This is a genomic window from Novosphingobium fluoreni, from assembly GCF_014196615.1.
GTDB lineage: Bacteria > Pseudomonadota > Alphaproteobacteria > Sphingomonadales > Sphingomonadaceae > Novosphingobium > Novosphingobium fluoreni.
On record NZ_JACIDY010000003.1, the window covers coordinates 114,722 to 226,366 of the forward strand.

Genomic DNA, 111,645 nt, shown 5'->3' on the forward strand with positions numbered 1-111,645 from the left:
TGATCTAGCTGAGGCAAACGCATGGCAAGACGCTCCGGGATGACAGATCTATCGAGAGTCGATGGTTATCGGCTAAACGCCCGAAGGACGAAAAGGATACCCGTGAAAACGGCCGTCGGAAATGCGCCCGGCGCAACGCATTACCGCCCGCCCAGATCGCCCTTGCCGATGGTGCCGCTGGCCATTTCCAGCATCTTGTCGAGGCTCTTCTTCGCCGCAAGCCGCAGCGGCTCGGCGATCTCGATGCGCGGCTCCAGATCGCGCAGAGCGAGGTAGAGCTTCTCCATGGTGTTGAGCGCCATGTAGGGGCAGATGTTGCAGTTGCAGTTGCCGTCCGCACCGGGGGCGCCGATGAAGGTCTTCTCCGGCAGGGCCAACTGCATCTGATGGATGATGTGCGGCTCGGTCGCCACGATCAGCGTATCGCCCGGCATCGTCTTGGCAAACTGCAGAATGCCGCTGGTAGAGCCGACATAGTCCGCATGATCGACGATGTTCGGCGGGCACTCAGGGTGGGCGGCGATCGGCGCTCCGGGATGCTGAGCGCGCAGTTTCAGCAGCTCGGTTTCGCTGAAAGCTTCGTGGACGATGCAAACGCCCGGCCACAGAAGCATGTCACGGCCGAACTTGCGGTTGAGATAGCCGCCCAGATGCCGGTCCGGGCCGAAGATGATCTTCTGGTCCTTGGGTATCTGCTGCAGGATCGTCTCCGCGCTGGAGCTGGTGACGATCACGTCTGACAGCGCCTTCACTTCGGTCGAGCAATTGATGTAGGTCAGCGCGATGTGATCGGGGTGCGCCTCGCGAAACGCCTTGAACTTTTCAGGCGGGCACGAATCTTCCAGGCTGCATCCGGCGTCCATGTCCGGCAGCACAACGATCTTGTTGGGGCTGAGAATCTTGGCCGTATCGGCCATAAACTTGACGCCGCAAAAGGCGATCACTTCCGCGTCGGTATCAGCCGCCTTGCGGCTCAATTCCAGGGAATCGCCCACGAAGTCGGCGAGGTCCTGCAGCTCGGGCTTCTGGTAGTAATGCGCCAGGATCACGGCCTTGCGCTCATGGCGCAAACGCTCAATCTCCGCGCGCAAGTCGAGGCCGGTCAGGTTCAATGTCTGTGCGGTCATGGTGTCCCCTGGGATCGTTGGCGCCCATGTAGTGAGCGGCAGCCCATAGCCCAAGCAATTTTGAATCTGGGCGCTCTACTTCGCGGGTGCAGGCTCGCCTTCGAAGCGCGCGTTCACGGTGACATCACCAAAACCGGCGATCTCCAGCGGGATTGCCAGGTTCTGGCGGATCGCGTCCTTGGCGGCGGAGCGCGCCAGGCCGACCAGCACCGGATTGCCCGCTTGCTGCGTCGCCTGCTGCTCGGCCAAGCGGGTGTTGGCTCGGCTGAGGGCATCCTGCGCATCGCGGGTGATCCACACGCCCTCGCGCAGATATTGCGCACGGGCTTCATCCAGATTGGGCGTGCCCACGGTCAGCGGCGGTAGCAACACGTCCAGCGTGTGCGTACTGGTGTTCCAGGCCAGCCGATTGCGATCCATCTTCGACAGGTCGAGCGAATAGTCGACTCGAGCCGGGATCACCGCGACCTGGCGGGACTTGACCAGGCCCAGCAGGCGGCTGTCCTCGGCTGAGACCACCGGCGCCAATTGCGCGCTGAACACCGTCAATCGGTTCTGCTTTTCGAACGCGACGATGGTCGTGCCGATAGGATCACCGCCGCCCTTGGGCCAGAACGCCCGGTAGCCCAGCCACGCCGCGATCGCGAGCATGACGATGAACAGCACCCACGGCAAACCTTGCGTGCGCGCCAGGGCGCGTTTGCGTTCGGTCACGGGCGGGGTGTCGACGTTGATGCTCATGGCGGGGCAACGCGGGGAACGATGCGGGGTTCCTGAAGCCGCCCGCTCAGACCTTACAGAAGGTGCCCGGTGCGATCGCGCTTGGTATCGAGATAGCGGGCGTTGTGCGGATTGGGCGGCAACTGGTGCGGCACCCGCTCCGCCACCTTCACGCCAACTTCCTCCAAGGCCGCGACCTTGGCGGGGTTGTTCGTCATCAGCCGGATTGTGCGCACACCCAGCAGTTCCAGCATGCGCGCCGCCACCGGAAAATCCCGCGCTTCGGTGGGAAGGCCCAGCCGGTTGTTGGCGTCCACGGTATCGAAGCCCTCATCCTGCAGGCGATAGGCGCGCAGCTTGTTGATGAGGCCGATGCCCCGCCCTTCCTGCCGCAGATAGAGCAGCACGCCCCAGCCGCCGCCACTTTCGCCCTCGCCGTGACCGGAAGCCTTGGCCTCATGCGCCATGGCGTGCAGCGCGGCGTGCAACTGCGGTCCGCAATCGCATTTGAGCGAGCCCAGGATATCGCCGGTCAGGCATTCGGAGTGCAAGCGCACCAGCGGCGCGCGGTCCCCGTTCGGCTGGCCGATGATCAGCGCCACATGCTCGCGCATGTCATCGCGAGAGCGGAAGGCCACGATCTCGGCATCCTGCGCGGCTTCCACCGGCAGATGCGCGCGCGACGCGATGATAAGGCGCGCAGTGTCCTTCCACTGCGCCAGATCGCCGGACTGTACCGCCTGCGCATCATCCACCGGAGCCGGGTCGACCAGAAAGGCAGGCAATATCCCTGCCAGCCGCGCCAGTTCCAGCGCCGTCACCGCCGCTTCGCCGTAAACCAGATGCTCGGCCGCGAACGGGCCCTTCATCGGATAGACCAGATCAAGCGCCGGATCGGCCACTGCCCGGGCGGCATCCAGATCGAACGGCTCCGCCGCCCGGATCAGTACCGGAGCTTCGGGTACCGCCGCCTCGCGCTGGTTGGCCAGCTTCAATGTCACGGCGCGCGCCGCCGAGATCAGCATGCGCGCGGCACCTGCCTGCGGGGCAAAGCCTGTCTCCGCCGGCAGCAGCGTGAACGCATCGTCCACCCGGATCGGCCAGCCGTGGCGCAAGGCGTCGATCGCCAGGGCGACGCGGCGAGAGGCGGACGATGCGCTCAGAGATCGAACTCGGTGATCAACGGCACGTGGTCGCTCGGTTGCTCCCACCGGCGGGTTTCGTCCACGAAGCGATGCCCGCGCGCTTGTGGGGCCAGTTCGGGCGAGGCCCACATATGGTCCAGCCGCCGCCCCTGGTCCTTCTGCCGCCAATAGCTGCGGTAGGACCACCAGGAATAGTTACGCTCCGGCGCGGGGATGAACTGGCGGCCCATGTCCACCCAGCCGTGCGCATCCCGGAACCGGTTCAGCGTATCAACCTCAATCGGTGTGTGGCTGACGACCTTGAGCAGCGCCTTGTGATCATAGACGTCGCTTTCCAGCGGCGCGATGTTGAAGTCTCCCACGATCAGGCTGGGCCGCTCGATCTGCTCCGCCCAGCGCGTCATGCGCTCCAGAAAGTCCAGTTTCTGGCCGAACTTGGGATTGAGCGCGCGATCGGCGATATCACCGCCGGCCGGGATATAGACGTTTTCCAGGATCAAGCCCTGCCCCGCCCCCAGCAGTTCCACGCCGACGTGCCGCGCTTCGCCGTTGTCCTGCCAGTCATGCCGGCTGAAATCGCGGAAGGGCAGGCGGCTGACGGTAGCGACACCGTGGTAGCCCTTCTGCCCATGGATCGCGCGATGGGTGTAGCCCAGCCGCTCGAACATATCGTGCGGAAACAGATGCTCCGCCACCTTGATCTCCTGCAGGCACAGCACGTCGGGAGTCTGCTCCGTCAGGAACCGCTCCACCTGATCGATGCGAAGGCGGACGGAATTGATGTTCCAGGTGGCGATACTGACCATGGCGGGAGCTTTAGGCATGCGATCCACGAAATGCCAGTACCCTCCCCGCCGACTTTGCGCGTCGCAACGGCGGGACGGAGTGCTGATGCGGAAGGTGGTCTAGAAATGGAAAACCCTCGAGCCGGGGGCAGAGGCTCGAGGGTTCCAGTTGAGCGTTCGTCACGCTTATCAGCGGCCAGTAGTGAGGCTGGGCAACAGGGGGGAAACCCGCCTCAGGCCTTGCTGACAACCCCTATGTAGGGTGCATCGCCTTGCTGCCAAGTGAACGAAGCGAAAGGAAATGTCGCAGTTTGTCGCTGTCCTTGCGCATCTGGCGACAGGCCGTTCCCCTTCATCGACGAGTGGTCGGTCGAGGATCGCGCCAACGAAATTCCGAGTCAGGAACAGCGATGCCATACTGCTGATTGCTGAGGCGCACGGTGGTGCGTTTGTTTTGCGAATCCAGCGCCACCCAGTAACTGAGTTCAAGTCCGCCCGGCGCAGACGCCTTGCGCATGAAGATCAGCGTGATCACGCCATATTCGGGATGCTTGCGATCGCGCACTTCCACGCTGACGACGTTGGGATTGCCGGTGGGCTTCAGCGTGCCGAAAGTCGCCACATCGCGGCGCGGGTCCAGTAGCGCGCCCAACGGGCTGTTGCCGATCGGCCAGCGCTGCACCTGCTTCACTTCGTAATCGACCAGGGTCAGTGCCTTGCCGTCACCCACGATCAGCAAGGGCACGCCCTTTTCGTACTGAAAGCGGATACGGCCCGGGCGCTTGATCGTGACCACGCCGCTGACGGTCTGGCCGGAGCGGTCAGTCTGCGTGAAATTGGCGCGCAGCGTGGAGATGCCGCGCAAGGCCTCCACAACCTCGCCCAACTGGCCACTGGCCGGGGCGCGAGACTGTGCCGCGGCTGGCGCAGACGCGGTGAAGGCTGGAACACAAAGCGCGGCCAGAATGGCCGCGCTCGCGCAGTTACGAAGGGTCTTGATGGTACGGTTCATAGGCTCCCCAATGGGTTCGACGCCTTGAACCGGCCCTGAATCGCCGGAACGCGAACCCTTGCTTACTTGATCTTGGCTTCCTTGAACTCGACGTGCTTGCGCACGACGGGATCATACTTCTTGAAGCTCATTTTCTCGGTCGTGTTCCGAGGATTCTTCTTGGTGACGTAGAAGAATCCAGTGTCGGCGGTGGAAACCAGCCGGATCTTGACAGTTGCGGGCTTCGCCATGGCGCTTGTCCTGTTCCTTTAGAGCCGCGCCGGGGCGGCCACATCCTGTGATTTGCAAACGATGAGGGCGGCATCAACGCGCCGCCCTGCAAGGCTGCGGCCCATGGCGGATGTGGCGGATCGAGTCAAGGGCAGCGGTGCCGCATATGCCGAGCAGAACGCCTGTAGAAGCCCCGCCCTAGTCCACTTCGAAATGCGGGATCGGCCTCAACACGTCGAACTGCTCCTTCGCCGGCTTGCGATCGAGCGGCTTGAAGTTCAGCAGCTGTGGCTCGCAATCGGTATCCGGCAGGCGATCCAGCAGATTGCGGATCAAGGTCAGCCGCCCGCGCCGCTGATCGTTGAAGTCCACCAAAGTCCACGGCGCGTGAGGCGTGTGCGTCGCCGCCAGCATCGCCTCACGCGCCTTGGTATAAGCATCGTACTTATCGCGCGCGGCAAGATCGATGGGTGATAGTTTCCAGCGCTTCAGCGGATCCTCCAGCCGCTCGGCCAAGCGCTCCTCCTGCTTGTCCTGATCGCAAGTCAGCCAGTATTTGAAGAGGAGCACGCCGTCGTCCACCAGCAGCTTCTCGAATGTCGGAGCCTGATCCAGAAAGGCGCTGACTTGTTCCGGCGTGGCATATCCCATCACGCTCTCCACGCCGGCGCGGTTGTACCAGCTGCGGTCGAACAGCACGATCTCTCCGCGCGCGGGCAAATGCGGGACGTAGCGCTGGAAATACCATTCGCCCTGCTCGCGCTCGCTGGGCGCGGACAGGGCCACGACACGGCACTGACGGGGATTGAGGACGTGGCGCACTGCACCGATCGCACCGCCCTTCCCCGCCGTATCGCGCCCTTCAAACAGCACACAGATGCGCGCACCGGTGGCCGCCGCCCACCGCGCCATGCCGACGAGGTCAAGCTCCAGCGCCTCCAGCGCGGCGTCGTAAGGCTTGCGCTTGAGCTTGCCCATCAGCGTGACAGCAGGAAAATGGCCGCCACGCCCGCGACGATGCGATACCATGCGAACGGACTGAAGCCGGACTTGCTGACGAAGGCCATGAACGCCTTGATCACCACCAGCGCGACGATGAAAGATACCACGAAACCGATCGCGATCTCGTTCCACCCTACCGGGCCGACACCAGCGGCAAGTTCATGGCGCGATTCCAGCAATTCCAGTGTGGTCGCGCCCAGCATTGTGGGAATCGCCAGGAAGAAGCTGAATTCGGCAGCCGTGCGGCGCTCGATCCCCATCGCCAGTGCGCCCATGATGGTGGCGCCAGAGCGGCTGACGCCCGGCACCATGGCCAGGCATTGCGCCACGCCGATGCCCAGGCACTTGGACACGGGCAGCTCGGCCACGCCGGTCAGCGGACCGGGCTTGGCGATCTTCTCTATGGCGAGGATGGCGATGCCGCCCAGCACCAGCGCATAGCCGACGACAATCGGCGCACCGAGCAGGACGTTGATGTATTTCTTCAGCACCAGCCCCAGGATCGCGGACGGCAGGAATGCCAGCAGGACGTTGCGCACGAAGCGGATGCTGACGGGGTTGAGCTTCAGCAGCCCCGCGCCCACGGCCCAGAACGTGCGCCAAAACTGCACCACTACGGCCAGGATCGCGCCCAGCTGGATGACGATGTTGAAGACCTTCCACGTGTTGGCATCGTAACCGAACAGCTCGGTCGCCAGGATTAGGTGCCCGGTGGAGGATACCGGAAGGAATTCGGTCAGCCCCTCGACAATGCCGAGGAGGATAGCGGTGAGCGTCAGGTCCATGGCCGCAGAGACATGACGCGGGCGCGGTACAAGTCAATCACGCTTCTGCTGCGGCGCGGAAGAAAAGGCGTGGACGATTGCGGTGCGTCCACGCCCGGGGGGAATAGCTCAGGCGGCGGCGTAACGGCTTTCGACCGGCGGGCTGTCCGCAACCGCATTCAGGACCTTGCGATAATAACGCGCCAATTCAAGGTGAAGCGTCCGCTTGTCGGCGCGGCGCGCCCCTGCCGCAACGAGGTAGCAACGGTCGATACGACGCAGCAGAAACTCCCGGGTCATCAAGGTTCGCATGGTTCGACTCCTTTGAACTCGTCCTTCAACTCATCTGGTAGAGATTTAGTTCGTGGGTGAGAAGGCCCTTTGAGACGGACTGCAAAATCCTTGCGGTGAGATGAATGACGTTGCGGATGGCTCCGATGTGCTTCGTTAGGGACGGCGCGGAAGCGGCCATCCCCAAGGAAAAGACGTGTCCAGAACGCCAAGCGGCATGATGGTTTGCCTAAACGCCTTGCCCGAATGGGCACACTTTCTTTCAGCTCGCGGGCGCATCCAAATAGCGTCCCGCCACTTACTCAGTCGCATCCTTCTTCAGGATGCCTGAAGAAGGATAGCCTATCATGAAATCATATTCCCGCACGCTGTCCGCCGTAATGGCGGCAACCCTCGTCTTTGGCGCACCTTCGCTGGCGCTGGCCAAGAACCCGATGGTCGGTGGCGCCGCGATGTATCCGACCAAGGACATCGTCGACAACGCGGTCAATTCCAAGGATCACACCACGCTGGTCGCGGCGGTGAAGGCTGCCGGGCTGGTGGAGACGCTGAAAGGCCCCGGTCCGTTCACCGTGTTCGCTCCCACGAACGCCGCCTTCAAGAAGCTGCCCGCCGGTACGGTGGACACCCTTCTTAAGCCTGAGAACAAGGCCCAGCTGACGCAGGTCCTGACCTATCACGTCGTGCCCGGTCGCCTGACCGCGATGGACATTGCGGCCAAGGCAAAGGCCAATGGCGGCAAGGCCATGCTGACCACCGTCCAGGGAGAGCAGCTGACCGCTTGGAAGGACAAGGCTGGCGGCTGGTGGCTGACCGATGCCAAGGGTGGCAAGGCCAAGATCACGATCCCCAACGTCATGCAATCGAACGGCGTGATCCACGTGGTCGATACCGTATTGATGCCGTAAGTCTCTGATCCCGGGGCCGCATTCGTGGCCCCGGGGTATTTTTCCGGCAACAGAACTCCTAGCTCAGACGTGCCGCCGCAAGCCCTCGGTCCATAACGCGAGCCGGGCTTGTCTTACGCCGTCATCCATGGCCGCGTTAAACGTCTGGCGCTCTCCGCCCATGCAGACCGCGTCTTCCAGCGAGGCATGAAGCCCCACCCCGACGCTCGCCAACATCGCCGCGCCCAGTGCGGTCGTTTCCGTGTCCGCCGGGCGTTCGACCGGAAGCGCCAGGATATCGGCCAGGTCCTGCGCGATCCAGTCATTGGCGCTCATGCCGCCGTCTATCCGCAAGGTCTTCCACGCCGCGCCGTCAGCCGCAAAGGCGTCCTGCAGGTCATGGCACTGGTGGGCGAGTGACTCCATCGCCGCGCGCACGATATGGGCGCGGCTGGTCCCTTGTGTGATACCTGCGACAACGCCGGTGGCGTCCGGCTTCCAGTGCGGAGCGCCCAGCCCGGCCAAAGCAGGCACGAACAGCACGCCGCCATTGTCCGGCACGGCGCGAGCGAGCTGCTCGCTCTCGCAGGCGGTGCGGATCACGCCCAGTTCGTCCCGCAACCACTTGATCAGGCTGCCCGCGACGAAGATCGAGCCTTCCAGCGCATAGGTCCGTTGGCCACCCTGCTGGCATAGCACCGTGCCGAGCAACCGGTGCGAGGAGCGCGGCAGTTTGGCACCCATGTTGGTCAGCACGAAAGCGCCGGTGCCGAATGTCGCCTTGGTATCACCCACGGCAAGGCAATGCTGGCCGATGGTGGCGGCCTGCTGATCGCCGGCGAGGCCGCAGATCGGGATGGCAGCGCCCAGCAGCGCCGGATCGCAGCGCCCGATCTCGCCATGAGTGTCGACCACCTGGGGCAAGGCCGCGCGCGGCACGCCGAACAAGTCCAGCAGTCCCTCGTCCCAGCCCGGCGCGTCCAGCGCCAGCAATTGCGTGCGGCTGGCATTGCTGGCGTCTGACACATGCAGGCCGCCTGTCAGCTTCCAGACCAGCCAGCTTTCCACGGTGCCGAACGCCAGCCTGTCTCCCAGGTCGCGCGCGGCGGGCACATTGTCGAGGATCCAGCGCATCTTGCTACCGGAGAAGTAGGGGTCGATGACCAGGCCGGTCAGCGCCTGCACCGCCTCTTCATGCCCGCCTTCGCGCAAGGCGGCGCAAAACGGCGCGGTGCGGCGATCCTGCCATACGATGGCCCGCGTGATCGGCTCGCCGGTCTGGCGGTCCCAGGCGACAACCGTCTCGCGCTGGTTGGTGATGCCCAGCGCGGCGATGCGATCGGCCCCACCCACTTGCTCGATGACGGCGCGCGCACAATCGAGCGTCCGTCCCCAGATTTCATTCGCGTCATGCTCCACCCATCCGGGCTGCGGATAGCGTTGCGTCAGTTCCTTTTGCGCGGTGTGCAGCACGCGCCCGTCATGCGCATAGACGATCGCACGGGTGGAGGTGGTTCCCTCGTCCAGAACAAGAATGCAGCCGTCCATCATCGTCTCCCCTTCCGCCGCTTATTCGCCCAGGTAGGCCTTGAGGCCCGCCACTTGCGCCGCATCCAGCCGCAGCCCCAGCTTGGTGCGCCGCCACAGGATGTCCTCAGCCGTACACGCCCATTCACGGGTGACGAGATAATCGACCTCGGCCTTGGTCAGCCCATGGCCGAAGTCCTGCCCCAGCATCGTCGGGGACTGCGCATCCGACAGCCAGAGCCGGGCCTGGGTACCGTATGCGCGGGCCACACGATCGACCGTGGCGGGGGACAGGAAGCGATAGCTACCCGCGATTTCAGCCTTCAGCGCCTCGATCCCATCGATCGGAAAGTCACCGCCCGGCAGGGGCGCATCGGCGGTCCAATCTTTACCCGAGAGGCCGGGTACATGGCCCTTCAGCTTCTCCACCGCGTCCTTGGCGAGATGGCGATAAGTCGTGATCTTGCCGCCGAAGACGGAGAGGATCGGCGCGCGCCCTTGTGCATCCTCGTCGAGATCGAAGCTGTAGCCCCGCGTCGCGGCTTCGGGCTTACCGGTGCCTTCGTCGATCAGCGGGCGCACGCCCGAGTACGTCCACACCACGTCGCCAGGGCCGATTTGCCGCTCGAAATAGGCGTTGGCCGCATCGCAGAGATACGCGATCTCCTCCTCGCTCGCCTTCACGTCCTTCAGCGGGCCGTGATGATCGCGATCGGTAGTGCCGATCAGCGTAAAGTCCTGCTGATACGGGATAGCGAAGAAAATTCGACCATCGGGAATTTGGAAGAAGTACGCGTATGGATGGTCGAACAAGCGCGGCACGACGATGTGCGAGCCGCGCACCAGCCGCATTTTCTTCGCGGTGTTCTCGCCCGAAAGGTTCAGCAGATCGAGCACCGCCGGGCCGGCGGCGTTCACCACGGCGCGGGCCTGGAAGGATTGGTGCGGCGTATGGATCAGCCAGCCCTCGCCTTCGCGCTCCATGGCAGTCACCGGCGTGCGCGGCAGGATAGTCGCACCGCGATCGGCGGCGTCACGCGCATTCAGGACCACCAGGCGGGCATCGTCCACCCAACCGTCGGAATAGACGAAGGCCGGGCCGTAACCGGGCTTCAACGCCTTGCCGGCGGGATGCTTGTGCAGATCCACACTCTGCGTGGCGGGCAGCGCGCGGCGACCGCCGATATGGTCATAGAGAAACAGGCCCAGGCGCAGCAGCCAGCGCGGGCGCAAGCCCTTCACATGCGGCAGCACGAACCGCATCGGCCAGATGATGTGCGGGGCGATCGCCCACAGCCGCTCCCGCTCGCTCAGCGCCTCACGCACAAGGCCGAATTCGTAGTGCTCCAGATAGCGCAAGCCGCCGTGAATGAGCTTGGTGGAGGCGGATGATGTGCCGCTGGCAAGATCGCCCTGCTCCAGCAACAGCACTTTCGCGCCGCGCCCGGCGGCATCGCGTGCAATCCCGCAGCCGTTCACACCGCCGCCGATTACGGCGATATCGTAGATCGTTTCCATCATGGGCCTTTCACAAGATCATCATGCTGAACGCGATGGCGACCAGCAGCGATGCCACTGTCGCCGCGACCACCGGCATGGCCGCTCGCCAGCCCATTTGCATCACCAGATCAAGGCGCGACCGCATCGCCGTCGCCGTCACCGCCAGCAGCAGTAACGCCTTTGACAACGTTAGACAGAACTTGGCGACGACCGGCGGCACCGCGATCATCGAATTGAGGACCACCACCACCAGAAACAATGCGATGAACCAGGGCAGCGCCAGCTTCCTGATCCAATGCCGCCCCCGCCCATCGTCATCCGCCGCCCAGATCGACACCACGGTGACCACCGGCGCGAGCAGCGCCACGCGGCTCAGCTTGACGATCGTGGCATAGCTGCCCGCCGTATCGGAAAAGGCGTAACCGCCGCCAATCGCCTGCGCCACGTCGTGGATCGACGCGCCGATCAGGAACCCGGCCTGCCGATCATCGAAATGCAGCGCGGCAGCCAGCGGCGGATAGAACGACATCGCCAGCGCGCTGGCCATCGAGACGACCACCAGCGTCAGCGCAAACTGCGCCTGGCTGACGCGCTTGGGGCCCAGCACGCCGAACAGCGCCAGCGCTGCGGAAGCCCCGCAAATCGCGGTCGCACCGCCCGCCAGCAGGCCGATCGCCGTCGTCGCCCCGGTCAGGCGCGCCACCAGCAGCGCCGCGCCCATCGCCGCCGCCATCACCATCAGCAAGGCCAGGAACGGCACCGGGCCCAGCCCTCCAATCTGCGCGATCGTGACCTGCGTGCCCAGCACGACGATGCCCCAGCGCAGGCAGCCTTTGGAGACGAAGTCCAGCCCCGGATTGACGCGCGGCTCGCTGGTGATGAAGTTCAGCGCCAGGCCGATCAGCAGGCCCATTAGGATGATCGGCGCGCCGTAATGCTCGGAAAGCCAAGCGGCGGCGATGCTGGCGATCGCGCAGACCGCGAATCCTGGCCACAATAGCTTCCACTCGTCGATCCGGGACCTGCGCGGCGCAGGCGCGTCCTGCTGGGCAAGAAAAATCTCGCCATACAGGTCTCCGGCATGATCTGGTGTCACCCTTGGCGGCCCTCTCTCAAGTATCATCGGCACGAAGACACTTGCTGTATGTCCTGCGTTGTCATATCCCTTCTATGACCAAGCGCCCGGACGGGCAAGTGCTTTGCGTAACCGGGACGGGCAAGCCGCCAAAGATGCGGTCGATCTGTGGGAGAGTGCGAATGACGATACCTGAGCGACAACTAGGCTCGCCCCCTTCACAGCCGGACAAGGCCGCCGCCCGCGCCCAGAACGTTCTTATCGGCCTGATCTTCTTCGCCACCGCGCTCAACTATGTGGACCGGCAAGTGCTGGCGCTGCTCAAGCCGATGCTGGAGGCGGAGTTCCAGTGGAACGACCAGCAATTCGCGCATCTGGGTTCGATCTTCCAGCTTTCGGCCGCCGTGTCGCTGCTCGGCGTTGGCTGGTTCGTCGATCGGTTCGGCGTGCGGCTGGCTTATGGTGTGGCTGTCGCGGTGTGGAGCCTGGCGGGGATGGCCCACGCGCTGGCCGCCAGCGTCCAGCAATTCGTGGTCGCACGGGCCGTGCTGGCCACCGCCGAATCGGTGAACACTCCGGCGGCAATGAAGACGGCGGCCACCTATCTGCCGATCGAGCGCCGCTCGGTGGGCATCGGCATCATCAACACTGCGCCCAATATCGGCGCGATCCTGACACCGCTGCTGATCCCGCCGTTCGCGCTGGCATTCGGCTGGAAGGCCGCATTCGTCGTCACCGGTGGCCTCGGCATCGTCTGGCTGATCGCCTGGCGGCTCAGCACTTCGCGGCTGCGCCCTGTCGGTGGTCAGGCCAAAGCCGGTCCCGCGAAGGTCGCCTGGGGGGAAATCCTGTCGGATCGGCGCAGTTGGACCGTGATCGGCGCCAAGGCGATCACTGACCTGGTCTGGTGGTTCGTGCTGTTCTGGGCGCCTGACTTCTTCTCACGCCAGTTCGGCCTGACGCAGGGTACGCTGGGCGGGCCGATCGCGCTGGTCTTCACGCTGGCGGCGCTGGGCGCGGTGAGCAGCGGGGCCCTCTATCCGGTGCTGCTGCACCGTGGCCTCTCACTCAACGCCGCACGCAAGAGCGCCATGCTGTTCTTCGCCCTCGTCGTGCTGCTGATGCCGCTGGCGATGATCGCGCCCAATCCGTGGATCGCGGCGCTGTGCATCGGTTTCGGCCTGTTCGCGCACCAGGGCTTTTCCACCAACCTGTTCGGCATGGCGACCGAGATCATCCCGACCCGCCGCATCGCCACCGTCATCGCGCTGGGCGCGATCGGCGGGAACCTGACCGGGACCGGGATCATCGAGTTCGCCGGCTGGTCGCTGGACCATGGCCTGGGCTACGCCCCGCTCTTCGTGATCTGTGGCGGCGCTTATCTGGTGGCGCTGGCGTTCATCCACCTGATGCAGCCCAAGCTGGTGGCGGTGGAAGACTAAGGGAGCATTACTAAACCCCGGGCGGCGATCGACGCCAAAGCCGCCCACCACCGTCGCCCCCGCCTTTGCGGGGATGACGGTGGCTTTTGCCCCTAGCGCAGCTTGCCGATCGTCATCCCGTGCTGCTTGGCCGCATCCTTGGTCGATTCCTCGGTACGGTTGAGCGCCTTGGCGATTTCCTTCAGCCCTTTGCCCTTGTCCGCCAGAGTGCGCAGTTTCTGCAGCTCATCCGGCTTCCAAGGCTGTTTGTGCTTGGCAAGCTTCTCGCTCATTCGGCCGCCTCCGCCTTGGCCTTTGTTGCTTTCTTGGCCGGGGCCTTCTTCGCCGCCGTCTTCTTGGCCGGAGCCTTCTTGGCAGCGGCCTTTTTCGGCGCGGCCTTCTTCTTGCCCTTGGCCGGCCCCTTCGCCGCCTTCTCGTCGATCAGCACGATCGCCGCTTCGGCCGTGAGGTCCTCGGGCTTGGCATCGCGGGGCAACGTGGCGTTGGTGGTGCCATCCGTGACGTACGGACCGTAGCGGCCCGCCAGCACCTTCATCTCGCCACCGGAAATCGGATGCGTGCCCAGCACCTTGATCGGCTCGGCCGGCGTGCGATTGCCGCGTCCGCCCTTGTTCGCCGCCGCTTCGGCCAGCAGCGTAACCGCCGCGTTCATGCCGGTTTCGAACACCTCGGCCGTAGAGCGCAAGCGTGCGTACTTGTTATCATGCACGAGGTACGGCCCGTAACGCCCGATACTGGCGGTTATCTCCTTGCCGGATTCGGGATGCGTGCCGACCGTGCGTGGCAAGCTGAGCAGCTTGATTGCCCATTCCAGGTTCAGCTCGTCGATATCCTTGGGGATCGAGGCACGTTTGGCTTCCTTGCCCTCACCCAGCTGGATGTAGGGCCCGAAGCGGCCCGAGCGGCGCATGATCTCCAGCCCGGTCTCCGGGTCCTGGCCCAGACCTTCGTCCTCGCCACCGTCGGCTTGCCCGCCCGGCTGCGCGAACTTGCGGGTGTACTTGCACTCCGGATAGTTCGAGCAGGCGACAAAGGCACCATAGCGCCCGCCACGAAGCGACAAGCGCCCAGCCTCACACTTGGGGCAAAGGCGCGGGTCGGAGCCATCCTCCTTGGGCGGGAACAAGTATTCGCCCAAGAACTCGTCCAGACCCTCCATCACTTCGGAAGGCTTGCGCTCCATCACTTCGTCGGACTTGGGCTTGAAGTCGCGCCAGAACTCGGCGAGCACGTCCTTCCATTCGGCCCGTCCGCCCGAAACGTCGTCCAGTTCCTCCTCCATCCCGGCGGTGAACTCGTACGCGACGTAGCGCTCGAAGAACCGCTCAAGGAACGAGGTGAGAAGCCGACCGCTTTCCTCCGCGAAGAAACGGTTCTTCTCGGTGCGGACGTAGTTACGGTCCTTCAGGACCTGCAGCGTCGCGGCGTAAGTGGAAGGCCGGCCGATCCCCAGTTCCTCCAGCCGCTTGACCAGGCTGGCCTCCGAATAGCGCGGCGGCGGCTGGGTGAAGTGCTGCTCTGCACTGACGCCCTTCTTGGCCGGCATGTCGCCCGCTTGCATCGCGGGAAGCAGGCCGCTCTCCTCGTCATCCTCCCCCTTCTGGTCGCGCCCTTCCTCGTACACGGCCAGGAAGCCGGGGAATTTCACCACTTGCCCGGTGGCGCGCAATTCGTTTCGCCCGGTGCCGTCGCGCAGCGTGATCGTGGTACGCTCCAACTGGGCGGACGCCATCTGGCTGGCCATCGCGCGCTTGAATACCAGATCGTAGAGCCGCGCCTCGTCACCCGAACCGAAGCGCTCCTTGGTGAAGTCCGTCGGTCGGATCGCCTCGTGCGCCTCCTGGGCGTTCTTGGCCTTGGTTTCGTAGTGGCGGGGCTTTTCCGGCAGGAAATGGCCCGAGAACTTGTCGGAGATCGCCGCGCGCGCCTCGGAAATTGCCGAAGGGTCCATCTGCACGCCGTCGGTCCGCATGTAGGTGATCGCGCCCGCCTCATACAGCGTCTGCGCCACCCGCATCGTGTGGCTGGCCGAGAAGCCCAGCTTGCGCGCGGCCTCCTGCTGCAAGGTCGAGGTGGTGAACGGCGGCTGCGGATTGCGGCGGTGCGGCTTGGTTTCGACGCCTTCCACCTTGAAGGCGCCCGCTTCCACGGCGGCCTTGGCGCGCATCGCGGTGCCTTCGTCGCCCAGGCTCAGCCGATCGAGCTTTTCGCCTTCGAACGCCACAAGCTTAGCCGTGAAGTCCGTGCCGTCATGCGCCATCTGCGCAGCGACGGACCAATATTCCTGCGGGCGGAACAGCTCGATCTCCCGCTCACGCGAGACGATCAGACGCAGCGCGACGGACTGCACGCGGCCTGCCGATTTCGCGCCTGGCAGCTTGCGCCACAGCACCGGCGAAAGAGTGAAGCCGAACAGATAGTCCAGCGCGCGGCGGGCAAGATAGGCGTCGATCAGGTCCTGATCCAGCTCACGCGGCTGGGTCATCGCCTTGGTCACCGTGTCCTTGGTGATGGCGTTGAAGGTGACGCGCTGCACGTCCTTGGGCAGCGCCTTGCGCTTGGCCAGCAGTTCGCGCACGTGCCAGGAAATCGCCTCGCCCTCACGATCAGGGTCGGTCGCCAGGATCAGACGGTCGGCCTGCTTGGCAAGGTCGGTGATGGCCTTCACCTGCTTGGCCTTGTCGCCGTAAAGCTCCCAATCCATCGCGAACGCCTCATCCGGGCGGACCGATCCGTCCTTGGGCGGCAAGTCACGGACGTGGCCGTAGGAGGCGAGGACGCGGTAGTCCTTGCCCAGGTACTTCTCGATGGTCTTGGCCTTGGCCGGCGATTCTACGATGACGAGTTGCATTCAAATTCCCATGACGTCCCTACGCGTGCGTACGCGCATACATACACGTGTAGGGTGACGAGCATTTTCCGGAGCCGCAAGGGGGTCAGGCGAAGACGTCTTCCAGTTCGGAGGCGGCGGTGAAGATCTGCCTGAACACCACGACGCTGATGTAGGCTGCGGCGATCAGGCCCAGGTTGACGAGCACGCTCACCAGGAAGGTCACGGGCGTGCCCAGCGTTCCCTCTTCCGCGACGACACCCTGCGTCACTAGATAGCCCGCCGGCGCGGCCATCAGTAGAACCAACACGATGAAAGCCAGGTAATACAGGAACCACACAAGCACGAGCTTCCACGCGAACGGCTGCGTCACCCGCCAGCTTTCGCGCAAGGCGTCGGTCGCCCGATACCCCTGCGACAAGACCATGGTGGGTGCCAGCGACCATCGCGCCATCAGGTAAAGCCCCGGCACGATCAGGAAAACAAGCCCGACTATCGCGCCGATGCCCGCCAGCAGTGACGCGCCGAAATAGCTGCCAAAGCCGCCCTCACGGTCAACCAGTCCTTCTTCGCGCAGCAATGTTCGCATCACGAGATAGACGACGGCGATGGAGACGACGCTGGAGATCAGATTGTTATTCGAGTCCGGCGTGACGATCTCGAACGCGGTGTCGACCACGGCCATCACGGCCGCGCCCGCAAGCAACGCCATGGGGCGGCGTCTGATCAGATCCCACGTCCCGCCTGAGACACGGCCTATTCCCAGGCGTGCTGCCGAGTTTTCCATCAAAGCCCCCTACTCGCAATCTTCGCGTAATCACGCCGAGAGACTGACCCTCCCGCCGGCGTGCCGCATCAGCCTGCCCGCGATCTCCAGTTCGAGCAAGGACAGTTGCACCGCGGACGCACTGCCGCCTGACTGGCGGATCAATTCGTCCACGCCGATCGGCGCGAGTGTGAGCAGCTTGGCCACATCGCACGGACCATCGTCATGCGGAACGAGAACCGGGGCGGTGATCCAGCCTGGCTGAGTCTCTCGAAAGGAAGAGCGCGGTGTGCCGTCAAAGCCGGAGAGCAATTCCACCACATCTTCGGGCCGCTGCACCAGCACCGCACCGTCCCGGATCAGCTGATTGCAGCCGTGCGACCGGGTATCGAGCGGGGAGCCTGGGATCGCCATCACTTCCCGCCCGAATTCCCCCGCTAGCCGCGCCGTGATGAGCGAGCCGGAGCGCGGCGCGGCTTCCACCACCACCGTCCCGGCGGCCAGCCCGGCGATGATGCGGTTACGCGTGGGGAAGTGGCGAGCAAGCGGTTCGGTGCGCGGCGGCTGTTCGGCGATCAGCAGGCCTTCCCGCGCCACCTGCTCCTGTAGGTCCGCATGTTCGGGCGGGTAAGCGATATCGATGCCGCTGGCGATCACGCCGATCGTGGCGCCGTTCCCCGCAGCCAGAGCGCCGCCATGGGCCGCGCCGTCGATGCCACGCGCCAGGCCAGAAACGATCGTGAAGCCCGCCTCTGCCAGAGCGAGCGAGAAATCGCGGGCCAGCTTCACCGCCGCACCGGAGGCGTTGCGCGCCCCCACGATCGCGACGCAAGGCCCCGCCGCACGCGCCGGATCACCTCGAACTGTCAGGATCGGCGGCGCGCCTTCGCTCTGTGCCAGCAATTCGGGATAATCCGGCGAATCATGAAATAGATAGCGCGCACCGGCTTTGCGCACGGCGCTGATTTCCGCGGTGATGCGCTCTTCCGGGGCAGCATGATACGTCTTGCCGCCGCGTCCCGCTATGTCCGGCAAAGCCTCCAGCGCGGCGATGGCGGTGCCGAACCGGCCAAGAAGCTGCCCGTAGCTGACCGGGCCGATATTGGGCGATCGCAACAGACGGATGCGGGCGAACGCCTCATCGCGTGAAAGCGGCTCGCTCACGCTTTGGAACTACCGATGCGTGGCTCCGTTCCGGAGCGCAGGCGTGCGATGTTCGCCCGGTGCATCCAGACCACCAGCACGGCAAGGATCGCCAGCGCAGGCGCATAGGCCGGATAGCCCAGCACCAGGGCTGCAATCGGTGCGCCCACGGCGGCGCTCATCCCGCCGACCGAGGAGACGCGCGTGATCGCCAGCATCCCTAGCCACAGGCCCGCGTAGACAAGCCCGATCGGCCAGGCGAGCCCGAAGCTGACGCCCGCCAGCGTCGCCACGCCCTTCCCGCCGCGAAAGCCCAGCCAGGCCGGAAAGCAATGGCCCACGACCGCCGCGACCGCCGCGAACGGCTCCGCTCCGGGCCAGATGCTGCGCGCCAGCAGGACCGCGACAAGCCCTTTGGCCAGATCAAGCAGCAACGTGGTTGCCGCCAGGCCCTTACGCCCGGTGCGCAGCACATTGGTGGCGCCGATGTTGCCCGAACCGATGCTGCGCAAGTCGCCCGCGCCGGTCAGCCGCGTCAGCAGCAGGCCGAAGGGAATCGAGCCGAGCAGGTAACCAAGGGCGATAGCTAGAATCTGCGTCATGCGCGTCTCTTAGCTTCTCCCCCCGCGCTTGGCGAAGCCTTGTTGGCCAAGCCGCCGCCGCGCGGCTAACAGTCGCGTCGACTCCTGCGCGAAAGGCCCCTCCAAAGTGGATGAACCCCTCGACCCGTCGGCACCGATCCTGCTGTTCGATTCGGGCGTCGGCGGGCTCACCGTGCTGGACGAAGTGCGCAAGCTGCTGCCGCAAGCGCCGATCGTCTACCTCGCTGACACCGCCGGCCTGCCTTATGGCACAAAGACCGAGGCGCAGATCGCAGCGCGCGTCGCCGGGTTGCTGGGCCGCGTGACCGAGCGGTTGAAGCCGCGCCTCGTCTGCATCGCCTGCAATACCGCCTCCACCATCGCGCTGGGCATGGTGAGGGAGGTGCTGGAAGTGCCGATCGTGGGGACCGTGCCGGCGATCAAGCCCGCCGCCGCCATGACCAGCACCGGCGTGATCGGCCTGTTGGGCACCGAGGCCACGATCCGCCAGGCCTATGTCAATCGCCTGGAGGCCGAGTTCGCCAAGGGCAAGCAGCTCCTCCGTCACGGCGCCCCCGGACTGGTGGAAGCGGCGGAGGCCAAGCTGCATGGCCGCGCGCCCGACCCGGCCGCGATCACCCATGCAGTGGACCACCTGCGCGCCATGCCGGGCGGCGATGCGATCGACACCGTCGTCCTGGCCTGCACGCATTTCCCTCTGCTGGAGCAGGAATTGTCGCAAGCCTTCGGGCCCGGCGTCGCCTTTGTCCACGGCGCGCAAGGGATCGCCCGCCAAGTCGCCAGGCTGCTGAAAGGTCAGGAATTTAGTCGCATACGCCCGGATTACGCGCTAACCACAGGTGACGAAACGATGACACGAGCGCACGAGGAGGCGCTGGCTCGCTTCGGACTGGAGGGGGGCCGCAAGGTTTGACGCGCAAGCTGAATGTGGTGCTGATGGCGCTACTGCTGCTGGCAGGTGCGCCGTTCGCCTGGTTCCTGCTGGACGCCAGCGCCGCACATGGAGAGGCCAAGCCCCTCACCATCAAGCAGCTCCGCCGACTTTCCGCCAGCGACCCTCACGCAGGAACGGCCACGCCCGTAGCGATCCGGTACGAGGTGGTGGCCCGCAAACATATCGTCAGCGATCTGCTGGCCGCAGGCTCCGGGTTGAAGCCCCATGTTTTCGCATTGCTGGCCTATCAAGTGCTGTTCGATGATGGCAGCACCGTCACTCTCGATCGTGGCCTGACTCGCGGACAGGCGAAGGAATACGGTTTCAGCCATTTCGATATCGCCGCGCAGACCCGCGTGGAGCGAGCCCTTGCCGCATCTGCGCTGGACTTGAGGCTGACCGGGCAGGCTCCCCCTCACGCCGCGCTGGAATCGGCAGCGCCCTACGCCGCCAGTGCGGGCATCGTCGTGATCCCCACGCCCGGCGTCAACTTGGGCGCGCGCATGATCTACGTTCATCTTGCCGATGGGCGCGAAGTGCTGTTCGCAGGCGATATCGCGCCGATTCCCGATTCCTGGACGCAGCAGCGGCCCCCGGCTCGACTCGCCACGGCGCATCTCTACAAGGCCAATCGTGATGAGATCGCCGGCTGGCTGGGAACGATCGCGGCATTGCGCGCCGCCGCCCCCGCGCTCCACATCGTCGCGGGCCATGACATGGCCGTGCCCCGGCTGATCGAACCTGGCTTTATCGACACATCCGGGCACAGCCATCGGCCAGGGCGATCAATGGCCCGGTCGTGGGAAATGCCGCCTATAAGCAACTGGCAATGCAGGTTAGGATGCGGTAAGGCGCGGGCCATTGAGGCTGCCGGTGGCGCCCCGTGGAGCGGATCGACTTCGTGAACTACGACCAGATTTTCGACCAGGCTATCGAGCGTCTTCATTCAGAAGGCCGCTACCGGGTGTTCATCGACATCCTGCGCAACAAGGGTGCGTTTCCCAACGCACGCTGCTTCGCCGGACACAACGGCCCCAAGCCGATCACGGTATGGTGCTCCAACGATTATCTGACGATGGGCCAGCACCCCAAGGTGGTGGCCGCCATGGAAGAGGCACTGCACGATGTGGGCGCAGGCTCTGGCGGCACGCGCAACATCGGTGGCAACACGCATTACCATATCCAGCTGGAACAGGAGCTGGCCGATCTTCACGGCAAGGAAGCTGCGCTGCTGTTCACCAGCGGATACGTTTCCAACGACGCGACGCTCTCAACGCTGGCCAAGCTGCTGCCCGGCTGCGTGATCTTCTCCGACGCGCTGAACCACGCCAGCATGATCGCGGGCATCCGCAATTCCGGCTGCGAGAAGAAGGTGTGGCGGCACAACGATGTCGAGCATCTGGAAGAACTGCTCGCCGCCGCCGATCCCGCCGCGCCCAAGCTGATCGCGTTCGAGAGCGTCTATTCGATGGACGGTGATGTCGCCCCGATCCACGCGATCTGCGACCTGGCGGACAAGTATAACGCCATCACCTATATCGACGAAGTCCACGCTGTCGGCATGTACGGCAAGCGCGGCGGCGGCATCTCCGAGCGTGATGAGGCCGCGGATCGCATCCACATCATTGAGGGAACGCTGGGCAAGGCGTTCGGCGTGATGGGCGGCTATATCGCGGCGGACAAGCGTATCGTCGATTGCATCCGCTCCTATGCGCCGGGCTTCATCTTTACGACTTCGCTGTCCCCCGTGCTGGCGGCAGGCGTGCTGGCTTCCGTGCGTCACCTCAAGTCTTCTAACGAAGAGCGTGAGGGCCAGCAGCGCGCCGCAGCGATGCTGAAGTCGCTGTTCCGGGAAGCTGGCCTGCCGGTGATGGACTCGGTCACGCATATCGTGCCGCTGATGGTGGGCGATCCGGTGAAGGCCAAGAAGATCAGCGATATCCTGCTGGCGGAATACGGCGCCTATGTGCAGCCGATCAACTTCCCCACCGTGCCGCGCGGTACGGAGCGGTTGCGCTTCACGCCCGGCCCTGGCCACACCGACGCCATGATGCGTGAACTGACCGATGCACTGGCGGAAATCTGGGACCGCCTGGAGATGCGCCAAGCAGCCTGAGGGTGCGGGGAATGCTTCGGCTTCCCTCCACCTCGTCCGTCTTGCGAACGCGGGAAGCCGTATTCGCTAACCGGCCACCGGAAGTCCGCCCCATCCGCAAGAACCTGGAGTATCCGAGCGTCGGATGAGCCGCCCCTCGGATGTCGGGTCACGCCTTCGCGAGATTTTCGGAAGTGGGGTTCTGTACGTTTGCGTGTGAAACGCGGGCAACCGTGAGCGCAATTACCTGCGACTTCAGCCGATCCCGAACTGACCAACCGACCCCACCCGCTCGTGTCGAGCAAAGCCCAAACCCGGTCACCAGCAACACCGGCGCTAAATCTTTGTGGTACTCGCCGATGTCGGCGATAGCCGCCTACTCCCATGAGTAAGCGGCCCTGCCCTCAGATGAATTCGATCTTCTCAACCACGAAGAACTTGTCGCCCGCAGGCACGGTCACTTCGATCTCATCATCGACCTTGCGGCCGATCAGGGCCTTGCCCAGCGGCGAGTTGTAGCTGATGCGGCCAGCCTTGGCGTCGGCTTCATACGTGCCCACGATCTGATACTTCACCGGCTTGTCATCATCATCCAGCAGCGTCACCGTGGCGCCAAAGATGATCTTGTCACCCGAAAGGGTCGCGGGATCGATGATCTGCGCGCGGCTGATCCTGTCTTCCAGATCGGAAATCGACGCTTCGACCTGGCCCTGGCGTTCCTTGGCCGCATGATATTCTGCGTTCTCGGACAAATCGCCGTGCGCGCGTGCCTCCTCGATCGCGTCAACGATCCGTGGGCGTTCGTCACGCAGGGCCTTGAGATCGGCGGTCATCCGCTCGTAGCCTTCCGCGAGCATCGGCAACTTCTCGACACTGGCCATGTGCTTCGCTTTCGTCCTTATGATGCGCCCGGCGAGGCGCTTATGAGCTAACCGCGCCGGAACCTAGCCCCGTTATATAAGCAATTGGCCCGCTCCTCAAAGGCGCGGGCCGATCGTCTATAATGTAGGGAGGCGCGAAAAGTTTCAGCTATAATAGTCTTGCAACGAACGCACTTCAAGCGGCGCGCCGCGCATCGCCGCGATCGCCTGCGCCGCCGCGCGGCTTGCCGCGGCCGTCGTGAAGTACGGGACCTTGCCGGCCAGCGCGGATTTGCGGATCGACTGTGAGTCCTGCAGGCTTTGCCAGCCCTCGGTCGTATTAAAGATCAGCGCGATTTCGCCGTCGACGATCTTGTCGACGATGTGCGGACGGCCTTCCGCCACCTTGTTCACCAGTTCCACCGGCAGCCCGGCATCGGCGAGGTAACGCTGCGTGCCCGATGTGGCGATGATGCGGAAGCCCATCGCCACCAGTTCCTGCACCGCCGGCAGGATTACCGGCTTGTCACTGCCCTTGACCGACACGAATACCGTGCCGCTCTCAGGCAGCTTCATTCCCGCACCCAGCTGGGCCTTGAGGAAGGCGGTGGCGAAATCGGCATCGATGCCCATCACTTCGCCGGTGGACTTCATCTCGGGGCTCAGCACCGGATCGACGCCTGGAAAGCGATTGAACGGAAACACCGCCTCCTTCACCGCCATGTACGGCAGATCGCGCTTGAACGGCGGGAACGTGCTGAGCTTTTCGCCCGCCATCACCCGCGCGGCGATCTTGGCCACCGGCTGGCCGATCGCCTTGGCGACGAACGGCACCGTGCGGCTGGCGCGCGGGTTCACCTCGATCAGGAAAACCTCGCCGTCCTTGACCGCGAACTGGATGTTCATCAGGCCACGCACACCCAGACGCATCGCCAGCAGCTCCGCCTGGCGCTCCATCTCGGCGATGATTTCGGGCGATAGGCTGTAGGGCGGCAGGGTACAGGCGCTGTCGCCCGAGTGGATGCCCGCTTCCTCGATGTGCTGCATCACGCCCGCGACGACGACCTGCTCGCCATCACACAGCGCATCCACGTCGCACTCGATCGCATCGCGCAAGTACTGGTCGATCAGCACGGGGCTGTCTCCGGAAACCTGCACGGCGGTGGTGATGTAGTTGTCCAGCTGCTGCTCGCTGTCGACGATCTCCATCGCGCGGCCACCCAGCACGTAGCTGGGGCGCATCAGCACGGGGTAGCCGATGCGATTGGCCACGGCGACTGCCTCGTCCCGGCTGCGGGCGATGCCGTTCGCAGGCTGCTTGAGGCCCAGCTTGGTGACCATGGCGGCGAAGCGCTCGCGATCCTCGGCGAGGTCGATGGCATCGGGCGAGGTGCCCAGGATCGGAATACCCGCATCTTCCAGCGCTTGCGCCAGCTTGAGCGGGGTCTGCCCGCCGAACTGCACGATCACGCCGACCAGTTCGCCCGACTGCTGTTCCACCCGCAGGATTTCCAGCACGTCCTCCGCGGTAAGCGGCTCGAAATAGAGGCGGTCGGACGTGTCGTAGTCGGTGGAGACGGTCTCGGGGTTGCAGTTGACCATGATGGTCTCGAACCCGGCCTCGGCCAGCGCGAAGCAGGCGTGGACGCAGCAATAGTCGAACTCGATGCCCTGGCCGATGCGGTTGGGGCCGCCACCCAGGATCACGATCTTGCGCCGGTCGGACGGCATTGCCTCGTCCTCAGGCTCTCCGAAGATCGGGGCCTCATAGGTCGAGTACATGTAAGGCGTGATCGCCTCGAACTCGGCGGCGCAGCTGTCGATGCGCTTGAAGACGGGCAGCACGCCCAGCTTGTGGCGCAGCTTGCGCACTTCCTCTTCGCTGGTGGCACCGGCCATCGCGCGCAACGCATCGTGCAGCAGGCCCGAACGGCGCGCCTGGGTTTCAGCCAGGCCGCCCGCCACGCCAACCGAGCGCACGGCCAGGTTCGCCAGGCGCTTGTCGGAAAAGCCCATCGCCTTCACCCGCCGCAGCCCTTCGGCATCGATCGGCAGGCCATCGGCGGTGATCTTCGCCTCTTCGGCCACGATCTCTTCGATGTGGCGCAGGAACCAGCGGTCGTAATGCGTGATCGCGTGGATCTCTTCGACGCTCAGTCCTTCGCGCATCGCCTGTGCGACGACGAGCAGACGGTCCGGCGTCGCCTTGGCGAGCGCGGCGGTGATCACGTCCCTGGCCGCGCCTTCCAGCGCCGGCACCCGGTTGAAACCGTCAAGGCCCGTCTCCAGCCCGCGCAGGGCCTTCTGCATCGATTCCTTGATGTTGCGCCCGATCGCCATGACCTCGCCCACCGATTTCATCGCGGTGGTGAGAAGCGGATCGGCGCCCTTGAACTTCTCGAACGCGAAACGCGGGATCTTGGTGACAACGTAGTCAATCGTCGGTTCGAAACTCGCCGGGGTCGCGCCGGTGATCTCGTTCATGATCTCGTCGAGCGTGTAACCGATCGCCAGCTTGGCGGCGACGCGTGCGATCGGGAAGCCGGTCGCCTTCGAAGCCAGCGCCGACGAGCGCGAGACGCGCGGGTTCATCTCGATGACGATCAGGCGGCCGTCCTTGGGGTTCACCGCAAACTGCACGTTCGAGCCGCCGGTTTCCACGCCGATCTCGCGCAGCACCGCGATGCTGGCGTTGCGCATGATCTGGTATTCCTTGTCCGTCAGCGTCAGCGCCGGCGCGACGGTGATGGAATCGCCCGTGTGGACGCCCATCGGATCGACGTTCTCGATCGAGCAGATGATGATGCAGTTGTCGTGCCGATCCCGCACGACCTCCATCTCGTACTCCTTCCAGCCGAGCAGCGATTCCTCGATCAGCACCTCGGTGGTTGGAGAGGCATCGAGGCCGCTCTTCACGATCGTCTCGAACTCGGCCTTGTTATAGGCGATGCCGCCGCCGGTGCCGCCCAGCGTGAAGCTGGGGCGGATGATCGCGGGCAAGCCAGTGTGCTCCAGCCCGGCAAGCGCCTCTTCCAGCGTATGCGCGACGACCGAGCGGGCGGATTCCAACCCGATCTTGTCCATCGCCTCGCGGAAGCGCTGGCGATCCTCCGCCTTGTCGATCGCGTCGGCGTTGGCGCCGATCATCTGCACGCCCAGGCGATCGAGCGTACCGTCGTTGAACAGCGCCAGCGCGCAGTTCAGCGCGGTCTGCCCGCCCATCGTCGGCAATAGCGCGTCAGGACGCTCCTTCTCGATGATGCGCGTGACGATCTCGGGCGTGATCGGCTCGACATAAGTGGCGTCGGCCATGTCCGGATCGGTCATGATCGTTGCCGGGTTCGAATTCACCAGAACGACGCGATAGCCCTCCTCGCGCAGCGCCTTGATCGCCTGCGTGCCCGAATAGTCGAACTCGCACGCCTGGCCGATGATGATCGGGCCTGCGCCGATGACGAGGATGGTGGAGATGTCGGTGCGTTTGGGCATGATGGTCAGCCGGCCTTGATGAAGTGGGTCACGATCGAGAGGGTGGGGAAAGGCGGCTCAGGCCGCCTCGGTTCGCTCCATCATCTCGACGAACTGCTTGAACAGATAGAAGCTGTCCTGCGGGCCGGGGCTCGCTTCGGGGTGGTACTGCACGCTGAAGGCGCGCTTGCCGCTGAGGGAGATGCCGCAGTTGGAGCCGTCGAACAGCGAAACGTGCGTCGCCACCACGTCTTCGGGCAGGCTTTCGGTGTCGACCGCGAAGCCGTGGTTCATCGAGGTGATCTCCACCACGGCGTCGGTCAAGCGCTTTACCGGATGGTTCGCGCCGCGATGGCCCTGGTGCATCTTCAGCGTCCTGGCACCTGCCGCCAAAGCGAGAAGCTGGTGGCCCAGGCAAATTCCGAAAACCGGAATGTCGCGCGCCAGCAGTTCCCGGATCACCGGCACCGCATAGATGCCGGTCGCCGCCGGATCGCCGGGGCCGTTGGAAAGGAACACGCCATCGGGCTTCAGCGCCAGGATCGTCTCCAGCGTCGCCTCGGCGGGAACCACCGTCACGCGCGCGCCGGCTTTCACCAGGTTGCGGAAGATGTTGTCCTTCGAACCGAAGTCGATGGCGACGGCGTGCGGACGGGTATCGCGTGAGGAGCGGCCGTAGCCCTGCCCCAGCGTCCAGGTGGAGCCTTCCCACTGCTCTTCGATCTCGCGGCTGACGATCTTGGCCAGGTCCATGCCTTCGAGGCCCGGCCAGTCCTGCGCGCGCTTGATCAGCGCCGGGATATCGAAGCGGCCTTCGGGATCATGGGCGATCACCGCGTTAGGCGCGCCGGACAAACGGATACGCCGCGTGATCGCGCGCGTGTCCACTCCGGCCAGGCCGACCTTGCCCTTGTGCGCCAGCCAATCACCCAGCTCACCGCGCGAGCGGAAGTTGGAGGCCTGCGTCACATCCTCGCGCACGACCATGCCGACCGCACCATCGACCTTGGATTCGTGATCCTCGTCGTTGATGCCGACATTGCCGATGTGCGGAAAGGTGAAGGTGACGATCTGCGCTGCGTAGGAGGGATCGGTCATCACCTCCTGATATCCGGTCATCGAGGTGTTGAAGCACAGCTCCCCCACAGCCTCTCCGACAGCGCCGAAACCTCGGCCCCAGACGACGTGCCCGTCAGCAAGGACGAGAACGCCTGTCGCTCCGTCTGGTTTTGGCGCGTGCGAAGATGCGGCGTCGGCCATGAAGGGTCGCTCCGGTGACAAGTTCTACCAATGGGTGCTAAGGCGCTGCGGCTAGTGGCGGTTCCGCCTGTCGTCAAGGCGCGCGGTGGAAATTGCGCACGAAACGCACTAGTTTCCCGCCATCGATTTCATTCCAGACCTTCAGGAACACGACAGAACATGATCCGCGACACGATCAAGGCCGCCCAGATTTCAAGCATGAAGAGCGGCGACAAGCAACGCCTCGCCGCGGTGCGCCTCATCCTCGCCAAGATAAAGGACCGGGACATCGAACTGCGCACCGGCGCCGCCCCGACCGACGATGACGCGATGGTGATCGAGGTGCTGCAAAAGATGGTCAAGCAGCGGCGCGAATCGATCCAGCTGTTCGAACAAGGCGGTCGGCCGGAAAAAGCCGAGGAAGAAAAGGCGGAACTGGCGGTGATCGAGGATTTCCTGCCCCAGCAGATGTCCGAAGCCGATACCAAGGCCGCGATCGAGGCGATCAAGGCGGAAACCGGCGCGGGCGGCCTGAAGGACATGGGCAAGGTGATGGCCGAACTGAAGGCCCGGCACGGCTCGGTGCTGGATATGGGCAAGGCTAGCGGGTGGGTGAAGGAAGCGTTGGCTTAAAAGAATTTGCGCTGCCCCCGGGGGCCGGTGCACCACAATCTCCCCTCCCGCTTGCGGGAGGGGTCGGGGGAGGGCCTGTTTGCCCAGCGAAAGAGCAGCGGTTGGACTACCAAGACAAAGGCTACTCTCGCCCCACGGCGCGCTCCCGCGAACTTCGCCGTGACGCTACCGAAGCCGAACGCAGGCTCTGGTGCGCGATCAGCGCTCGCAAGCTAGCCGGTGTTCGGTTCAACCGCCAGTTTCCCATCGGTCCTTTCATTTGTGACTTCGTTTCCCGAGAGTACCGGCTGGTGATAGAGGTCGACGGTGGGCACCACGCCCATGCTGTCGATGATGACCAGAAGCGCACCCGCTTTCTTGAACAACAGGGCTATACTGTGATCCGCTTCTGGAATGCCGAGGTCATGGATAGTCTGGACGGAGTACTGAACCGGATTGCGCACGTCTTGTCAGACATGCCCTCCCCCAACCCCTCCCGCTCGCGGGAGGGGAGTTTGTGGGGTCCTAAGGCATCGCGCGGACAGGCCCCTCCATGCTGACCCCCCAATGGCTCGACCAGCTCCGCTCTCGCGTCACGCTCTCCGCCCTTATCGGCCGCACGGTTCGCCTGACCAAGGCGGGCAATGAGTTCAAGGCCTGCTGCCCGTTCCATAACGAGAAGACCCCCAGCTTCCACGTCAACGACGCGAAGGGTTTCTACCACTGCTTCGGCTGCTCGGCGCATGGCGATGCGATTCGCTGGATGACCGATCATCAGGGTCTGGCTTTCATGGATGCGGTGAAGGAACTGGCCGCCGAAGCCGGCATGGACGTGCCCGCGCCTGACCCGCATCAGGCTCGCGCGGCAGAGAAGCGCGATTCTCTGCACGACGTGATGGCCGCCGCGCAGGAGTGGTTCGTCAGCCAGCTGGCCGCGCCCGAAGGTGAGGCGGCGCGCGCCTATCTCGCCACGCGCGGGTTCGATGCGCACACGGTGCAGCGTTTTGGCTTCGGCTTCGCGCCCGAAGGACGCCAAGCGCTGAAAGGTGCGCTCTCGCGCTTTCCCGAGGCGATGCTGATCGAGGCGGGCCTGCGGATCGTCGTGGACGACAAGGACCCGTACGATCGCTTTCGCGGTCGGCTTATGCTGCCGATCGAGGATACGCGCGGCCGCGTGATCGCCTTCGGCGGCCGCATCCTCGCCAAAGGCAAGACGGACGCTCCCAAGTATCTGAACTCGCCCGATACACCGCTGTTCGACAAAGGTCGCACGCTCTACAACCTGCATCGCGCCGCGCCCGCTGCCCGCCAGTCCGGGCGGATGATCGTGGTCGAGGGCTATATGGACGTGATCGCGCTGGCTGCCGCCGGGATCGCCGAATGCGTCGCCCCGCTGGGCACCGCGCTGACCGAGCCCCATATCGAAATGCTGTGGCGCCATGTCGAAACGCCGATCCTGTGCTTTGACGGCGATGCCGCCGGCCAGCGTGCCGCAATGCGGGCGGTCACGCGCGCCCTGCCCCTGCTCCGCCCGGCGCACAGCTTGCGCATCGTCCGTCTGCCCGAGGGGCTCGATCCGGACGATCTGCTGAAGGCCAAGGGCAGGCCCGCGATGGAAGCGATGCTGGAAGACGCGCGCCCGCTGGTCGATGTCCTATGGGAAGCGGAACGCGAATCCACCCCGCTCGATACCCCCGAAGCCAAGGCCGGGCTGAAGGCGCGCCTGCTCGCGCATGTCGAGGCGATCGGCCATCAGGACGTCGCCAGCCTCTACAAGCGCGAACTGATGGACCGCTATTCCGCTTTCGCCTTTCCCCGGCGAGAGGAACGGCCCTTCACTCCGCGTCGCGCCGCACCGAACGGGCGGGGCAATTTCAAACGCGGCGTGTTTGAGGAGCGGCAACCATCAGATCCGCAATCGATTGCCCGGCTCAACCGCGCGATGGACGGTGGCCGCGATGCCCTGTCCGCCGCGATCCTGGCCGGTCTCGTGCGGTGGCCCTCGCAAATCCACCGCCATGCCGAGACGCTGATGTCCACGCATGGCCTCGATCGACGTTTCGCGTTGCTCGTCGATTGCTGTGACTCAACCGATCCGCTTGAAACCGCTGATCTGACTTCCATATTGGTTCGACACGGCCTGGAATTGCCTGGTCCGTCCGCCTGGTCGGGCTTGCGTTTCGGGTTTCTCCAACCTGAAGCGACGGAGGCTCAAGGCGCTTCGGAGCTGGCGCAAGCGATAGAACTCCTGGTCGAACGTCCGGCGTTGGAAGCGGCGCTGGCGAGGGCTACGGCACGGTTTGAAGGTGACTTGTCCGAAGAGGCGTTTGAAGAGCAACAACGATTGCTCAAGAGAAAGCTGGAATTTGACAACCGCCTCAGGCAAATGGCGACCAGACATGCGGCCGGTTCGTAAAATAACGCGGCGGCACGATCACACGGCGGTAGAATGAGCAAGAACGACACCAACGGCGGCGATAACAATTCCGACGGCACCGATGCGCCGTTGATCGACCTCAACGAGGCTTCGGTCAAGAAGCTGATCGCGCGCGCCAAGCGTCGCGGTGTGATCACCTATGACGAGCTGAACGAAGCTCTGCCCCAAGACCAGATGTCCACCGATCAGATCGAGGACATCATGGCCGCGATCTCGGAAATGGGCGTCAACATCGTCGAGAACGACGAAGGCGCCGATAGCGAGGAAGAACGCGAAGCGGACGACGCAGAGAACGAGGCGGAGGAGGACGATGGTTCCGCTCCGCGCCAGAACGTCGATCCTGCCAAGAAAAAGGAAACGATAGAGCGCACCGATGATCCGGTGCGCATGTACCTGCGCGAGATGGGCGCGGTGGAGCTGCTCAGCCGCGAAGGCGAGATCGCGATCGCCAAGCGCATCGAAGCTGGCCGCGACATGATGATCCTGGGCCTGTGCGAAAGCCCGATCACGTTCCACGCCATCATCCAGTGGTCCGAAGCGCTGAACAACGGCGAGATGCAGCTGCGCGAGATCCTCGATCTCGACGCCATGCTCTCCAAGGAACCCGCCCCCGAAACGCTGACCGACGACGCCGAGGAAGGCGATGGCGAGATCAGCGAGGCGACCGCCGGCCCTTCCTACAAGGAAGAGGACGAAGTCGAGGAAGAGCCCGAATCGTCCGATGACGACGAGGACGGCGTCGAGCGCCGGGCCAAGCGCCCCGTGGAGGAAGAGGAAGAGGACAACACCCTCAGCCTCGCGCAGATGGAAGCCGCGCTCAAGCCTGAGGCGCTGGAGAAGTTCGCGCAGATCACCGAGATGTTCCAGACCTTCGAGAAGCTCCAGTCCGAGCGGCTCGATGCGCTGGCGCTGGGCGTCAATTTCTCCGCCGTGAAGGAACAGCAGTACCACCAGCTGCGTGAAGACCTGACCGCGCAAGTGGAATCGGTGAAGTTCCACGCCACCAAGATCGAATACCTGGTCGACAATCTCTACGCCTTCAACCGCCGCCTGACCGCGCTGGGCGGCCAGATGCTGCGTCTGGCAGAGCGTCACAAGGTTAAGCGTACCGATTTCCTGACCGCCTATGTCGGTCGCGAACTGGATGATACCTGGCTTGCCGAGATGGGCAAGAAGGACAAGAAGTGGCTGGCTTTCGCAGAGAGCGAGGCCGATCCGGTCGAGCGCATTCGCTCTGAAGTGTCGGACATCGCCGCTGCCACCGGCATGGCGCTCCCCGAGTTCCGACGCATCGTCAACATGGTCCAGAAGGGTGAGCGCGAGGCGCGCATCGCCAAGAAGGAAATGGTCGAGGCGAACCTGCGGCTCGTGATCTCGATCGCCAAGAAGTACACCAATCGCGGCCTGCAGTTCCTGGACTTGATCCAGGAGGGCAACATCGGCCTGATGAAGGCGGTCGACAAGTTCGAGTATCGGCGCGGCTACAAGTTCAGCACGTACGCGACGTGGTGGATACGCCAGGCCATCACCCGCTCGATCGCCGACCAGGCGCGGACCATCCGCATCCCGGTCCATATGATCGAGACGATCAACAAGCTGGTGCGCACCAGCCGCCAGTTCCTCCACGAGCAGGGCCGCGAGCCCACGCCGGAGGAAATGGCCGAGCGTCTGTCGATGCCGCTCGAAAAGGTCCGCAAGGTTATGAAGATCGCCAAAGAGCCGATCTCTCTCGAAACGCCGATCGGCGACGAGGAAGACAGCCATCTGGGCGATTTCATCGAGGACAAGAACGCGATCATCCCGGTGGATGCCGCGATCCAGGCCAACCTCAAGGAAACCGTCACCCGCGTGCTCGCCTCGCTAACCCCGCGTGAGGAACGCGTGCTGCGCATGCGCTTCGGCATCGGCATGAACACCGATCATACGCTGGAAGAAGTTGGCCAGCAGTTCTCGGTCACGCGTGAGCGTATCCGCCAGATCGAAGCCAAGGCGCTGCGCAAGCTCAAGCACCCCAGCCGCAGCCGCAAGATGCGCTCTTTCCTGGACCAGTAAGCACCCGGCTCCAAGCAGTATATCAAACACCCGCGACCACGTGTCGCGGGTGTTTTCGTTCAGGACCCGCAGAGTAGCCTACCAGGACCCGGACCAACTCTTCGGCTACCCACCGCTAGATCGGTCTGCGTTTGAACCGCGCCATGTTTACATTTCGTTCCGCCCTCCCCATCGTGAGATAGATGGACTCGCTCGCCCTTCCCGCGCTTCATGCCAGCCATGCCGGAACGTGGCTGCGTGAGCGGACCGGCGTGACCCGCACGGTGGGCAAGGGTGAGGCGGTGATGGCGGTGGCAGACACGCCGCACCTCATGCTCAACGCCCCGCTGGTCGCGACACGGCTGGGCTATCCCGATCTGTCCGGCCTCGATCTGTTGGAACTGTTCGCTTTCATCCACCCTGCGCGGTTCGTGGTGCCGACGCCCAAGGGCCTGGCCCATGCGCTGGGACTGCTCGAGCCGAGTGACGACGCCCAGGTTCCGCAACTGTTGCAGCAGGCGGCCGCAGCCCTGCTCGCCGTCTGTCAGGACCCTAAGTGGGTGGAGCGCGAGGGCGCGTGGAGCGCTCTACAGTCCCTTACCCGCCTGCGTTGGCCATGGAGCGGGCCTCTCACCGGTTGCATCCCCCGCCCGGAACGCGCGGAGCGCTGGCTATTCAGCAAGCTGCCTGAGTGGGAGGAAGCGGGCGAATCAGCTCAGCCCCGGCAAGTCGAGCTGGGCGAAGCCGATACCCTGTCTCGCCTGGCGGAGCTGACCGGCCACGCCGCCGAACAGCGAACCGGCCAGCGCGATTATGCCGCGCGGGCCACCGGCGCGTTTTCGCCGCGCCGCAAATCCGGTCAGCCGCATCTGCTGCTGGCGCAAGCCGGGACGGGCATCGGCAAGACGCTGGGGTATCTCGCCCCGGCCTCGCTGTGGAGCCAGCTTTCCGGCGGGACGGTGTGGGTGTCGACGTTCACCAAAGCGCTGCAACGGCAATTGCGCCAGGAAAGCCGCCGCGCCTGGCCGGAGCGGCGCGCCGATGGCACGCAGCCGGTGGTGGTGCGCAAGGGGCGTGAGAACTACTTGTGCCTGCTCAATCTGGAGGATGCGCTGCAGGGCGGCTTTGCCGGGCGCGCGGCGATCCTGGCGCATCTTGTGGCGCGGTGGGCGGCTTACACGCAGGATGGCGACATGATCGGCGGCGATCTGCCAGGGTGGCTCGGCACCCTGTTTCGCCAGCGTGGGATCGCGGCGCTGACCGACCGGCGCGGCGAATGCGTCTATGCCGGCTGCCCGCACTATCGCAAATGCTTCATCGAACGGGCCGCCCGCGCCAGCGCCAGCGCCGACCTCGTAATCGCAAACCATGCCCTCGTCATGGTCAATGCCGCGCGCGGACGCGATCATGCCGCGCGCCCCACGCGGATCGTTTTCGACGAGGGGCATCATGTGTTCGACGCCGCCGATTCGACCTTTGCGGCCGCCCTTACCGGTGCCGAGGCGATCGAGCTGCGCCGCTGGGTGATCGGCCCGGAAAAAGCCTCACGCGGGCGGCGGCGTGGCCTTGCCGCTCGCCTTGCCGATGTCGCCAGCTATGACGAAGCGGGCGGTCGCGCGATCAGCGCCGCACGGGAGGCGGCTGAGGCACTGCCTGCCGACGGTTGGCTGCAACGCTTGGTCGAAGGCACACCCTCCGGCCCGGTGGAGGAACTGCTCGGGGCCGTGCGCGCGACTGTCTATGCGCGAGACGAAAGCGGCGGCACCGAAGCCGGCTATGGCCTCGAAACCGAGGCAGCCGGTCTGGAGGGGCCGTTCGTCGAACAAGCGCAGGCCGCCCGCGCCGCGTTGGCAGAGTTGCGGCAGCCGTTGATCCGTATCGGCTCGCGGCTGGAAGCGCTGCTGGAAGAGCCGCCCGACTGGCTGGACAGTCAGGGCCGCCAGCGAATCGACGGCGCACGTCATTCGCTCAGCTGGCGGGTCGATCTGCTCGCCGCTTGGGAAGCGCTGCTGGAACGACTGGGCGGCCCCGCCGATCCGGAATTCGTGGACTGGCTGGCTGTCGATCGCGGGGAAGCGCGTGAGTTCGATGTCGGCATTCATCGCCGCTGGGTGGACCCGATGAAGCCGTTCGCCCGCACCGTGCTGGAACCGGCCCACGGCGTCGTCATGACATCCGCCACTCTCACCGATCGCACCGGGCGGGAGGAGGAGGATTGGGCTGTCGCCGTGGCGCGCAGCGGGGCGCCGCATATCGGCATCACGCCGCAGATGTCGGCGCACCAGAGTCCGTTCGACTATCAGGCGCAGTCCGAAGTGCTCATCGTCACCGATGTGCCGCGCGGCGACATCCCCGCGCTGGCGGGGGCCTATGGCCGGTTGATCGAAGCATCGGGCGGCGGCGTCCTGGGCCTGTTCACTGCCATTCGCCGCCTTCGCGCCGTCCATGGCCGCATCGCCGATCGCCTCGCACGCGGCGGACTGCCGCTCTATGCCCAGCATGTCGACCCGATCGACACCGGCACTTTGGTGGACATCTTTCGCGACGATCCGGCCGCCTCGTTGCTGGGGACCGACGCTTTGCGCGATGGCGTGGACGTGCCGGGCCGCTCCTTGCGACTGGTGGTGATGGAGCAGGTGCCCTGGCCCCGTCCGACCATCCTGCATCGCGCCCGCCGGCTCGCTGCCAGCGCGGAGAAGAACGGCGCGCAAAGCTATGACGATGCGATCATCCGGGCTCGGCTGGCACAGGCGTTCGGCCGGCTGATTCGCAGCAAGGACGATCGCGGCCACTTCGTCGTCCTGTCATCCGCGTTTCCGTCCCGCTTGTTGACCGCGTTTCCAGCCGGGACGCCAATCCACCGCGTTACGCTGGACGAGGCCTTGCAACGCGTCGCCGCTCATGGTGAGGAGCCGGGCATGAGCAGCACCGAAGCCGCGCGCGCATCATGATCGCGCGCCTTTCCCACGCCGACGCCTCCGCGCGGATCGACCGCCCATGAAGAGGCTGGCCCTGTTTCGCCACGCCAAGTCCGATTGGAACGACGCGCGGCTGCGTGATTTCGATCGGCCGCTCAACCAGCGCGGGCGAACCGGTGCGGCGCTGATGGGGCTGCATATCCGCGATTATGGAATGGACTGGCAGCGGATCATCGCCTCCCCCGCCGTCCGCGTGACGCAGACGATCGAGCTGGGAAGCGAGGCTGCGGGCCATACGCCGCCGGTCATCTGGGATCGGCGGATCTATCTCGCCAGTTCGCCGACCTTGATGGAGCTGCTGCGTGAGCAAGACGAACAGGCGGATGCGATCATCATGGTCGGCCACAATCCCGGGTTGGAGGACCTGATCTTCGATCTGGTGCCCGATGATGGCAAAAGCCCGCTGCGCGATGAGGTGGAAGACAAGTTCCCAACAGCCGCCTTCGCCGTTCTGGAACTGGCGATCGATGCCTGGAGCGAGATCGATGACGGCTGCGCGCGCCTGGTCCACCTGATGCGTCCGCGCGATCTGGACGCCCGGCTGGGTCCTTCGCTGGAAGACTAAGTCGTCGCTGCCTTTGCCGGCACTGAGCCGTCAGTCGCGGTCGAGCGCGCCGGCCAGTTCTGCGCGAATTTCGTGAAGGCGTGCCATCAGCTGCGATGGCTCCACCGTCGTTTCCAATTTCGCGGTCAACGGCTCGGTGGCAGCTTCTGGCACCCTGACCGTTTCAGCGCTGGTGGCGCCCTGTCCCGTTTCCAGAAACTGCCGCGCACCGCGCAAGGTGAAACCTTCGCGATGCACCAAGCGGTCGATCTCGGCGATCAGGGCTATGTCTTCGGGCCGGTAATAACGCCGCCCGCCGCTGCGCTTGACCGGGCTGAGCATCGGAAACTGCTCTTCCCAATAGCGCAGCACATGCTGCCGGATGCCCAGCACCCGGGTGACTTCCCCAATGGTCCGCAAGGCATCAGGCGCCTTGCCGTCTTTGAAGTCTGGAATCATGGCGCTACCATAGCGCCTTGATGCCGCCCCCGTCACGCAACGATCGTCACGCGGCGGTGATGCGATCCTTCAGCATCTGGCTGGCGCGGAAGGTCATCACGCGGCGTGGAGTGATCGGCACTTCGACGCCGGTCTTGGGATTGCGCCCGACCCGTTCACCCTTGTCCCGCAGCAGGAAAGTGCCGAAGCCGGAAATCTTGACGTTTTCTCCGCGAGATAGGGCCTCGCACATGTGCCGCAAGACGGACTCCACCATCCCCAGCGACTCGGCACGGGACAGGCCGAGCTTGGTATGAATGGCTTCGGCAATGGCTGCGCGTGTGAGCGTCTCTGTCGAGCGCATCGTTCCCTACCCTTTTCGCAAATAACCCCGGGGCGGGATCATAGATTTTTGTTTGAATAAATCAACAAATGTGCAGAAAAACGCGCATCAAACTGTACTGATGCGTCTGATTACATGCGAACCAGGCTTGCACCCCAAGTGAAGCCGCCGCCCATGGCTTCCAGCATGACCAGTTGACCCGGCTTTATGCGCCCGTCCCGCACGGCCGTATCCAATGCCAACGGCACGGATGCGGCGGAGGTATTGGCGTGGCGATCCACCGTGATCACCACCTTTTCGGGCGGCAGGTTCAACTTGCGCGCCGTCGCGTCCAGGATGCGGGCATTGGCCTGATGCGGCACCAGCCAGTCGATATCGCTCGTCTGCAGGCCCGTTTCGGCCAGCACTTCGTGCAGCACGTCGGCCAAGTTGACCACGGCATGGCGGAAAACCTCACGGCCTTTCATACGCAGCTTGCCGACGGTGCCGGTGGTGGACGCACCACCATCGACGTAAAGCAACTGGTTGTGGTTGCCGTCCGCATGGAGCTTGGTCGCCAGGATGCCGCGCGGCGAATCGCCCGCCTGGTCCTGCGCTTCCAACAGGATCGCGCCGGCGCCATCGCCAAACAGCACGCAGGTGGTGCGATCTTCCCAGTCGAGAATGCGACTGAACGTTTCCGCGCCGATCACCAATGCGCGTTGCGCCATGCCGGTGCGCAGCATCGAGTCCGCCACGCCCACGGCATAGAGGAAACCGGAGCAGACAGCGGCGACATCGAAGGCGATGCCGCCGTGACAGCCGAGGTTGTGCTGCACGATCGTGGCGGTGGCCGGAAAGGTCTGGTCCGGTGTGGCGGTGGCGAGGACGATAAGGTCCACATCTTTCGCCTGCACCCCGGCGGCGGCGATCGCGGCGCGCGCGGCCTCGGTGGCAAGCGATCCGGTGGTCTCGTCGGCTTCGGCAATGTGGCGCTGGCGGATGCCGGTGCGCTCTACGATCCACTCATCCGTGGTATCGACGCGAGCGGCCAGTTCGGCGTTGCTCACCACGGTGCGGGGCAGTGCCGAACCGGTGCCGATCACGACCGAGCGACGCATCAGGCGCGCTCTTCCTGCGCCGATGCGCCATTACGGCGCATGCGCAGCGATTCCTCTCCCACTCGGGCAAGGTCGGCGGTTATGCGATCGGTCACGTCTTCCTCCAACAGCCGCGCGGTGACCGCGACGGCATTGGCGACACCCGCCGCATTGGCGCTGCCGTGGCTTTTCACGACGATGCCGTTGAGGCCCAGGAACACCGCGCCATTGTGGTTGTTCGGGTCGAGATGATGCTTCAGCAGCTCGGTCGCCGGGCGGGAGACCAGAAAGCCGATTTTCGAGCGCAGTGAACTGGCAAAGCTGCGGCGCAGGAGGTCACCCACGAAGCGGGCGGTACCCTCGATCGCCTTGAGCGCGATGTTGCCGGAAAAGCCGTCCGTCACCACGACATCGACATCGCCGCGGCAGACCTTGTCTGCTTCGGTAAAGCCATCGAACGAAATCGAGAGATCGGCGGCGGCGGCTTTCAGCACGTTTGCGGCATCGCGCAGTTCGTCGGTGCCCTTAGTTTCCTCGGTACCGATATTCAGCAAGCGCACGCGCGGCGATTCACGCCCGGTGACCACGCGCGAATAGGCCGCGCCCATGATCGCGAATTGCACCAGGTTACGCGTGTCACATTCGGTGTTGGCGCCAAGGTCCAGCATGACGACATCGTTGTCGCCCAGCGTCGGCAGCAGCGCGGCCAGCGCGGGACGGTCGATCCCCGGCATGGTGCGCAGCGCAAGCTTGGACATCGCCATCAAAGCGCCGGTATTGCCGCCGCTGACGGCTGCGCCGGCATCGCCGGTTTTCACCGCGTTAATAGCCAGGCCCATGGATGTGCTTTTGGCACGACGGATCGCCTGGCTAGGCTTATCCTCGCCAGTGATCACACCATCAGTGTGGAGAATTTCGGACGACGCCCGCAGATTGGGATGCGCATCGAGCGCAGCCTTGATCCGCGGTTCGTCACCCACGAGCAGGAACTTGAAGCGATCGTGGCGGCGGCGCGCGAGTGCCGCGCCTTCCACCATCACGCGCACGCCCTCGTCACCGCCCATCGCGTCAACGGCGATACGCGGCAAGCTCATCGATAGTCTCCTGCCTTAAGGAACGTCAGGTCTTACGCTTCGACCGCAACGATCTCACGACCATTGTAATGGCCGCAGGCAGTGCAAAGATGGTGAGGACGCTTCAGTTCACCACAGTTGGTGCACTCAGCGAATGCTTCCGGCTTCAGCGCATCATGGCTGCGGCGCATGCCCCGGCGGGACGGGGTGGTTTTTCTTTTAGGGACAGCCATTTCGGCACCTGTTCCAAAACGTTTGAATGGTTAAGTCAAAAAGGCCGCCGAGACCTGAAGGCCGGCGGCTTTCGCGAAGGCGCGCCTATAACCGATTTTGCGCTGGTTGCAAGCCGTAGTCGGTCAGACCATGCTGGCAACATAACAGGGGAATGCCTTCAATCATGATTCTACAAACCACCTTGAGCTTGTCCGCCGCGGCCGCGATCATCAACATCTGGCTGGGGATCCGCACGGGCCAGGTTCGGATCGGCAAGAAGATCATGCATGGCGACGGGGGCGACGCGCTCTTGCTGCAGCGGATGCGGGCGCAGGCCAACTTCGTGGAAAACACGCCCTTCGCGCTGATCCTGATCGCGGCGATCGAGCTGACCGGCAAGGGTAACCAGTGGCTGGCGATCGTTGGCTCCATCTTCATGCTGGCGCGCGTGGCCCATGCATTCGGCATGGACCGCGCCGGACCCAACCCGCTGCGTGCCGGCGGCTTCATCATCACCTTACTGGTGCTGCTGGGCCTGGCGGCTATGGCGGTGCTGATCGCCTTGGGACGCTTCTAGCTTCCCTTAGCGGGCGAGAGCGGCGTCTCCCACGAAGGGGTTGGAGCGCCGCTCATCGCCGAACGTGCTGATCGGCCCGTGGCCCGGCACGAACGTGGTTTCGTCCCCCAGCGGCCAGAGCCGTCCGGTGATCGAATCGAGCAAGGTCTGCAGATCGCCGCGCGGAAAGTCAGTCCGGCCGATCGAGCCTTGGAACAGCACGTCACCCACGATCGCGAATTGCGAGGGGGCGTGGTGGAACACGATGTGGCCCGGGGTGTGCCCGGGGCAATGATAGACGTCCAGCTCCAGCTCACCCACCGTCACCCGGTCGCCGTTTTCCAGCCACCGGTCAGGCTCGAAGCTGTGCGCTTCCATGTTCCAGCGTGCACCGTCCTCGTCCAGTTGCGCGATCCAGAAGCGATCCTCTTCCTGCGGGCCTTCGATCGGCACGCCCTGCTCCTTGGCCAACTCGCCCGCCAGGCCGCAGTGATCGAGGTGACCATGCGTCACCAGAATCTTCTCAAGAGTGACGCCGGTCTTCACCAAGGCCTCCTTCAGCCGATCGAGGTCACCGCCCGGATCGACCAGCGCGCCCTTCATCGTCTTGGTACACCAGATCAGGCTGCAATTCTGCTGCAGCGGCGTGACGGGCACGATAGCGACCCGCATCGGAGGCTGTGGCGTTGGCGGTTGGGAAGTTTGTGTCATGCCGTGGGAAATGGCCACAGCCGCCCGCGAATGCAACCGGCGCGATGCCGGGCCAATCCCCACCGACGCCGCGAAAGCTCGCGTGTCAAAGTCGGCCGCTCTTCCATACGACCCGGCCGATCACTTCCACCTCGCCGAGCTCGCACTCGATGGGGGCGTAGACCTTGTTGTCGCTCAGCAGAGTCAAACGGCCCGGAAGGCTGGTATCGATCCGCTTGACCAGCAAGGCCCCTTCCCGACGAACCACATGGATTCCATCACGCAGAGTTTCGGTGCCGCGCTCTACCAGAATCTCGTCCCCATCGCGCAAGGCCGGTTCCATCGAGTCGCCACGCACCGCGATCGCCGAAAGCCGATCGGGTTGCAGCCCCTGAGCGCGCAGCCAGCGGCTGGAAAAGCGGAAGCTGCCAACCGCGCTCTCCCCGGAAACTTCCGCGCCCGGCCCTGCCGACGCGTAAAGCGGCAGGCGCGGGATGTCGATCCACTGCGCCCGCCCCAGATCTAAGTATTTTTCCTGTGGTGCACCAAGGTCTGTCGGGTCGATCCCGAAGAACTCGCTCAGCGTGGCGCGATCGGTCTCCTCCAGCTTGCGAGGACTGCCCTTGCGGACGAATTGCTGCAGATAACTGGCGTTTTTCCCGATCAGCCGGGACAGCTGCGAAAGGCTGACCTGCCGCTCTTCCGCAAGAGCCAGCAGGCGACGGCGCGTAGGGTCCAATTCCATGTTGTCAGCATAGTGAAGGAAAAATCCTAGACAAGTAGGATTTCGCTTGGAACAAATGGAGACCACAGATCGAGTCACGCACGAGTGAGAGCCACCGGATGATCCTGCACCGCGTAGAACAGTTCCTGCGCCTCCACGACATGCCGTGGACCAAATTCGGCCGCCTCGCCGCCGGAGATCCGCGCCTGGTGGAAGACATGCGCAACGGCCGCGAACCCCGCCCCGCGATGATCCGCAAACTAGAACATTTCATGAACAATCATACGGAGAATACCAATGCTTCTTGAAGCGGCCCGCCCTTCCGCCATGATCACAGGTCTGCGCGAACAGGGGCTGCGCGGCCCCTGGCTTCGCTTGTTGCGGGTGCTGATCGACCTCGCCGGCCCCGGCCTGCAACTGCTGCATCATTCCGAGCAGGCGTGGTCCAGCGCCACCTTTCATGGCGCACGGCATACGTTCACCCTGTTGTGCGAGGGCATCGATGGGGTTGCGGCGGGCGAACGTCTGATCGCAGCTCTGCCCGATCACGAATTTACCTTACCCGGTCGCCTCGTGGCCGATGCCCAGATCGTGTCGGTCGACCACGGCTTGCTGCCCTCGCCCAGCCTGACGATGACGGTGGCGCTGTTGGTGCTGGACGATGACTGACGGCGCGGTGGCCTGCCGCTCAACCGCCTTGCGCAAACCGCTCGCGCATGGGCGGGGTGTGCAGGCAGGCGGCGAAATCAAACGGCCGGGTGCGCAGTGGCGGCACCCCCGCCGCATCCGGATGGCGCGGGTTCAACAGTACCACATCCGCTTCGGGCAGCACGCGCGAGGATATCGCAGCGAGGAGCGAACGGCGCTCCTCCAGCCAAAGCCCCACACTGTCGCGCAAGCGGCGATCATCGCCATCGTCCGCCATGCGTTCCGGCACGGCGTCCACTTCGGTCCAACCGAGCACGTAGTCTTCGGCAACGCCCGCAAGATCTGGTGGCAGGTATCGCAGCGTGATCAACACGGCGAGGGCGGCCTCGTTCGCCAGTGCGACCACGGGCAGGCCCGGCGCGCTGTAACGGCCGCCATGGATTCGCGCGCCCTCTCCGTCCAACGCCGCAAAGGGCGCGCGGGTAACGCGCCACAGTCGCATGCCTAAAGCTTCCACTCCCAGCCCAGCGGATCGCCGTCCATCACCTCGACTCCATAGGCCGCAAGTTCGTCACGCAAAGTATCGGAGGTGGCGAAGTCCTTCTCGGCCCGTGCCGCCTTGCGCCGGTCCAGCAGGGCATCGATAGCCGCCTCGTCGATCGTTGCCGCGATCGGGCGCAGGCGCAGATCGGCGCGCGTGAGGCCAAACAAGTCCAGGCCCAGAACCGAATCCATCTGCTCGACCACGGCGCGCTTGGCCCCGGCGTCTATCTTCTTGGCCGCCAGCACATCCTCCAGCGCGGTGAGGGCAATCGGCGTATTGAGATCGTCGGACACGGCCGCGTCGAACGTCGCCAGCATCGGCGCCAGCTTGGGATGCACACCCTCGCCCGCCGACACATCGCGCAGCCGCTCGGCCGCGATCAGCATCCGCTTCAACCGCGTCAGCGCCGCGCCCAGGTTCTCCCATGAGAATTCCAGCTCGCTGCGATAGTGGGCCTGCAGGCACATCAGTCGGTAGGCAAGCGGGTGATAGCCGCTGTCGACCAGCAGCTGCACCCGCAGGAACTCGCCGCTGGACTTGCTCATCTTGCCCGAGCGTTCGACCAGGAAGTTGTTGTGCATCCACATCCGCGCGCCGGAATTGGCCGGCACGTCCAGACCGTTGGTGCAGCAGAAGGCCTGATTCTGCGCGATCTCGTTGGGATGATGGATCTCGCGGTGATCGATGCCGCCGGTGTGGATATCGAAGGGAAAGCCCAGCAGGTCACCCGACATGACCGAGCATTCCAGATGCCAGCCCGGCGCGCCGCGACCCCACGGCGAATCCCACTCCATCTGCCGTGTCTCACCCGCCGGGGTCTTGCGCCAGATCGCAAAGTCGGCGGCGTTGCGCTTGCCCTCCACCGCCTCGATCCGGCCTTCGCCCTCGTCGGTGTGGGCGCGGGCCAGCCGCCCGTAATCGCTAACGGTGGAGACGTCGAAATAGAGCCCGCCGTCCAGCTCGTAGCAATGCTTGTCGGCGATGCTCTGGGCGAATTCGATCATCTGCGGCACATAGTCCGTAGCGATCGACCATTTGGCCGGCTCGCGCACGTTCAGCGCGCGGATGTCGGCCCAATAGGCTTCGGTATAATGGCGCGCGATGTCCCAGATGGACTGCGCTTTCTGGCGCGCCATCTTCTCCATCTTGTCCTCACCGGCATCGGCATCGTCGGTCAGGTGGCCGACATCGGTGATGTTGATGACGTGGGTGAGCGCGTAGCCCTTCCAGCTCAGCGTCCGCCCCAGCACATCGGCAAAGACGTAGGCGCGCATGTTGCCGATGTGCGGATAATTATAAACCGTCGGCCCGCAACTATAGACCCTCGCCTCGCCAGGATGGACCGGCGCGAACGCCTCCAGGCTGCGGGTCAGGCTGTTGTAGAGCTTCAGCGTGGTCATGGCCGGGGGACTTACGCAAGGCCCCCGGCCAGTCAAGCTTCATGGGTAACGGCGATCCACACTGAGATCACCAAACCGCGACTTACCGGCGTGCTATTTCTTAGGGCCCGCAACCGCATCGATCATTCGCGCCAACTCGTCAGGCGTCGAATAGAACGGCGAGTGGTCGGTATCCAGCGTGGATATGGGGCACGGTTGGGCGGCGATCATTGCGCGTTGGAGGCCGGGGTGGATGGTCTCGTCCTGCTCGCATAGGATGTAGTGGCGAGGGATGCGGCCGTAGCGTTCGGGGGTCAGAACCAGCGGCGCGGCGTTCAGGCCGGTCGGCTCGGGGCTGAGGCGGGCAAAGGCCTGGTCCGCCAGATCCGGGGGTGTGCGCGTGTAGAACGTGGCGCGCGCGGCGTCGCGATCGGTGCAACGGGATGTCCGGCCATCTTCCGACAGGGTGAGCGTGTGACGAAACTGCGCCATGCTGCCATTAGGGTCGTTCTTGAACAACGCGCCCATCGTTTCGCCCGGCAGCGGCATCACGCCTGCTACATAGACCAGCTTGGAGACGGCGTGTGGAGCAAGCTCAGCCGCGCGGCTGATGACGATGCCGCCTCTGCTGTGGCCGACCAGAGTAGCCGGTTCCCCGCCTGCGCCGGCCATTCCCGCAATGAACATCGCCCATTCGTCCAGCGTGGCGACATGCCCCGAGGCGGCATCCGCGCCTATTCCGGGCAAGTCAGGCGCCAGAACTTCGTGGCCTTGCCCTTCCAGCAGGGGCTTGATCAGTTCCCACGACCAGCCGCCGTGCCACGCGCCATGGACCAGGATGATGCGGCTCATTCGCCGGCAGCCAGTGCCGTCATTCCCAGCCGTCGAACCGCACGTGCTCGTCCAGGGGCACGCGCGGACGCTCGAAGTTGTTTACCGGTGCAGCGGGATCGCGATAGCCGATGGCGATGCCGCAAAACAGGATCTGCTCGTCATCCGGAACGCCGATCTCGGCCTTGATCAGCCGGGCATAGAGGCTCATCCATTCCTGTGGGCAGCTGTCCAGCCCTTCGCCGCGCAGCAGCAGCATGATCGTCTGCAGCCACATGCCCACGTCGGACCATTGCGGCGGCCCCATGAACCGCTCGAAATGGCAGAGCAGCAAAACGGGCGCGCCAAACGAGACGATGTTGTCACGCGCGAAATCATGGCGGCCCTGCTTGTCGTCGCGCTTCACATCAAGTGCACCGTACATGCGCGCGCCTACGTCTTGCAGGCGCGCGAGATGCAACGGCGACGCATTGGGTTCCGAGAAGCTGTACTCAATCGGGTCCTGCGGCTGGGCAGCCAGCATCTTGCCCTGAAGCGCCTTCAGCGGCGCGCCGGTCAGCACCGTGGCGCGCCAGGGCTGGAAGTTGCAGCCCGACGGAGCCATGCGCGCCTGATCCAGGACGCGGCGGATCGTTTCCAGATCGACGGGCTTGTCCCGAAAGGCGCGGATCGAGCGACGGCTGGCGACGGCTTCGGCGACGTCCATCATTCTTCCTCGAACAATCCAGCAAGCTGCTCGATCATGGTGCCGCCCAGTTGCTCCACGTCCATGATCGTCACCGCGCGGCGATAGTAGCGGGTCACGTCATGGCCGATGCCGATGGCGACCAGCTGCACGGGGGACTGCCGCTCGATCCAATCGATCACCCGCCGCAGATGCGCCTCCAGATAGCCGGCGCTATTGACGCTCAGCGTGGAATCATCGACCGGCGCGCCATCGGAAATGACCATCAGGATGCGGCGGTCCTCCTGCCGGCCGAGCAGCCGCTGGTGCGCCCAGAGCAGCGCCTCGCCGTCGATGTTCTCCTTCAGCAGACCCTCGCGCATCATCAGGCCCAGGTTCTTGCGGGCACGCCGCCACGGCTCATCCGCCTTCTTGTAGACGATGTGGCGCAGATCGTTGAGGCGTCCGGGATGAGGCGGCTTGCCATGGGACAGCCAGGCTTCACGGCTCTGCCCGCCCTTCCACGCACGCGTGGTGAAGCCCAGGATCTCCACCTTCACGCCGCAGCGTTCCAGCGTGCGGGCCAGCACATCGGCGCTGATCGCGGCGATGCTGATCGGCCGCCCGCGCATCGAGCCGGAATTGTCGATCAATAAGGTGACGACGGTGTCCTTGAACTCGACATCGCGCTCAACCTTGTAGCTCAGCGATTGGCCGGGCGAGACGACCACACGCGCAAGGCGGGCGGCATCCAGCATGCCTTCCTCCTGGTCGAAATCCCACGAACGGTTCTGCTGCGCCATCAGGCGGCGTTGCAGGCGATTGGCCAATCGGGTGACGATGCCCTGCAGGCCTTTCAATTGCGCATCGAGGTAGGCACGCAGCCGCGTCAGCTCTTCCTCGTCACACAAGTCATGCGCGCCGACCACCTCGTCGAAGGTTTCGGTGAAGACCTTGTAGTCGAACGTGTCAGGGATGTCGGTCCACGGGCGATTGGGGCGGACAGGCAGCATGCCCTCCTCACCCTCTTCGCCTTCCTGGCCCTCCTCCATATCGTCGGAGTTTTCGCCTTCGGACTCGCTCTCGCCGTCGTCTTCGCCTTGCGTGGGTTCGGCCGCGACTTCGTTGGGCTGCTGCTCCTCGCCCTTGTCGTCGCCGGTTTCCTGTTCCTCGGTCTCCTCGTCGCCGTCCATATCCTCGGCGTCGTCCGGCTCCTGGGGCAACTGCTCGGACCGCGTGAGTTCCAGGTGCTGCAGCATGTTGAGCGAGAGCGACTGGAACGCCTTCTGGTCCTCCAGCGAGCCCGCCAGTGCCTCGAAATCGTCGCCTGCGCGCTCCTCGATCCAGCGGCGCACCATATCGACGCCGCCTTGCGCCAGCTTGGGCACGGGCTGGCCGGTCAGGCGCTCGCGCAAGAGCAGCGCTAGCGCGGACTGGACGGGCACTTCATCGGCGCTGGTGGCGCGCGTGATCGGATCGCCGCCCATCCGCACGCCGAGCGACGCATCGAGGTTATCGCGCATCCCCGCGAACTTGTTGGCGCCCAGCGCTTCGTATCGGATCAGCTCGACCGCGTCGTAACAGGCCCGCGCGGCGGGCTCTATCGGAGCATTGCGCTGGTGGAGCCGCTCGTCATGATGGCGCAGCTTGAGCGCGAAACTGTCAGCAAAGCCCCGCGCCTGCATCGCCGCCGCACGCGGCAAGGTGCGGCCCGGCATCGGCACGCGAAAGGTGCCGCCGGTGGCGCTGGGTGCGTCGGACGTCCAGTTGACCTCCACCTCCGCATCATGCGCGATGGCGCGGCTGGCTCCGGTGAGGACGGACTTGAAGCGATCTGTGGGAGATTCGTCGGACATATCGCGCAGAACGCTAGACGGGTCAGGTTGGTGGCAGCAAGCCTGACGACGCCCGATTGCCCATAGTTCGTCATTCGCGCGCCGATGCCGCGCACTTCGGCGCCCCCCAGCCCCGACCCTCGCCATTATCGCCTATGCGGGAATGACGAGGGTCAGGAGGAGGCGTGACGTCAGATCGTCTGGCCGGTCTTCGCCCAGTCCGCCATGAAGCCTTCGATGCCCTTGTCGGTCAGCACGTGCTTGAACAGGTTGTGGATCACCGCCGGCGGGGCGGTCATCACGTCCGCGCCGATGCGCGCGCATTCCAGGACATGGATCGGGTGGCGGATCGAGGCGGCCAGGATCTCGGTTTCGAACGCGTAGTTGTCATAGATCAGGCGAATGTCGCGGATCAGGTCGAGCCCGTCGAAGCCGTTGTCGTCATGCCGGCCGACGAAGGGCGAGATGAAACTTGCGCCCGCCTTGGCCGCCAGCAGTGCCTGATTGGCCGAGAAGCACAGCGTGACGTTCACCATCGTGCCATCACCGGTCAGCTTTTTGCAGGTCTTCAGCCCGTCCACGGTGAGCGGCACCTTGATGCACACATTGTCCGCGATCTTGCGCAGGATTTCCGCCTCACGCATCATCCCGGCATGGTCGAGCGCAACCACTTCGGCGCTGACCGGGCCATCCACCAGGCCGCAGATTTCCTTGGTCACTTCCATGAAGTTGCGACCGGACTTGGCGATCAGCGACGGGTTGGTGGTGACGCCATCAAGCAGGCCGGTTTCGGCCAGTTCAGCGATTTCCTTGGTGTCGGCAGTGTCGACGAAGAACTTCATGATGCGCTTCCCTATAGGCCAGTTTGCGCGACGCTATAGGGAAAGGGTGTCAGGGCCGCTAGAGCCTGACGCACTGCTAAAAGTCCACGCCGTCACCCGCCTTGCGGCAGGTGACGGGCGTGAATCTTGCCTCAGCGCGGTTGCGCGAACACGCGTGCCAGAGCCGGATCGCTGGAGGGGTTCTTGCGCAGTTCCGCCTCCTCCGCGCCGATCTCGTACCAGATCGCATTGTCGGCGTTGAGCGCAAGAGCGTGGGCGGCGTCCGAAAGGTCCACGCCCGCCAGCGCGGAGAGCGCCTGGCCGACCAAGGGATCGTCCGCCACCTGCATAAGGCGGTTCAATTCCGGGATCATCGCATTGACCAGCGCCGGGCCCATCTCCGCGCGCAGGAAGCTGGTGGCGGCGGTGGGATCGCCTGTGATTAGCGCGGCGACGTTCTGGATGCCGATCGTGCGAACGGTATCCGCCACCAGCGGCGCGGCAGCGCGAGCGCCATCCTCGGCGATGATGTTCAGACGGTGCTGCAAGCGCTCCCGGAAGGCGGGTGATTTCAGGATACCCTCCATCACGCTGCCCCGCTTGCCGAACAACACCGGCAGGTTGATCCGCGCGACCGAGCTATCCCAGAAGCCGTCGGGCGCGGTCAGGCGTGCGAACGCCCGCTGTGTCGAAAGCTCTAACAAACGGCGCACCGCATCATCATAAGAAAACGCGGCGCGGCCGCCCACGGTGGTGCATCCGCCCACCAGAAGAAGGCCAGCCAGTACGCCGCCGCCGGCCAACAGCCCCCGCCGGTTTACCGCAGTCCCCATCCACAGCCCCGACTTCACTTCGCGCATACGCAACTCCTTCCCGTAACCGGACCCCGGTGCCTATATGCACGTCCCTGATGGAACGCATACGACTTCTTGTATTCAACGCCGCCCTTGGCGTGCTGGACTATCGCAAGCCCGAGGGCATGGCGGTGGAGCCGGGTTCGATTGTCATCGCGCCGCTGGGCCCCCGCCAGATCATCGGGATCGTCTGGGAACCAGAACGCCTCAGCGCAAAAGAAGTGCCTGAGGCAAAACTGCGCGCGGTGCTTGAAGCTCTGCCGGTACCCCCGCTGCCCGCGCCCTTGCGCCGCCTGATCGAGTGGACAGCTGACTATTATTGCGCACCGATGTCCAGCGTGGCGCGCATGGCCCTGGGCAGCAGCGCGGCGCTCAGGGGCGGCGGCACCACCACCGAATATCGCCTGACGGGGCAAGAACCTGCCCGACTGACGCCGCAGCGCGCCGCCGCATTGGATGCGCTGCAAGGCGAACAAGGTTCGATCCGCGAACTGGCCGAACTGGCCAGCGTCTCCGAGGGCGTGCTGCGCGGCATGGTCGGCGCTGGGCTGCTCGAGCCGATCGTCGTCGATTGCGATCGCCCCTATCCGCCCGCCCTGCCCGATTTTGCCGAGCCCGTCCTCAACCCCGGCCAGCGGGAGGCTGCGGATACGTTCGTGGCGGCGGTGGCGGCAGGCAAGTTCGCCCCCTTCCTGCTCGATGGCGTAACCGGGTCGGGCAAGACCGAAACCTATTTCGAAGCGGTGGCCGAGGCGCTGCGCCAGGGGCGGCAAGTTCTGGTGCTGCTGCCCGAAATCGCGCTGACGGAAAACTTCCTGCGCCGCTTCGAAAGCCGCTTCGGCACGCCGCCGCTCCTGTGGCACTCCTCGCTTAAGGCCAGCGAGCGTCGCCGTGCGTGGCGCGCGATCGTGCGGGGTGAGGCGCAAGTGGTGGTCGGCGCACGCTCCGCGCTGTTCATGCCTTATGCCAGGCTAGGCCTGATCGTGGTGGACGAAGCGCACGAGGTTTCGTTCAAGCAGGACGACGGCGTGCGCTACAATGCGCGCGATGTCGCGGTGATCCGCGCAAGGTTCGAAAGCGTGCCGGTGATCCTGGCCAGCGCCACGCCTGCGCTGGAATCGCTGCAACTGGCCGAAGCGGGCATCTACACCCGCATCGAACTGCCGGACCGGTTCGGCGGCGCCCAACTGCCCGAGATCAAGATCGTTGACCTGCGCAGCGAAGCGCCCGAACGCGGCCGCTGGCTCGCCCCCCGGCTGGTCGAGGAAATGAAGCTGCGGCTGGCGCGCGGCGAGCAATCGCTGCTTTTCTTAAACCGCCGAGGCTATGCACCACTGACGTTGTGCCGCCATTGCGGCCACCGCTTCCAGTGCCCCAACTGCACGGCGTGGCTGGTGGAGCATCGCTTCTCCAGCCGCCTGGCCTGCCACCACTGTGGGCACGAGACGCCGTTTCCGGAGGCCTGCCCCGAATGCGGCACTGGCGACTGCCTCGTCGCTTGCGGCCCCGGCGTGGAGCGCATCGCCGACGAAGTAGGCGAACTGCTGCCGGACGCGCGCGTGGCGGTCGTCACCTCCGACACGCTGAACTCGCGCGAGGCGGTGGGGCGGTTCGTGGCGCAGGCAGAGGAAGGCGCGATCGACGTGATCGTCGGCACGCAGCTCGTCACCAAGGGCTACCACTTCCCCCAACTCACGCTGGTGGGCGTGGTCGATGCCGACCTTGGCCTCGAAGGCGGCGACTTGCGCGCGGGCGAGCGAACCTATCAACAGATCGCCCAGGTTTCCGGACGAGCAGGCCGCGCCGAAAAGCCGGGCGAAGTCCTCATCCAGACCCGGCATCCCGACGCTTCGGTGATCTCAGCCCTCGCCTCCGGCGACCGCGACGCGTTCTACGCCGCCGAGACTGAGGCCCGCCGCGACGCCGGGGCGCCACCGTTCGGCCGCTGGGCCGCGATCATCGTTTCCAGCGAGGACCAGTCCGAAGCCCAAAGCGCCGCTCGCGCCATCGGCGGCACCGCGCCCAATCATCCCGATATGCTCGTGCTGGGCCCCGCGCCCGCACCCATGGCGCTGCTGCGCGGCCGCTACCGCTATCGGCTGCTGATCAACGCGAGGCGCTCGGCAGAACTACAGCGCTACCTTCAGGAGTGGCTGGGACCACTGGAATTCCCGCAAGGCGTGCGCGTGGCGATCGATATCGATCCGTATAGCTTTGTTTGACCTCGATACCTGACCAGCAAGCGCGATGAGGGGCGGCGGCAGATCAAACCTTCAACAGGGATCGATCTATCGACAATTCTGAGAGACAAATCGGTCGGCACAGTTCTGGCCTGCGACCATTTGTGACAAATCTTTGCTGACGATCGACAACGCCCGCCCGTCCCAAAGGGCATGCCGCCGACGCCATTGTCGCGCGTTACCGATATCCACATGACGACCCTCGTTCCCATCCTCGGCGACCAGCTCACGCGCACGATCGCCAGCCTTGACGGCTGCGACAAGGCGTTCACCGTGGTGCTGATGATGGAGGTCTGGGACGAGACCACTTACGTGCGCCATCACAAGCAGAAGATCGTCCTGATCCTCTCCGCGATGCGCCATTTCGCCGCCGAACTTGAAGCGCAAGGCTGGACGGTCGACTACGTTCGGCTGGACGACAAGGCCAACACCGGCAGCTTCACCGGCGAGGTCGAGCGGGCGGTGAAACGACACAAGGCAAAAGCCGTGCGCGTCGTCGAATCCGGTGAATGGCGCGTCGCCGAGATGATGGAGGGATGGAGCGAGGCGCTCGGCATTCCCGTCGATATCCTTCCGGATGATCGCTTCCTATGCTCGAAGGAAGAGTTCTACGTCTGGGCGCAGGGGCGCGAGCGGCTGCTGATGGAAAATTTCTATCGCGACATGCGCGTGCGCACCGACTTGCTGATGGATGGCAAGAAGCCCGAAGGCGGCCAGTGGAACTTCGACAAGGAGAACCGCGCCGGGCCCGACATGCTGATGGACCCACCACCGACCCCGGGCTTTCCGCCGGACAAGGTGACACGAGAGGTCATCGCCCTGGTCGAATCGCGCTTCGGCAATCACTTCGGCAGTCTGGAGCGCTTTCGCTGGCCGGTTACCGCGAAGCAGGCGAACAAGGCGCTCGACAAGTTCATCGCGGAACGCCTGCCAGAGTTCGGCACCTATCAAGACGCCATGGTGCATGGTCAGGATGACCTGTTCCACTCGTTGCTGTCGACCTCGATCAATCTAGGCCTCCTCGATCCGCTGGAAGTGTGCCGCCGCGCCGAAAAGGCCTATCGCGAGCGCAAGGTGCCGCTGAACGCGGCCGAGGGCTTCATCCGCCAAATCATCGGCTGGCGCGAATATATCCGCGGCATGTACTGGTTCGAGATGCCGGGCCTGCGAGAAGCGAACGCGCTGAAGGCGCAGCGCCCGCTGCCGGATTTCTATTGGACCGGCGAAACCGACATGCGCTGCCTGGCCGATTGCGTTCGGTCCACGCGGGACAATGCCCATGCGCATCATATTCAACGCCTGATGGTGCTGGGCAACTTCGCACTGCTGGCGGGCATCCTGCCGCAAGAGGTCGAGGACTGGTTCCTCGTCGTCTATGCCGACGCCTACGAGTGGGTGGAACTGCCCAATGTGGCCGCCATGGCGCTGTGGGCGGACAAGGGCCGGCTCGCCTCCAAGCCCTATGCTGCCAGCGGGAACTACATCAACAAGATGTCCGACTATTGCGGCCCGTGCCGGTATGACGTTCGCAAGAAAACCGGCGAAGACGCTTGTCCGTTCAACCCGCTGTACTGGCACTTCCTGGTGCGGAACCGAAAGCTGCTGGAGAAGAACATGCGGATCAACCGGGTCTATGGCACCTGGGATCGCATGGACGCGGACAAACGCAAGGACTACCTCGCCAGCGCGGAGGCGGTGCTGGACAATCTGGTCCCGGCGAGAAAGGGCTGGGCGCGGGATTAGATTGCGGCGCCGCGCTTCATCCCGCCCCGATCACCCTCTAATCTCGCTCTCGCCGCAGCAACTCGCGCTTGATATCCAGCCCATAGGCATAGCCGCCCAGCGTGCCATTCGTGCGCACCACACGGTGGCACGGGATCAGCACCGCCACGTTGTTCGCGCCGTTGGCCGAACCTGTCGCCCGTACTGCGGCCGGCTTACCCACGGCGGCGGCGATCTGGGCATAACTGCGCGTCTCGCCCTTGGGGATACGTTGCAGTTCACGCCAGACCGCTTCCTGGAACGCGGTGCCCTGTACATCAAGCGGGATGGCGTGCGCTTCACCCGGATCCTCGACCGCGGCGATCACTTCAGCCAGAAATGCCGCGAATGCCGTATCGCCTTCTATCAGGTCCGCGCGGGGGAAACGCCGCGCCAGTGCTTCCGGCCCCTCCTCGAAAGACAGCCGGCAGACGCCCTTGTCCGTTGCCGCGACCAGCATCTGGCCCAGCGTGGTCGCCACCACCGCCCAGCGGATGGTTACGCCCATCCCGCCATCGCGCCAAACCGAAGGCGACATGCCCCATCTCCTCTCACTTGCTTCGTAGAACCGCGATGGCGCCCCGTAACCAGCCGCATAGATCGCATCGGTGATGTTGGTTCCATCTCGCAAGGCCTGCCCGGCTCGCTCCAGCTTGCGCGCCCTGAGATACGCTGCAGGACTTAGCCCGACCGAACGCTTGAATACCCGCTGGAAATACGTGGGCGAATACCCGGTCGCTTGCGCCAAAGCGGCCAGCGACACCCCCTTTTCGCCGCCGTTGAGCAGCGCGATCGCCTGCGCCACCGCAGCCTCGTCAGGCGCAACGTCATCCGGCTGGCATCGCCTGCACGGTCGCAAGCCTGCCGCCTGCGCCTCTCGCCCATCCCTGTAGAAGCGCACGTTGTGCCGCGAAGGATGCCGGGCTGCGCAAGAGGGCCGGCAATATATGCCGGTCGAGTGCACGCCCGTGACGAAACGGCCGTCGAACCCCTTGTCGCGCGCCAGGACCGCCCGCCAGGCCGCCTCATCGTCGATGGCGTCCTTCGCCGTCGCGATATCTTCGGGAGAATCGGCTGCATTCATATGTGATGGTGTAGCCGCGAATCCCTCGTCATGCCTCCCGCAGCTTGCGTTCAAAGTGGCCATACCCTTGAAATAGCGCCACTGCCCGGGTTTCGGAGCTTCTTTCCCCAGCCCGACCCCGGTCCCTTGCAGTGTCGGGAAATCGTCGCTATGCGCCCCCCGTCTGGGGGACGTTCGATCGCGGTTTCGCGCTAGTCGCTGACGCGCCCCTTGCGAACTAGTACGCCACTTGATGCAAGGATACGACACGCGTGGAGAATTCCGGCGGAATCAAGGCCAGTCTGCAAGGGCGCTACGCGTCAGCCCTGTTCGATCTTGCGAGCGAGAATGGCACTGTCACCGCGGTAGAGGCCGATCTTGACCGGATCGAGGCCGCAATCCGTGAAAGCGACGATTTCGGATCGCTGATCCGCAATCCCCAGGTCAGCCGCGCTGACGCAGCACGCATCATGAATGCGATTGCGCCGGTGCTGGGCCTGTCGGACCTGACCAAGAACTTCCTGGGCGTGCTGGCCGGCAATCGCCGCTTGTCCGCCCTGCCCGAGATCATCCGCGCCTTTCACACGATCGCTGCTGCGCAACGCGGTGAAGCGACGGCACAGGTCACCTCGGCGCATCCGCTCGAAGAAGGCCAGATCGAACAGCTTCGCCAGAAGCTGGAAGCGCGCGAAGGCCGCAACGTCAAAATCCGCACCAGCGTGGATCCTGAGCTGCTGGGAGGACTGGTCGTCACGATCGGCTCCAAGCGCATCGACAGCTCGATCCGCACTCGTCTCAATTCGCTCGCCCAGGCCATGAAGGGCTAAGAAGGAAAACCCTATGGACATCCGCGCCGCAGAAATTTCGAAGGTCATCAAGGACCAGATCGCCAGCTTCGGCACCGAAGCGCAGGTCTCCGAAGTCGGCACCGTGCTCTCGGTGGGTGACGGCATCGCCCGCATCCACGGCCTCGACAACGTCCAGGCCGGCGAAATGGTCGAATTCAACGGCGGCATCCAGGGCATGGCGCTGAACCTCGAAGCCGACAACGTCGGTGTCGTGATCTTCGGTTCTGACTCCACCATCAAGGAAGGCGACAGCGTTCGCCGCACCGGCACCATCGTCGACGTTCCCGTCGGCAAGGGCCTGCTCGGCCGCGTGGTCGACGCGCTGGGCAACCCCATCGACGGCAAGGGTCCGATCGTCTCCGAGAAGCGCGCCCGCGTTGAAAGCAAGGCGCCCGGCATCATCCCGCGCAAGTCGGTGCACGAGCCTGTGCAGACCGGCCTGAAGGCGATCGACGCCCTCGTTCCTGTGGGCCGTGGCCAGCGCGAGCTGATCATCGGTGACCGCCAGACCGGCAAGACCGCCGTCGCCATCGACACCTTCATCAACCAGAAGGGCGATCATCAGGGCACGGACGAGGGCAAGAAGCTCTACTGCATCTACGTCGCCGTCGGCCAGAAGCGCTCGACCGTGGCGCAGATCGTCCGCCAGCTCGAAGAGAACGGCGCGATGGAATACTCCATCGTCATCGCCGCCACCGCTTCGGAGCCCGCGCCGCTGCAGTACCTCGCACCTTACACCGGTGCCGCGATGGGCGAATTCTTCCGCGACAACGGCATGCACGCCGTGATCGTGTTCGACGACCTTTCCAAGCAGGCTGTGGCCTATCGCCAGATGTCGCTGCTGCTGCGTCGTCCTCCGGGCCGCGAAGCTTATCCGGGCGACGTGTTCTACCTGCACAGCCGCCTGCTTGAGCGCGCCGCAAAGATGAACGACGATTTTGGTGCTGGCTCGCTCACCGCGCTGCCGATCATCGAAACCCAGGCAGGCGACGTTTCGGCGTACATTCCGACGAACGTGATCTCGATCACCGACGGTCAGATCTTCCTCGAAACCGGCCTGTTCTATCAGGGCGTGCGTCCGGCCATCAACGTCGGCCTCTCGGTCAGCCGCGTCGGCGGTTCGGCCCAGACCAAGGCGATGAAGAAGGTCGCCGGCTCGATCAAGCTGGAGCTGGCGCAGTATCGCGAAATGGCCGCGTTCGCGCAGTTCGGCTCGGACCTCGATGCCTCGACCCAGAAGCTGCTCAACCGCGGCGCGCGCCTGACCGAACTGCTCAAGCAGAAGCAGTTCTCGCCGCTGACCATGGAAGAGCAGGTCGCCTCGATCTACGCCGGCACCAACGGCTATCTCGACAAGCTGCCCGTCGAAAAGGTGACGCAGTACGAGGCTGAGATGCTCAGCTACCTGCATTCCGAGCACCCCGCCGTGCTGGCTGAAATCCGTGACACGGGCAAGTTCGAGGGCGAGACGCCCAAGAAGCTGGCGTCAGCGCTAGAAGCGTTCGGCAAGCAGTTCGCCTAATCGCCTAAGCCATCACCCCGGCCTTGAGCCGGGGTCCCGCTCGCCGCAGCGGTCGGAACAGCGGGCCCCCGGATCACTTCCGGGGCGACGAATTGGAGAGTACCAAGAGTGGCTTCGCTGAAGGAACTCAAAGGCCGGATCAACTCGGTCAAGTCGACCCAGAAGATCACCAAGGCCAAGCAGATGGTCGCGGCGGCGAAGCTGCGCAAAGCGCAGGCTGCGGCAGAGGCCGGGCGCCCCTACGCCCAGCGTCTCGCCGAAGTCATGGCCTCGCTGTCCAGCAAGATCACGGTGACTGACAACAGCCCGCGCCTGCTGGCCGGGACTGGTGCGAACAGCGTGCACCTGCTGGTCGTCGCCAACTCGGACAAGGGCCTGGCCGGCGCGTTCAACTCGAACATCGTCAAGGCCGCGCTGACTGCGGCCCGCCGCCTGGAAGCCGAAGGCAAGTCCGTCCTGTTCTATCTGATCGGCCGCAAGGGTCGCGCGGTGATCAGCCGGAACTATCCCAAGGCGATCCTGCAGTCGTTCGACACCACCGACGTGCGCACTCCCGGCTTCGACGAGGCCGAGAAGATCGCCGACGAGTTGGTAAAGCTGTATGAAGATGGCCGCTTCGATGTGGCGCACCTGTTCTTTTCGAAGTTCAAAAACGCGCTGACGCAGGAACCGACCGAGCAGCAGATCATCCCGGTTCCGGCTCCCAAGGCAGCTTCGGCAAAGACCGATGCTGGCGCAGTCGTAGAATACGAGCCGGACGAAGAGGAAATCCTTGCCGCCCTGCTGCCGCGCTACCTCAAGACCCAGATCTTCGGCGCGCTGCTGGAGAACATGGCGTCTGAGCAAGGCGCGTCGATGACCGCGATGGACAACGCCACGCGTAACGCCGGCGACTTGATCAAGGCCCTGACCATCCAATACAACCGCAGCCGCCAGGCCGCGATCACCACCGAACTCGTCGAAATTATCGCTGGCGCCGAAGCGCTCTAAGCACCCGAAGGCAAGGAAACGAACATGGCAACCGCCCCAGTGCTAAACCAGACCACACCTAACATGACGTCTGGCGGCAAGATCAGCCAGGTCATCGGCGCCGTCGTCGACGTGAGCTTCGAAGGCGAACTGCCTCCGATCCTCACCGCGCTCGTCACCGAGAACAACGGCAACAAGCTCGTCCTCGAAGTCGCGCAGCACCTTGGTGAGAACACCGTGCGCTGCATTGCGATGGATGGCACAGACGGCCTGACGCGTGGCCAGAACGTGTCGAGCACCGGCGCGCAGATCACCGTGCCGGTTGGCCCCAAGACGCTGGGCCGCATCATGAACGTCATCGGCGACCCGATCGACGAGCGTGGCCCTGTCGGTTCGGACATGCACGCACCGATCCACGCCGAGGCTCCCCCGTTCATCGATCAGTCGACCGAAGCGTCGATCCTGGTCACCGGCATCAAGGTCATCGACCTGCTGGCGCCTTACGCAAAGGGCGGCAAGATCGGCCTGTTCGGCGGCGCCGGCGTCGGCAAGACCGTGCTGATCCAGGAACTGATCAACAACATCGCCAAGGGCCACGGCGGCGTGTCCGTCTTCGCTGGCGTGGGTGAGCGTACCCGCGAGGGTAACGACCTTTATCACGAATTCCTCGACGCCGGCGTCATCGCCAAGGATGCCGAGGGCAACGCCACTTCGGAAGGCTCCAAGGTCGCCCTGGTATTCGGCCAGATGAACGAGCCCCCGGGCGCCCGCGCACGCGTTGCTCTGTCGGGTCTGACCATGGCAGAGTACTTCCGCGACCAGGAGGGCCAGGACGTGCTCTTCTTCGTGGACAACATCTTCCGCTTCACCCAGGCCGGTGCCGAGGTGTCGGCTCTGCTGGGCCGTATTCCTTCGGCCGTGGGCTACCAGCCGACCCTGTCGACCGACATGGGACAGTTGCAGGAGCGCATCACTTCCACCAACAAGGGCTCGATCACGTCGGTCCAGGCGATCTACGTCCCCGCCGACGACTTGACCGACCCTGCGCCAGCCGCATCGTTCGCCCACTTGGACGCGACGACCACGCTGAACCGCGCGATCTCGGAGCTGGGCATCTATCCGGCGGTCGATCCGCTCGACTCCACCAGCCGCGTGCTGGCGCCCGCCGTCGTTGGCCAGGAGCACTACAACACCGCGCGCCGGGTCCAGGAGACGCTGCAGAAGTACAAGTCCCTGCAGGACATCATCGCGATCCTGGGCATGGACGAGCTTTCCGAAGAGGATAAGCTGGTCGTCGCCCGTGCTCGCAAGATCCAGAAGTTCCTCAGCCAGCCATTCCACGTGGCCGAAGTCTTCACCGGCATCTCGGGTAAGTTCGTCCAGCTGGAAGACACGGTGAAGTCGTTCAAGGCCGTCGTCGATGGCGAGTACGACCACCTGCCGGAGAACGCCTTCTACATGGTCGGCGGTATCGACGAAGCGGTCGAGAAGGCTAAGAAGCTGGCTGACGAAGCGTAAGCTCCGGCAAAGCCGAGAGCTTCCACAATCTCCCCTCCCGCCTGCGGGAGGGGTCGGGGGGAGGGCATGTGGGCACCCTCCCTTACGGATAAACAGGCCCTCCCCCAGCCCCTCCCGCAAACGGGAGGGGAGCATGAGGACCCTCAACTGAAGCGAGGGATATTCGACTATGGCACTGCACTTCGAACTCGTGACCCCGGCCCGCCTCGTCCGCTCGGAAGAGGTGCACATGGTCGTCATCCCTGGCACAGAGGGCGAGATGGGCGTTTTGCAGGGCCACGCGCCGTTCATGACCACGATCAAGGACGGTCCTCTGAAGATCTATCGCACCGAGAACGGCGCGCCGGAAGAAGTTCGCATCCAGGGCGGCTTCGCCGAAGTGGGCGCGAATGGTCTTACGGTGCTGGCCGAACACGCCGAGGGCTGAGGTCCTGACAAGCGGCTGATAATGAGCGGCGGCGCCGCCATCCGGCCTGCTGTGTCTGTCGTCACGGCTTTTTCGGTCCGCTTCTCAACGCCGTCGTTTGGCCGTGGAGGCGTGAAAATCCGGCGGTTTGCCCGCGATCCAGCGAAGATAAGTCGCTATCGCAGAGTTCTGGCGCAGCGCTTCCACATGTTGCCCAAGCCGCGCCAGTTCAACATTCGCGAAAGTAGCGTGCAGCGTTCGATGGCAGATCGGATGCACCGCAACAGTATCGCGCCCACCGCGGCTTTTAGGAACCGGATGGTGTCGTTCGACACGTCGGCCAAGTGGGCGTTCGCAAAGCCAGCAGGTCTCCGGGTTGGGATCAGGCATCACGATGCAAGATAGGATGCGTGCTGCCCCGACGAAAGCGGGTGAGCATTCCGCTGCACTGCCTTCCAAGGCAAGTTCGCCGCAGAGCTGGGCGGGCGCAGCGTTGTTGGTGCTGTTCACTACGCTGCCGGTGCTTATCCTTCGCACCCCACCGATGATCGACGTGCTGGGGCATACCGGGCGCTATGCTCTGCAGACCGGGTTGCAAGACGACCCGTGGCTGCAGCAGTTCTTCCATTTTCGTTGGCAGGTTATCGGTAATCTGGGCGCTGACTTGATCGTCGAAGCCCTGCATCCGCTGCTCGGATTGACCGCCACGGTGAAATCGGCCTTGGCGCTGGTACCGATCCTGGCGGGCAGCGCGATCCTGCTGCTGTCTCGCATGATCCACGGGCGGGTTACGGCCTTTGCCGTGCTGGCCCTGCCACTGATCTACGCGCTTCCGTTCACCTGGGGCTTCCTCAACTTCTCGCTGGCGATGGCCCTGGCACTGCTGGCATTTGCATTGTGGCTGCGGCTGGGGCCGGGAACGGTCCGCTCCCTGCTATTCGTTCCGATCGGCTTGGCGGTCTGGCTGTGTCACACGTTCGGTTGGGCCTTCCTGGGCATCTTGTGCACCGGAGAGACGCTGGCGCGGCAGTGGAGCGCGCGACGTTCCCTGCAGAGCGTCGCGGTGAATACGATACGCGACGAATGGCCGCTGCTGGCACCTCTATTGCCAATGCTGCTTTGGCGAAGCAGCGCCACCGGCTCGGGGATCGATGGCTGGTTCGATATTGCGCAGAAGGTCTCCTGGCTGCTTTCCATGCAGCGCTTAAACTTCCACCAGTTCGATCTCCTCTGCGCCCTATCTCTGGTCCTGGCGGCGGTAGCAGGTTTCGTGCTGCCTCAGGTTTCGGTCGACCGTAGGCTGGGATGGGGCGCGGCAATCGCACTGGCAGCCTTCCTGCTTCTGCCGGGGCAAGTGTTTGGCTCCGTCTTCGCCGACATGCGGCTGGCCCCTTATGTCCTGATCGTGGCGCTACTCAGCCTGCGCGAAAATGTCAGTGGCACTGCCTGGCGCGTGCTGATGGGCATGGCGCTGGCTTACCTCGTCTTGCGCTTGGTGATCACCGGCACTGTCTATCGTGAGCGCGAGGCGGAACTGGAACGGCACCTGGCTGCCCTCTCCGCTATCCCCGAACATGCCCGGCTCGCTACCTTGGTAGAGCTACCTTGCCACAAAGAGTGGGCCCTGCCCTGGTTCTCGCATATCGGCAGCATGGCGCTGGTACGCCGCCATGCCTTCGTCAACGACCAGTGGGCCAATTCCGCGATGAACCCGTTGACGGTTTCCTACGCAGTGGCCGGGCCATTCGCCACCGACGACCGACAACTGTTCTATCCGCAGCGCTGTGGGATGACGCCGACACTGCCGCAGGCGATAGCCGCGTTGCCGCTGAAGGCATTCAGCCACGTCTGGGTAATCGGCCCTGATCCGGCGGCGATCCCGCACCGCGATGGTCTGCGCATGACCTGGCAACAACGCGATGCGGCGGTCTTCACCACCCAACGCTGATGACCAACCCGTGCCGCACGCGATTTTTGCGGCATTAGGAAGTTATCAAAGCTTCATCCTTAATACCGCCTTTCATTCAGACGCACGGCGAGCGCGTAGCGGCGATCGCGCAAGGGGTTGGTGGATCAATGACGGCATTCGGGCGACGCAACGGCATCGGCGGAATGAATCCGGGCGCACGGCCCGCCTTCGGTGTGGCCAAGCCCCTGAAGGGCCCTGCACCCGATCGCGCTCCGCAAGCGCCGCTTCCCGGTGGCGAGCAGTTTCCGCCTGTGCCTGGTGGAGACCTCTTGGCCACGCCGCCGCTGAACCGGGCCGACGATGCGATGTCGCGGCTGGCCGATCGCGCCAATGCGGTTCACGAACAGGCCGAGCAGGACGGCTTCGAAGCCTCGATCCACAAGATCAAGGAGCAGGTGCTGCCGCGCCTGCTGGAACGCGTCGACCCCGAGGCGGCGGCGACGCTGACCAAGGACGAGCTGTCCGAGGAATTCCGCCCGATCATCATCGAGGTGCTGGCCGAGCTGAAGATCACCTTCAACCGCCGCGAGCAGTTCGCGCTGGAAAAGGTGCTGATTGATGAGCTGCTCGGTTTCGGCCCGCTGGAAGAGCTGCTGAATGATCCGGACATCTCGGACATCATGGTCAACGGCCCGAACCAGACTTACATCGAAAAGAACGGCCGCCTGCAATTGGCCGGCATCCGCTTTCGCGATGAGCAGCATCTGTTCCAGATCGCCCAGCGCATCGTCAACCAGGTGGGCCGCCGCGTCGACCAGACGACGCCTTTGGCCGACGCCCGCCTGAAGGACGGCAGCCGCGTCAACGTGATCGTGCCGCCGCTTTCGTTGCGCGGAACGGCGATCTCGATTCGTAAGTTTTCCGAGAAGCCGATCACCATCGACATGCTGCAGGGCTTTGGCTCGATGAGCGAGAAGATGGCGACCGTGCTGAAGATCGCGGGGGCATGCCGAATGAACGTCGTCATCTCGGGCGGTACCGGCTCGGGCAAGACGACGATGCTCAACGCCCTGTCGAAGATGATCGATCCGGGTGAGCGCGTGCTGACGATCGAAGACGCGGCCGAGCTTCGCCTGCAGCAGCCACACTGGCTTCCCCTGGAAACCCGCCCGCCGAACCTGGAAGGCCAAGGCGCGATCTCCATCGGTGACTTGGTGAAGAACGCGCTGCGTATGCGTCCTGACCGCATTATCCTGGGCGAAATTCGCGGCGCGGAGTGCTTCGACCTGCTCGCCGCGATGAACACCGGTCACGATGGTTCGATGTGCACGCTCCACGCCAACAGCCCGCGCGAATGCCTGGGCCGTATGGAGAACATGATCCTGATGGGCGACATCAAGATCCCGAAGGAAGCAATCAGTCGCCAGATCGCAGAGTCGGTGGATCTTATCGTACAGGTAAAGCGCCTGCGGGATGGTTCGCGCCGCACCACCAACATCACCGAGGTGATCGGGATGGAGGGTGACGTGATCATCACGCAGGAACTGTTCAAGTTCGAATATCTCGACGAGACGGACGAGGGCAAGATCATCGGCGAGTTCCGGCCCTCGGGCCTGCGTCCCTATACGCTGGAAAAAGCGCGCCAGTTCGGCTTCGATCAGGCCTACCTGGAGGCCTGCCTCTGATCGTCAGCCGTCCTGCCATAGCTTGATCGCGCCGGCGATCAGCAGGATGGCCAGCACCGTCGACCAGAAGGACACGGCGCGCCAGGGCACGAAGCCCACGCGATCCAGTTCATCGCGGCGCATCCGGGCGCGATCGCCCAGCCATGCCATGATGGAGATCATAGCCGCGATGATACCCGCCGCGGCGCACCATATGCCCGGATTGTCCATCGGCGCGCCTTGCCCGGATTTCATGAGCAATTAAAGCGCGATTGGGTGACTGCTCGCACCGAACGCCCGATCCTGGGTCTCCTTTTTCGCGCCGCCGCGATGCTCCTGATGTCGACGCTGGTGATGCTGCTAAAGCTCGCGGGCGAGCGCGGGATCGCGACGCCTGAGGTGATGTTCTGGCGGCAGGCGACGACCATCCCAATAATGTTCGTCGCGCTGGCGCTGATGGGTCGGCTGGGCAATTTGCGGACCCGTCGCTGGAAAAGCCACGCCGCTCGCGCCGCCGTGGGGACTGCAGGGCTGTTCTGCAATGTGACCGCCGCCGTGATGCTGCCGTTGGCGGAGGCGACGACGATCGGTTTCACGGCCCCGATGTTCGCGGTCCTGGTTTCCGTCCTGGTGATGCATGAGCGCGTCGGCTGGTGGCGGCTGAGCGCCGTGGCGCTGGGCTTTGCCGGCGTCGTGATCATCGCCCAGCCCGGACATGCTCCAGTCCCCCTGCTGGGGATTGTCGCCGGGCTCGGCTCCGCGCTGGTGGTGGCCGTTGCCGCCTTCCAGATCCGAGACCTGACGCGAACGGAAGACCCGATCGCCTGCGTCTTCTACTTCGCGGTGTTCGGCGCGCTGATCGCCTCGCTGATGCTGCCCTTCTATGCCACCCGGCATGATCTGGGGGACATCCTGGTGCTGCTTGGCATCGGCCTTTCCGGTACCGCGGGCCAGCTGCTCATAACCCTGTCGCTGCGGCAGGCAGCCGTCTCCACCGTGATCGTGATGGATTATACCGCGCTGATTTGGTCGACCCTGTTCGGCTGGCTGGTCTGGGACCGGTTGCCACCCAGCGTCACGTGGCTCGGCGCCCCTCTGATCATCGGGGCTGGCCTTATCATCATCTGGCGGGAACACCGCTTGTCGCGCGCGATACCGCCGGCAAATGCGATGGAAGAAGATTGAACCGTCGCAAACGGGAACATGGCGCTGCATCGACTGTTTCGCAGCGCAGGCGCTGAGCTTCGCTCTAGATGCCTGCGCATGCGAAAGGATCAAAAATGCTCAAGAAAGTTGTGTTCGCGCTCGTTGCCGGAAGCATCGCCCTCAGCGCTTCGGCCTGCAACACCGTCAAGGGTGCCGGCAAGGACGTACAGTCGGTCGGTGAAGCGGCAGACCGCGCACTGTAAGTGATTTTGGACGGTTGGCGGGGTCCGCCCCGGCAACCGTCCGAAACTTGCGGCGATGGACTATCGATCGCCGATTTCGCTGGGTGACGGCAACCCGGCAGGCCCCGGCTCCCCCTTCCAGACCAGAATCGGCTTTCGAGCCGCCAGTGTCTCGTCCAATCGGCGACGAGGCGCAAAATGCGGCGCAGAGTGCAAGCTGCGATCCCCTGCCTTGGCCCGTTCCGCCAAGCTACGCAGCGAAGCGATGAAGCGGTCCAGCCCGGACTTGCTTTCGGTTTCGGTAGGCTCCACCAGCATCGCGCCGTGCACCACCAAAGGGAAATAGACGGTCATCGGGTGGAAGCCCTCGTCGATCAGGCCCTTGGCGACATCCTGTGTCGAGAACCCGTCCGCAAATCCCCGATCGCTGAACAGCGCTTCGTGCATGCAAGGACCGCTCTCAGCGAAGGGTGCCTGCAGCACGTCCTCCAGGCTGCGCAGAACATAGTTCGCGTTCAGGACCGCATCCTCCGCCACCTGCTGCAAGCCGTCCGCGCCGTGGCTGAGGATATACGTGAGCGCGCGCGTAAACATGCCCATTTGCCCGTGGAATGCCGACATGCGGCCGAAGCCTTGCGAGTGGTCAAACGCCTGCGCGTTCTCCTCCTCCACCAGATGGATCACGCCATCCGCTGTCTTGGCGGTGAACGGCAAGGGACCGTACGGCGAGAGCGCCTCTGACAGGACCACCGGGCCGGAACCTGGCCCGCCGCCGCCGTGCGGCGTGGAGAATGTCTTGTGCAGGTTGATGTGCATGGCATCGATACCAAGATCGCCGGGGCGGACCTTGCCGACGATCGCGTTGAAATTGGCACCGTCGCAATAGACGTAACCGCCGATGGCATGCACCGCGTCCGAAATCGCCTTCATGTCTGGCTCGAACAAGCCGCAAGTGTTGGGATTGGTGATCATGATCCCGGCGATATCGGGGCCGAGGCGGGCCTTCAGCGCCTCCAGATCGACCCGCCCCGCGGCATTCGCTGGAATGCTTTCGACCTTGAAGCCGGCGAACGCGGCCGTCGCCGGGTTGGTGCCGTGGGCGCTTTCCGGAACCAGGATCACGCCGCGCTGCTCCCCACGCGCCTCGATCGCCGCCTTGATGCACAGCAGGCCACACAACTCGCCATGCGCGCCGGCCTTGGGCGTCATCGCCACGCCGTGCATCCCGGTCAGCGCGATCAGCCAGTGCGCCAGTTCATTGATAACACCCAGCGCGCCCTGCACGCTGGATTGAGGCTGCAACGGATGGACGTCGGCGAAGCCCGGCAGGCGGGAGACCTTTTCATTGAGACGCGGATTGTGCTTCATCGTGCACGAACCCAGCGGGAACGGCCCGAGATCGATCGCATAGTTCTGACGGGAGAGACGCGTGTAGTGCCGTACCGTCTCCGGCTCGGTCAGGCCAGGCAGGTCCGGTGCAGCCTTGCGCAGTGGCAAGCCCGCGACTGGAGCACCTTGCGGGTCATCCAGATCGACGCCGCACTTTTCCCTGCCGCCAATCTCGAAGCTTAGAGGCTCTTCCAGCATCAAGCCGTAATCGCCGCTTTTAGTTGTGAAATTCTCGCCCTGCGGCGTCGTGTCTCCCATCGTCGGTCGCCATCCGGCGGCGTTTGCGGCGCTCATGCCAGCACTCCTGCAAGTTCGGTGGCGAAAGTCTCGATGTCCTCGTCCGTGACGGTCTCGGTAGCGGTGACGAGCAGCCCGTTCGCCAAACCCTCGACGCCCGGATAAAGGCGACCGAGCGAAACGCCGCCCAGCACGCCGCGATCCGCCAGCACCCGCACAACTTCACGCGCATCCTGAGGAAGCAGCAGCGTTACTTCGTTGAAGTAGGTCGTATTCAGGCAGGAAACGCCAGGCACCTTTGCCAGGCGCGCGACCATGGCCTGCGCGCGGGCGTGGTTGACCTTGGCCAGACGGGCCAATCCCTCGCCGCCCAACAATGTCATGTGAATGCTGAAAGCCAGCGCACAGAGTCCTGAATTCGTGCAGATATTGCTCGTCGCTTTCTCACGCCGGATGTGTTGCTCTCGGGTCGAAAGGGTGAGGACGAAGCCACGCTTTCCTTCCGCGTCCACGGTCTGACCGCAAAGCCGCCCCGGCATCTGCCGCACGAATTTTTCGCGACAGCCGAACAGCCCGAGATACGGCCCGCCGAACTGCAGGCCTACGCCAAGCGACTGCCCTTCTCCCACCACGATATCCGCCCCCAAATTGCCCGGAGCTTCGATCAAGCCGAGTGCGACAGGTTCCGTCACCACCGCAATCAGCAGCGCGCCCTTCGCCTGTGCCGCCGCCGCGATCGCCGCGAGATCGGGGATGCGGCCCAGGATGTCCGGGTATTGGACCACGACGCACGACGTATCAGCATCGATAGCGGCAATCACCGCGGCATCGTCCGCCTCAGCCGAAAGCTCGGGCAGGCGCGCGTCGATCGTATCGCCCGTGAAGCGCGCCATCGTCTTCACAACTTGCGCGTAATGCGGATGCAGCCCGCCGGACAGCACCGCGCGTGATTTGCGGGTGATCCGGCCTGCCATCAGGATCGCTTCCCAGCACGCCGTCGAACCATCGTACATCGAGGCATTGGCGATATCGGTACCCAGCAACCGCGCCACTTGCGTCTGGAATTCGAACAGGACCTGCAGCGTGCCCTGCGCGATCTCCGGCTGGTACGGGGTATAAGCCGTCAGAAACTCACCGCGCTGGATCAGGTGATCGACCGAGGCGGGGATGTGATGGCGATAGGCCCCGGCACCCAGAAAAAAAGGCGCGCTCCCGGCCGATAGGTTCTGCGAGGCCAGCCGCGTCATGTGGCGTTCGACGGCCAGTTCATTCGCATGGAGCGGCAGCCCTACGATCGGTCCGGACAAGCGCGCTTCGGCGGGAACGTCGACGAACAGATCATCCACGCTGGTTGCGCCGATGATGCCCAGCATCGCGGCCCGATCATCCGCGGTAAGTGGCAGGTAACGCATGGTTAGCTCCGAAAAAAGGCCAGCCTACTCCCGCTAGGGGAGCGCAAGTTCAACAGCATGTCGCGGAGGGCGCGAAGGCCCGTCAAAGCGCCTCGACGAAAGCCTTGTACGCGGCTTCGTCCATCAAGCCGTCCAGCTCGGCTGGATCGGTCAGGGTCAAGCGGAACAGCCAACCGCCCTTTTCGGCGTCGCTGTTGACCAGTTCGGGCTCATCGGCGAGCGCGGCATTGGCCTGGTCCACGGTGCCGGAAACCGGGCTGTACACATCCGATGCCGCCTTCACGGAATCCACCACCGAGACGGCATCGCCCTTGCCGACGCTCGCGCCCTCGGCCGGCAACTCGACAAAGGTGATATCACCCAACTGGCCCTGCGCGTAATCGGTGATGCCGACCGTGCCGGTATCGCCGTCGACTTCGATCCACTCGTGATCCTTGGTGAAATAGCGGGTCATGAAACAATCCTCAGCGATGATAGCGGTGGGGGACGAAAGGCATGGGCACGACGCTGGCGACAAGACGCTTGCCGCGTACCTCTACCTCAAGAGACGTGTTTTCGGCGGCGCAGGGTCGCTCGACATAGGCCATGGCGATGGGGCGCTGAAGCGTGGGAGAGAAACCGCCCGAGGTGACAGTGCCGACCTGCTGTTCGCCCGACCAGACGCTGGCACCCTCTCGCGCGGCCATCCGGCCCTCCAGGACAAGGCCGACCCGGGTGGTGGCCGTACCGTCGTTCAGCAGCGGGAGTATCCGCTCCGCCCCCAAAAAGCCGCCGTCCTCGCGCCGGCGCTTGGAAAGGGCGAAAGTCAGGCCTGCGGTGACCGGGTCGGTATCGGGCGAAAGGTCGTGGCCATAAAGTGGCAAGCCGGCTTCCAGACGCAGGGAGTCTCGCGCACCCAGGCCGATGGGTTTAACCTGCGGCTGCTCGCAAAGTGCTGTGGCCAGCGCCTCGATATGCTCACCCCGCACGGAAATCTCGAAGCCATCCTCACCGGTATAGCCCGACCGGCTGATACCGAGCGGACGATCGCCCCACAGATAGGGAGCGGCCTGCATGAACTTGAGATCGACCAGTTGCGGCCCGTCCGCCATCGCGGGTTCCAGACCCAACCGGGCCAGCGCCTCCACGGCCTTGGGGCCCTGCAGCGCCAGCAGTCCGTGCTCGTCGAGGTGGTTGAGAGTTATCGTATCGGGCAGATGTTCGCGCAGATGCGCGAGATCGTCCCATTTGGTGGCCCCGTTCACGACAAGGTAGAACGTGCTGCCCCGGTTGGTGACCATCAGGTCGTCGAGAATGCCGCCATTCTCATCCAGCAACAGCGAGTAGCGCAGGCGCCCCGGCTTCAACGCGGATATTTCCCCCGGAAGCAGTGCCTCCAGCGCCTTTGCAGCGGCGGCGTGGTCGCCGTCTTCGCTGGAGATTTCCAGCTGCCCCATGTGGCTGACATCGAACAGGCCAGCACTCTCACGCGTCCAGAGATGCTCGGCGATTATGCCTTCGTATTGCACTGGCATCCAGTAGCCGGCGAACTCGACCATGCGGCCGCCCCGTTCGCGATGCCACAAGTCCAGCGGCAGGCGCTGCGTTTCGAGGACGGCTTCCTCGTCATCAAAGGAATCGATTTCGCTCAAGGCACAGCTCCGCACAGACTTGGCACACCCAACAGGTGCCCCCTCTGTCACGGAAGCCTGAGAGCTTTCCCCCGGTTCCCGCAAAAAGCGGATCGGGGTTACACCTTCGGCGGCCGCCCCCGGACGGGGATCGGCACTTTCCAGAGTATCGCTATCGACGAAGCGCGGTCCTTTTGCCTGAGAGTTTCCGGGGCGGTTGCTCCTTCGGCGTCACCAAGACCCGTTTTCGCGAATCGTCGGCGATCTCTCCCGCGCTGTCAGCGAGTGGCCGGACGGATGCGTGATAGCCTGCGCCAAGTCAACGTGGGCGATGGGACATGTACGCGCATTCCCCGCCACCGGGACTTTTCGGATAATCCGCTTGCCGAACCTACCACATGGTATAGAAAGCCGTTGACAGGCGCGGTTCAGGTTTCTATACCGATAGGTACAGAAGAACGCCGCCGCTCTGTCCCTTCGGCATCAACGTCCTTCTTCATCGGCTCCGGCGCCCGCCGTGCCGGAGCGTGTCCTGATGTGCGTCCCGCCATCCCCCCGCCGGGGCGCACATCAGGGCCTTTTTGGGAGGATTGAGATATGGCATTCGTAAACTTCGCCGATGCCGCTCCTGCGGCTCTACCTATCGCTCACTCGGCGATCTTCGCGATGCGCCGTCCCGAAGCGGTCGAGCCCTACGTCGCGCCGCCGCAGGTCGCGCCGCTCGACGCGCTGGAGCGCCGCGTGATCGAATTGGCGCGGGGCGATGGCATGGAAACACTTAACCCCCGCCGCAAACGCTCGTGGCTCGCCCGGCTGATCCTGGGACCGCAAGCTCCGTCGCCGGTGTTGGCGAACGAGCGGCTGGAGGCGTTGCGCCGCCTGGCCGTACAAGCCTGGCATCACGGCTACACGCTGCCCGCCTCTGCCCTGCACGAAGCCCGCAAGGCCGGCTGGGACGAGCGGCAGATCGGTGCCGTGATCGACATGATCGGCCGCTTGCAGCCTCCCGTCCGGCGCCTCGCCGCCTGACGGCGGACCTGCGCAAACGACGCGGCCCTGATGGGGCGGGCTTCACCACCGAAGCCCGCCCTTTTTCTTAAGCCTTGTCGAACAAGTCGCGATACTGGCGCGGCTGAGACCGCAGGTACTGCGGCGGCGCGGTGACATGCGCACCCAGATGCGCAGCGGCGTGCCAAGGCCAGCGCGGATCGTAGAGAATACCGCGCGCCAGAGCGATCATGTCCGCATCGCCGGTGGCGACGATGGCTTCCGCCTGCTCGAATTCCGTGATGAGACCCACGGCCACTACCGGCATGGTTGTGGCCTGCTTCACCGCGCGGGAGAGCGGCACCTGATAGTTGGGGCCGACGGGGATTTTCTGCGCCGGATCCAGGCCGCCGCTGGAGATGTGCGCGGCGGCGCAGCCACGCTTTTCCAACTCTCGGACCAAGGCGACAGTCTGCTCGGCATCCCAGCCACCCTCGACCCAGTCGGTGCCGGAAAGGCGCACGGTGACCGGTCGATCCACCGGAAAGGCAGCCCGCACCGCATCGAACACCTCCAGCGGGAAGCGCATCCGGTTTTCCAAGCTGCCGCCGTACTCGTCCTCCCGATGGTTGGAGAGAGGCGAGAGGAACTGATGCATCAAATAGCCGTGCGCCATGTGCAATTGCACCGCTGCGATATCCAGGCGCGCGGCGCGCCGGGCGGCATCGGCAAAGGCCTGCACCAGCGCCGCGATCTCCGCCTTGTCCAGCGCCAGCGGCGCGGCCTCTCCCTCGGCATAGGGAGCGGGCGACGGCGCACGGGTCTGCCAACCGTTCACGTGATCGGCCGGAATTTGCTTCTCACCCAGCCATGGCACATCCGTAGAAGCCTTGCGTCCGGCGTGCGCCAACTGGATCGCGATCGGCATGTCGGAATAGGAACGCACTGCCTTCAGCGTGCGAGCCATTGCCGCTTCGGTGGCATCGTCCCAAAGACCGACATCGGCGTAGCTGATGCGCCCTTCGGGCACCACCGCCGTCGCCTCGATCGTCAGCAACGCGGCGCCCGACAGCGCGAGATGGCCGAGGTGGATCGTGTGCCAATCAGTCATGCAGCCATCCACGGCGGAATACTGGCACATCGGGGCGATGACGATGCGGTTGGCAAGCGAGAGACCGCCGACCTCAATCGGCTCGAACAACTTGGGTGAAGGCACGGCGATGCTCCCGGAGAATTTTGCAAAACGGGGACTTGGTATCGCAGGCGCCCTCTCACAAGGCGCTGACAGCCGCGCTTATTGGCAAGACGGTTGCATGAAGCGGCAGCGAGGATGAGACGGACCGCCTCAACGCACGAAAAAGGGCGACGCTCCGCTCGAAGCGCCGCCCCCAGATCGGTACTCGAAAATTCGCTCAGGCTGCGGCTGCAGCCTCGACCTTCTGCGTCGAACCCTTGTAGATTTCGTCGATCGCCTCGCCCAGCGCCTTGTCGAACTCGTCGTCGGTCATCTGCGAGCGCAGATCCTGCAGCAGCGCGCGGCTGAAGCTGGCGATGATGCCCTTGTTCCTGGACAGTTCGACGCACGCTTCGGGGCGCTCGTAACCGCCGGAAAGCGCGACGACGCGCAGCACCTTGGGATGCTCCACCAGCGGATCGAACGTGCCGGGCTTCACCGGCAGCGACAGCTTGAGCATCACTTGAACGCCCTCGTCCAAGCCGTCGAGGCCCTTGAGGATTTCCTGAAGCAGGATCGCGTCACACTCGGCGCGGGTCTCGCTCTTGATGTTGATCTCGGGCTCCAGCATCGGCATCATGCCGTGGCTGAGAACCTGCAGGCCGATCTCGAACTGCTGCTTCACGATGGCGGCAATGCCTTCCTGGTTGGCCGAGTTGATCACCGACCGCTCCTTGGTGCCATAAACGCCCAGCGTCTTGGAGCGCTCCAGCAGCGCGTCCAGCTCCGGCATCGGCTTCATCAGCTGCACGCCGTTGGCCTCGTCTTCCAGACCCTTGTCGATCTTGATGAAGGGAACCACGCCCTTCGCAATCAGCGCCTGCGGGGTGGGCACGCCATCGACCTTGCCATCCATGGTGCGCTCGAACAGGATCGCGCCGATCACCTTTTCACCGGTGAAGGCGGGCGATGAAATGATGCGGCTGCGCATGTCATGAATCAGGCCGTACATCTCGGCCTCAGTGCTCCACGCGCCCTCCTCGATGCCGTAGCCCTTGAGAGCCTTGGGTGTCGAACCACCGCTCTGGTCGAGTGCCGCAATAAAGCCTTTGCCTGCGGCCATCTTCGCCGTCATGTCGGAGGTCTGCATGATCTTCCCCTGTATTGGATCGCTGAACTTTGGCGACGTCTATCCGCCACCCGCTTTTTTCGCAACTGCGGCAATGGCGGACTGTACCATTTCAGGCGCCCACCGTTTGCCGGCGATTATCCGTCTGGCGCAGCAGCGCTGACAGCTTGCGGCGTAGCGGCAAGTCATACCACCGCACCGCCGCCCAGGACGCGATCAGCATCAGCGCCATGAACAGCGTCGCTGCCGGAATCGGTGCCAGGCCGACATACCGCACGGCCGCACGCATCGGTTCGATGAAGGACCAATGCACCGCGTAAAGCGCATATGACGTCTCGCCAATGAACGCCGCGGCGGGCGCGATGAAGCGTACCGGTTCGATCCGGCTGCCCAGGAATACAAGTACTGGCGAGAAGAACAGGATGATCGACAAGTCGTAGATGGCGAACCATTCGCGCGGCATCGGCATGGCCAGTAACACCACGATTGCGAGGATACACGCCACGCCCAGCCAGTGGGCGGGCCGCCCGTGGACAGCACCGCGATCCGGCAGCATGGCAATGATGATCCCTAGCGTGAAGGAGAATGCCGTACGCATCAGCGCGATGCCATGTTCCCCCCACAAGGCGCCAATATTGCCCGAGCCGTTGTCCAGGATGATCGGCACCATGCCGATCGCCGCGACAATACAGATCGCCGGCAGGGCAAACCTGGGCAGGCGGAAAATCAGCACGATCAGCGCCAGATTGGCCACCACCTCGAAGAACAAGGACCAGGACGGCACGTTGAACGGATAAAGCGGCAGCGTTGCCGGTGATGGCAGCATTGCCGCGTTGAACAGCGTGGCATTCAGCAACTTGCTCGCCGCCACCGGACGGTGCGGGTCACCCACCATGAGTTGCTGCACCGCCAGCGCTATACCCAGCAGCAGCCCCAGAAGAAACAGAGGATAGAGCCTGGCGAAGCGCTGCGCCATGAACCGACCAACACTCAAGCCCGCCCGAAACCGGGGTAAATAGCTGCGATAAAGAACGAAGCCGGACAGCACGAAGAAGAAGTCCACCGCAACGTAGCCATGAGGCATCAGGTAGATATCGAAATGAAACAGCGCGACCGCGATCGCTGCCAGCCCGCGCATCCCGTCCAGCGTGACGTAACGCGCCGGTGACTGCGCGGTCACGCCGGGGCTGGTATCCGGAAGACCCGTCATGGAAGCGCCAACTCAGCGCTGGCTAGGGCCTGATGATATGAAGGCCTTGGCCGCTGCCCCAGACGTATCGCGCGAAATCGAGGCACGCTGGCGCGAAGCCCGCACCTCTCGACTTCGCCCGCCACAATAAGGGGAAGAGGTTGCATAAGGGAAGAAGGATCAGGCCTCGAGCGCCACGACGCCGGGCAATTCCTTGCCTTCCATCCATTCGAGGAAAGCGCCGCCCGCGGTTGAAATATAGGAAAAGTCCTGCGCCACGCCGGCGTGGTTCAACGCCGCAACGGTATCGCCGCCGCCAGCGACGGAGACCAGCGATCCCTCATGCGTCAGCGCCGCTGCCGTTTTGGCGAGAGCCACCGTCGCTGCATCGAACGGCTGCATCTCGAACGCACCCAGCGGCCCGTTCCAGACCAGCGTCTTGCAGGTCTTTAGTACGTCGCCCAGCGCCTCGGCAGCCGATGGCCCGGCGTCCAGGATCATCTCGTCCTCGGCCACCTCATGCACGTTGCAGGTGCGCAAGCTGGCCGGGTTTGCCGCGAATTCTTTGGACACGACGACTTCGTACGGAAGATGCACAGTGCAGCCCGACTTGTCGGCCGTTTCCAGGATCTTGTTCGCAGTGTCCGCCAGGTCATGCTCGCACAGCGACTTGCCGACGTTCACGCCTTTGGCGGCGAGGAAGGTGTTCGCCATGCCTCCGCCGATGATCAGGTGATCGACTTGCGTGACGAGGTGCGTCAGCACGTCCAGCTTGGATGAGACCTTGGCCCCGCCGACCACGGCAGCGACCGGCTTCACCGGCTTGCCGAGCGCGGCATCGAGCGCTTTCAGTTCCGCCTCCATCGAGCGTCCGGCATAGGCCGGCAGCACTTTCGCCAAACCCTCGGTCGTCGCATGCGCGCGGTGCGCGGCGGAGAACGCGTCGTTCACGTAGAAGTCGGCGTTTTCGGCCATCGCCTTCGCCAGGTCGGGATCGTTCTTTTCCTCGCCCTTCCAGAACCGCGTGTTCTCCAGGATCGCAATATCGCCAGGACGCAGGATGCCTACGGACTGCTTGACGATGTCACCCGCGATCTCGGGAACGAACATCACTTCCTTGCCCAGCACCTTTTCGACGGCGCCGACGACCATCGAGAGCGATTGTGTCGAGACACGCTCCCCCTTCGGACGGCCAAAATGCGCCAGCAGCAGGACCTTGGCGCCCTTCTGCGACAGTTCCAGTACGGTCGGTGCGGCAGCGCGGATGCGCGTATCGTCGGTGACGCTGCCATCCTGCATCGGCAGGTTGAGGTCGACACGGACCAGCGCGACTTTACCGTTTACGTCACCAAGATCGTCCAGGGTCTTGAAACTGCTCATCTTTCGATCCTTATTTCATCGCCCACGGCGATCTCGCCGTCCGTCAATACTTTACCCAGAAAACCGCCCCGCCAGTCTGGCAGCAATGCGGCTTTCAGGCCGGGCAGCAATTCTTCCATGCGGCTGCATGGGTCGCATTCCTGCGTGATCTCTATGCGCAAGGTCGCGCCGATCGCCACGATCGTGCCGGCCTCGCGCGGCAGCCGCAGATGTTCGATCAGGAGATTGGCGCGGCGGGCATGCCATGGCAGCCTGTCTCCGGGGCGGACTTGGAGTTCGGCCATCGCCGCGTCCCAGCAATCAGCCTCTATGAGCGAGACTTGCCGGCGCCCCTTGCCGCCCGGTTTCACCGCGCCGCGAAAGTCACCTTGCAAGCCGCCCACGACGGAGACGCTGACGTGATCGATCGGCTCGATAGGTCCGCGCGGCCGTGCATGCCGCGCGATCCCGCCCAATCGTCCCGTCTGCATCATCCGTTGATCGCGTCGCTTAGATAAGCTTGGCGATCACGCCGGCCGTGTCGACCATGCGGTTAGAGAAGCCCCACTCGTTATCGTACCACGACAGCACGCGAACCAGCTTGCCTTCGAGCACGGCCGTTTCCAGGCTGTCGATGGTGGACGATGCCGGATCGTGGTTGAAGTCGATCGAGACCAATGGCTCTTCGGTGAACGCCAGCACACCCTTGAGTTCGCCTTCAGCGGCTTCCTTGAGCAGCTTGTTGACTTCCTCAACCGAAGTGTCGCGGCTGGGCTGGAAGGTCAGGTCGACGACCGAGACGTTCGGGGTCGGCACGCGGATCGACGAACCATCGAGCTTGCCCTTCAGGTCGGGTAGGACGAGGCCGACAGCCACGGCGGCGCCAGTGCTGGTGGGGATCATGTTCATCGCCGCAGCGCGGGCGCGGCGCGGGTCGGAATGGATCTGATCCAGGATCTTCTGGTCGTTGGTGTACGAGTGGATCGTGGTCATCAAGCCGCGCTCGATGCCGATCTTCTCGTGCAGGACTTTCGCCATCGGGGCGAGGCAGTTGGTGGTGCACGACGCGTTCGACACGACAAGATGCTCGCCGGTGAGCTGGTCATGGTTCACGCCATAAACCACGGTCAGGTCGACGTTCTTGGCCGGGGCCGAGATCAGCACGCGCTTCGCGCCGGCCGAAAGATGCTTGGAGGCGCTGTCCTTGTCGGTGAAGAAGCCGGTGCATTCCAGTGCGATGTCCACGCCATTGGCGGCGTGCGGCAGATTGGCGGGGTCGCGCTCCGCCGTCACCTTGATGCGCTTGCCGTTGATGACGAGATCGTCACCATCGACTTCCACCGTGCCTTCGAAAGCACCGTGAACCGAGTCACGCTTGAAGAGGAGAGCGTTCGCCTTGGCGCTCGCGAGGTCATTGATCGAAACGAGTTCGAGATCGTGGTCGGTCCGCTCCAGGATGGCGCGAGCGACATTGCGCCCGATACGTCCGAAACCGTTGATCGCAACCTTGGTCGCCATGAGAACTTCTCCTTCTTAAGTGCTGATTCTATCCAGAATTTGGGGAACGATCGCATCCGCCGTGAAGCCGAAGCGCGCAAACAGGTCCTTGGCGGGAGCCGACGCGCCAAAGCGATCAAGGCCGATGTTGAGGCCATTGACCATCGTGTAACGCTCCCAACCCCAGGTCACGCCCGCCTCGATCGAAACGCGCAGGATCTGCGACGGGTCGGCATCGGGAAGGAGATCACGTTTGTAGGCTTCGTCCTGCTGCTCGAACAATTCCAGGCAAGGCGCGGAGATCACGTCTGCACCGATACCCTGGCCTTCCAGTTTCTCGGCCACCTGCAGCGCGATCTGCACTTCCGAGCCGGTCGCCATCAGGATTACCTTGCGGGCGCCCTGCGCGCTCTTGAGGCGATAGGCCCCGCGCGCGGACAGCATGCCGCCTTCGTGGCGCAGCTGCGGCAGGTTCTGGCGAGTCAAGGCCAGCACCGACGGTGTCTTGGGCGATTGCAGCGCCAGCATCCAGCACTCCGCCGTCTCGATCACATCGGCTGGGCGGAACACGTTGAGATTGGGGATCAGCCGCATCGACATGATGTGCTCGATCGGCTGGTGCGTCGGCCCATCCTCACCAAGGCCGATGGAGTCGTGCGTCAGCACGTAAACGACGCGCGTTTCCTGCAGCGCCGACATGCGGATGGCGTTGCGGCAATAGTCGGAGAAGATCAGGAACGTGCCGCCGTAGGGGATCACGCCCCCGTGCAGCGCCATACCGTTCATCGCCGCAGCCATGCCGAATTCGCGGATGCCGTAATAGACATAGCGACCGGCATAATCGTCTGCGGTGAACGGAGCCTGGTTCTTGGCCTTGGTATTGTTCGAGCCGGTAAGATCGGCCGAGCCGCCGATCATCTCGGGGATCGCCGGCACCAGCACGTTCAGCGCGTTTTCAGACGCCTTGCGCGTGGCGATGTTGGCGTCACCCTGCAGCCAGGCATCGAACGCGGCGCGAATATCCGCGTCGTCGGAAAGTTCACCCTTCATGCGGCGCTGCAGTTCCGCTCCTTGCGGATCGGCGGCGGCACGAGCCTCCCACTCCTCACGCGCGGCAACACCGCGGCGACCCGCCTCGCGCCAATCGGCCAGCACGTCTTCGGGGATGACGAAAGGCTCGGACGTCCAGCCCAGGCCCTGGCGGGTCAGCGCGATCTCGTCAGCCCCCAAGGGCGAGCCGTGGACATCGTGACCGCCCTGCTTGTTCGGTGAGCCCTTGCCAATGATCGTGCGGCAAGCGACCAGGGTCGGCTTTTCGGACAGGTCGGCTTCCGCCAGCGCCCGCTCGATGTCCGCGAAGTCGTGACCATCGCACTGGATCACGTCCCAGCCCGAAGCACGATAACGTGCCGGGATATCTTCGGTGGTGGAAAGCGAGGTATCGCCATCGATGGTGATGCGGTTATCATCCCACAGCACTTTGAGGCGGCCCAGCTTCAGCGTGCCGGCCAGGCCGATCGCCTCGTGATTGATGCCTTCCATAAGGCAACCGTCACCCGCGATCACCCAAGTGTTGTGATCGACAAGGTCATCGCCGAAGGTGGCGTTCAAGTGACGCTCGGCAGCGGCCATGCCCACGGCCATCGCCAAGCCCTGACCCAGCGGGCCGGTGGTGCACTCGATACCGGGGATCAGGAAATTCTCAGGGTGACCGGCGCAGACCGAACCCATCTGGCGGAAATTGCGAATATCCTCGATCGTCGGGCTGTCATAACCGGTCAGATAAAGGAGCGAGTAAATCAGCATCGAGCCGTGGCCGGCGGACAGGATGAAACGGTCGCGGTCGGCCCAGTCCGGGCGCGAGGGATCGAAACGCAGGAACTTGCTGAACAGCACCGTGGCGACATCGGCCATGCCCATCGGCATGCCGGGGTGGCCCGAATTGGCTGCCTGCACCGCGTCCATCGACAGCGCACGGATGGCGTTCGCCATCGGCGCGTAGCGGGTGGGATCGAAGCTCATGCAGGTACTCCGCGCAGTCTTTGGTTGGCGAACGCCGATTCGTATTTTCGCGGCCTCCTTCGCGGCTCGGGCCATCCCCGTCAAGGCGCGGCCCGGCGCGTGTAGGGCACTGGCGAGGATATTCATTCACAGCTTTCTGCCGCAAATGCTTGTGCCGCCGGGATTGCACGTTAGCCAGAGCGAATGGATGAGGGATCACTCATCGCGTCGCTTGACCGGATCGAGGCTGCCCTCGCCCGCGTCGAGGCGTGCGCGCAGCATACAGCCGGAGCATCCGCGAAGGCGCCGGACGACGATCTGGAACGCAGGCACGTGGCGCTTCGCGGCAGCGTTCAGGCGGCGCTCGCGCGGTTGGATGCGCTGCTGGACGAGCGGGAAACATGAGCAACGTCCAACTCACGATCGGAGGGCGCGGCTTCACAATCGCCTGCGCCGATGGCGAGGAAGCGCACGTCACTCGCCTGGGCGAGATGATCGACGCCATGGTCTCCGAAGGAGGCCTGCGCACGCAGAACGAACCACGGATGCTTCTCTATGCCTCGCTGATGCTGGCGGACCAGTTGCATGAGGCGTTCCGGCGGCTGGACGCGCAGCCCACGCTCGATCCCTCGGCCGCCCAGCGCCTCGACCAGATCGCGGCCAGGCTGGAAACATTGGCCGCACAAATGGAGCACGCGGCACCTTGAGTGACCGAGCTGCAAGCCCTACATAGGGTTTGACGGGATCTGCCCGGCACGTGCCGTTCGAACATCCCTGAGGCTATAAGTAATCCATATGGGGGCTGTCCCTGGTCGGATCCTGGTCCGGCACACATGGTTCCCACCTGACGTTGACGCGTCAGAGGATTTCTAGGAAACGACCCACGGTGGACCCGTCACCCCCGACCGATCTGAGCGAAGAGAAGACGCGGCTGCGCAAGGCGTTCCGCGTCGCGCGGCGCGAGCATGTGGATGCTCTGCCGCAAACGATGCGCGCGCTGCTGTTTTTGCGACCGCCTGTGCCCGTCGTGCAGAAGATACCCGAGGCAGCGATCGTCGGCCTGTATTTTCCTCATGCCTACGAAGCACCGGCGCTGTCCTATGCGCGGTGGTTCCATGAACGCGGGCATTCTGTCGCCCTGCCTCGGTTCGAAAGCCGCGAGGCGGCGATGGCGTTCCATCGCTGGGACAACCCGCTGGACGAGGAAAGCCTGAAGGCCGGACCTTTCGGCATGCCGCAGCCGGACAGTGATACGGATTCGGTCGTTCCCGATGTCCTGTTCATGCCGCTGGTGGCGTTCACGGCAAATGGCCAGCGACTGGGTCAGGGCGGCGGGCATTACGATCGTTGGCTGGAGGCCTATCCCGACACGCTGACCATCGGCCTTGCCTGGGATGTCCAACTCGCGGAAAGCCTGCCACATGAAGCGCATGATCGCCCGCTGGCGATGGTGGTGACGCCGACGCGGCTATACGAAACCCCGGCCTTGCAAAAGAGAGACCGTTGATGCGCGAAGAGCCGACATGGCGGATCCCGGTGGGGATACTTGGCCTGGTGGTCGCGCTGGGGCTATATGGGCTGGCGATCGCCAACTTGCTCGCACCCTGGATCGCCGGGTGGCCGGCTCTGGCGCAGGCGCCGGTTTATCTGGTGCTGGGGATCGTGTGGATCCTGCCCTTGCGACGGTTTCTGATCTGGATGGAAACCGGACGCTGGGGCTGATGCCCGGCTCTTTGCGTCGCATTGATTTTCGTCGGTACCGAAGCAAGCTGAGGCATTCTGCAGCAGGCCCTGAGGCGTCCTGCTTCCGCCCGATCTGAACGGTCGGAGGGCGGCCCCGGCTAACTTACCAAGGCCGCCCTATCATCCGATAAAATCAGAAAAATTCCCCAAGTGGCGCGAGTGACGGGACTTGAACCCGCGACCTCCGGCGTGACAGGCCGGCGCTCTAACCAACTGAGCTACACCCGCGTTCTAGAACGTTTTTAGGCGTGCACCCCTTGGGGAGCCGCGCCTCTATGGCAGGTGGCGGGGGCTGTCAACACTGCTTTCTCGGCTCTGTCATTTTTCCTGCCGGGCCCCCTAAAATACCACCGCGAATAAGGTGCGGTTAGCGCGGCATTAGCGCGCCAACAGCACCGCCGGAGCCTCTATGAGTTTCTTCAGCGCTTGCGCGAAGCTGGCGGCATCCCAGCCGTCGACGACGCGGTGATCGCAGCTCATCGAGATATTCATCAGCTTGCGCTTCTCGACCCGCTCCTGCCCGTCCGCACCGCGCACGAACATCGGCCGCTCGACGATGCGGTTGGGGCCGATGATCGCGACCTCCGGGCGGTTGATGACAGGCGTCGTCGCCACGCCGCCCATCGGCCCCAGCGAGGTGACGGTGATAGTGGAGCCGGAAAGCTCGGCCGACTTGGCGGTGCCATCGCGGGCGGCCTGGGCGAGGCGGCCGATCTCGTGCGCCAGTTGCCACAAGTTACGATCCTGCGCGTCCCGAATCACCGGCACCATCAGGCCTGCCGGAGTTTGTGCCGCCATGCCCAGGTGCACCGCGCCGTAGCGGGTCACTACGCCCGCCTCATCGTCGTAATGAGCGTTGAGCATCGGGAACTCGGGGATCAGGCGGCAGATCGCGCTGATCAAGAACGGCAGCATGGTCAGCTTGGGGCGATCCCCCCGAGCCGCGTTCAACTGCGCTCGTGCTTCCTCCAAGGCGGTGACATCGTATTCCTCGACATAGGAGAAATGCGGGATGCGGCGCTTGGAGGCGGCCATGTTCTCGGCGATCCGGCGGCGCAGGCCGATGACGCGCACCTGCTCGTCCGCACCCTTGCGCCCGGCGGGCTGGAAGCCACCTGCGGCGTTGTAGGCCAGGAAGGCATCGAGATCGGCGTGGCGGACGCGGCCATCCTCCGCCGAGCGCACTTCGCCAAGGTCTATGGCCAAATCGGCGGCGCGCTTGCGCACGGCGGGGCTGGCAAGGACTTTGGCGGCGGGGTGTGCTGGCTTTATGCCACCCTTCCCGTTCGGGTCGAGCGGTGCCGAGACACGGGGTTCAGGGGTTGCGCGCGGTGTCTCGACTTCCGCTGCAGGCGGAAGTTTATCCGGAGCGCCCGCTGTGCGGGCAGACGAGGGGCTCGACACGAACGGGGGTGATGTCTGAATCTGCTCGGCCGCCATGGCGCGATCGGCATCATCGGCATCGGGGTTTTCGGCCTCGATCCGCTCCTCGACCACTTCGGCCTTTGGGGCGGGAGCAGGCGCGGCAGCAGAAGCCGGAGCCGCCGGAGCTTCCTCCACGTCCCCTTCCGTCTCGATCACCACCAAGGGCGAGCCGATGGCGATCACGTCGCCCTCTGCGCCGGCCACTTCGACGATCTTGCCCGAAACCGGGCTCTCCATCTCTACAGTGGCCTTGTCGGTCATCATGTCGGCCAGGCGGCCGTCTTCCTCGACCATGTCGCCGATCTTGACGTGCCAGGCGACGATTTCAGCCTCGGCGATGCCTTCGCCAATGTCGGGCAAGCGAAATGTGTAACGACCCATTGGATCAGTCCTTCAACAAACGATCGACCGCCTCACCGATGCGGACGGGACCGGGGAAATACGCCCACTCGAGGCTGTGCGGATAAGGCGTGTCAAAACCGGTGACGCGCTCCACCGGGGCTTCCAGGTGATAGAAGCACCGCTCCTGCACCAGCGCCGACAATTCCGCGCCGAAGCCGGAGGTGCGTGTCGCCTCGTGTATCACTAGGCATTTCCCGGTCTTTTCCACAGAGGCTTGCACAGTCTCGATATCGAGCGGCACCAGGGTGCGCAGGTCGATGATTTCGGCATCGACGCCTTTTTCGGCCAGTACCGCCTCGGCAACGTGGATCATCGTGCCGTAAGCCAGCACGGTCAGCGCCGAGCCTTCCCGCACCACGCGCGCCTTGCCCAGCGGAATCTTGTAGTACCCTTCGGGCACCTTGCCGCCGGGATGGCTCTTCCAGGTCTTGGACGGGTTGTCGTAATAGCCGTCGAACGGGCCATTGTAGATGCGCTTGGGCTCGAAGAAGATGACCGGGTCATTGTCCTCGATCGCGGCGATGAGCAGGCCCTTGGCATCGTGCGGGGTGGCCGGGATCACCGTCTTCAGGCCCGCAACGTGGGTGAACAGCGCCTCCGGGCTCTGGCTGTGCGTCTGGCCGCCGAAAATCCCGCCGCCGAATGGAGAGCGGATCGTGATCGGCGCGGTGAACTCTCCGGCAGAGCGATAGCGCAGCCGGGCCGCCTCGGACACCAGCTGGTCGAGGCCGGGATAGATATAATCGGCGAACTGGATTTCCGGCACCGGGCGCAGGCCATAGGCGGCCATGCCCACCGCCGCGCCGATGATGCCGCATTCGTTGATCGGCGAATCGAACACGCGGTTCTTGCCGAACTTGCTCTGCAGCCCGGCGGTGGCGCGGAAAACGCCGCCGAAATAGCCTACGTCCTCACCCATGATGACGATATCGGGATCGCGGGCCATCATGATGTCGAGCGCTTCGTTGATCGCCTCGATCATGTTGAGCGGGCGCGAAGGTGCATCGTGCAGGCTGACGGGTTCTTCCTCGATCATCAGCGTGTCTCCCCGTCTTCTTTCCATTCGGGCCATTTGGTCCGCCGCTCGCGAATGGCCTGTTCGGCCTGCTCCTCAAGATGCCAGGGCAGTTCCTCGAACACGTCCTCGAACATCGTGTGGAAAGGGTGGTGGAGGCCGTGGCCGAGAATGCCGTTCTTTTCGGCCTCCTTGGTGGCGGCTTTCACCTGCTCCGCCAGTTCGCGATCCATGGCGGTCTGCTGGTCTTCCGACCATTCGCCCAGCGCGATGAGGTGGTGCATCAGCCGCGCGATCGGATCGCCCAGCGGCCACTCCTGCCGCTCCTGCACGGAACGATAGGCGCTGGGATCGTCAGAGGTGGAATGCCCCTCGGCGCGATAGGTGAAATGCTCGATCAGGGTCGGCCCGGCATTCGCCCGCGCCCGGTCCGCCGCCCAGCGCGTGGCGGCATAGACCGCCAGCGCATCGTTGCCGTCCACGCGAAGCCCGGCGATGCCATAGCCCTCCGCCCGTGCCGCGAAAGTGGCGCGCTCAGCCCCTGCAAAGCCGGAGAAGCTGGAAATCGCCCACTGGTTGTTGACGACGTTCAGCACCACCGGCGCGTTGTAAACGGTGGCGAAGGTCATCGCCGCGTGGAAGTCTCCTTCAGCGCTCGAACCCTCGCCGATGAAGGCGGTGGCGATGCGGGTGTCGCCCTTGATCGCGCTGGCCATCGCCCAGCCCACCGCCTGCGGGAACTGCGTGGCGAGATTGCCGGAGATCGTGAAGAAGCCATAATCGCGCGCCGAATACATGATCGGCAGCTGGCGGCCCTTCAGCTTGTCCGCCCGGTTGGAATAGATCTGGTTGACCATCTCCAGCAGCGGATAATCGCGCGCGATCAGCACGCCTTGCTGGCGATAGCTGGGAAACACCATGTCCTGTCGATCGAGGGCATAGGCGCTGGCGACCGAGGTCGCCTCTTCGCCGGTACACTTCATATAGAAGCTGGTCTTGCCCTGGCGCTGGCTGCGGTAGAGCCGATCGTCGAACGCCCGCGTCAGCGCCATCGTGCGCAGCATCCGGCGCAGCGTCTCGGCGTCAAGCTTGGGGTCCCACGGCCCGACGGCGCGGTGATCCTCATCCAGCACGCGGATCAGATCCACGCACAAGGGCTTCGTTTCCGATGCCGGGCATGTCTCATCCGGGCGGGGTTGCGCACCGGCCGGCGGGATATCGATATGCGAGTAATCGACGGTGTCGCCCGGCCGAAAGCGCGGCTCGGGCACATGCAGTTGCAGTGGCGGCAGATTGCCGCGTGGCGGTGCCGACTTGGAGCCGCTATCGGCCATTTCGCATCTCCCGCGCTTGCTCAGGAGACAAGGCACCCGAGAAGCATTGTTCTAAGATGCGGTCATAATATTGCGCGCTTCCGCAATGTCAATCAGACCGCGACAGGTGCCGCGATGTGTTCCTGGGGTGCATATCCGCTCACCGTCATGTCTTCGATCCGATAGTCGAAGATCGAGGCGGGGCGCCGGTTGAAGGTCAATCTCCCCTCTCCTGCCGGGATTCGGGAAAGCTGTTCTTCCACCAGGGCCGCGTGATTGAGATACAGGTGCACATCGGCTCCTGTCCAAACGACTTCGCCCGGCTCCAGGTTGCATTGCTGCGCCAGCATCCGCGTCAGCAGCGCCAGCGACCACATGTTGAAGGCAAAGCCCAGCCCCAGGTCGCAGCTGCGCTGAAACAGCATGCCGGAAAGCCGCCCGTTGGCGACGTGAAACTGATAAGTCTTGTGGCACGGCGGCAGCGCCATCGCGTCCAGCTCCGCCACGTTCCACCCTTCGATGATATGGCGGCGGCTGCCGGGGTTGTGCTGGAGGCTCTCGACCAACTCCGCGATCTGGTTGACGCCGGGGCCTTGCTTGTAAAGCCCTTCGCCCACCGGCTGGTACGTCGGCCAATCGACCCACTGCTTGCCGTAGACCGGTCCCAGGTCGCCCCAACGCTCGGCAAACTCTGCATCCTCCACGATCCGGCGGGAAAAGGCCGCCCGCTCGATCGGCTCACCGGTTTCGCGGCGATAACGGTCCAGCGGCCAGTCGGTCCAGATTTCCACCCCTTGCGCGCACAGGGCGCGGATGTTGGTGTCTCCCGTCAGGAACCACAGCAGTTCGCGCGTGGCCGTTTTCCAGTAGACGCGCTTGGTGGTCAGCAGCGGCATCGCGCCATCGGCCAGATTGAAGCGGATCGTCTCGCCAAACAGGGATCGCGTGCCGACGCCGGTGCGGTCCACCCGCTCGTCGCCCTCTTCCCAGATGCGGCGCATCAGGTCCAGGTACTGCCACTCCCAGTGGCGCGAGCGGTCGTTAGCATCAGCCATCCGCATTGATTAGGCCCGCCACAGCGACGTGCCAAGCCGACGCGGAGAAAAGCACACAGAGTTGTCGCTGCCCGCTTGCCCTCCCCCCAATCGCTCTCTATAGGCGCGCTCCTGTCTCGAGCCGACGAAAGTCGGCACGATCGGTCGGGGAGTAGCTCAGCCTGGTAGAGCACTGTCTTCGGGAGGCAGGGGCCGGAGGTTCGAATCCTCTCTCCCCGACCATTTCATTTTTTTGCTGGTGGTCGCGTTTACTGGGCTTCGCGACGGTGGCCCTTGGGCCCGCCAACATCATTACCCGTTCTTAATCACACTCTAAGCATTTCCGGCTAGTTCTGTGCCCGTAGTAGGGGTGGATCGGCATGAATGTTCCGGAGATGCTCGTCCGGCGGGTGGATGAGTTGAATGGCAAGGCGCGCTTTTTCGTTGCCGCCGTGGCGGTGATGGGCCTGTTGCTGATCGGTTCCTCCATCGTCGCATGGCAATCGAGCAAGGAGCAGAAAAGGCTCGACGCCGCCTACACCCAAACAATGCGCGTGCTGCGCACCACGGCAACCGTCAAGGTGGCGACACTGGAAACCTTGCGGGGTGAACGCGGCTTCCTGCTGACCGGCCGCCCCGCCGAACTGCAGCCATACTTTGCCGGTCGCCGCGAACTGGCCCGCAGTCTCGACGAACTCGATCGCTACGTGCCCGAATCGAACGGCCATGACGCGATGTACGATCTGCGGCACAGCGCCGGTGAATTCCTGCTCCACGTGGACGAGGTGGTCCGCCTCACCCGAGCCGGTCAGATCGACCGCGCGCGGCTGACAGTGCAGCGTAGCGCGGTGGGCGATGTGATCGCCGCGATCGATCGCACGTCAGACGTAGTGATCGCCGAGGAGCGCGCGCGGCTGGACGATTTGCAGGACAATGCGGCGCGCGTGATGAAGACGCTGCTGCGGTTCGTCTATCTCACCTCATTAGCCGGTCTGTGCCTGCTGGCCCTGGCCGTGGTCGCCGCGATCGCCTTGCGCCGCTCGTTCCAGCGCGAGAAGGCCTATCAGGCCGAGCTGCGCAAGCGTGCCGAAACCGACGAGTTGACCGGCGTTTCCAACCGGCGCGAACTGCTCAGCTATCTGGAAACCCGAATGGCGGAGGCTCGGCGGCTGGGCACGCCCCTGTCGTTCGCCATGTTCGACATCGACAACTTCAAGCGCGTCAATGACACGCACGGCCATGGCGTGGGAGACGAGGCCATCCGGCACGTCGTGTCCAATGCGCAGGCCACGGTGCGCATCAATGATCGGATCGGACGCATGGGCGGCGAAGAGTTCGGGATCGTCCTGCCCAAGTCCTCGGAAGAAAACGCCTACATGGTTTGCGAACGCATGCGCGCGCGGCTGCGAGGCAATCCGTTTGCGCTGGACGACACATCGGTGCTGCTGGTCACGATCAGCACCGGCATCGCCAGCCTGACGGCGGACGATGACGCGGCCAGCTTGATCGAACGAGCGGACAAGGCGCTTTACGAAGCGAAACGCAGCGGACGCGACGTGGTGAAGCTGGCGGCCTGAGGTTGGCTTCTCCCGCCTTGATCTAGTTCCTAATCAAGGCCGCTCAACCACCCCGCAGCAGTTGCACACCCCAATCGCGTTCGAACAGATAGAGCAGCAGCCGGGCCGCTTCTCCTCGGGGACCGGACAGGCCGCCGTCGCGCTCGATCAGCAGCCGCGCGTCGTCATGCGCGATCGGCAGCAGTTTCTGGATCTGCTCCAGGGTCGCCACGCGAAACGGCGTGTCGCCTGACTGGCGCGTGCCGAGCAGTTCGCCGCCGCCGCGCAGTTCCAGGTCTTCCTCCGCCAGACGAAAGCCGTCCTGCGTCTCGCGCATCAAGGCCAGCCGCTTGCGACCGGTCTCCGAAAGCTCGGCACTGCGCAGCAGCAGGCAGACTGACTTTTCCGATCCGCGCCCCACGCGCCCGCGCAGCTGGTGCAACTGCGCGAGGCCAAAGCGCTCGGCCTGCTCGATCACCATCAGCGTGGCGTTGGGAACGTCCACGCCCACCTCGATCACCGTGGTCGCAACCAGCAGCTTGGCCGCGCCGGAGGAAAACCGCTCCATCGCGGCGTCCTTCTGTTCGGGCCGGAGCTGTCCGTGAACCAGCACGACGTCATCCCCGAATCGCACCTTCAGTGCTGCAAAGCGCGCCTCGGCGGCGGCGAGATCGTCACCCTCGCTTTCGCGCACCATCGGGCAGACCCAGTAGGCCTGGCCGCCTCCTTCCAGATGGCGAGCAAGCGCTCCGGCCACATCGTCCATCCGGTCGATCGCGATGACGCGGGTGTCAATCGCCTGTCGTCCCGGCGGCAGTTCGTCGAGGCGCGAGACGTCCATCTCGCCATATTGCGCCAATGTCAGCGTGCGCGGGATCGGCGTTGCGGTCATCGCCAGGAAGTGCGGGGCACGCCGCCCCTTGCGCGCCAGCAGCAGGCGCTGGCTGACGCCGAAGCGATGCTGCTCGTCGATCACCGCCAGCGCCAGGTTCTTGTAGGCCACCGCTTCCTGAAAGATCGCATGGGTGCCGACCAGAATGTCGATCGAACCGTCCAGCAGCCCCATCAAGATCGATTCGCGGGCACGGCCTTTGTCCCGCCCGGTCAGCAGGGCGATCTCCACCCCGGTGCCCTGCACCATGCGCATCAGCGTTTCGTGATGCTGGCGCGCGAGGATCTCGGTCGGCGCAAGCATGGCCGCCTGCGCGCCGGCCTCCACCGCGATCAGCATGGCGTTGAGCGCCACCACCGTCTTGCCCGAGCCGACATCACCCTGCAGCAGCCGCAGCATCGGCGCGGATTGCGCCAGATCGCCCTGGATCTCCGCGATCGAGCGTTGCTGTGCCCCGGTCAGCGCGAAAGGCAGGTTCAGCTTGGATCGCAAGCGCCCGTCACCCACCAGCGCCAGCCCCTTCTGCGTCCGGTTGCTGGCGCGCACCAGCATCAGCGCCAGACCGTTGGCCAGCAGTTCGTCATAGGCCAGCCGATCACGCGCCAGGGGATTGGGGCCGCGATGCGCGAGTTCCAGCGCCTCGCGCCAGGCCGGCCAGCCCATCCGCTCTACCAGGCCCGGCTCGCACCACTCCGGCAAGTCCGGCACCGGCTTCAGCGCCTGGCCGACCAGCCCCGTTATCCGGCCCAGCGTCATCCCTTCCGACAGACCATAGACCGGCTCGCGCACTTGCCCTGCCAAGGCAGAGGCTGCTTCGGCGATATGGTCTGGGTGGACCATCTGCAGCATCTGGCCATACTGGTCGAGCCGCCCGGCGATCCACCGTTTCTCCCCCACCGGCAGCGCTTTCTTGGCGGCATAGGAGGCGCGGCCGAAATAGCTGATCGCGCAAACGTTGCCGCGCGCATCTTCCGCCAGCACGCGGAATGGCCCCCGTCCCGTGGACGATCGATGCTCTCGCACCGTCAGCGCGACGATGATGTTCTCCCCCACCGTGGCCTTATCCAGATCGGCAACGGCATGCCGCTCCACGAAGCGCTCGGGCAGATGGTAGATCAGGTCACGCACGCGCGTGAGGCCCAGCTTCTCCAGCGGGCGCATCAGCTTGGGGCCGACGCCTTCCAGCGCCTGCGCATCGACGAACAGGGGATTGAGTGCCTCGGGCCGCATGGCGCGCCTTCTAGCCCGCTAACGGACCGTTTCGCCAGTCGCCTCGGAACAGCCCGGTGTGGAGGATCGTTGCGGCTGCACGTTTGTCATAGAAGAGGAGAAGCCATGTCGCTGCCCAAGGGAACCGCCATCGCCGTTGTCGACGGAACCAAGTTCGAGCTTTACCGCAACACCGGCACCGAAGCAGAACCCAAGCTGGGCGCGGTCGAGACGCCGGAACTGGAACTGACCAACTTCAGCGCCGGCGCACGGATCAACGATGGCGGCGCAAGGCATTCGGCCCGGACCGGAGACGGCAGCAACGATTCGGTGGATGAAAGCGCGCACGCCATCGCCGTGGCGGATTGGTTGAACCACCAGGTGCTGACCAACAAGATCGAAAGCCTTGTCATCATCGCAGATCCCAAATCGTTGGGAGAGATGCGCAAGCGCTATCACAAGCAACTGGAAGCCGTCCTGAAAAAGGAACTGTCCAAGACGCTGACCGGGCGCCCGGCGGCCGACATCATGAAGGCGCTGGAAGACTGAACCGCGTGCGTCGCTCCGGGGTTCTCTCGGCGCGACGCGCATGTGCTGCCTCCTCGTCCCCTTGTCCCTCCCCGCAGGTTGGCTTACCTCGCACCCCATGTCTTCACCGAACCCCGGCCCTGAGCTTCCGCCCCGCCTCGCCCGCATCCGCTTCCGCGCCTGGCACCGTGGCACGCGGGAGGCGGACTACATGATCGGCTGCTTCTTCGATCGCTTCCACCACGATTGGTCGGAGAAAGACGTGCTGTGGTTCGAGGATCTGCTGGAAGAGGACGACGTCCACGTCATGGCCTGGGCGCTCAAGACCGAGCCGGTGCCGGAACGCTACGCCGGCCCCTTGATGGAGCGGATGCAGCAACTGGACTACGTTGATATTCCCAGGTGAGCTCATCGGGCTGACTTAGCCGAGCCAGCTTGCCAACCAGAACACTTGCCGAACGCAGCCCTCCCGCTTATCGGGTCGGCGCATGCCCCGCCCTCGCCGATTTCCCAGCACTCATGCCTGATATCCAACGCATCCTCACCGCGTCCGCGCCGCTGACCCTGTCCTCCGTGGTGCGCGGGGCGCAGCCGTTGGTCATGGCGGACCTCGCGCGGGCGGCGGCATCCAAGGGCAAGGGTGGCCGCGCCGTCTTCGTCGCGACGGCCGAGGCGGAGATGCGCGCGGTGGCCGAAGCCGCCTCGTTCTTCGCGCCCGAGTTGGACGTGATCGAGTTCCCCGCGTGGGACTGCCTGCCTTACGACCGCGCCAGCCCCGCCCTGTCGGTCAGCGCGCGTCGGTTGTCGGCGCTGCATCGCTTGCAAGCAAAGCGCGAGGGGCCGCAGCTCCTCGTCACCACCGTCAATGCCCTGCTGCAACGGGTGCTGACGCCGTTCCGCATCCGCGAATCCGTGCGGCTGCTGATGCCGGGGCTGGAGATCGGGCATGAAAGCCTGATCGGCCTGCTGCGCCGCCAGGGCTATCAGCGCACCGACACCGCGATCGACGCGGGCGAGTTCGCGGTGCGCGGCTCAATCTTCGATATCGTGCCCTCGGGGCTTGATGCGGGCCTGAGGCTCGACTTCTTCGGCGATGAGCTGGAAACGCTCCGCCTGTTCGACACGTCCACCCAGCGATCGACGGGTCCGATCGACGGCCACCTGCTGCTCCCCGCCAGCGAAGCGCTGATGGATGAGGACACGGTGAAGCGTTTCCGTGCCCGCTATCGCGAAAAGTTCGGCGCGAACGCCACGGCTGATCCGCTCTACATGGCGGTCAGCGAAGGCCGCCGCCTTGCCGGCATGGAACACTGGCTGCCGCTGTTCGAAGACAAGCTGGTAACGCTGTTCGATCACCTCTCGAAAGACGATGTGGTGGTGTTCGACAGCGCTGCCCAAAGCGCGGGCGAAGAACGGCTGAAGGACATCGAGGACTATCACAAGTCCCGCCTCGATACCTCGGGCCAGAAGGCGGGCAGCTATCGCCCGCTGGCGCCGGACACGCTTTACCTTACTTCCGCCGAGTACGAGGATTGCGCCGCGAAATGGCCGGTCCACCGCGCCGATCCCTTCGCGCAGCCCGAAAGCACCAAGGTGCTGGATTTCGGTTTCAGCAACGCCCGCGATTTCGCCCCCGAACGCGCGCGGGGTGACAACGCCTACGAAGCCGCCGCCAAACACCTCCACGCTATCGCCAAGTCGGGCAAGAAGGCGCTGTTGGCCGCCTATTCCGCCGGCAGCCGCGCGCGGATAGCCTCGATCTTGGGCGAAGCCATGGCGCCGGAACCGGCGATGGCGGGCAACTGGCAGGATGCGCTGGGCAAGGCGAGCAAAAGCCGCCCCGCCGCGCTGGTGTTGCCGCTGGAAACCGGCTTCGCGAACGACGAACTGGAGATCATCACCGAGCAGGATATCCTGGGTGACCGGCTGGTCCGCCGCAAGAAGAAGAAAAAGGATTCCGACGCCTTCCTCGCCGAACTGGCGGCGCTGACGCCCGGCGACTTCGTGGTCCACATGGATCATGGGATCGGCCGCTACGAGGGGCTGCAGTCGATCCCGGTGGGCAAGAGCCCGCACGACTGCGTGATGCTCACCTACGCAGGCGGCGACAAGCTCTACATCCCGGTCGAGAATCTGGACGTGCTTTCGCGCTACGGTTCGGAAAGCGACGGCGTCGCGCTGGACAAGCTGGGCGGCGAAGGCTGGCAACGGCGCAAGGCCCGCCTCAAGGAACGCATTCGCGAAATCGCGGGCGAATTGATGAAGACCGCCGCCGAGCGTGCGCTGCGCCATGCTCCTGTGTTCGAAGTGGAAAGCTCTTCCTTCAACCAGTTCGTCGATCGCTTCCCCTGGCAGGAGACCGACGATCAGGAACGCGCGATCGAGGACGTGCTGGGCGACCTTTCCGAAGGCAAACCGATGGACCGCCTGGTCTGCGGCGACGTTGGCTTCGGCAAGACCGAAGTCGCCTTGCGTGCCGCATTCGTGGCGGCGATGGCCGGGCATCAGGTGGCGGTTGTCGCGCCAACGACGCTGCTGGCGCGCCAGCACTATACCGGCTTTTCGGATCGCTTCGGCGGCTTCCCGCTCAACGTCGGCCGCCTCTCCCGCCTCGTCACCGACAAGGAGGCGCGCCTTACGCGTGAAGGGCTGGCGAACGGCACCGTCGATGTCGTGGTGGGCACCCATGCGCTGCTGTCGAAGTCGGTCACGTTCAAGAACCTGGGTCTCGTCATCGTCGATGAGGAGCAGCGCTTTGGCGTCACCCACAAGGAAAAGCTGAAGCAGTTGCGCAGCGATGTGCACATGCTGACGCTTACCGCCACGCCGATCCCGCGCACGCTGCAAATGGCGATGAGCGGCCTGCGCGAACTTTCCACCATCCAGACCCCGCCGGTCGACCGCCTTGCGGTGCGGACCTACGTGATGGAATGGGACGACATGGTGATGCGCGAGGCGCTGCTGCGCGAACATCATCGCGGCGGGCAGAGCTTCATCGTCGTGCCGCGCATTTCGGACATGGCCGAGGTCGAGGAATGGCTCGCCAAGCATGTACCCGAAATCAAGCCGATCGCCGCCCACGGGCAGATGAGCCCCACCGAGGTCGAGGAACGCATGAGTGCGTTCTATGAGGGCAAGTACGAGGTGCTGCTCTCCACCACCATCGTCGAGAGCGGGCTGGATATTCCGCGCGCCAACACGATCATCATTCACCGCGCCGACCGCTTCGGCCTGGCCCAGCTCTATCAGTTGCGCGGCCGTGTGGGCCGATCGAAGCTGCGGGCCTATGCCTACCTGACGACGCCGGCCAATCGCGCCTTGTCCGAGGTCGCGGAAAAGCGGCTCAAGGTGCTGGGTGATCTGGACAGCCTGGGTGCAGGATTCCAGCTGGCCAGCCACGATCTCGACATTCGCGGCGCGGGTAACCTGCTGGGCGACGAACAATCTGGCCATATCCGCGAAGTCGGCTTCGAGCTCTACCAGTCGATGCTGGAGGACGCGATCCTAATGGCGCGCGCGGGTGGTGCGGCGCTGGAGAAGAGCAACGCCGGACTTTCACCGCAAATCACGGTCGATGCGCCGATCCTGATCCCGGAAGATTACGTGCCGGATCTCGCCGTGCGCATGGCGCTTTACCGACGCCTCAACGATGCCGACAGCACGGCCGAGATCGAGTCGATGTCGGCGGAAATGATCGACCGTTTCGGCCCGCTGCCCGATCCCACCGCCAATCTCGTCCGCCTGATCGAGATCAAGCGCCAGGCGATCGACGCGCATATCGCCAAGATCGACGTCGGCGCGCGTGGCTCGCTGGTCAGCTTCCACAACGATGCCTTCCCCAACCCCGCCGGCCTGATTGCCTATGCCGAGCGGCTGGAAGGCACGATCAAGCTGCGCCCGGACAACAAGCTGGTGATCACGCGCGTCTGGGGCGATCCCAAGGCGCGGCTGAACGGGCTGTACCAACTGACCAAGGGCCTGAGCCAGATCGCGCGCAAGGCGGCGTAGGGGCCCGCGCGCCCCATTCCCACGCCTCGTAGCGGGCAGCAAACGTCGCCCCGCCTAAGCTTACCCAATCGCAAGCATTCCTCCTTAAACCCTGCGCGCATGGCCACGCTTGCCCCCCGCACCAGAGACAGCATCGCTCCCGCCCGCCGGTCCTTCGCGCTTTCCACCCCCGCCGCCATTGCGATCATCGCCGTGACGACGCTGCTGTTCCGCCTCGGCAGCCTGTTTCCGGAACAGATTGACTGGGACGAGTGGAGCTTCATCCTGATGGGGGCGGACGTGGCGCACGGGCACTTGCCGTTCGCTCACCAGTTCGACCTGAAGCCACCGCTGATCTTCTTCCTGTTCGGCGGCGTGATCGCGCTGTTCGGTAAGAGCTTGCTGGCGATCCGACTGCTCGGCACGGCCTGCGTCATCGCCGCCGCCAGCCTTGTGTACGTCACCTGCCGCCGCCCTGCCGGAAGATGGCCAGCCTTGGCCGGGGCCGTGATCTGCGCCGTGCTGGCCTCCGCACCGTTCGGCCTCTCGACCAGTTCGGAATTGCCGGCGATCGTGTTCCTGAGCGGGGCGGCGTGGTGTCTTTCCCGCTCTCCGGTTTCGATGCGCGATGCCGCTATCGCCGGTCTGCTGATCGCGCTGGCAGTGCTGACGCGCACCAACCTGGCGCTTGTCGCTCTCGTGGTGGGTCTTGCCCTTCTCGCCGCCGCCATGCTGGCCCCGACCCATGTCGCGCGCCGCTCCTGGCTGGCCTATGGCGTGGCGGGCGCGATCCCGCCGCTGCTGCTGGCCTTGATCTACGCCGCCGCCGGGGAGCTGGCGACATTGAAGCTGGCGATGATCGACGTTCCGCTGGCTTACTCGGGCCAGCTGGGCATGGGCGAAGTCGCGCGCGAACATGCGATGCAGTCCTACTACACCGCCCAGCGCGCACCGCTGCTGTACGGCCCTCCCTTGCTGCTGGCGCTGGTCGGCCTCGGGGGTACGCTATCGGCCCTGCTGCGTCGGGAGGGGCGATGGGCGGACGTGATGTTCCTGACCCTGGCCGCCGCGACGACCGGCTCGCTGCTGATCGGCGGCGCGGCTTACCCGCATTACTGGCTGCAATTGATGCCGTTCCTCGGCATCTTCGTAGCCCTCGGCGTCAGCGCGCTGACCAGATGGACCGCTGCCTTGCGATGGGCCGTGCTGGCGCTTGTCGCCCTGCCCGCGGCGGTATCGATCGCCGCTGCGCTACCCGAGGCCCATTCCCCGCCGCGCCCGATAGCTCAAGCCGCCGGCTACATCCGCCAGACCGGCGGCGCGAACCCGACGATCTGGGCCTGGCACAAGCACCTGATCCACTGGTATCTCGATGCGCCGCAGCTCTCGCGCGCCGGGGTCCATCCGGACAATCTGGCGCGCCGCGCGATCATCGATACCCTGGCGCGCCATCGCTACGTAGGGCCGGACGAGGTCGGACGATTGATGGCGCTACGTCCGCAATTCGTGATCACCGATGCGGGCGGCAAGGGTCTCGGCTGGATGCGCGCGGATGGCCGGCCGGCGGACGCGTGGCTTGCGGCGAACTATCGGCTGGGCCGCCAATTCGGTGACGTTCTTGTCTACCGCCGCCGCTGACGCGTCAGGCCGAGACGGCCACCAGCTTGGCAAACATCTCCGCGCTCATCGGCTGGGCGCGGATGAAGCCTTGGTAGTAAGCGCAGCCTTCCGCCGCCACGCGGGCGCGCTGCGCCTCGCTCTCGATCCCTTCGGCGATCACTTCGAGGTCCAGCGCCTTGGCCATGGCGACGATCGCGCGCAGCACCGCCCTGTCGCGCCGATCGCGCCCGATACCGTCCACCATGGAACGGTCGAGCTTGAGATAATGCAACGGCAGCAGCTTCAGGTACCGGAAGTTGCAGAACCCCGCGCCGAAATCATCGAGCGCCATGCGGATACCGTTGGCCACGAATTCCGCCATGATCTGCGCGGCCAGGCCGATGTCGGTGATGAGCGCCTGCTCCGTCACTTCCAGGGTCAGCCGGTTGGGCGGAAACGCCGTCGCCCGCAAGGTGTCCAGCAGCTGGCCCGCATAGCTGCCGAAAGCCAGGTCCGCTGCCGTCACATTCAGCGAAAGGCGCAAGTTGGCCGGCCAGTGGCCCGCCTGGTTCAGCGCCTTGCGTGCGATATGCTGGGATAGCGGCGTGATGTGATCGGTGCGTTCGGCAATGGCGAACAGCGCGCTCGCGCCGATGCGCCCCAGCTCCGGATGATTCCACCGCGCCAGCGCCTCCGCGCCGACCAGTCGATCGTCCGTCAGGCTGAATTGCGGCTGATAGAGCACCTCGATCTCGTCCCGCTCGATCGCGGCGAGAAGATCGGCCTCCAATTGCGCCGACGAACGGCCCGGCGGTGTCGCCTCGCCGTTGGCCCACACGAATCGCGCCCCTTGCTTCAAGGTGGCCTGGCTGAGCGACTGGCCCAACCGGTCCAGCATCAGCTCGATCGTTTCGCTGGTCAGCATCCGGATCAGCGCCACTCGAGGTGACAGGCGCAGCACACCCGAAGGCAGCGCGATAGGACGCGAGACGACCTCCGCCAGTTCATCGGCTACAAGTTGCCAACGCTCACGGCTGCAGGGCTCGGCCGCCAGCAGCAGGAACGAGCCGCCTCCGGCACGGGCGACGAGCCAGCGGCCTTCCAGTTCGCCGGCGGCGAAATTGTTCATCCGGGTGGCGACTTCTTCCAGCGCTTCGTCCCCGGCCGCCTCGCCATAGGCCAGGTTCACCGCGTCGAACCGGCGCAGGCCCACCAGCATCGCGTGAAGGTGCGTGCTGCCTTCCTCGATCCCTTCGGTCGCCATCCACTCGGTAATGCGGCTTTGCGCGCTGTCTAGCCCGGTGGCACGATCGCGCGTCGCAGGTTCTCCGGCGTTGCTCAAGCCCGGCTCCCCGTTGGAGGACGGGGGCGCTGGAGCCGCCATATCTGCCTGTCGATAACCGCGCATCCTGATTGCCATAGCGCGAAAGCCCTTGCCAAACACGCGCAAATTGGACAGCCAATCTGTCGCCTGGCGGGACAACACGCGTCGGCGGTGAGGATATAGCGACGCGTGCAAACCAAGCTGGCCCTGATCGTCTCCGATACGCCCCAGGCGCAGGCCGGGGTGGAAGCCCTGCGCAGCTCTCACGATTGGGTTGCCCCGGCAGAGGCCGACGTGCTGGTCGTGGTGGGCGGAGACGGCTTCCTGCTCCATGTCCTTCATGAGATGCTCGATTGGGACCATGTGCTGCCCTGCTACGGCATGAACCTGGGCACCGTGGGCTTTCTTATGAATAGCCAGCAGGATGACGGTCGCTCGATCGCCCAGCGCGTGGCCGAAGCGCATTCCGTATCCGTCCGCCCGATCGAGATGCATGCGGTGGACAAGCACGGGCAGGAATTCTGCTACTACGCCATCAACGAAGTCTCTCTGCTGCGCGAAACCCGGCAGACGGCGAAGCTGGAAGTGCGCGTGAACGGCAAGGTGCGCATGGAGGAACTGGCGGGGGACGGCATCATGGTGGCGACGCCTGCCGGCTCTACCGCGTACAACCTTTCCGCTGGTGGGCCGATCCTGCCGCTGGGCTCTCGCATGCTGGCGCTGACCCCGCTCAGCCCCTTTCGCCCGCGTCGGTGGAAAGGGGCGATCTTGCCCGAAAGCGCCGAAGTGGAATTCCGCATTCGCGAGCCGGAGAAACGCCCCGTCGCCGCCGTGGCTGACCAAAAAGAAGTACGCGAAGTGCGCAGCGTGCGGATCGTCGCCAGCCAGGTCAAGGAACTGACCCTGCTGTTCGACCCCGGCGCCAGCCTGGAAGAACGCATCTTCGCCGAGCAATTCGAGGTTTGAAACCTCTTATACCGGCAATGTCACCGACCATGCGAAAACGCGCCAATCCCGCTTGCCAAACGAATCCATGCTGGTATACGCGCACCCCTGCCCGACGGTGGAGACACTGACGGGCTGCTCCCCGATAGCTCAGCGGTAGAGCATTCGACTGTTAATCGAATGGCCGTAGGTTCGAATCCTACTCGGGGAGCCAAACACATCCCACCACCTGGATGACTTGCGAAACGCGTTCGGGCGTTGCGCTTCTGCGTAATCGAGGCGTCTGATCCGCCACATGCGCCTTGATCCGTATCGCACGGGCTGACTATAAGAATTTCCGGAGGAGACGGCCCTCACCCGCTGACCGCGCTGCTGCGTGACGGGGCAAAAACCCGGGACGGCCCGGCAACTGCCAAGGGAGGCTGTTGTGGCCTGGTTCTATCTGATTGTCGCGGGTTTGCTGGAAGTCGTCTGGGCTTACGCGATGAAGCTGTCCGACGGTTTTTCGCGGCCCGTCCCCTCCGCCATCACCATAGGCGCGATGATCGCCAGTTTCACCCTGCTGGCGCTGGCGATGCGCAGCTTGCCGCTGGGCACGGCCTATACGATCTGGACGGGAATAGGCGCTGTCGGCGCGTTCGCTCTGGGCGTCATCGCCCTGGGCGAGCAAGCGAGCCTGGCGCGGTTGCTCGCCGCAGCGCTCATCTTGTCCGGATTGGTGCTGATGAAGCTATCCTCGCCGGGTTGACGCCTGCCGGGCAATCAGTCCTTGGGCTTCACCGTCACCCAGATATCGACCGGGGCGACGAATTTGCCGGGGGCAGGCTTGCCCACGTCGATGCGTTCTGCGGTGACAAGCTCGCCCGTCTCAAGGTTGAAGCTGATCCAGGGCTTGGGCATCCGCCCGAACGTCATCTTCTGGAGAGGGCGACCGGTGACGGTGTTCATGATGGTGGCGACAATGCTCATGCCGCTGCCGATAGCGATGCGTGGTCGCGCCTGTCCACGCAGCGTATCGGGATATCGACAGGCGCCTGCCGGGTTCAATCGCCGCGGCGGGATTCGCGGATGGCCGTGGCGACAAGGACACTGGTCGAAAGCAGAATGCCGCTCACCATCGCCCCGATGCTGAGCAGGCCGATCGGCGTCAACTCAACCGTCGCGCGAACCTTCACGAACTTTCCCACCCGGACGAGCGAGCGAGCGACCTGACGTTCGGACAAAGCCTTCATGCCCTTAGAACCCTGCTACAAAACACTTGTTTCCGGCCAATTTTGCGTATGTTTTGCGCATAATTACGGGTCTTCCCGTAGGTGGCAAATCAACGTATCGTCCCTTCGATGGAACGGTATACAACTATATCCCTCATCAACGCCGATGTACGGCGGCGGGCGGAGATCGGGCGAGGGTTGGCCGGCATCCGCTTTCATGTCGAACCGTACGAAAGCGTCGCCGAGTTTCGCGCGCAGGGCAATGTGCAGACGCTGATCATCGCGCGTGATGAAGACTCTAGCCTGGCCGACCTGCTGGACGATATGCGGGTGCGGGATTACTGGGCCCCCGCGCTGGGATACGGGCCGACGTTAGAGCCGGTGCGATGCAGCCACTTCATGCTGCGGGGCCTGGCGGGATACCTGCCCGACCCGTTCGACCGGTACGACATCGAAGCGCTGCTGGATGGCGCGGCCACGGAATTGACCGCGCTGATCGACTTGCGCGCTGGCGCTGCCGACGCCCGGCGCCGGATCCGCACCTTGACCAAGCGCGAAGGGCAAGTGCTGGAACGACTGCATTCGGGCCTGACAAACCGCGAAATCGCCGAGGCGCTGGACATCAGCCCGCGCACCGTGGAAATCCACCGCGCCAACATGCTGAAAAAGATGGACGCCAAATCCGCGTTGTCGGCCATCCGCATGAGCGTGCAAGCCAAGCTTATGCTCTAGGGCGTCTCACCCCGGAAGGACGGCGGCTTACTGCCCGTCCAGGAAGCGGATCATCGCCGAGAAATCGCGCTGCCCTTCGCCGCGATTGGCCAGCATCTGGTAAAGCGCCTCTGCCGCGTTGCCCATGGGCACGCTGGCTCCCACTTGCGCGGCAGCTTCACTGGCCAGCTTCAGGTCCTTGAGCATCAACGCTACCGCGAAACCGCCCTGGTAATCGTTGTCGGCCGGAGATTGCGGACCGACGCCGGGCAGCGGGCAATAGCTCGTCATCGACCAGCTCTGCCCCGAAGATACGCTGGAGATGTCGTAAAAGGTCTGCGGGTCCAGCCCCAGCTTACCGGCCATGGCAAAAGCCTCGCACGTGGCGACCATCGTCGCGCCCAGCAGCATGTTGTTGCATATCTTCGCGGCCTGCCCAGTGCCCGCGGGACCGGCGTGGATCACCGCCTTGCCCATGGCGGAAAGGATCGGCTGTGCCCGGGCAAACGCCTCGTCGCTGCCACCGACCATGAAGGTCAGCGACCCGGCAGCGGCGGCTGCGATCCCGCCCGAAACCGGCGCGTCCACCATTGCGAACCCGGCGGCGCCCGCCGCTTCGGAAACCCGGCGCGCGGTGGCGACATCGATGGTGGAGCAATCCAGCAGCAACGCGCCCGCGCTGGCAGCGCCGAAAACCGCGTCATTATAAACCGCTTCCACGTGCTTGCCTGCCGGCAACATGGTGACGACCGCGTCGGCTCCGGCAACCGCATCCTCGACAGTGGCTGCGATCGTCGCGCCGTTCTCACCCGCCTTGGCGAGTGCCGCCTGGGACAAGTCGAACGCGCGCACGGCGAAGCCATTCTTCACCAGGTTGGCGGCCATGCCGCCGCCCATGTTGCCCAAACCGATGAATGCGACTGTGCCGACCATTGCCTTGCCTCTCGTTTATTTTTGTACGCGATCAGTCGCGCAGCATGTCTCGCGCCACGATCATGCGCATGACCTGATTGGTACCCTCCAGGATCGAGTGCACGCGCAGGTCACGCCAGAACCGCTCGATCGGATAGTCCATCAGGTAACCGTAGCCACCGTGAAGCTGCAGCGCGCGATCGACCACGGACGAGCCGGTGTCGGTGGCCAAGCGCTTTGCCATCGCGGCAAAACGCGTCTTGTCCGGCGCGCCGGCCGTCACCTTGGCGGCGGCGGCGTAAAGCAGCGCCCGCGCGGCTTCCAGCTCGGTCAGCATGTCCGCCAGCATGAATTGCGTGTTCTGGAAATCCGCGATGCTCTGTCCGAACTGCTTGCGCTCCTTGGTGTAGCGCACGGTTTCGTCGATGCAGCGCTGCGCCCCGCCCAGCGAGCACGCCCCGATGTTCAGCCGCCCACCGTCCAGCCCGGACATGGCGATGCTGAAGCCCTGGCCTTCCTGCCCCAGCAGGTTTTCCACCGGAACGCGCACTTCGTCGAAGTTGACTTGCGCGGTGGGCTGCGAGTGCCAGCCCAGCTTGCGCTCCCGCGCGCCGAAGCTGACGCCGGGCATGTCCTTTTCGATCACGACGCAGCTGATGCCCTTGGGACCGTCCGCGCCGGTTCGCACCATCACGACGTAGACATCGTTCTCACCGCCGCCGGAGATGAACTGCTTTGAGCCCGAGACGACGTAATGGTCGCCATCACGCACCGCCCGCGTCTTCAGCGCCGCCGCGTCAGAACCGGAGCCTGCCTCGGTCAGGCAATAGGATCCCAGCACCTCCATCGGCACCATGCCGGGCAGGTATTTTTCCTTCACCGCCTGCCCGCCGTAAGTGTCGATCATCCAGCTGGCCATGTTGTGGATCGAGATGAAGGCGCTGGTGGAAGGGCAGCCATAGGCCATCGCTTCCATGATCAAGGCCGCCTCCATCCGCCCCAGGCCAATCCCGCCCCACTCCTCGGACACGTAGATGCTGCCGAAGCCCAGTTCTCCTGCGGCCCGAATCGTATCGCGGGGGAAGATGTGCTTTTCGTCCCACTCCGCCGCGTTCGGGGTGATCGCATCGGCGGTAAAACGCCGGGCAAGGTCCTGAATTTCACGCTGATCGGAAGTGAGATCGAATTGGCTCATGTTTTCAACCCATTGTCGGAATGACGAAGGCACTGTCGGCGCTGGCGCCGCCATCCGGCCAGCGCTGGGTCACGGTTTTCACCTTGGTCCAGAACTTCACGCCTTCCATGCCGTGCTGGTTCGTATCGCCAAACGCAGAACGCTTCCACCCGCCGAAGGTGTGATAGGCCACCGGCACCGGGATCGGGACATTGATGCCCACCATGCCGACATTGACCCGCGCCGCAAACTCACGCGCGGCATGGCCGTTGCGGGTAAACAGGGCGACGCCATTGCCGTATTGATGCTGGCTGGGCAGCTCCAGCGCTTCCTCGAAGGTTTCCGCGCGCACGATCTGTAGGACCGGGCCGAAGATTTCCTCCTGGTAGGTGCGCATCTTCGTGGTCACGCGGTCGAATAAGCTGGGCCCGATGAAGAAGCCCTGCTCATGCCCCTGCAGCATAAAGCCTCGTCCGTCGATCACCAGTTCCGCGCCTTCATCGACGCCCATCTGGATGTAGCTTTCCACCTTGGCCTTGTGCGCGGCGTTCACCACCGGACCATAGTGCGCCTCCGAATCGGTGGAGACGCCGACGCGCAAGGCATGGATCGCCGGGATCAGCTTCTCGCGCAGGGCGATGGCGGTCTTTTCACCCACCGGCACCACGACGGGCAGCGCCATGCACCGCTCACCCGCAGAGCCGAAGGCCGCACCGGCCAGGTCGCTGACCACCTGGTCAAGATCGGCGTCAGGCATGACGATGCCGTGGTTCTTCGCGCCACCCATCGCCTGGACGCGCTTGCCGGCATCGACGCCGCGCTTGTAAACGTAGTGCGCGATGTCGGACGAACCGACGAAGCTGACCGCCGCAATATCGGGGTGATCGAGGATCGCGTCCACCATCTCCTTGTCGCCCTGCACCACTTGCAGGATGCCTTCCGGAAGCCCCGCTTCCTGGAACAATTCCGCCAGGCGGACAGGGACCGAGGGGTCGCGCTCGGACGGCTTCAGGATGAAAGCGTTGCCGGTGGCGATCGCCACGCCGGACATCCACAGCGGGATCATCGCCGGGAAGTTGAAGGGTGTGATGCCCACGCCGATGCCGAGCGGCTGGCGGAACGAATAGACGTCGATCCCCGGCCCTGCGCCCTGGGTGAACTCACCCTTCAGCACGTGCGGGATGCCGCAGCAGAATTCGATGACCTCAAGCCCGCGCTGGATGTCGCCCTTGGCGTCGGCGATGACCTTGCCATGCTCGGAACTGAGCATGTGCGCCAGTTCGTCCATGTGCTGTTCGACCAGCGCCTTGAAATTGAACATCACGCGCGCCCGGCGCTGCGGGTTGACGGCCGCCCAGGCGGGCTGCGCCTGCTTCGCGGCCTGAACCGCCGCGTCCAGCAAGGCCTTGTCGCCCAGTGTCACGCGCGCCTGCACGGTGCCGTTGTTGGGATCGAACACGTCGCTAAATCGTGTCGTTGCCTGGGCGTTTTCAAACGCCAGCTTATGAGTGATCTCGCGCATTCAGGCCTCTCATCTTATGGTGCCGATCACCATGGGCCTGTGCGATCTTGCAATCAATATCGCATCGCTGCAGGACTGCTCTGCAATTTTGCAGAGCGACGAGTTCAAGGCACGATGTTCGACTGGGACGATCTGCGCGTGTTCCTGGCGGTGGCGCGAAATCGGCGGATCGGCCCTGCCGCCCGCGCGCTGGGCATAGACGCCACCACGATCGCCCGCCGCCTGCAGCGTCTGGAAGCGGCGCTGGACAGCCAGTTGTTCGAGCAAGTCGGCGCGGATCGCATCCTGACACTGCGCGGGTCGGCGTTGCTGGCCCATGCCGAGAGCGTAGAGGGCGCCACGCTGGAGGCGCTGGCCGATGTGAAGGGAGAGCGGCACAGCCTGCACGGGCATGTCCGGCTCTCGGTGGCGGAAGGGTTTGGTACCTACATACTGGCCCCGGCCCTCCCCGCCTTTCATGCGGCGCATCCCGGCATCCGGCTGGACGTGATCACTGCCTCAGGCTTCCTGAACCCTTCCAAACGCGAGGCGGATATGGCGGTGATGCTGGCCCGCCCTCAACGCGGCGACTTGCACGTGCAGAAGCTGGGTGACTATCGCCTGCGGCTCTACGCATCCCGCAGCTATCTCGCCACGCGCGGGGAGCCGCAGGATCGGGCGGCGCTGAAAGACCATGCGCTGGTCGGCTATGTGCCCGACTTCCTGTTCTCGCCCGAACTGGATTATCTGGACGAGGTTCACGCCGGCCTGGAAGCGTCGCTGCGGTCCAGTAGTATCGGCATTCAACGCCGGCTCGTCATCGACGGTGGGGGATTGGGTATCCTGCCCGACTTCATGGTGGCGGACGCGGATGACCTGGTTGTCGTGCTGCCTGGTGATGTGGTCATCACGCGCAGCTTCTGGCTGGTTACGCACAGCAACCTGAGGAAACTGGCGCGGATCGCGGCGGTGTCGAACTTGTTGCGCACTTGCGCGGAGGGGCTTGGCGATCGAGCCTAGGCGGCAAGTCCGCTGGCGATGGTCAGAAAGCCCAGTCCAAGAGACAGCGGTGTGCGCAGACGCATCCACCACGCCGGGGCCAGTTGCGCCGCCACCAGCTTGCGATCGACCGCCAGGCTAAGGACGATGGCGGCACCCAGCACGATCAAGGAGGGGCCCGGCCATTCCAGCCCGGTCGCCCAGGGAATCGCCGTCACCAGGGCGATCAGCGAGGGCGCGATGGCCGCATACCAGACCCAACAGGGCGCACGGTCGGGCCGCGCCGCCGCCAGGCCCCACCACAGTCCGCCCAGGAAGCTGAAGATCAACGCAGCATAAGCGTAGGCGAGAGACAAAGCGGCAAAGCGCCAGGCGATCCAGCCCATCAGCAGGACCAGCAGCGCCGCCGCCTGCGGGGCCAGCCCCAGGAAGCCCAGGATACGCGCGTTCCGGGGCATTGTCCGCTGATCGCCACTATATTGCTTTGCCATGGTCCACCCGGTTGCCACTCTGCGCATCTCGGCCTTGAACGTCCAGGCCATCACCCTGTTGCCGGCACCATCGGGCATAGCCCCCAGCGGATCGTCAATCAGCCCGAAAGACGCGCCAACAGCCGGGTCAGTTCGGGCTGGCTGGTCGTTTCGGTCTTGGCGAAGATGCTGGCCAATTGCGTGCGCACGGTGGAATAGGCGATGCCCAGCCGCTCCGCCGTGCGCCGCAAGGCAAAGTCCTCATCCAGCAGTGTCTGAGCCAGCCGGGCTTCCGCCGGAGTCAGGTTCCAAAGGTTACCCAGTTGCCGTGACATATCGGCGGCGGCGGCATCGCGATCCACCACGCGGACCAGGATATCCCTTGCCCGGGCACCGAACGCGTGAGTTTGCGAGACGGCGCTGATGGTGACGGCGAGGGGCCGGCGATCATCGCCATGCGGAATCAGCATGGCTTCCTCGTCCGGACCGGTCGGCAAGGAGACACGCCAGACCGCCTCACGCCATGGCGTCCGGCAGCGGCTATCTTGCGGAAGCAATTCGCCCTGCAAGACGCGAAAGCCCTGCCCCGATTCCACCATTGCCTGGCCTGCGGGCGACATGCCCTTCACCCAGCCCGCACCGTTCAGCAGCATCACCGCGCCGCGATGACTACCCAGGTCCGCCTTACGGCCAGCCACCCGCCAGGCACGCGCCATATGCCCGAAAAGCATCTCGAACCTGGCGCGATCGTCTTCGGCATGAGGCTCATCGGGAGACCGGGAATGCACCGAGACCCCGAACATCATTCCGTCCCTCACATCGAACCGGGCCGTCCAATGCGAATTTCCCAGATAATGCCGGTTCCATTTAACGTGGGGATGAGCGGCGTGTTGATCGCGGTCGATCTGATGATCGGTGGCGAAGAGACCGCCTTGGGGGCATTTGTTGGCGAAATGTGCGGTGGGATCGGTGGCGAACGCGCCGGCCGCATACTCGGCAAGGCCATCCAACCGGCGGCTTGTCATATCACCCGCGAACAAGGGCTGGATCGGGGAGTTCGGACGGTGCGCACTCAGCACCATGAAGTGCGAGTTGGTCACCCGCATCACCTCATCAAGGACAAGCCCATGGTCCTCTGGCGACAGGATCGAATCGTAGACCCGGTCCACGATGCGCAACAATGCCTCGTCCTGCATCGCCAAGTATCTGATTCCCGCCCATTCCCCTTACCGCGCCTTAGCAATGCGCGGGCCAGTGTCCAGAACGGGTTGGGCAGCTTCCCTCCGCCATGGCGAAAAGAGGGCCCGGAACCTTGGCTCCGAGCCCTAGGAGAAGGTCGGCTAAGCCGCCCTCGGGTCGCGAGGGCGAATTACGAAAGCATGCTGGATTCGCCATCATCCAATTGATGTATGCGTGGCGATATTTGAAAGCGGCCGTCAGTCTTCCACCGCGTCGCGCAGCACTGCCACACCGGCTTGGCGTTGCCGCTTCAACTCGCGCTTCAAAGCGGTAGGATCACGGGCCACCACGAAGCCAAAGCTGACGCCGCCTTCCTTGCCGATCGTGGCGTGATGCAGCTTGTGCGCCTGAACCAGCCGCTTGGCATAGCCGCGCTTGGGCACCCAGCGGAAATAGCGCTGATGCACCAGGCCATCGTGCACCAGTGTATAGATCACCCCGTAAGCCAGGATGCCCAAGCCAATCCACGTACCCGGCCACCATGCCGCCGTACCCATCACCAGCGGCGAGCCGACTGCGAACGCCGTGATGCTCATCCCGGCACCGACGATGGCGTAAAGGTCGTTCTTCTCCAGCAGCTTGTCATGCGGCTCGTGATGATCGCGATGCCAGCCCCAGCCAAAGCCATGCATGATATACTTGTGGCTGAACCAGGCGAGGAACTCCATCCCGGCAATAGTGGCAAGAACGATCAGGACGGGGCCGATAGCGGACATAGCCATTCCCCTACGCCGATCCCCCCGCTTTGTCAGCCGTCCCGGAGTGCCGACCGGCCTACGACAATTTCGTACACTTCTTCAAAGATCTGCGACGAACCTTTGCGCTTTCGTTCAGTTAAGAAGGTGTAATTCTGAACACATCGGACCCGCCGAAACGGGTCCGCACCTGAGGAGACTACCGATGCGCAAGCCTATCCTGATCGCCGCCACCGCCCTGATCGCTGCTACCGGCTTCGGCTCGGCGGCGTCGGCACAGCCGATGGCCTATGGTCACCACAACGCCGGTCGGCCGACCCCCGTGCGCGATGCCAACATCCGCAATGATATCTGGCAGCTAAATCGCAACATCGATCGCGCCGTCGCGCGCCGCACGATCTCCAACCGCGAGGCGACGGGCCTGCGCCGCGAAAGCGCGCAACTGCAGCGCCTTTATACCTCCTACGCTCGTAACGGGCTGACACGTGCCGAAACCAACACACTGCGCGCCCGGGTCGATCGCGTTCAGTACGCGCTTCGTGCCGAGCGCAACGATCGCGACCGCCGCCGCGGCTGATCCCGGCAGGGTCCGGGGCCAACACCCCCGGGCCCGGCTCGCGCCCATATCGGCGCCACCCATCTTGAATATTGCGCGAAGCGGGCTTAGTCGCGCCTGATCATGACAACCGCACCGCGCACATTGTACCAGAAGATCTGGGACGCCCACGTTATCGAAACTCGCGATGACGGCACCAGCCTTGTCTATATCGACCGGCACCTCGTGCATGAGGTCACCAGTCCGCAAGCGTTCGAGGGGCTCCGCACTGCTGGCCGCACCGTGCGCCGTCCAGACCTGACGCTCGCCGTCCCCGATCACAACCTCCCTACCACCGCACGCAAGGATGCGGCGGGAAATCAACTGCCGATCGCGGACCTGGAAAGCGCCAACCAGCTCGCCACGCTGCGTCGCAATGCACCCGAATTCGGCATCCGCTATATCGATGCGACCGACCGCGAGCAGGGCATCGTCCACGTAGTCGGGCCAGAACAGGGCTTTTCACTGCCCGGCGCGACGATCGTGTGCGGCGATAGCCATACCGCCTGCCACGGCGGCGTAGGCGCGCTGGCGTTCGGCATCGGCACCACCGAGGTCGAGCATGTCCTCGCCACGCAGACGCTGCTGCTCAAGCAGAGCAAGACGATGGAAGTGCGCATCGATGGCCAGCTTGGCCCCGGCGTCACGCCCAAGGACGTGGTGCTGCACATCATCGGCGTCACCGGCATGGGCGGCGGCACTGGCCATGTCATCGAATATCGCGGCAACGTGTTCGAGGAAATGAGCATCGAAGGCCGCCTGACGGTTTGCAACATGGCGATCGAGGGTGGCGCGCGATCCGGCCTGATCGCGCCGGACGAGAAGACGTTCGCCTATCTCAAAGGCCGTCCCTACGCGCCCAAGGGCGAGGATTGGGACAAGGCCGTGGCATGGTGGAAGAGCCTGGCGACTGACGCGGGTGCGTCTTTCGACAAGTCCGTGGTTATCCGCGCGGAGGATATCCAGCCCACCGTCACCTGGGGCACCAGCCCTGAGGACACTTCTGCGATCGGCGGCGTGGTCCCCTCGCCCGAGGACTTTACGGATGCGTCCAAGCGTGACGCAGTGAAGGTCAGCCTGGACTATATGGGTCTGACCCCCGGGACACGTTTGACCGACGTGGAAGTGCAGAACGTCTTCATCGGCAGCTGCACCAACAGCCGCATCGAGGATATTCGCGCCGCTGCCGCCGTGCTGAAGGGTCGCCACAAGGCGGACAACGTGCGCTGGGCGATCGTCGTCCCCGGCTCCGGGCTCGTGAAGGAACAGGCCGAGGCCGAGGGGCTGGACAAGATCATCGTCGACGCTGGGCTTGAATGGCGCGAGCCGGGTTGTTCGGCCTGCCTGGCGATGAACCCGGACAAGGTTCCGGCAGGAGAACGCTGCGCCTCCACCAGCAACCGCAACTTCACCGGTCGCCAGGGTCCTGGAAGCCGCACCCACCTGATGAGCCCGGCGATGGCTGCAGCCGCCGCGGTGACCGGTCGACTGACCGACGTGCGAGAACTGGTGGGGTGAAGGCCGCTCGCATCTGAGTTACAACCCTTCGCGGGAGTGGCTAAGGTGGTATGGATCGCCCGACGGGATCGATCCGCGAAAGGAAGTTTGAAATGGCAGATGAATCTGACAACTCCATCGCCTCGCGCGCGGCCGTGGCGGCCGGGGCGGCGATCGGTTCCGCAGCCGTTGCCGCGGCGCTGATGTTCGTGAAGCGCCGCAAGGACAGGAAGTCCGCCAACGCGCTGCCACCGCCGACCAGCACCGCACCGCACTTTCCGCCTGAGACTGACTGAACCGAGACCTCACAGATGAAGCCGATCAATCACGTCGCCGGCCGCGCCTATCCGTTTGGGCGTAAGAACGTCGATACCGATGTCATCATTCCTGCGCACTGGCTCAAGACGGTAACGCGCGAAGGTCTGGGCAAAGGAGCGTTCGAAGCGGTTCGCAAGGAGCCCGGCAATGTGTTCGACGATCCGGAATACGCCGGTTCGCCGATCATCGTGGCGGGCGACAACTTCGGTTGCGGCTCCAGCCGTGAGCATGCCGCCTGGGCCTTGCTCGACATGGGCGTGACGTGCGTGATCGCGCCCAGCTTCTCGGACATCTTTTCGGGCAATGCATTCAAGAACGGCATCCTCACCGTTGCCCTGCCGCAGGCGGCGATCGATCGCCTGATGGAAGTGGCGCAGACCGATCCGATCGAGATCGACCTGGAGAGCCAGACCGTCACCACCCAATTCCAGGATCGTTATACGTTCGATATCGATCCCTTCCGCAAGCATTGCCTGCTTGAGGGGCTGGACGAAGTAGGGCTGACGATGGCGCAGGGCGACACCATCGCAGCGTTCGAGAGCAAGGCGGCGCAAGAGCGGCCGTTTCTCTCCCGGATGCCCGCGGCGGTTGCCTGACCACGCGCCGGCCTTGATCCTTCAAAGCGACAAATCAACCGGCTCCCGCAAGTCCGGGATTGAACCGCGCGTCGGCTCCCCGTATCGCGCGTGAGCGTCATATCGACGAGGGAACCCAGATGACCACATTCGACGACCGTGAGCGCGCCGAAGAGGCCAAGTTCTCCCACGATGCCGAGATGCAGTTTCGCATCCAGGCGCGCCGCAACCGTCTGTTGGGCGAGTGGGCGGCCGAGCGCATGAACCTGCTCCCCGCCGAGCGGGAGGCTTATGCCAAAGCCGTGGTCCAAGCCGATTTCGAAGAGGCGGGCGACGAAGACGTGATCCGCAAGCTGCTGGGCGATCTCACCAGCGCGGGCGTGGAAACCGACGAAGCCGAAGTGCGCGCCGCTCTCGAGAACAAACTGGTCGAAGCGCGCCGCGCCCTGATGGGCTGACGCTTCAGATAAAGGACCCTGCCCCATGGCGATGCCCGCCGCAGAAATCGAAACCCTGATCCGCAGCGCACTGCCCGATGCGCAAGTCACGATCACCGATCTGGCAGGCGATGGCGATCATTACGCCGCCCATGTCGTATCGGGCGCTTTCGCCGGCAAAAGCCGGGTTGCCCAGCACAAGCTTGTCTACGAAGCGCTGGGCGGGAGGATGGGCGGCGTGCTCCACGCCTTGCAACTCACCACCGCTGTTCCCAATTGATCATCAGCATACCGCCCCACATGTGTTCGCACGGGGGCCACAAGGAAATCGAAGCCATGCCCGACGTGAACAGCCGCCTCGACGAGATCGTAAAGTCCAACGACGTTGTGCTTTTCATGAAGGGGACGCCGCTGTTCCCCCAGTGCGGATTTTCCAGCCGCGCCATTGCGATCCTCGATCATCTGGGCGTGGCGTACGACAGCGTGGACGTATTGCAGGACATGGAGATCCGCCAGGGCATCAAGGCCTTTTCCGATTGGCCGACGATCCCGCAGCTCTACGTGAAAGGCGAGTTCGTGGGGGGCAGCGACATCATGATGGAGATGTACGAGGCGGGCGAACTGCAGCAGCTAATGGGTGAAAAGGGCGTCGCGCGCGCAAGCTGACCTTTCAGTCTATCCGCTCGTAACAAACCGCAAGACGGCGCTCGAAAGGGCGCCGTTTTTTGTTTGGGTCACATATCTGGAAGGAGGGGGGCTCGGGGGAGGCGGGGCCGGAGATTTGGGCAGCCCCGCCTCTAGTTCGAGACGTACTCGGGAGTACGTCACTTGTGTAGCATGGACTGTGCCAATTTCCGAAGACGGCATAATTCCGCCGGTTTTACAACGGCTCACGGTTACCCGCATCTTAACTTGTAAGATATCCCGACATTGCCTTGCCCCCGGTTCGTCTTGCGTTACCCATTGTATGCGGCAAGACTGAACCCATGAGCACTACCAGCGACAAGCCAGCCGTTCTTGAGGGATTGGCCACCGTTCCCGCAGCGACCGTTATCATTTTTCGCGACGCCCCTATCGGTCCGCCCCAACTGCTGATGGTGCAGCGCGCCAAGGAAATGCGCTTCGCCGGCGGGGCAGCGGTATTTCCCGGCGGCAAGGTCGATCCCGCCGATCGCGTACTGGCTGCAGAGCTGATGCCTCACGACGATCAGGAGATCGCCGCCGCCCGCATCGCTGCTATCCGCGAGACGCTGGAGGAGACCGGCCTGGTCATCGCCATTCGCGAGGCCGTGACGGCGGAGGCCGCCGCGCAAGCGCGTAAGCTTCTGCTGGCCCAAGGCACGCTGGCAACAGTGTTGGAGACTTTCGGTTGGACAATCGATCCGGATCGTCTGACCCTCTACACGCATTGGTGCCCGCCATGGGACGGCGCCTTCGACACTCGTTTCTTCATCGTGAACCTGGGAACCGGTGCAGTCGATATCGAGATCGATGCGACAGAGAACACCCGGCTATTCTGGGCCAGCGCTGAAGAGGCGCTGGGGTTGGCAGAGCGTGGCGAGATCAAACTGATCTTCCCCACCGCCCGCAATCTGGAACGCTTGGCGCAACATGGAAAGTACGCCGACGTTCTTCAGGATCTTGCGCGGCATCCGGTCACGATGATCATACCCCGCCGCACCGACCGCGATGGGGAGGCCTGGATCGAGATCGAAGAGGGACGCGGCTATCCCGTGCTGAGCCAGCGAGCGGCAACGGCCCGGCGCGGCTAGAAAGCGGAATGTCGGTCAGGAACGACCAGACCTCAGTCGCGCGAAACGGGTACTTGCTCGCCCTTTTCGTGCAGCTTGGCCAAGTGATCCAGCATCGGCGCGTAAATCGGCCGGTCGAATTCCAGCCCCGCACAATCCCCTGCGATCCAACGGACCGTACCCCCTAGCGCCTCCATGCCCTCAGGCCGGATGACGACATGCGACCCTACGCGAAACATCACGCGGTCCGTGCGGATGCAACACCCCTGAGTCGAAATGTCCGATATCTCTCCCACGTCGCGCAAGCCGTTGGTCGTGCGGCATTGCGTGGGCAATGTCACCGATTTGCGGACAGCGCGTCTGGGTATTTCAGCGGACATGCGCCATTGTCACCAAAAGCGGTATAAAATCCGTTAAGTTCGAGCCCGCGATCCCGACGGAATACATAACGATGGCGGGGCCAGTTCACGTCCGAACTGGCCCCGCCACGCCCTTCAAGACGACCCGAAGGACCTCGACCCGGCAGCGCAAGCGCCCGCGCGGTTCACTGCGTTTGGCTTCCGGAAAGATCGGCCCGGTGCGGGGGCACCGGCGCATG

At 64.3% G+C, this 111,645-nt stretch carries 111 protein-coding genes, 3 tRNA genes and 2 riboswitches (1 of these 116 running past the window's edge); of the genes, 50 read left to right on the forward strand and 64 right to left on the reverse strand.

The genetic code is table 11. From position 1 onward, the window contains the following. From GGR39_RS07690 to GGR39_RS07735, 10 genes are all read right to left on the reverse strand, one after another. A protein-coding gene (locus GGR39_RS07690) for a carboxymuconolactone decarboxylase family protein (protein WP_183616603.1) crosses the window boundary here: on the reverse strand, window positions 1–23 show its start. The gene continues 550 nt to the left of window position 1, outside the view; the window shows 23 of its 573 coding nt (coding positions 1–23); it begins with the start codon at window positions 21–23; the stop codon falls past the left edge of the window. A gap of 117 nt (window positions 24–140) precedes the next feature. Continuing rightward, complete coding sequence (gene nadA, locus GGR39_RS07695; protein ID WP_183616604.1) at window positions 141–1,127, reverse strand: quinolinate synthase NadA; 987 nt, start codon at window positions 1,125–1,127, stop codon at window positions 141–143. A gap of 75 nt (window positions 1,128–1,202) precedes the next feature. Then, window positions 1,203–1,868 (reverse strand): DUF4230 domain-containing protein, encoded by a 666-nt coding sequence (locus GGR39_RS07700; RefSeq protein ID WP_183616605.1) that lies wholly within the window; start codon window positions 1,866–1,868, stop codon window positions 1,203–1,205. Between the two features lie 53 nt (window positions 1,869–1,921). Further along, window positions 1,922–3,010 carry a GTP cyclohydrolase II gene (ribA, locus tag GGR39_RS07705; protein ID WP_221226035.1) on the reverse strand — a complete coding sequence of 363 codons (1,089 nt, stop codon included), beginning with the start codon at window positions 3,008–3,010 and terminating at the stop codon, window positions 1,922–1,924. Beyond that, on the reverse strand, window positions 3,007–3,798 hold the full coding sequence (locus GGR39_RS07710; RefSeq protein WP_183616607.1) for an exodeoxyribonuclease III: 792 nt from the start codon (window positions 3,796–3,798) through the stop codon (window positions 3,007–3,009). Before GGR39_RS07710 ends, ribA begins: the two co-directional genes overlap by 4 nt. A gap of 331 nt (window positions 3,799–4,129) precedes the next feature. Continuing rightward, entirely contained in the window at window positions 4,130–4,789 is a 660-nt protein-coding gene (locus GGR39_RS07715; RefSeq protein WP_183616608.1) for a LolA family protein, read from the reverse strand. 62 nt (window positions 4,790–4,851) lie between these two features. Beyond that, window positions 4,852–5,019 carry a 50S ribosomal protein L33 gene (gene rpmG / locus GGR39_RS07720; RefSeq protein WP_058736926.1) on the reverse strand — a complete coding sequence of 56 codons (168 nt, stop codon included), beginning with the start codon at window positions 5,017–5,019 and terminating at the stop codon, window positions 4,852–4,854. Window positions 5,020–5,197: 178 nt separating this feature from the next. Then, complete coding sequence (ppk2, locus tag GGR39_RS07725; RefSeq protein ID WP_425490592.1) at window positions 5,198–6,028, reverse strand: polyphosphate kinase 2; 831 nt, start codon at window positions 6,026–6,028, stop codon at window positions 5,198–5,200. Beyond that, window positions 5,977–6,786 (reverse strand): undecaprenyl-diphosphate phosphatase, encoded by an 810-nt coding sequence (locus GGR39_RS07730; protein WP_183616609.1) that lies wholly within the window; start codon window positions 6,784–6,786, stop codon window positions 5,977–5,979. The genes ppk2 and GGR39_RS07730 overlap by 52 nt, the downstream gene beginning before the upstream one ends. A gap of 108 nt (window positions 6,787–6,894) precedes the next feature. Beyond that, the gene (locus GGR39_RS07735) at window positions 6,895–7,077 is read right to left on the reverse strand and encodes a hypothetical protein (protein ID WP_183616610.1); all 183 of its coding nucleotides are present in this window, start codon (window positions 7,075–7,077) and stop codon (window positions 6,895–6,897) included. 359 nt (window positions 7,078–7,436) lie between these two features. Here GGR39_RS07735 and GGR39_RS07740 point away from each other — a divergent pair, with 359 nt between their 5' ends. After that, window positions 7,437–7,964 (forward strand): fasciclin domain-containing protein, encoded by a 528-nt coding sequence (locus GGR39_RS07740; RefSeq protein WP_246388555.1) that lies wholly within the window; start codon window positions 7,437–7,439, stop codon window positions 7,962–7,964. A 63-nt stretch (window positions 7,965–8,027) separates the two neighbouring features. On the opposite strand, the gene GGR39_RS07745 is transcribed toward GGR39_RS07740, so the two are convergent. Genes GGR39_RS07745 through GGR39_RS07755 form a run of 3 tightly spaced genes read right to left on the reverse strand, consistent with a single transcriptional unit; the run spans window position 8,028 to window position 12,066 of the window. Further along, complete coding sequence (locus tag GGR39_RS07745) at window positions 8,028–9,494, reverse strand: FGGY family carbohydrate kinase (protein WP_183616612.1); 1,467 nt, start codon at window positions 9,492–9,494, stop codon at window positions 8,028–8,030. A gap of 18 nt (window positions 9,495–9,512) precedes the next feature. Continuing rightward, window positions 9,513–10,991 carry a glycerol-3-phosphate dehydrogenase gene (locus GGR39_RS07750; protein ID WP_183616613.1) on the reverse strand — a complete coding sequence of 493 codons (1,479 nt, stop codon included), beginning with the start codon at window positions 10,989–10,991 and terminating at the stop codon, window positions 9,513–9,515. 7 nt (window positions 10,992–10,998) lie between these two features. Beyond that, window positions 10,999–12,066 carry a YeiH family protein gene (locus GGR39_RS07755; RefSeq protein ID WP_343055824.1) on the reverse strand — a complete coding sequence of 356 codons (1,068 nt, stop codon included), beginning with the start codon at window positions 12,064–12,066 and terminating at the stop codon, window positions 10,999–11,001. 161 nt (window positions 12,067–12,227) lie between these two features. Between GGR39_RS07755 and GGR39_RS07760 the strand changes: the two genes are divergently transcribed. Continuing rightward, a complete protein-coding gene (locus GGR39_RS07760) occupies window positions 12,228–13,487 on the forward strand; it encodes an MFS transporter (RefSeq protein ID WP_183616615.1) in 1,260 nt (419 codons plus the stop codon). Window positions 13,488–13,579: 92 nt separating this feature from the next. On the opposite strand, the gene GGR39_RS07765 is transcribed toward GGR39_RS07760, so the two are convergent. The 5 genes from GGR39_RS07765 to plsY form a co-directional block, all read right to left on the reverse strand. After that, window positions 13,580–13,759, reverse strand: coding sequence for a hypothetical protein (locus tag GGR39_RS07765; RefSeq protein WP_058736935.1), 180 nt, complete (start codon window positions 13,757–13,759; stop codon window positions 13,580–13,582). Then, window positions 13,756–16,338: a type I DNA topoisomerase gene (gene topA / locus GGR39_RS07770; RefSeq protein WP_183616616.1), complete on the reverse strand. Its 2,583-nt coding sequence runs from the start codon at window positions 16,336–16,338 to the stop codon at window positions 13,756–13,758. Before topA ends, GGR39_RS07765 begins: the two co-directional genes overlap by 4 nt. An 85-nt stretch (window positions 16,339–16,423) precedes the next feature. Next, window positions 16,424–17,029, reverse strand: a complete 606-nt coding sequence (locus GGR39_RS07775) for a glycerophosphoryl diester phosphodiesterase membrane domain-containing protein (RefSeq protein WP_183616617.1) — start codon at window positions 17,027–17,029, stop codon at window positions 16,424–16,426. Between the two features lie 105 nt (window positions 17,030–17,134). Beyond that, complete coding sequence (gene dprA / locus GGR39_RS07780) at window positions 17,135–18,247, reverse strand: DNA-processing protein DprA (protein WP_183616618.1); 1,113 nt, start codon at window positions 18,245–18,247, stop codon at window positions 17,135–17,137. Next, window positions 18,244–18,828, reverse strand: a complete 585-nt coding sequence (gene plsY / locus GGR39_RS07785; protein WP_183616619.1) for a glycerol-3-phosphate 1-O-acyltransferase PlsY — start codon at window positions 18,826–18,828, stop codon at window positions 18,244–18,246. The genes dprA and plsY overlap by 4 nt, the downstream gene beginning before the upstream one ends. A gap of 106 nt (window positions 18,829–18,934) precedes the next feature. On the opposite strand from plsY, the gene murI reads away from it, so the two are divergent. The 3 genes from murI to hemA are packed head-to-tail and all read left to right on the forward strand — an operon-like array spanning window position 18,935 to window position 21,878. Continuing rightward, window positions 18,935–19,741, forward strand: coding sequence for a glutamate racemase (gene murI, locus GGR39_RS07790; protein WP_183616620.1), 807 nt, complete (start codon window positions 18,935–18,937; stop codon window positions 19,739–19,741). Continuing rightward, window positions 19,738–20,667: a hypothetical protein gene (locus tag GGR39_RS07795; RefSeq protein ID WP_183616621.1), complete on the forward strand. Its 930-nt coding sequence runs from the start codon at window positions 19,738–19,740 to the stop codon at window positions 20,665–20,667. The genes murI and GGR39_RS07795 overlap by 4 nt, the downstream gene beginning before the upstream one ends. Further along, window positions 20,664–21,878: a 5-aminolevulinate synthase gene (gene hemA / locus GGR39_RS07800; RefSeq protein WP_183616852.1), complete on the forward strand. Its 1,215-nt coding sequence runs from the start codon at window positions 20,664–20,666 to the stop codon at window positions 21,876–21,878. Before GGR39_RS07795 ends, hemA begins: the two co-directional genes overlap by 4 nt. A gap of 383 nt (window positions 21,879–22,261) precedes the next feature. Here the strand turns inward: hemA and greA are convergent, their stop codons facing one another. The 3 genes from greA to carA all read right to left on the reverse strand — a co-directional run bounded on the left by greA (window position 22,262) and on the right by carA (window position 27,445). Beyond that, a complete protein-coding gene (gene greA, locus GGR39_RS07805) occupies window positions 22,262–22,738 on the reverse strand; it encodes a transcription elongation factor GreA (protein ID WP_058736942.1) in 477 nt (158 codons plus the stop codon). A gap of 144 nt (window positions 22,739–22,882) precedes the next feature. After that, window positions 22,883–26,206, reverse strand: coding sequence for a carbamoyl-phosphate synthase large subunit (carB, locus tag GGR39_RS07810; RefSeq protein WP_183616622.1), 3,324 nt, complete (start codon window positions 26,204–26,206; stop codon window positions 22,883–22,885). 57 nt (window positions 26,207–26,263) lie between these two features. Next, window positions 26,264–27,445, reverse strand: a complete 1,182-nt coding sequence (carA, locus tag GGR39_RS07815; protein WP_183616623.1) for a glutamine-hydrolyzing carbamoyl-phosphate synthase small subunit — start codon at window positions 27,443–27,445, stop codon at window positions 26,264–26,266. A 159-nt stretch (window positions 27,446–27,604) separates the two neighbouring features. Between carA and GGR39_RS07820 the strand changes: the two genes are divergently transcribed. The 6 genes from GGR39_RS07820 (at window position 27,605) to GGR39_RS07845 (ending at window position 36,047) form a co-directional block, all read left to right on the forward strand. Continuing rightward, window positions 27,605–28,057 (forward strand): GatB/YqeY domain-containing protein, encoded by a 453-nt coding sequence (locus GGR39_RS07820; RefSeq protein WP_183616624.1) that lies wholly within the window; start codon window positions 27,605–27,607, stop codon window positions 28,055–28,057. Next, window positions 28,033–28,596 (forward strand): endonuclease domain-containing protein, encoded by a 564-nt coding sequence (locus tag GGR39_RS07825; RefSeq protein ID WP_343055826.1) that lies wholly within the window; start codon window positions 28,033–28,035, stop codon window positions 28,594–28,596. Before GGR39_RS07820 ends, GGR39_RS07825 begins: the two co-directional genes overlap by 25 nt. Beyond that, window positions 28,590–30,452: a DNA primase gene (gene dnaG, locus GGR39_RS07830; RefSeq protein WP_183616626.1), complete on the forward strand. Its 1,863-nt coding sequence runs from the start codon at window positions 28,590–28,592 to the stop codon at window positions 30,450–30,452. The genes GGR39_RS07825 and dnaG overlap by 7 nt, the downstream gene beginning before the upstream one ends. 33 nt (window positions 30,453–30,485) lie before the next feature. After that, window positions 30,486–32,525, forward strand: a complete 2,040-nt coding sequence (gene rpoD, locus GGR39_RS07835; RefSeq protein WP_183616627.1) for an RNA polymerase sigma factor RpoD — start codon at window positions 30,486–30,488, stop codon at window positions 32,523–32,525. Between the two features lie 182 nt (window positions 32,526–32,707). Continuing rightward, window positions 32,708–35,455, forward strand: a complete 2,748-nt coding sequence (locus GGR39_RS07840; RefSeq protein WP_183616628.1) for an ATP-dependent DNA helicase — start codon at window positions 32,708–32,710, stop codon at window positions 35,453–35,455. 46 nt (window positions 35,456–35,501) lie between these two features. Further along, the gene (locus GGR39_RS07845) at window positions 35,502–36,047 is read left to right on the forward strand and encodes a SixA phosphatase family protein (RefSeq protein WP_183616629.1); all 546 of its coding nucleotides are present in this window, start codon (window positions 35,502–35,504) and stop codon (window positions 36,045–36,047) included. A gap of 30 nt (window positions 36,048–36,077) precedes the next feature. Here GGR39_RS07845 and GGR39_RS07850 read toward each other — a convergent pair whose 3' ends face one another. The 5 genes from GGR39_RS07850 to rpmF form a co-directional block, all read right to left on the reverse strand. Then, complete coding sequence (locus tag GGR39_RS07850) at window positions 36,078–36,485, reverse strand: MerR family transcriptional regulator (RefSeq protein ID WP_183616630.1); 408 nt, start codon at window positions 36,483–36,485, stop codon at window positions 36,078–36,080. Between the two features lie 46 nt (window positions 36,486–36,531). Continuing rightward, window positions 36,532–36,828: an integration host factor subunit alpha gene (locus tag GGR39_RS07855; RefSeq protein ID WP_058736953.1), complete on the reverse strand. Its 297-nt coding sequence runs from the start codon at window positions 36,826–36,828 to the stop codon at window positions 36,532–36,534. 110 nt (window positions 36,829–36,938) lie between these two features. Beyond that, window positions 36,939–37,907, reverse strand: coding sequence for a beta-ketoacyl-ACP synthase III (locus tag GGR39_RS07860; protein ID WP_183616631.1), 969 nt, complete (start codon window positions 37,905–37,907; stop codon window positions 36,939–36,941). Then, entirely contained in the window at window positions 37,907–38,980 is a 1,074-nt protein-coding gene (plsX, locus tag GGR39_RS07865) for a phosphate acyltransferase PlsX (RefSeq protein ID WP_183616632.1), read from the reverse strand. Before plsX ends, GGR39_RS07860 begins: the two co-directional genes overlap by 1 nt. A 32-nt stretch (window positions 38,981–39,012) precedes the next feature. After that, on the reverse strand, window positions 39,013–39,192 hold the full coding sequence (gene rpmF / locus GGR39_RS07870; RefSeq protein ID WP_058736956.1) for a 50S ribosomal protein L32: 180 nt from the start codon (window positions 39,190–39,192) through the stop codon (window positions 39,013–39,015). 164 nt (window positions 39,193–39,356) lie between these two features. On the opposite strand from rpmF, the gene GGR39_RS07875 reads away from it, so the two are divergent. Beyond that, window positions 39,357–39,749 carry an MAPEG family protein gene (locus tag GGR39_RS07875; protein ID WP_183616633.1) on the forward strand — a complete coding sequence of 131 codons (393 nt, stop codon included), beginning with the start codon at window positions 39,357–39,359 and terminating at the stop codon, window positions 39,747–39,749. A gap of 6 nt (window positions 39,750–39,755) precedes the next feature. Here GGR39_RS07875 and GGR39_RS07880 read toward each other — a convergent pair whose 3' ends face one another. Next, window positions 39,756–40,400, reverse strand: a complete 645-nt coding sequence (locus GGR39_RS07880; protein WP_058736957.1) for an MBL fold metallo-hydrolase — start codon at window positions 40,398–40,400, stop codon at window positions 39,756–39,758. Window positions 40,401–40,524: 124 nt separating this feature from the next. Further along, on the reverse strand, window positions 40,525–41,163 hold the full coding sequence (locus GGR39_RS07885; RefSeq protein WP_183616634.1) for a S24 family peptidase: 639 nt from the start codon (window positions 41,161–41,163) through the stop codon (window positions 40,525–40,527). 98 nt (window positions 41,164–41,261) lie between these two features. Between GGR39_RS07885 and GGR39_RS07890 the strand changes: the two genes are divergently transcribed. After that, window positions 41,262–41,450, forward strand: a complete 189-nt coding sequence (locus GGR39_RS07890) for a hypothetical protein (protein ID WP_183616635.1) — start codon at window positions 41,262–41,264, stop codon at window positions 41,448–41,450. After that, window positions 41,440–41,811 (forward strand): HAD family hydrolase, encoded by a 372-nt coding sequence (locus GGR39_RS07895; RefSeq protein WP_246388478.1) that lies wholly within the window; start codon window positions 41,440–41,442, stop codon window positions 41,809–41,811. The genes GGR39_RS07890 and GGR39_RS07895 overlap by 11 nt, the downstream gene beginning before the upstream one ends. A 19-nt stretch (window positions 41,812–41,830) precedes the next feature. Here GGR39_RS07895 and GGR39_RS07900 read toward each other — a convergent pair whose 3' ends face one another. The 7 genes from GGR39_RS07900 to GGR39_RS07930 form a co-directional block, all read right to left on the reverse strand. Beyond that, window positions 41,831–42,292, reverse strand: a complete 462-nt coding sequence (locus GGR39_RS07900; protein WP_183616636.1) for an RES family NAD+ phosphorylase — start codon at window positions 42,290–42,292, stop codon at window positions 41,831–41,833. A 2-nt stretch (window positions 42,293–42,294) separates the two neighbouring features. Further along, the gene (gene cysS, locus GGR39_RS07905; RefSeq protein WP_183616637.1) at window positions 42,295–43,734 is read right to left on the reverse strand and encodes a cysteine--tRNA ligase; all 1,440 of its coding nucleotides are present in this window, start codon (window positions 43,732–43,734) and stop codon (window positions 42,295–42,297) included. Window positions 43,735–43,827: 93 nt separating this feature from the next. Continuing rightward, complete coding sequence (locus tag GGR39_RS07910) at window positions 43,828–44,565, reverse strand: alpha/beta fold hydrolase (RefSeq protein WP_183616638.1); 738 nt, start codon at window positions 44,563–44,565, stop codon at window positions 43,828–43,830. Window positions 44,566–44,584: 19 nt separating this feature from the next. Further along, window positions 44,585–45,250 carry a nitroreductase gene (locus tag GGR39_RS07915; RefSeq protein WP_183616639.1) on the reverse strand — a complete coding sequence of 222 codons (666 nt, stop codon included), beginning with the start codon at window positions 45,248–45,250 and terminating at the stop codon, window positions 44,585–44,587. Continuing rightward, window positions 45,250–47,064 carry a cobaltochelatase subunit CobT gene (gene cobT / locus GGR39_RS07920; protein ID WP_183616640.1) on the reverse strand — a complete coding sequence of 605 codons (1,815 nt, stop codon included), beginning with the start codon at window positions 47,062–47,064 and terminating at the stop codon, window positions 45,250–45,252. Before cobT ends, GGR39_RS07915 begins: the two co-directional genes overlap by 1 nt. A 170-nt stretch (window positions 47,065–47,234) precedes the next feature. Beyond that, complete coding sequence (fsa, locus tag GGR39_RS07925) at window positions 47,235–47,885, reverse strand: fructose-6-phosphate aldolase (RefSeq protein WP_183616641.1); 651 nt, start codon at window positions 47,883–47,885, stop codon at window positions 47,235–47,237. A 131-nt stretch (window positions 47,886–48,016) separates the two neighbouring features. Continuing rightward, window positions 48,017–48,724, reverse strand: a complete 708-nt coding sequence (locus GGR39_RS07930; RefSeq protein ID WP_183616642.1) for a DUF4197 domain-containing protein — start codon at window positions 48,722–48,724, stop codon at window positions 48,017–48,019. Window positions 48,725–48,774: 50 nt separating this feature from the next. Here GGR39_RS07930 and GGR39_RS07935 point away from each other — a divergent pair, with 50 nt between their 5' ends. Both GGR39_RS07935 and GGR39_RS07940 read left to right on the forward strand, forming a co-directional pair. Beyond that, a complete protein-coding gene (locus GGR39_RS07935; RefSeq protein WP_183616643.1) occupies window positions 48,775–50,940 on the forward strand; it encodes a primosomal protein N' in 2,166 nt (721 codons plus the stop codon). A 210-nt stretch (window positions 50,941–51,150) separates the two neighbouring features. Then, window positions 51,151–52,701 (forward strand): cryptochrome/photolyase family protein, encoded by a 1,551-nt coding sequence (locus GGR39_RS07940; protein WP_183616854.1) that lies wholly within the window; start codon window positions 51,151–51,153, stop codon window positions 52,699–52,701. A 37-nt stretch (window positions 52,702–52,738) separates the two neighbouring features. Here GGR39_RS07940 and ada read toward each other — a convergent pair whose 3' ends face one another. Next, entirely contained in the window at window positions 52,739–53,803 is a 1,065-nt protein-coding gene (gene ada / locus GGR39_RS07945; protein WP_183616644.1) for a bifunctional DNA-binding transcriptional regulator/O6-methylguanine-DNA methyltransferase Ada, read from the reverse strand. Window positions 53,804–54,054: 251 nt separating this feature from the next. On the opposite strand from ada, the gene GGR39_RS07950 reads away from it, so the two are divergent. The 8 genes from GGR39_RS07950 to GGR39_RS07985 all read left to right on the forward strand — a co-directional run bounded on the left by GGR39_RS07950 (window position 54,055) and on the right by GGR39_RS07985 (window position 62,639). Next, entirely contained in the window at window positions 54,055–54,609 is a 555-nt protein-coding gene (locus tag GGR39_RS07950; protein ID WP_183616645.1) for a F0F1 ATP synthase subunit delta, read from the forward strand. 13 nt (window positions 54,610–54,622) lie between these two features. After that, complete coding sequence (atpA, locus tag GGR39_RS07955; RefSeq protein ID WP_058738097.1) at window positions 54,623–56,152, forward strand: F0F1 ATP synthase subunit alpha; 1,530 nt, start codon at window positions 54,623–54,625, stop codon at window positions 56,150–56,152. A 108-nt stretch (window positions 56,153–56,260) separates the two neighbouring features. Next, entirely contained in the window at window positions 56,261–57,142 is an 882-nt protein-coding gene (locus GGR39_RS07960; protein ID WP_058738096.1) for a F0F1 ATP synthase subunit gamma, read from the forward strand. A 24-nt stretch (window positions 57,143–57,166) separates the two neighbouring features. Continuing rightward, on the forward strand, window positions 57,167–58,639 hold the full coding sequence (atpD, locus tag GGR39_RS07965; protein ID WP_183616646.1) for a F0F1 ATP synthase subunit beta: 1,473 nt from the start codon (window positions 57,167–57,169) through the stop codon (window positions 58,637–58,639). Window positions 58,640–58,808: 169 nt separating this feature from the next. Next, the gene (locus GGR39_RS07970) at window positions 58,809–59,066 is read left to right on the forward strand and encodes an ATP synthase F1 subunit epsilon (protein WP_183616647.1); all 258 of its coding nucleotides are present in this window, start codon (window positions 58,809–58,811) and stop codon (window positions 59,064–59,066) included. Window positions 59,067–59,087: 21 nt separating this feature from the next. Then, window positions 59,088–59,450 (forward strand): hypothetical protein, encoded by a 363-nt coding sequence (locus GGR39_RS17530; protein ID WP_183616648.1) that lies wholly within the window; start codon window positions 59,088–59,090, stop codon window positions 59,448–59,450. A 1-nt stretch (window position 59,451) separates the two neighbouring features. Beyond that, window positions 59,452–60,993, forward strand: coding sequence for a hypothetical protein (locus GGR39_RS07980; RefSeq protein WP_183616649.1), 1,542 nt, complete (start codon window positions 59,452–59,454; stop codon window positions 60,991–60,993). Between the two features lie 128 nt (window positions 60,994–61,121). Next, entirely contained in the window at window positions 61,122–62,639 is a 1,518-nt protein-coding gene (locus tag GGR39_RS07985; RefSeq protein WP_183616650.1) for a TadA family conjugal transfer-associated ATPase, read from the forward strand. Window positions 62,640–62,642: 3 nt separating this feature from the next. Here GGR39_RS07985 and GGR39_RS07990 read toward each other — a convergent pair whose 3' ends face one another. After that, window positions 62,643–62,849 (reverse strand): hypothetical protein, encoded by a 207-nt coding sequence (locus GGR39_RS07990; protein WP_183616855.1) that lies wholly within the window; start codon window positions 62,847–62,849, stop codon window positions 62,643–62,645. A gap of 45 nt (window positions 62,850–62,894) precedes the next feature. Between GGR39_RS07990 and GGR39_RS07995 the strand changes: the two genes are divergently transcribed. Both GGR39_RS07995 and GGR39_RS08000 read left to right on the forward strand, forming a co-directional pair. Further along, a complete protein-coding gene (locus tag GGR39_RS07995) occupies window positions 62,895–63,803 on the forward strand; it encodes a DMT family transporter (RefSeq protein WP_343055827.1) in 909 nt (302 codons plus the stop codon). 95 nt (window positions 63,804–63,898) lie between these two features. Next, window positions 63,899–64,027: an entericidin A/B family lipoprotein gene (locus GGR39_RS08000; protein WP_183616651.1), complete on the forward strand. Its 129-nt coding sequence runs from the start codon at window positions 63,899–63,901 to the stop codon at window positions 64,025–64,027. A gap of 60 nt (window positions 64,028–64,087) precedes the next feature. Here the strand turns inward: GGR39_RS08000 and gcvPB are convergent, their stop codons facing one another. The 4 genes from gcvPB to gcvT form a co-directional block, all read right to left on the reverse strand. Then, window positions 64,088–65,689 (reverse strand): aminomethyl-transferring glycine dehydrogenase subunit GcvPB, encoded by a 1,602-nt coding sequence (gene gcvPB / locus GGR39_RS08005; protein WP_183616652.1) that lies wholly within the window; start codon window positions 65,687–65,689, stop codon window positions 64,088–64,090. Further along, on the reverse strand, window positions 65,686–67,044 hold the full coding sequence (gcvPA, locus tag GGR39_RS08010; RefSeq protein WP_183616653.1) for an aminomethyl-transferring glycine dehydrogenase subunit GcvPA: 1,359 nt from the start codon (window positions 67,042–67,044) through the stop codon (window positions 65,686–65,688). Before gcvPA ends, gcvPB begins: the two co-directional genes overlap by 4 nt. An 82-nt stretch (window positions 67,045–67,126) precedes the next feature. Continuing rightward, entirely contained in the window at window positions 67,127–67,498 is a 372-nt protein-coding gene (gene gcvH / locus GGR39_RS08015; protein ID WP_183616654.1) for a glycine cleavage system protein GcvH, read from the reverse strand. Between the two features lie 10 nt (window positions 67,499–67,508). Then, complete coding sequence (gcvT, locus tag GGR39_RS08020; RefSeq protein ID WP_183616655.1) at window positions 67,509–68,675, reverse strand: glycine cleavage system aminomethyltransferase GcvT; 1,167 nt, start codon at window positions 68,673–68,675, stop codon at window positions 67,509–67,511. Window positions 68,676–68,709: 34 nt separating this feature from the next. Beyond that, a riboswitch (glycine riboswitch) is annotated at window positions 68,710–68,829 on the reverse strand. A 1-nt stretch (window position 68,830) separates the two neighbouring features. After that, window positions 68,831–68,937: riboswitch (glycine riboswitch) on the reverse strand. Window positions 68,938–69,251: 314 nt separating this feature from the next. Here gcvT and GGR39_RS08025 point away from each other — a divergent pair. Continuing rightward, window positions 69,252–69,683 (forward strand): hypothetical protein, encoded by a 432-nt coding sequence (locus GGR39_RS08025; RefSeq protein ID WP_183616656.1) that lies wholly within the window; start codon window positions 69,252–69,254, stop codon window positions 69,681–69,683. Window positions 69,684–69,750: 67 nt separating this feature from the next. Here the strand turns inward: GGR39_RS08025 and GGR39_RS08030 are convergent, their stop codons facing one another. The 7 genes from GGR39_RS08030 to tkt form a co-directional block, all read right to left on the reverse strand. Continuing rightward, complete coding sequence (locus GGR39_RS08030) at window positions 69,751–70,857, reverse strand: oxidoreductase (protein WP_183616657.1); 1,107 nt, start codon at window positions 70,855–70,857, stop codon at window positions 69,751–69,753. A 196-nt stretch (window positions 70,858–71,053) separates the two neighbouring features. Further along, window positions 71,054–71,965: a fructose bisphosphate aldolase gene (locus tag GGR39_RS08035; protein ID WP_183616658.1), complete on the reverse strand. Its 912-nt coding sequence runs from the start codon at window positions 71,963–71,965 to the stop codon at window positions 71,054–71,056. A gap of 91 nt (window positions 71,966–72,056) precedes the next feature. Continuing rightward, window positions 72,057–73,154, reverse strand: a complete 1,098-nt coding sequence (locus GGR39_RS08040; protein WP_183616659.1) for an acyltransferase family protein — start codon at window positions 73,152–73,154, stop codon at window positions 72,057–72,059. 159 nt (window positions 73,155–73,313) lie between these two features. Continuing rightward, the gene (locus GGR39_RS08045) at window positions 73,314–74,513 is read right to left on the reverse strand and encodes a phosphoglycerate kinase (protein WP_183616660.1); all 1,200 of its coding nucleotides are present in this window, start codon (window positions 74,511–74,513) and stop codon (window positions 73,314–73,316) included. After that, a complete protein-coding gene (locus GGR39_RS08050; protein ID WP_246388482.1) occupies window positions 74,510–74,986 on the reverse strand; it encodes an MOSC domain-containing protein in 477 nt (158 codons plus the stop codon). The genes GGR39_RS08045 and GGR39_RS08050 overlap by 4 nt, the downstream gene beginning before the upstream one ends. 16 nt (window positions 74,987–75,002) lie before the next feature. After that, window positions 75,003–76,010 carry a type I glyceraldehyde-3-phosphate dehydrogenase gene (gap, locus tag GGR39_RS08055; protein ID WP_058737592.1) on the reverse strand — a complete coding sequence of 336 codons (1,008 nt, stop codon included), beginning with the start codon at window positions 76,008–76,010 and terminating at the stop codon, window positions 75,003–75,005. A gap of 15 nt (window positions 76,011–76,025) precedes the next feature. Further along, complete coding sequence (tkt, locus tag GGR39_RS08060; protein ID WP_183616662.1) at window positions 76,026–78,011, reverse strand: transketolase; 1,986 nt, start codon at window positions 78,009–78,011, stop codon at window positions 76,026–76,028. Between the two features lie 183 nt (window positions 78,012–78,194). Between tkt and GGR39_RS08065 the strand changes: the two genes are divergently transcribed. From GGR39_RS08065 to GGR39_RS08080, 4 genes are all read left to right on the forward strand, one after another. Then, a complete protein-coding gene (locus GGR39_RS08065; RefSeq protein ID WP_183616663.1) occupies window positions 78,195–78,395 on the forward strand; it encodes a hypothetical protein in 201 nt (66 codons plus the stop codon). Beyond that, window positions 78,392–78,697 carry a cell division protein ZapA gene (locus GGR39_RS08070; protein ID WP_183616664.1) on the forward strand — a complete coding sequence of 102 codons (306 nt, stop codon included), beginning with the start codon at window positions 78,392–78,394 and terminating at the stop codon, window positions 78,695–78,697. The genes GGR39_RS08065 and GGR39_RS08070 overlap by 4 nt, the downstream gene beginning before the upstream one ends. A 179-nt stretch (window positions 78,698–78,876) precedes the next feature. Beyond that, a complete protein-coding gene (locus tag GGR39_RS08075; RefSeq protein ID WP_343055828.1) occupies window positions 78,877–79,497 on the forward strand; it encodes a 5-formyltetrahydrofolate cyclo-ligase in 621 nt (206 codons plus the stop codon). Next, entirely contained in the window at window positions 79,497–79,712 is a 216-nt protein-coding gene (locus GGR39_RS08080) for a DUF2842 domain-containing protein (RefSeq protein WP_058737596.1), read from the forward strand. The genes GGR39_RS08075 and GGR39_RS08080 overlap by 1 nt, the downstream gene beginning before the upstream one ends. A 172-nt stretch (window positions 79,713–79,884) precedes the next feature. Here GGR39_RS08080 and GGR39_RS08085 read toward each other — a convergent pair. From GGR39_RS08085 to thyA, 5 genes are all read right to left on the reverse strand, one after another. Then, window positions 79,885–79,961 (reverse strand) — tRNA-Asp (locus GGR39_RS08085). Between the two features lie 150 nt (window positions 79,962–80,111). After that, on the reverse strand, window positions 80,112–81,539 hold the full coding sequence (locus GGR39_RS08090; protein ID WP_183616665.1) for a dihydrolipoamide acetyltransferase family protein: 1,428 nt from the start codon (window positions 81,537–81,539) through the stop codon (window positions 80,112–80,114). Window positions 81,540–81,543: 4 nt separating this feature from the next. Next, complete coding sequence (locus GGR39_RS08095; RefSeq protein WP_183616666.1) at window positions 81,544–82,596, reverse strand: alpha-ketoacid dehydrogenase subunit beta; 1,053 nt, start codon at window positions 82,594–82,596, stop codon at window positions 81,544–81,546. Next, a complete protein-coding gene (locus tag GGR39_RS08100; protein WP_183616667.1) occupies window positions 82,596–83,909 on the reverse strand; it encodes a 3-methyl-2-oxobutanoate dehydrogenase (2-methylpropanoyl-transferring) subunit alpha in 1,314 nt (437 codons plus the stop codon). Before GGR39_RS08100 ends, GGR39_RS08095 begins: the two co-directional genes overlap by 1 nt. Window positions 83,910–84,001: 92 nt before the next feature. Beyond that, window positions 84,002–84,943, reverse strand: coding sequence for a thymidylate synthase (thyA, locus tag GGR39_RS08105; protein ID WP_183616668.1), 942 nt, complete (start codon window positions 84,941–84,943; stop codon window positions 84,002–84,004). Window positions 84,944–85,088: 145 nt separating this feature from the next. Here thyA and GGR39_RS08110 point away from each other — a divergent pair. Both GGR39_RS08110 and GGR39_RS08115 read left to right on the forward strand, forming a co-directional pair. Beyond that, window positions 85,089–85,165, forward strand: a tRNA-Pro gene (locus tag GGR39_RS08110). A gap of 137 nt (window positions 85,166–85,302) precedes the next feature. Further along, window positions 85,303–86,499 carry a diguanylate cyclase gene (locus GGR39_RS08115; protein ID WP_183616669.1) on the forward strand — a complete coding sequence of 399 codons (1,197 nt, stop codon included), beginning with the start codon at window positions 85,303–85,305 and terminating at the stop codon, window positions 86,497–86,499. Between the two features lie 43 nt (window positions 86,500–86,542). Here GGR39_RS08115 and recG read toward each other — a convergent pair whose 3' ends face one another. Next, entirely contained in the window at window positions 86,543–88,600 is a 2,058-nt protein-coding gene (gene recG, locus GGR39_RS08120) for an ATP-dependent DNA helicase RecG (RefSeq protein ID WP_183616670.1), read from the reverse strand. Between the two features lie 105 nt (window positions 88,601–88,705). Here recG and GGR39_RS08125 point away from each other — a divergent pair, with 105 nt between their 5' ends. The 4 genes from GGR39_RS08125 (at window position 88,706) to GGR39_RS08140 (ending at window position 94,732) form a co-directional block, all read left to right on the forward strand. Further along, on the forward strand, window positions 88,706–89,128 hold the full coding sequence (locus tag GGR39_RS08125; RefSeq protein WP_183616671.1) for a host attachment protein: 423 nt from the start codon (window positions 88,706–88,708) through the stop codon (window positions 89,126–89,128). 97 nt (window positions 89,129–89,225) lie between these two features. Further along, a complete protein-coding gene (locus GGR39_RS08130; RefSeq protein WP_183616672.1) occupies window positions 89,226–89,513 on the forward strand; it encodes an FAD assembly factor SdhE in 288 nt (95 codons plus the stop codon). Between the two features lie 113 nt (window positions 89,514–89,626). Further along, a complete protein-coding gene (mfd, locus tag GGR39_RS08135) occupies window positions 89,627–93,115 on the forward strand; it encodes a transcription-repair coupling factor (RefSeq protein ID WP_058737614.1) in 3,489 nt (1,162 codons plus the stop codon). Window positions 93,116–93,214: 99 nt separating this feature from the next. After that, window positions 93,215–94,732 (forward strand): glycosyltransferase family 39 protein, encoded by a 1,518-nt coding sequence (locus GGR39_RS08140; protein ID WP_183616673.1) that lies wholly within the window; start codon window positions 93,215–93,217, stop codon window positions 94,730–94,732. Between the two features lie 4 nt (window positions 94,733–94,736). Here the strand turns inward: GGR39_RS08140 and GGR39_RS08145 are convergent, their stop codons facing one another. Continuing rightward, window positions 94,737–96,035, reverse strand: a complete 1,299-nt coding sequence (locus GGR39_RS08145; protein ID WP_246388483.1) for a GGDEF domain-containing phosphodiesterase — start codon at window positions 96,033–96,035, stop codon at window positions 94,737–94,739. 171 nt (window positions 96,036–96,206) lie between these two features. Here GGR39_RS08145 and GGR39_RS08150 point away from each other — a divergent pair, with 171 nt between their 5' ends. The 3 genes from GGR39_RS08150 (at window position 96,207) to sugE (ending at window position 97,710) form a co-directional block, all read left to right on the forward strand. Continuing rightward, window positions 96,207–96,983 carry an NAD kinase gene (locus GGR39_RS08150; RefSeq protein ID WP_183616675.1) on the forward strand — a complete coding sequence of 259 codons (777 nt, stop codon included), beginning with the start codon at window positions 96,207–96,209 and terminating at the stop codon, window positions 96,981–96,983. 118 nt (window positions 96,984–97,101) lie between these two features. Beyond that, window positions 97,102–97,176, forward strand: a tRNA-Asn gene (locus GGR39_RS08155). A gap of 213 nt (window positions 97,177–97,389) precedes the next feature. Continuing rightward, window positions 97,390–97,710: a quaternary ammonium compound efflux SMR transporter SugE gene (gene sugE, locus GGR39_RS08160; protein ID WP_183616676.1), complete on the forward strand. Its 321-nt coding sequence runs from the start codon at window positions 97,390–97,392 to the stop codon at window positions 97,708–97,710. Window positions 97,711–97,724: 14 nt separating this feature from the next. Here the strand turns inward: sugE and GGR39_RS08165 are convergent, their stop codons facing one another. Both GGR39_RS08165 and GGR39_RS08170 read right to left on the reverse strand, forming a co-directional pair. Then, window positions 97,725–97,931 (reverse strand): hypothetical protein, encoded by a 207-nt coding sequence (locus GGR39_RS08165; RefSeq protein ID WP_183616677.1) that lies wholly within the window; start codon window positions 97,929–97,931, stop codon window positions 97,725–97,727. A gap of 74 nt (window positions 97,932–98,005) precedes the next feature. After that, entirely contained in the window at window positions 98,006–98,194 is a 189-nt protein-coding gene (locus GGR39_RS08170; protein WP_183616678.1) for a hypothetical protein, read from the reverse strand. Window positions 98,195–98,302: 108 nt separating this feature from the next. Here GGR39_RS08170 and GGR39_RS08175 point away from each other — a divergent pair, with 108 nt between their 5' ends. Beyond that, a complete protein-coding gene (locus tag GGR39_RS08175; RefSeq protein ID WP_183616679.1) occupies window positions 98,303–98,905 on the forward strand; it encodes a response regulator transcription factor in 603 nt (200 codons plus the stop codon). 27 nt (window positions 98,906–98,932) lie between these two features. On the opposite strand, the gene mmsB is transcribed toward GGR39_RS08175, so the two are convergent. Genes mmsB through GGR39_RS08190 form a run of 3 tightly spaced genes read right to left on the reverse strand, consistent with a single transcriptional unit; the run spans window position 98,933 to window position 102,492 of the window. Continuing rightward, a complete protein-coding gene (gene mmsB / locus GGR39_RS08180) occupies window positions 98,933–99,817 on the reverse strand; it encodes a 3-hydroxyisobutyrate dehydrogenase (protein ID WP_183616680.1) in 885 nt (294 codons plus the stop codon). Between the two features lie 31 nt (window positions 99,818–99,848). Beyond that, window positions 99,849–100,991 carry an acyl-CoA dehydrogenase family protein gene (locus tag GGR39_RS08185; RefSeq protein ID WP_183616681.1) on the reverse strand — a complete coding sequence of 381 codons (1,143 nt, stop codon included), beginning with the start codon at window positions 100,989–100,991 and terminating at the stop codon, window positions 99,849–99,851. Window positions 100,992–100,995: 4 nt separating this feature from the next. Beyond that, entirely contained in the window at window positions 100,996–102,492 is a 1,497-nt protein-coding gene (locus GGR39_RS08190; protein WP_183616682.1) for a CoA-acylating methylmalonate-semialdehyde dehydrogenase, read from the reverse strand. Between the two features lie 114 nt (window positions 102,493–102,606). On the opposite strand from GGR39_RS08190, the gene GGR39_RS08195 reads away from it, so the two are divergent. After that, entirely contained in the window at window positions 102,607–103,491 is an 885-nt protein-coding gene (locus GGR39_RS08195; RefSeq protein WP_183616683.1) for a LysR family transcriptional regulator, read from the forward strand. Here GGR39_RS08195 and GGR39_RS08200 read toward each other — a convergent pair. From GGR39_RS08200 to GGR39_RS08210, 3 genes are all read right to left on the reverse strand, one after another. Then, complete coding sequence (locus tag GGR39_RS08200) at window positions 103,488–104,039, reverse strand: DUF3429 domain-containing protein (protein ID WP_246388492.1); 552 nt, start codon at window positions 104,037–104,039, stop codon at window positions 103,488–103,490. The two genes, GGR39_RS08195 and GGR39_RS08200, sit on opposite strands and share 4 nt — an antisense overlap. A 20-nt stretch (window positions 104,040–104,059) precedes the next feature. Then, a complete protein-coding gene (locus GGR39_RS08205) occupies window positions 104,060–105,142 on the reverse strand; it encodes a helix-turn-helix transcriptional regulator (RefSeq protein WP_183616684.1) in 1,083 nt (360 codons plus the stop codon). A 234-nt stretch (window positions 105,143–105,376) separates the two neighbouring features. Beyond that, window positions 105,377–105,895 (reverse strand): sterol desaturase family protein, encoded by a 519-nt coding sequence (locus GGR39_RS08210; RefSeq protein ID WP_058737625.1) that lies wholly within the window; start codon window positions 105,893–105,895, stop codon window positions 105,377–105,379. A gap of 184 nt (window positions 105,896–106,079) precedes the next feature. On the opposite strand from GGR39_RS08210, the gene GGR39_RS08215 reads away from it, so the two are divergent. The 8 genes from GGR39_RS08215 to GGR39_RS08250 all read left to right on the forward strand — a co-directional run bounded on the left by GGR39_RS08215 (window position 106,080) and on the right by GGR39_RS08250 (window position 111,068). After that, entirely contained in the window at window positions 106,080–106,451 is a 372-nt protein-coding gene (locus GGR39_RS08215) for a hypothetical protein (RefSeq protein ID WP_183616685.1), read from the forward strand. A 102-nt stretch (window positions 106,452–106,553) separates the two neighbouring features. Further along, window positions 106,554–107,987, forward strand: a complete 1,434-nt coding sequence (gene leuC, locus GGR39_RS08220; protein ID WP_183616686.1) for a 3-isopropylmalate dehydratase large subunit — start codon at window positions 106,554–106,556, stop codon at window positions 107,985–107,987. A 92-nt stretch (window positions 107,988–108,079) separates the two neighbouring features. After that, window positions 108,080–108,262 carry a hypothetical protein gene (locus GGR39_RS08225; protein WP_058737639.1) on the forward strand — a complete coding sequence of 61 codons (183 nt, stop codon included), beginning with the start codon at window positions 108,080–108,082 and terminating at the stop codon, window positions 108,260–108,262. Window positions 108,263–108,277: 15 nt separating this feature from the next. Then, entirely contained in the window at window positions 108,278–108,880 is a 603-nt protein-coding gene (leuD, locus tag GGR39_RS08230; RefSeq protein WP_183616687.1) for a 3-isopropylmalate dehydratase small subunit, read from the forward strand. Between the two features lie 119 nt (window positions 108,881–108,999). After that, window positions 109,000–109,317: a DUF1476 domain-containing protein gene (locus tag GGR39_RS08235; protein ID WP_183616688.1), complete on the forward strand. Its 318-nt coding sequence runs from the start codon at window positions 109,000–109,002 to the stop codon at window positions 109,315–109,317. A 25-nt stretch (window positions 109,318–109,342) separates the two neighbouring features. Next, window positions 109,343–109,576, forward strand: a complete 234-nt coding sequence (locus GGR39_RS08240) for a BolA family protein (RefSeq protein ID WP_058737630.1) — start codon at window positions 109,343–109,345, stop codon at window positions 109,574–109,576. A 56-nt stretch (window positions 109,577–109,632) separates the two neighbouring features. Continuing rightward, window positions 109,633–109,962 (forward strand): Grx4 family monothiol glutaredoxin, encoded by a 330-nt coding sequence (gene grxD / locus GGR39_RS08245; RefSeq protein WP_058737631.1) that lies wholly within the window; start codon window positions 109,633–109,635, stop codon window positions 109,960–109,962. A 320-nt stretch (window positions 109,963–110,282) separates the two neighbouring features. Then, window positions 110,283–111,068, forward strand: a complete 786-nt coding sequence (locus tag GGR39_RS08250; protein WP_183616689.1) for an NUDIX hydrolase — start codon at window positions 110,283–110,285, stop codon at window positions 111,066–111,068. 32 nt (window positions 111,069–111,100) lie between these two features. Here the strand turns inward: GGR39_RS08250 and GGR39_RS08255 are convergent, their stop codons facing one another. Then, the gene (locus GGR39_RS08255; protein ID WP_183616690.1) at window positions 111,101–111,427 is read right to left on the reverse strand and encodes a PilZ domain-containing protein; all 327 of its coding nucleotides are present in this window, start codon (window positions 111,425–111,427) and stop codon (window positions 111,101–111,103) included. Between the last annotated feature and the right edge of the window lie 218 nt (window positions 111,428–111,645).

Excerpts from the sequence above, each read along its gene's own strand:
- GGR39_RS08240 (WP_058737630.1), top strand. The coding sequence starts at position 109,343 with ATGGCGATGCCCGCCGCAGAAATCGAAACCCTGATCCGCAGCGCACTG.
- GGR39_RS07775 (WP_183616617.1), bottom strand. The coding sequence starts at position 17,029 with ATGGCGTTGCTTGCGGGCGCGGCCGTGATGGCCGTGGTCGACACCGCG.
- GGR39_RS07845 (WP_183616629.1), top strand. The coding sequence starts at position 35,502 with ATGAAGAGGCTGGCCCTGTTTCGCCACGCCAAGTCCGATTGGAACGAC.
- GGR39_RS08095 (WP_183616666.1), bottom strand. The coding sequence starts at position 82,596 with ATGATCGAGGAAGAACCCGTCAGCCTGCACGATGCACCTTCGCGCCCG.
- rpmF (WP_058736956.1), bottom strand. The coding sequence starts at position 39,192 with ATGGCTGTCCCTAAAAGAAAAACCACCCCGTCCCGCCGGGGCATGCGC.
- GGR39_RS07765 (WP_058736935.1), bottom strand. The coding sequence starts at position 13,759 with ATGAGCGAGAAGCTTGCCAAGCACAAACAGCCTTGGAAGCCGGATGAG.
- ada (WP_183616644.1), bottom strand. The coding sequence starts at position 53,803 with ATGAATGCAGCCGATTCTCCCGAAGATATCGCGACGGCGAAGGACGCC.
- ppk2 (WP_425490592.1), bottom strand. The coding sequence starts at position 6,028 with ATGGTATCGCATCGTCGCGGGCGTGGCGGCCATTTTCCTGCTGTCACG.
- GGR39_RS08225 (WP_058737639.1), top strand. The coding sequence starts at position 108,080 with ATGGCAGATGAATCTGACAACTCCATCGCCTCGCGCGCGGCCGTGGCG.
- GGR39_RS07990 (WP_183616855.1), bottom strand. The coding sequence starts at position 62,849 with ATGGACAATCCGGGCATATGGTGCGCCGCGGCGGGTATCATCGCGGCT.
- GGR39_RS08070 (WP_183616664.1), top strand. The coding sequence starts at position 78,392 with ATGAGCAACGTCCAACTCACGATCGGAGGGCGCGGCTTCACAATCGCC.
- GGR39_RS07820 (WP_183616624.1), top strand. The coding sequence starts at position 27,605 with ATGATCCGCGACACGATCAAGGCCGCCCAGATTTCAAGCATGAAGAGC.
- GGR39_RS07890 (WP_183616635.1), top strand. The coding sequence starts at position 41,262 with ATGATCCTGCACCGCGTAGAACAGTTCCTGCGCCTCCACGACATGCCG.
- GGR39_RS07735 (WP_183616610.1), bottom strand. The coding sequence starts at position 7,077 with ATGCGAACCTTGATGACCCGGGAGTTTCTGCTGCGTCGTATCGACCGT.
- atpA (WP_058738097.1), top strand. The coding sequence starts at position 54,623 with ATGGACATCCGCGCCGCAGAAATTTCGAAGGTCATCAAGGACCAGATC.
- mfd (WP_058737614.1), top strand. The coding sequence starts at position 89,627 with ATGCCTGATATCCAACGCATCCTCACCGCGTCCGCGCCGCTGACCCTG.
- GGR39_RS08090 (WP_183616665.1), bottom strand. The coding sequence starts at position 81,539 with ATGGGTCGTTACACATTTCGCTTGCCCGACATTGGCGAAGGCATCGCC.
- GGR39_RS08195 (WP_183616683.1), top strand. The coding sequence starts at position 102,607 with ATGTTCGACTGGGACGATCTGCGCGTGTTCCTGGCGGTGGCGCGAAAT.
- GGR39_RS07875 (WP_183616633.1), top strand. The coding sequence starts at position 39,357 with ATGATTCTACAAACCACCTTGAGCTTGTCCGCCGCGGCCGCGATCATC.
- GGR39_RS07745 (WP_183616612.1), bottom strand. The coding sequence starts at position 9,494 with ATGATGGACGGCTGCATTCTTGTTCTGGACGAGGGAACCACCTCCACC.
- rpoD (WP_183616627.1), top strand. The coding sequence starts at position 30,486 with ATGAGCAAGAACGACACCAACGGCGGCGATAACAATTCCGACGGCACC.
- GGR39_RS08250 (WP_183616689.1), top strand. The coding sequence starts at position 110,283 with ATGAGCACTACCAGCGACAAGCCAGCCGTTCTTGAGGGATTGGCCACC.
- GGR39_RS17530 (WP_183616648.1), top strand. The coding sequence starts at position 59,088 with ATGAGCGGCGGCGCCGCCATCCGGCCTGCTGTGTCTGTCGTCACGGCT.
- gcvPA (WP_183616653.1), bottom strand. The coding sequence starts at position 67,044 with ATGCGTTACCTGCCACTTACCGCGGATGATCGGGCCGCGATGCTGGGC.
- GGR39_RS08190 (WP_183616682.1), bottom strand. The coding sequence starts at position 102,492 with ATGCGCGAGATCACTCATAAGCTGGCGTTTGAAAACGCCCAGGCAACG.
- GGR39_RS07710 (WP_183616607.1), bottom strand. The coding sequence starts at position 3,798 with ATGGTCAGTATCGCCACCTGGAACATCAATTCCGTCCGCCTTCGCATC.
- GGR39_RS07985 (WP_183616650.1), top strand. The coding sequence starts at position 61,122 with ATGACGGCATTCGGGCGACGCAACGGCATCGGCGGAATGAATCCGGGC.
- GGR39_RS07910 (WP_183616638.1), bottom strand. The coding sequence starts at position 44,565 with ATGAGCCGCATCATCCTGGTCCATGGCGCGTGGCACGGCGGCTGGTCG.
- atpD (WP_183616646.1), top strand. The coding sequence starts at position 57,167 with ATGGCAACCGCCCCAGTGCTAAACCAGACCACACCTAACATGACGTCT.
- GGR39_RS08045 (WP_183616660.1), bottom strand. The coding sequence starts at position 74,513 with ATGAGCAGTTTCAAGACCCTGGACGATCTTGGTGACGTAAACGGTAAA.
- gcvPB (WP_183616652.1), bottom strand. The coding sequence starts at position 65,689 with ATGAGCGCCGCAAACGCCGCCGGATGGCGACCGACGATGGGAGACACG.
- GGR39_RS07915 (WP_183616639.1), bottom strand. The coding sequence starts at position 45,250 with ATGGACGTCGCCGAAGCCGTCGCCAGCCGTCGCTCGATCCGCGCCTTT.
- grxD (WP_058737631.1), top strand. The coding sequence starts at position 109,633 with ATGCCCGACGTGAACAGCCGCCTCGACGAGATCGTAAAGTCCAACGAC.
- cysS (WP_183616637.1), bottom strand. The coding sequence starts at position 43,734 with ATGACCACGCTGAAGCTCTACAACAGCCTGACCCGCAGCCTGGAGGCG.
- cobT (WP_183616640.1), bottom strand. The coding sequence starts at position 47,064 with ATGTCCGACGAATCTCCCACAGATCGCTTCAAGTCCGTCCTCACCGGA.
- leuC (WP_183616686.1), top strand. The coding sequence starts at position 106,554 with ATGACAACCGCACCGCGCACATTGTACCAGAAGATCTGGGACGCCCAC.
- GGR39_RS08035 (WP_183616658.1), bottom strand. The coding sequence starts at position 71,965 with ATGCAGACCTCCGACATGACGGCGAAGATGGCCGCAGGCAAAGGCTTT.
- GGR39_RS08185 (WP_183616681.1), bottom strand. The coding sequence starts at position 100,991 with ATGAGCCAATTCGATCTCACTTCCGATCAGCGTGAAATTCAGGACCTT.
- plsX (WP_183616632.1), bottom strand. The coding sequence starts at position 38,980 with ATGAGCTTGCCGCGTATCGCCGTTGACGCGATGGGCGGTGACGAGGGC.
- GGR39_RS07750 (WP_183616613.1), bottom strand. The coding sequence starts at position 10,991 with ATGATGGAAACGATCTACGATATCGCCGTAATCGGCGGCGGTGTGAAC.
- GGR39_RS07930 (WP_183616642.1), bottom strand. The coding sequence starts at position 48,724 with ATGCGCGAAGTGAAGTCGGGGCTGTGGATGGGGACTGCGGTAAACCGG.
- carA (WP_183616623.1), bottom strand. The coding sequence starts at position 27,445 with ATGGCCGACGCCGCATCTTCGCACGCGCCAAAACCAGACGGAGCGACA.
- GGR39_RS07850 (WP_183616630.1), bottom strand. The coding sequence starts at position 36,485 with ATGATTCCAGACTTCAAAGACGGCAAGGCGCCTGATGCCTTGCGGACC.
- GGR39_RS08235 (WP_183616688.1), top strand. The coding sequence starts at position 109,000 with ATGACCACATTCGACGACCGTGAGCGCGCCGAAGAGGCCAAGTTCTCC.
- GGR39_RS07980 (WP_183616649.1), top strand. The coding sequence starts at position 59,452 with ATGCGTGCTGCCCCGACGAAAGCGGGTGAGCATTCCGCTGCACTGCCT.
- nadA (WP_183616604.1), bottom strand. The coding sequence starts at position 1,127 with ATGACCGCACAGACATTGAACCTGACCGGCCTCGACTTGCGCGCGGAG.
- gap (WP_058737592.1), bottom strand. The coding sequence starts at position 76,010 with ATGGCGACCAAGGTTGCGATCAACGGTTTCGGACGTATCGGGCGCAAT.
- GGR39_RS08050 (WP_246388482.1), bottom strand. The coding sequence starts at position 74,986 with ATGATGCAGACGGGACGATTGGGCGGGATCGCGCGGCATGCACGGCCG.
- GGR39_RS08175 (WP_183616679.1), top strand. The coding sequence starts at position 98,303 with ATGGAACGGTATACAACTATATCCCTCATCAACGCCGATGTACGGCGG.
- GGR39_RS07940 (WP_183616854.1), top strand. The coding sequence starts at position 51,151 with ATGACGACCCTCGTTCCCATCCTCGGCGACCAGCTCACGCGCACGATC.
- GGR39_RS08210 (WP_058737625.1), bottom strand. The coding sequence starts at position 105,895 with ATGTCCGCTATCGGCCCCGTCCTGATCGTTCTTGCCACTATTGCCGGG.
- plsY (WP_183616619.1), bottom strand. The coding sequence starts at position 18,828 with ATGACGCAGATTCTAGCTATCGCCCTTGGTTACCTGCTCGGCTCGATT.
- GGR39_RS07730 (WP_183616609.1), bottom strand. The coding sequence starts at position 6,786 with ATGGACCTGACGCTCACCGCTATCCTCCTCGGCATTGTCGAGGGGCTG.
- GGR39_RS08040 (WP_183616659.1), bottom strand. The coding sequence starts at position 73,154 with ATGACGGGTCTTCCGGATACCAGCCCCGGCGTGACCGCGCAGTCACCG.
- GGR39_RS08025 (WP_183616656.1), top strand. The coding sequence starts at position 69,252 with ATGGCATTCGTAAACTTCGCCGATGCCGCTCCTGCGGCTCTACCTATC.
- GGR39_RS07880 (WP_058736957.1), bottom strand. The coding sequence starts at position 40,400 with ATGCGGGTCGCTATCGTGCCCGTCACGCCGCTGCAGCAGAATTGCAGC.
- gcvH (WP_183616654.1), bottom strand. The coding sequence starts at position 67,498 with ATGACCCGCTATTTCACCAAGGATCACGAGTGGATCGAAGTCGACGGC.
- GGR39_RS07740 (WP_246388555.1), top strand. The coding sequence starts at position 7,437 with ATGGCGGCAACCCTCGTCTTTGGCGCACCTTCGCTGGCGCTGGCCAAG.
- fsa (WP_183616641.1), bottom strand. The coding sequence starts at position 47,885 with ATGAAGTTCTTCGTCGACACTGCCGACACCAAGGAAATCGCTGAACTG.
- GGR39_RS07970 (WP_183616647.1), top strand. The coding sequence starts at position 58,809 with ATGGCACTGCACTTCGAACTCGTGACCCCGGCCCGCCTCGTCCGCTCG.
- GGR39_RS08125 (WP_183616671.1), top strand. The coding sequence starts at position 88,706 with ATGTCGCTGCCCAAGGGAACCGCCATCGCCGTTGTCGACGGAACCAAG.
- GGR39_RS08140 (WP_183616673.1), top strand. The coding sequence starts at position 93,215 with ATGGCCACGCTTGCCCCCCGCACCAGAGACAGCATCGCTCCCGCCCGC.
- recG (WP_183616670.1), bottom strand. The coding sequence starts at position 88,600 with ATGCGGCCCGAGGCACTCAATCCCCTGTTCGTCGATGCGCAGGCGCTG.
- GGR39_RS08215 (WP_183616685.1), top strand. The coding sequence starts at position 106,080 with ATGCGCAAGCCTATCCTGATCGCCGCCACCGCCCTGATCGCTGCTACC.
- GGR39_RS08080 (WP_058737596.1), top strand. The coding sequence starts at position 79,497 with ATGCGCGAAGAGCCGACATGGCGGATCCCGGTGGGGATACTTGGCCTG.
- GGR39_RS07760 (WP_183616615.1), top strand. The coding sequence starts at position 12,228 with ATGACGATACCTGAGCGACAACTAGGCTCGCCCCCTTCACAGCCGGAC.
- GGR39_RS07900 (WP_183616636.1), bottom strand. The coding sequence starts at position 42,292 with ATGCGACTGTGGCGCGTTACCCGCGCGCCCTTTGCGGCGTTGGACGGA.
- rpmG (WP_058736926.1), bottom strand. The coding sequence starts at position 5,019 with ATGGCGAAGCCCGCAACTGTCAAGATCCGGCTGGTTTCCACCGCCGAC.
- GGR39_RS08065 (WP_183616663.1), top strand. The coding sequence starts at position 78,195 with ATGGATGAGGGATCACTCATCGCGTCGCTTGACCGGATCGAGGCTGCC.
- carB (WP_183616622.1), bottom strand. The coding sequence starts at position 26,206 with ATGCCCAAACGCACCGACATCTCCACCATCCTCGTCATCGGCGCAGGC.
- topA (WP_183616616.1), bottom strand. The coding sequence starts at position 16,338 with ATGCAACTCGTCATCGTAGAATCGCCGGCCAAGGCCAAGACCATCGAG.
- GGR39_RS07860 (WP_183616631.1), bottom strand. The coding sequence starts at position 37,907 with ATGCGTCGCTCGGTCGTGATCGGCACCGGTTCGGCACTGCCCCGCACC.
- GGR39_RS08000 (WP_183616651.1), top strand. The coding sequence starts at position 63,899 with ATGCTCAAGAAAGTTGTGTTCGCGCTCGTTGCCGGAAGCATCGCCCTC.
- GGR39_RS08255 (WP_183616690.1), bottom strand. The coding sequence starts at position 111,427 with ATGTCCGCTGAAATACCCAGACGCGCTGTCCGCAAATCGGTGACATTG.
- greA (WP_058736942.1), bottom strand. The coding sequence starts at position 22,738 with ATGGCCAGTGTCGAGAAGTTGCCGATGCTCGCGGAAGGCTACGAGCGG.
- GGR39_RS08100 (WP_183616667.1), bottom strand. The coding sequence starts at position 83,909 with ATGGCCGATAGCGGCTCCAAGTCGGCACCGCCACGCGGCAATCTGCCG.
- GGR39_RS07700 (WP_183616605.1), bottom strand. The coding sequence starts at position 1,868 with ATGAGCATCAACGTCGACACCCCGCCCGTGACCGAACGCAAACGCGCC.
- GGR39_RS07885 (WP_183616634.1), bottom strand. The coding sequence starts at position 41,163 with ATGGAATTGGACCCTACGCGCCGTCGCCTGCTGGCTCTTGCGGAAGAG.
- GGR39_RS07715 (WP_183616608.1), bottom strand. The coding sequence starts at position 4,789 with ATGAACCGTACCATCAAGACCCTTCGTAACTGCGCGAGCGCGGCCATT.
- GGR39_RS08165 (WP_183616677.1), bottom strand. The coding sequence starts at position 97,931 with ATGAGCATTGTCGCCACCATCATGAACACCGTCACCGGTCGCCCTCTC.
- tkt (WP_183616662.1), bottom strand. The coding sequence starts at position 78,011 with ATGAGCTTCGATCCCACCCGCTACGCGCCGATGGCGAACGCCATCCGT.
- thyA (WP_183616668.1), bottom strand. The coding sequence starts at position 84,943 with ATGGCTGATGCTAACGACCGCTCGCGCCACTGGGAGTGGCAGTACCTG.
- GGR39_RS08200 (WP_246388492.1), bottom strand. The coding sequence starts at position 104,039 with ATGCCCGATGGTGCCGGCAACAGGGTGATGGCCTGGACGTTCAAGGCC.
- GGR39_RS07855 (WP_058736953.1), bottom strand. The coding sequence starts at position 36,828 with ATGCGCTCGACAGAGACGCTCACACGCGCAGCCATTGCCGAAGCCATT.
- GGR39_RS07935 (WP_183616643.1), top strand. The coding sequence starts at position 48,775 with ATGGAACGCATACGACTTCTTGTATTCAACGCCGCCCTTGGCGTGCTG.
- leuD (WP_183616687.1), top strand. The coding sequence starts at position 108,278 with ATGAAGCCGATCAATCACGTCGCCGGCCGCGCCTATCCGTTTGGGCGT.
- GGR39_RS08170 (WP_183616678.1), bottom strand. The coding sequence starts at position 98,194 with ATGAAGGCTTTGTCCGAACGTCAGGTCGCTCGCTCGCTCGTCCGGGTG.
- GGR39_RS08130 (WP_183616672.1), top strand. The coding sequence starts at position 89,226 with ATGTCTTCACCGAACCCCGGCCCTGAGCTTCCGCCCCGCCTCGCCCGC.
- dnaG (WP_183616626.1), top strand. The coding sequence starts at position 28,590 with ATGCTGACCCCCCAATGGCTCGACCAGCTCCGCTCTCGCGTCACGCTC.
- GGR39_RS07895 (WP_246388478.1), top strand. The coding sequence starts at position 41,440 with ATGCTTCTTGAAGCGGCCCGCCCTTCCGCCATGATCACAGGTCTGCGC.
- mmsB (WP_183616680.1), bottom strand. The coding sequence starts at position 99,817 with ATGGTCGGCACAGTCGCATTCATCGGTTTGGGCAACATGGGCGGCGGC.
- GGR39_RS08115 (WP_183616669.1), top strand. The coding sequence starts at position 85,303 with ATGAATGTTCCGGAGATGCTCGTCCGGCGGGTGGATGAGTTGAATGGC.
- GGR39_RS07840 (WP_183616628.1), top strand. The coding sequence starts at position 32,708 with ATGGACTCGCTCGCCCTTCCCGCGCTTCATGCCAGCCATGCCGGAACG.